Annotated in this window: 99 protein-coding genes (1 of these 99 only partly in view); 47 read left to right on the top strand and 52 right to left on the bottom strand. The window is 65.8% G+C overall.

Features of this window, described 5'->3' with window-relative positions; genetic code table 11:
• Positions 1-47: 47 nt before the first annotated feature.
• The gene (locus tag AXW83_RS05770; RefSeq protein ID WP_082766968.1) at positions 48-518 is read right to left on the bottom strand and encodes a DUF192 domain-containing protein; all 471 of its coding nucleotides are present in this window, start codon (positions 516-518) and stop codon (positions 48-50) included.
• A gap of 197 nt (positions 519-715) precedes the next feature.
• Here AXW83_RS05770 and AXW83_RS05765 point away from each other — a divergent pair, with 197 nt between their 5' ends.
• On the top strand, positions 716-2554 hold the full coding sequence (locus AXW83_RS05765) for a hypothetical protein (RefSeq protein WP_066611413.1): 1839 nt from the start codon (positions 716-718) through the stop codon (positions 2552-2554).
• The gene (locus AXW83_RS05760; RefSeq protein WP_272481834.1) at positions 2544-3239 is read left to right on the top strand and encodes a CatB-related O-acetyltransferase; all 696 of its coding nucleotides are present in this window, start codon (positions 2544-2546) and stop codon (positions 3237-3239) included. Before AXW83_RS05765 ends, AXW83_RS05760 begins: the two co-directional genes overlap by 11 nt.
• A 64-nt stretch (positions 3240-3303) precedes the next feature.
• Here the strand turns inward: AXW83_RS05760 and AXW83_RS05755 are convergent, their stop codons facing one another.
• Genes AXW83_RS05755 through aspS form a run of 4 tightly spaced genes read right to left on the bottom strand, consistent with a single transcriptional unit; the run spans position 3304 to position 6719 of the window.
• The gene (locus AXW83_RS05755) at positions 3304-4212 is read right to left on the bottom strand and encodes a glycosyltransferase family 2 protein (RefSeq protein WP_066611412.1); all 909 of its coding nucleotides are present in this window, start codon (positions 4210-4212) and stop codon (positions 3304-3306) included.
• Between the two features lie 43 nt (positions 4213-4255).
• On the bottom strand, positions 4256-4555 hold the full coding sequence (locus tag AXW83_RS05750) for a hypothetical protein (protein WP_066611410.1): 300 nt from the start codon (positions 4553-4555) through the stop codon (positions 4256-4258).
• Positions 4556-4562: 7 nt separating this feature from the next.
• Positions 4563-4934: a hypothetical protein gene (locus tag AXW83_RS05745; RefSeq protein WP_066611408.1), complete on the bottom strand. Its 372-nt coding sequence runs from the start codon at positions 4932-4934 to the stop codon at positions 4563-4565.
• A gap of 6 nt (positions 4935-4940) precedes the next feature.
• A complete protein-coding gene (gene aspS, locus AXW83_RS05740) occupies positions 4941-6719 on the bottom strand; it encodes an aspartate--tRNA ligase (protein WP_066619917.1) in 1779 nt (592 codons plus the stop codon).
• A gap of 138 nt (positions 6720-6857) precedes the next feature.
• On the opposite strand from aspS, the gene rnd reads away from it, so the two are divergent.
• Positions 6858-7997 carry a ribonuclease D gene (rnd, locus tag AXW83_RS05735; protein ID WP_066611406.1) on the top strand — a complete coding sequence of 380 codons (1140 nt, stop codon included), beginning with the start codon at positions 6858-6860 and terminating at the stop codon, positions 7995-7997.
• A 9-nt stretch (positions 7998-8006) separates the two neighbouring features.
• Here rnd and ppx read toward each other — a convergent pair whose 3' ends face one another.
• Together ppx and AXW83_RS05725 are read right to left on the bottom strand one after the other, a co-directional pair.
• Positions 8007-9581 (bottom strand): exopolyphosphatase, encoded by a 1575-nt coding sequence (gene ppx / locus AXW83_RS05730; RefSeq protein WP_236841829.1) that lies wholly within the window; start codon positions 9579-9581, stop codon positions 8007-8009.
• The gene (locus AXW83_RS05725; RefSeq protein WP_082766967.1) at positions 9517-11775 is read right to left on the bottom strand and encodes an RNA degradosome polyphosphate kinase; all 2259 of its coding nucleotides are present in this window, start codon (positions 11773-11775) and stop codon (positions 9517-9519) included. The genes ppx and AXW83_RS05725 overlap by 65 nt, the downstream gene beginning before the upstream one ends.
• A 174-nt stretch (positions 11776-11949) precedes the next feature.
• Between AXW83_RS05725 and AXW83_RS05720 the strand changes: the two genes are divergently transcribed.
• Positions 11950-13194 carry an acyl-CoA desaturase gene (locus AXW83_RS05720; protein WP_066611404.1) on the top strand — a complete coding sequence of 415 codons (1245 nt, stop codon included), beginning with the start codon at positions 11950-11952 and terminating at the stop codon, positions 13192-13194.
• Between the two features lie 18 nt (positions 13195-13212).
• Here AXW83_RS05720 and AXW83_RS05715 read toward each other — a convergent pair whose 3' ends face one another.
• Together AXW83_RS05715 and AXW83_RS05710 are read right to left on the bottom strand one after the other, a co-directional pair.
• Positions 13213-13905, bottom strand: coding sequence for a P-loop NTPase family protein (locus AXW83_RS05715; RefSeq protein WP_066611402.1), 693 nt, complete (start codon positions 13903-13905; stop codon positions 13213-13215).
• Between the two features lie 7 nt (positions 13906-13912).
• The gene (locus tag AXW83_RS05710) at positions 13913-15022 is read right to left on the bottom strand and encodes an AI-2E family transporter (RefSeq protein WP_066611400.1); all 1110 of its coding nucleotides are present in this window, start codon (positions 15020-15022) and stop codon (positions 13913-13915) included.
• 224 nt (positions 15023-15246) lie between these two features.
• On the opposite strand from AXW83_RS05710, the gene purM reads away from it, so the two are divergent.
• Both purM and purN read left to right on the top strand, forming a co-directional pair.
• Complete coding sequence (purM, locus tag AXW83_RS05705) at positions 15247-16320, top strand: phosphoribosylformylglycinamidine cyclo-ligase (RefSeq protein ID WP_066611398.1); 1074 nt, start codon at positions 15247-15249, stop codon at positions 16318-16320.
• A 50-nt stretch (positions 16321-16370) separates the two neighbouring features.
• Positions 16371-16934 (top strand): phosphoribosylglycinamide formyltransferase, encoded by a 564-nt coding sequence (gene purN, locus AXW83_RS05700; RefSeq protein WP_066611396.1) that lies wholly within the window; start codon positions 16371-16373, stop codon positions 16932-16934.
• On the opposite strand, the gene AXW83_RS05695 is transcribed toward purN, so the two are convergent.
• Complete coding sequence (locus AXW83_RS05695) at positions 16862-17653, bottom strand: helix-turn-helix transcriptional regulator (protein ID WP_082766964.1); 792 nt, start codon at positions 17651-17653, stop codon at positions 16862-16864. The genes purN and AXW83_RS05695 overlap by 73 nt on opposite strands.
• Positions 17654-17772: 119 nt before the next feature.
• On the opposite strand from AXW83_RS05695, the gene AXW83_RS05690 reads away from it, so the two are divergent.
• Positions 17773-18495: a glutathione S-transferase family protein gene (locus AXW83_RS05690; protein ID WP_066611394.1), complete on the top strand. Its 723-nt coding sequence runs from the start codon at positions 17773-17775 to the stop codon at positions 18493-18495.
• Here AXW83_RS05690 and AXW83_RS05685 read toward each other — a convergent pair.
• Positions 18479-18841 (bottom strand): hypothetical protein, encoded by a 363-nt coding sequence (locus AXW83_RS05685; RefSeq protein WP_066611392.1) that lies wholly within the window; start codon positions 18839-18841, stop codon positions 18479-18481. The two genes, AXW83_RS05690 and AXW83_RS05685, sit on opposite strands and share 17 nt — an antisense overlap.
• A 103-nt stretch (positions 18842-18944) precedes the next feature.
• Positions 18945-21032: a molybdopterin-containing oxidoreductase family protein gene (locus AXW83_RS05680; RefSeq protein ID WP_066611390.1), complete on the bottom strand. Its 2088-nt coding sequence runs from the start codon at positions 21030-21032 to the stop codon at positions 18945-18947.
• Positions 21033-21273: 241 nt separating this feature from the next.
• Between AXW83_RS05680 and AXW83_RS05675 the strand changes: the two genes are divergently transcribed.
• Positions 21274-22098: a MipA/OmpV family protein gene (locus AXW83_RS05675; RefSeq protein ID WP_066611388.1), complete on the top strand. Its 825-nt coding sequence runs from the start codon at positions 21274-21276 to the stop codon at positions 22096-22098.
• Between the two features lie 96 nt (positions 22099-22194).
• On the opposite strand, the gene ndk is transcribed toward AXW83_RS05675, so the two are convergent.
• From ndk to AXW83_RS05660, 3 genes are all read right to left on the bottom strand, one after another.
• Positions 22195-22617: a nucleoside-diphosphate kinase gene (gene ndk / locus AXW83_RS05670; RefSeq protein WP_066611386.1), complete on the bottom strand. Its 423-nt coding sequence runs from the start codon at positions 22615-22617 to the stop codon at positions 22195-22197.
• 88 nt (positions 22618-22705) lie between these two features.
• Positions 22706-22975 (bottom strand): SEL1-like repeat protein, encoded by a 270-nt coding sequence (locus AXW83_RS05665; protein WP_066611385.1) that lies wholly within the window; start codon positions 22973-22975, stop codon positions 22706-22708.
• A 134-nt stretch (positions 22976-23109) separates the two neighbouring features.
• Positions 23110-23286 (bottom strand): hypothetical protein, encoded by a 177-nt coding sequence (locus AXW83_RS05660; protein ID WP_156639823.1) that lies wholly within the window; start codon positions 23284-23286, stop codon positions 23110-23112.
• Positions 23287-23331: 45 nt separating this feature from the next.
• On the opposite strand from AXW83_RS05660, the gene AXW83_RS05655 reads away from it, so the two are divergent.
• A complete protein-coding gene (locus AXW83_RS05655) occupies positions 23332-23721 on the top strand; it encodes a DUF2147 domain-containing protein (protein WP_066611383.1) in 390 nt (129 codons plus the stop codon).
• Between the two features lie 67 nt (positions 23722-23788).
• Here AXW83_RS05655 and AXW83_RS05650 read toward each other — a convergent pair whose 3' ends face one another.
• Complete coding sequence (locus AXW83_RS05650; protein ID WP_066611381.1) at positions 23789-24496, bottom strand: glutathione S-transferase N-terminal domain-containing protein; 708 nt, start codon at positions 24494-24496, stop codon at positions 23789-23791.
• A 219-nt stretch (positions 24497-24715) separates the two neighbouring features.
• Between AXW83_RS05650 and AXW83_RS05645 the strand changes: the two genes are divergently transcribed.
• A complete protein-coding gene (locus AXW83_RS05645) occupies positions 24716-25048 on the top strand; it encodes a hypothetical protein (RefSeq protein ID WP_066611377.1) in 333 nt (110 codons plus the stop codon).
• A 24-nt stretch (positions 25049-25072) separates the two neighbouring features.
• Here the strand turns inward: AXW83_RS05645 and AXW83_RS05640 are convergent, their stop codons facing one another.
• Genes AXW83_RS05640 through gatB form a run of 3 tightly spaced genes read right to left on the bottom strand, consistent with a single transcriptional unit; the run spans position 25073 to position 27594 of the window.
• Positions 25073-25570: a GNAT family N-acetyltransferase gene (locus AXW83_RS05640; RefSeq protein ID WP_236841828.1), complete on the bottom strand. Its 498-nt coding sequence runs from the start codon at positions 25568-25570 to the stop codon at positions 25073-25075.
• Positions 25571-25597: 27 nt separating this feature from the next.
• The gene (locus AXW83_RS05635; RefSeq protein WP_066611375.1) at positions 25598-26104 is read right to left on the bottom strand and encodes a GNAT family N-acetyltransferase; all 507 of its coding nucleotides are present in this window, start codon (positions 26102-26104) and stop codon (positions 25598-25600) included.
• Complete coding sequence (gene gatB / locus AXW83_RS05630) at positions 26101-27594, bottom strand: Asp-tRNA(Asn)/Glu-tRNA(Gln) amidotransferase subunit GatB (RefSeq protein WP_066611374.1); 1494 nt, start codon at positions 27592-27594, stop codon at positions 26101-26103. Before gatB ends, AXW83_RS05635 begins: the two co-directional genes overlap by 4 nt.
• 242 nt (positions 27595-27836) lie before the next feature.
• Here gatB and AXW83_RS05625 point away from each other — a divergent pair, with 242 nt between their 5' ends.
• The 3 genes from AXW83_RS05625 (at position 27837) to AXW83_RS05615 (ending at position 33023) form a co-directional block, all read left to right on the top strand.
• Positions 27837-28994, top strand: a complete 1158-nt coding sequence (locus tag AXW83_RS05625) for an efflux RND transporter periplasmic adaptor subunit (RefSeq protein ID WP_066611373.1) — start codon at positions 27837-27839, stop codon at positions 28992-28994.
• A 72-nt stretch (positions 28995-29066) separates the two neighbouring features.
• A complete protein-coding gene (locus AXW83_RS05620) occupies positions 29067-32264 on the top strand; it encodes an efflux RND transporter permease subunit (protein WP_066611372.1) in 3198 nt (1065 codons plus the stop codon).
• 42 nt (positions 32265-32306) lie between these two features.
• A complete protein-coding gene (locus tag AXW83_RS05615) occupies positions 32307-33023 on the top strand; it encodes a glycine-rich domain-containing protein (RefSeq protein ID WP_210179648.1) in 717 nt (238 codons plus the stop codon).
• Between the two features lie 158 nt (positions 33024-33181).
• On the opposite strand, the gene gatA is transcribed toward AXW83_RS05615, so the two are convergent.
• The 3 genes from gatA to AXW83_RS05600 all read right to left on the bottom strand — a co-directional run bounded on the left by gatA (position 33182) and on the right by AXW83_RS05600 (position 35839).
• On the bottom strand, positions 33182-34696 hold the full coding sequence (gene gatA, locus AXW83_RS05610; RefSeq protein WP_066611370.1) for an Asp-tRNA(Asn)/Glu-tRNA(Gln) amidotransferase subunit GatA: 1515 nt from the start codon (positions 34694-34696) through the stop codon (positions 33182-33184).
• Positions 34697-34780: 84 nt separating this feature from the next.
• Complete coding sequence (gene gatC / locus AXW83_RS05605) at positions 34781-35068, bottom strand: Asp-tRNA(Asn)/Glu-tRNA(Gln) amidotransferase subunit GatC (RefSeq protein WP_066611368.1); 288 nt, start codon at positions 35066-35068, stop codon at positions 34781-34783.
• Between the two features lie 72 nt (positions 35069-35140).
• Complete coding sequence (locus AXW83_RS05600; protein ID WP_066611366.1) at positions 35141-35839, bottom strand: metal-dependent hydrolase; 699 nt, start codon at positions 35837-35839, stop codon at positions 35141-35143.
• A gap of 122 nt (positions 35840-35961) precedes the next feature.
• Here AXW83_RS05600 and ade point away from each other — a divergent pair, with 122 nt between their 5' ends.
• Positions 35962-37662: an adenine deaminase gene (gene ade, locus AXW83_RS05595; protein WP_066611364.1), complete on the top strand. Its 1701-nt coding sequence runs from the start codon at positions 35962-35964 to the stop codon at positions 37660-37662.
• 10 nt (positions 37663-37672) lie between these two features.
• Here ade and AXW83_RS05590 read toward each other — a convergent pair whose 3' ends face one another.
• From AXW83_RS05590 to AXW83_RS05570, 5 genes are all read right to left on the bottom strand, one after another.
• Positions 37673-38653 (bottom strand): Ldh family oxidoreductase, encoded by a 981-nt coding sequence (locus tag AXW83_RS05590; protein WP_066611362.1) that lies wholly within the window; start codon positions 38651-38653, stop codon positions 37673-37675.
• Positions 38650-39579, bottom strand: coding sequence for a hydroxyacid dehydrogenase (locus AXW83_RS05585; protein ID WP_066611360.1), 930 nt, complete (start codon positions 39577-39579; stop codon positions 38650-38652). Before AXW83_RS05585 ends, AXW83_RS05590 begins: the two co-directional genes overlap by 4 nt.
• A 27-nt stretch (positions 39580-39606) precedes the next feature.
• The gene (locus AXW83_RS05580) at positions 39607-40671 is read right to left on the bottom strand and encodes a YeiH family protein (protein WP_236841827.1); all 1065 of its coding nucleotides are present in this window, start codon (positions 40669-40671) and stop codon (positions 39607-39609) included.
• 80 nt (positions 40672-40751) lie between these two features.
• Entirely contained in the window at positions 40752-41942 is a 1191-nt protein-coding gene (locus AXW83_RS05575) for a UxaA family hydrolase (RefSeq protein ID WP_066619897.1), read from the bottom strand.
• A 177-nt stretch (positions 41943-42119) separates the two neighbouring features.
• Positions 42120-42407 carry a UxaA family hydrolase gene (locus AXW83_RS05570; RefSeq protein WP_066611358.1) on the bottom strand — a complete coding sequence of 96 codons (288 nt, stop codon included), beginning with the start codon at positions 42405-42407 and terminating at the stop codon, positions 42120-42122.
• A gap of 83 nt (positions 42408-42490) precedes the next feature.
• Between AXW83_RS05570 and AXW83_RS05565 the strand changes: the two genes are divergently transcribed.
• The 3 genes from AXW83_RS05565 (at position 42491) to ruvX (ending at position 44952) form a co-directional block, all read left to right on the top strand.
• Positions 42491-43255 (top strand): GntR family transcriptional regulator, encoded by a 765-nt coding sequence (locus AXW83_RS05565; protein WP_236841826.1) that lies wholly within the window; start codon positions 42491-42493, stop codon positions 43253-43255.
• 81 nt (positions 43256-43336) lie between these two features.
• Positions 43337-44326 (top strand): tripartite tricarboxylate transporter substrate-binding protein, encoded by a 990-nt coding sequence (locus AXW83_RS05560; protein ID WP_066611355.1) that lies wholly within the window; start codon positions 43337-43339, stop codon positions 44324-44326.
• A 143-nt stretch (positions 44327-44469) separates the two neighbouring features.
• Entirely contained in the window at positions 44470-44952 is a 483-nt protein-coding gene (ruvX, locus tag AXW83_RS05555; protein ID WP_066619893.1) for a Holliday junction resolvase RuvX, read from the top strand.
• Positions 44953-45055: 103 nt separating this feature from the next.
• Here the strand turns inward: ruvX and AXW83_RS05550 are convergent, their stop codons facing one another.
• Entirely contained in the window at positions 45056-45466 is a 411-nt protein-coding gene (locus AXW83_RS05550; protein ID WP_066611354.1) for a hypothetical protein, read from the bottom strand.
• A gap of 263 nt (positions 45467-45729) precedes the next feature.
• Between AXW83_RS05550 and AXW83_RS05545 the strand changes: the two genes are divergently transcribed.
• Together AXW83_RS05545 and AXW83_RS26975 are read left to right on the top strand one after the other, a co-directional pair.
• A complete protein-coding gene (locus tag AXW83_RS05545) occupies positions 45730-46653 on the top strand; it encodes an AEC family transporter (RefSeq protein WP_066611352.1) in 924 nt (307 codons plus the stop codon).
• Between the two features lie 57 nt (positions 46654-46710).
• A complete protein-coding gene (locus AXW83_RS26975; protein ID WP_156639821.1) occupies positions 46711-47061 on the top strand; it encodes a hypothetical protein in 351 nt (116 codons plus the stop codon).
• Between the two features lie 32 nt (positions 47062-47093).
• Here AXW83_RS26975 and dprA read toward each other — a convergent pair whose 3' ends face one another.
• The 6 genes from dprA to AXW83_RS05510 are packed head-to-tail and all read right to left on the bottom strand — an operon-like array spanning position 47094 to position 51915.
• A complete protein-coding gene (gene dprA, locus AXW83_RS05535; protein WP_066619890.1) occupies positions 47094-48281 on the bottom strand; it encodes a DNA-processing protein DprA in 1188 nt (395 codons plus the stop codon).
• Between the two features lie 15 nt (positions 48282-48296).
• Positions 48297-48920 carry a glycerol-3-phosphate 1-O-acyltransferase PlsY gene (gene plsY, locus AXW83_RS05530; protein WP_066611347.1) on the bottom strand — a complete coding sequence of 208 codons (624 nt, stop codon included), beginning with the start codon at positions 48918-48920 and terminating at the stop codon, positions 48297-48299.
• A 33-nt stretch (positions 48921-48953) separates the two neighbouring features.
• On the bottom strand, positions 48954-50258 hold the full coding sequence (pyrC, locus tag AXW83_RS05525) for a dihydroorotase (protein WP_066611345.1): 1305 nt from the start codon (positions 50256-50258) through the stop codon (positions 48954-48956).
• Entirely contained in the window at positions 50251-51195 is a 945-nt protein-coding gene (locus AXW83_RS05520) for an aspartate carbamoyltransferase catalytic subunit (RefSeq protein ID WP_066611344.1), read from the bottom strand. The genes pyrC and AXW83_RS05520 overlap by 8 nt, the downstream gene beginning before the upstream one ends.
• Before the next feature lie 46 nt (positions 51196-51241).
• Positions 51242-51634, bottom strand: coding sequence for a type II toxin-antitoxin system VapC family toxin (locus AXW83_RS05515; RefSeq protein WP_168166064.1), 393 nt, complete (start codon positions 51632-51634; stop codon positions 51242-51244).
• Positions 51635-51672: 38 nt separating this feature from the next.
• Complete coding sequence (locus tag AXW83_RS05510) at positions 51673-51915, bottom strand: FitA-like ribbon-helix-helix domain-containing protein (RefSeq protein WP_066611342.1); 243 nt, start codon at positions 51913-51915, stop codon at positions 51673-51675.
• A gap of 216 nt (positions 51916-52131) precedes the next feature.
• Between AXW83_RS05510 and topA the strand changes: the two genes are divergently transcribed.
• Positions 52132-54795, top strand: coding sequence for a type I DNA topoisomerase (topA, locus tag AXW83_RS05505; RefSeq protein WP_066611341.1), 2664 nt, complete (start codon positions 52132-52134; stop codon positions 54793-54795).
• A gap of 99 nt (positions 54796-54894) precedes the next feature.
• Here the strand turns inward: topA and AXW83_RS05500 are convergent, their stop codons facing one another.
• The 3 genes from AXW83_RS05500 to AXW83_RS05490 form a co-directional block, all read right to left on the bottom strand.
• The gene (locus AXW83_RS05500) at positions 54895-55842 is read right to left on the bottom strand and encodes a ring-cleaving dioxygenase (RefSeq protein ID WP_066611339.1); all 948 of its coding nucleotides are present in this window, start codon (positions 55840-55842) and stop codon (positions 54895-54897) included.
• Positions 55843-55984: 142 nt separating this feature from the next.
• Positions 55985-56320 (bottom strand): hypothetical protein, encoded by a 336-nt coding sequence (locus AXW83_RS05495; RefSeq protein ID WP_156639819.1) that lies wholly within the window; start codon positions 56318-56320, stop codon positions 55985-55987.
• A 68-nt stretch (positions 56321-56388) separates the two neighbouring features.
• A complete protein-coding gene (locus tag AXW83_RS05490; RefSeq protein WP_066611337.1) occupies positions 56389-58719 on the bottom strand; it encodes a bifunctional salicylyl-CoA 5-hydroxylase/oxidoreductase in 2331 nt (776 codons plus the stop codon).
• A 232-nt stretch (positions 58720-58951) separates the two neighbouring features.
• Here AXW83_RS05490 and AXW83_RS05485 point away from each other — a divergent pair, with 232 nt between their 5' ends.
• The 6 genes from AXW83_RS05485 to AXW83_RS05460 are packed head-to-tail and all read left to right on the top strand — an operon-like array spanning position 58952 to position 64386.
• Positions 58952-59707 (top strand): SDR family NAD(P)-dependent oxidoreductase, encoded by a 756-nt coding sequence (locus tag AXW83_RS05485; protein WP_066611331.1) that lies wholly within the window; start codon positions 58952-58954, stop codon positions 59705-59707.
• Between the two features lie 4 nt (positions 59708-59711).
• A complete protein-coding gene (locus AXW83_RS05480; protein WP_156639817.1) occupies positions 59712-60251 on the top strand; it encodes a MarR family winged helix-turn-helix transcriptional regulator in 540 nt (179 codons plus the stop codon).
• Positions 60248-61081 carry an enoyl-CoA hydratase family protein gene (locus tag AXW83_RS05475; protein WP_066611329.1) on the top strand — a complete coding sequence of 278 codons (834 nt, stop codon included), beginning with the start codon at positions 60248-60250 and terminating at the stop codon, positions 61079-61081. Before AXW83_RS05480 ends, AXW83_RS05475 begins: the two co-directional genes overlap by 4 nt.
• 1 nt (position 61082) lies before the next feature.
• The gene (locus AXW83_RS05470; RefSeq protein ID WP_236841825.1) at positions 61083-62291 is read left to right on the top strand and encodes an acyl-CoA dehydrogenase family protein; all 1209 of its coding nucleotides are present in this window, start codon (positions 61083-61085) and stop codon (positions 62289-62291) included.
• A gap of 2 nt (positions 62292-62293) precedes the next feature.
• Complete coding sequence (locus AXW83_RS05465) at positions 62294-63934, top strand: benzoate-CoA ligase family protein (RefSeq protein ID WP_236841824.1); 1641 nt, start codon at positions 62294-62296, stop codon at positions 63932-63934.
• Positions 63935-63978: 44 nt separating this feature from the next.
• On the top strand, positions 63979-64386 hold the full coding sequence (locus AXW83_RS05460; RefSeq protein WP_156639815.1) for a RidA family protein: 408 nt from the start codon (positions 63979-63981) through the stop codon (positions 64384-64386).
• Positions 64387-64446: 60 nt separating this feature from the next.
• On the opposite strand, the gene AXW83_RS05455 is transcribed toward AXW83_RS05460, so the two are convergent.
• The 6 genes from AXW83_RS05455 to AXW83_RS05430 all read right to left on the bottom strand — a co-directional run bounded on the left by AXW83_RS05455 (position 64447) and on the right by AXW83_RS05430 (position 71002).
• A complete protein-coding gene (locus AXW83_RS05455) occupies positions 64447-65232 on the bottom strand; it encodes an SDR family oxidoreductase (protein ID WP_066611326.1) in 786 nt (261 codons plus the stop codon).
• Positions 65233-65350: 118 nt separating this feature from the next.
• Positions 65351-66331 carry an ABC transporter ATP-binding protein gene (locus AXW83_RS05450; protein ID WP_066611325.1) on the bottom strand — a complete coding sequence of 327 codons (981 nt, stop codon included), beginning with the start codon at positions 66329-66331 and terminating at the stop codon, positions 65351-65353.
• Positions 66328-67368: an ABC transporter ATP-binding protein gene (locus tag AXW83_RS05445; protein ID WP_066611318.1), complete on the bottom strand. Its 1041-nt coding sequence runs from the start codon at positions 67366-67368 to the stop codon at positions 66328-66330. Before AXW83_RS05445 ends, AXW83_RS05450 begins: the two co-directional genes overlap by 4 nt.
• A 2-nt stretch (positions 67369-67370) precedes the next feature.
• Positions 67371-68264: an ABC transporter permease gene (locus AXW83_RS05440; protein WP_066611317.1), complete on the bottom strand. Its 894-nt coding sequence runs from the start codon at positions 68262-68264 to the stop codon at positions 67371-67373.
• A 1-nt stretch (position 68265) separates the two neighbouring features.
• Positions 68266-69219: an ABC transporter permease gene (locus AXW83_RS05435; protein WP_066611315.1), complete on the bottom strand. Its 954-nt coding sequence runs from the start codon at positions 69217-69219 to the stop codon at positions 68266-68268.
• 184 nt (positions 69220-69403) lie between these two features.
• Complete coding sequence (locus AXW83_RS05430; RefSeq protein WP_066611314.1) at positions 69404-71002, bottom strand: ABC transporter substrate-binding protein; 1599 nt, start codon at positions 71000-71002, stop codon at positions 69404-69406.
• A 340-nt stretch (positions 71003-71342) separates the two neighbouring features.
• Here AXW83_RS05430 and purU point away from each other — a divergent pair, with 340 nt between their 5' ends.
• From purU to AXW83_RS05415, 3 genes are all read left to right on the top strand, one after another.
• On the top strand, positions 71343-72206 hold the full coding sequence (purU, locus tag AXW83_RS05425; RefSeq protein ID WP_066611312.1) for a formyltetrahydrofolate deformylase: 864 nt from the start codon (positions 71343-71345) through the stop codon (positions 72204-72206).
• Between the two features lie 194 nt (positions 72207-72400).
• Complete coding sequence (locus AXW83_RS05420; protein WP_066611311.1) at positions 72401-72787, top strand: c-type cytochrome; 387 nt, start codon at positions 72401-72403, stop codon at positions 72785-72787.
• Between the two features lie 25 nt (positions 72788-72812).
• A complete protein-coding gene (locus tag AXW83_RS05415) occupies positions 72813-73934 on the top strand; it encodes an FAD-dependent oxidoreductase (RefSeq protein WP_066611310.1) in 1122 nt (373 codons plus the stop codon).
• On the opposite strand, the gene AXW83_RS05410 is transcribed toward AXW83_RS05415, so the two are convergent.
• Entirely contained in the window at positions 73921-74487 is a 567-nt protein-coding gene (locus tag AXW83_RS05410) for a DinB family protein (protein WP_066611309.1), read from the bottom strand. The two genes, AXW83_RS05415 and AXW83_RS05410, sit on opposite strands and share 14 nt — an antisense overlap.
• Positions 74488-74545: 58 nt before the next feature.
• The gene (gene ilvD / locus AXW83_RS05405) at positions 74546-76387 is read right to left on the bottom strand and encodes a dihydroxy-acid dehydratase (protein ID WP_066611305.1); all 1842 of its coding nucleotides are present in this window, start codon (positions 76385-76387) and stop codon (positions 74546-74548) included.
• A gap of 415 nt (positions 76388-76802) precedes the next feature.
• Between ilvD and exbB the strand changes: the two genes are divergently transcribed.
• Genes exbB through AXW83_RS05390 form a run of 3 tightly spaced genes read left to right on the top strand, consistent with a single transcriptional unit; the run spans position 76803 to position 79154 of the window.
• Entirely contained in the window at positions 76803-77801 is a 999-nt protein-coding gene (gene exbB / locus AXW83_RS05400) for a tonB-system energizer ExbB (RefSeq protein WP_082766960.1), read from the top strand.
• A 4-nt stretch (positions 77802-77805) separates the two neighbouring features.
• Positions 77806-78267 carry a TonB system transport protein ExbD gene (exbD, locus tag AXW83_RS05395; RefSeq protein ID WP_066611304.1) on the top strand — a complete coding sequence of 154 codons (462 nt, stop codon included), beginning with the start codon at positions 77806-77808 and terminating at the stop codon, positions 78265-78267.
• Positions 78264-79154, top strand: a complete 891-nt coding sequence (locus AXW83_RS05390) for an energy transducer TonB family protein (protein WP_066611303.1) — start codon at positions 78264-78266, stop codon at positions 79152-79154. Before exbD ends, AXW83_RS05390 begins: the two co-directional genes overlap by 4 nt.
• A gap of 4 nt (positions 79155-79158) precedes the next feature.
• Here AXW83_RS05390 and AXW83_RS05385 read toward each other — a convergent pair whose 3' ends face one another.
• Positions 79159-81030 carry an ABC transporter ATP-binding protein gene (locus tag AXW83_RS05385; protein ID WP_066611302.1) on the bottom strand — a complete coding sequence of 624 codons (1872 nt, stop codon included), beginning with the start codon at positions 81028-81030 and terminating at the stop codon, positions 79159-79161.
• 155 nt (positions 81031-81185) lie between these two features.
• Here AXW83_RS05385 and AXW83_RS05380 point away from each other — a divergent pair, with 155 nt between their 5' ends.
• The 6 genes from AXW83_RS05380 (at position 81186) to AXW83_RS05355 (ending at position 89080) form a co-directional block, all read left to right on the top strand.
• The gene (locus AXW83_RS05380) at positions 81186-82652 is read left to right on the top strand and encodes an NAD(P)-binding domain-containing protein (protein WP_066611301.1); all 1467 of its coding nucleotides are present in this window, start codon (positions 81186-81188) and stop codon (positions 82650-82652) included.
• 261 nt (positions 82653-82913) lie between these two features.
• Positions 82914-83765, top strand: coding sequence for a VOC family protein (locus AXW83_RS05375; protein ID WP_066611299.1), 852 nt, complete (start codon positions 82914-82916; stop codon positions 83763-83765).
• An 86-nt stretch (positions 83766-83851) separates the two neighbouring features.
• Positions 83852-85456 carry an ABC transporter substrate-binding protein gene (locus AXW83_RS05370; protein ID WP_066611297.1) on the top strand — a complete coding sequence of 535 codons (1605 nt, stop codon included), beginning with the start codon at positions 83852-83854 and terminating at the stop codon, positions 85454-85456.
• A 181-nt stretch (positions 85457-85637) separates the two neighbouring features.
• Entirely contained in the window at positions 85638-86615 is a 978-nt protein-coding gene (locus AXW83_RS05365; protein ID WP_066611294.1) for an ABC transporter permease, read from the top strand.
• A gap of 3 nt (positions 86616-86618) precedes the next feature.
• Complete coding sequence (locus tag AXW83_RS05360; RefSeq protein WP_066611293.1) at positions 86619-87449, top strand: ABC transporter permease; 831 nt, start codon at positions 86619-86621, stop codon at positions 87447-87449.
• Positions 87446-89080: an ABC transporter ATP-binding protein gene (locus AXW83_RS05355; RefSeq protein ID WP_066611292.1), complete on the top strand. Its 1635-nt coding sequence runs from the start codon at positions 87446-87448 to the stop codon at positions 89078-89080. Before AXW83_RS05360 ends, AXW83_RS05355 begins: the two co-directional genes overlap by 4 nt.
• A gap of 200 nt (positions 89081-89280) precedes the next feature.
• Here the strand turns inward: AXW83_RS05355 and AXW83_RS05350 are convergent, their stop codons facing one another.
• Both AXW83_RS05350 and AXW83_RS05345 read right to left on the bottom strand, forming a co-directional pair.
• Positions 89281-90891, bottom strand: a complete 1611-nt coding sequence (locus tag AXW83_RS05350; RefSeq protein WP_066611291.1) for a hydantoinase B/oxoprolinase family protein — start codon at positions 90889-90891, stop codon at positions 89281-89283.
• The gene (locus AXW83_RS05345) at positions 90891-92942 is read right to left on the bottom strand and encodes a hydantoinase/oxoprolinase family protein (RefSeq protein ID WP_066611290.1); all 2052 of its coding nucleotides are present in this window, start codon (positions 92940-92942) and stop codon (positions 90891-90893) included. The genes AXW83_RS05350 and AXW83_RS05345 overlap by 1 nt, the downstream gene beginning before the upstream one ends.
• A gap of 413 nt (positions 92943-93355) precedes the next feature.
• On the opposite strand from AXW83_RS05345, the gene AXW83_RS05340 reads away from it, so the two are divergent.
• Positions 93356-94681 carry an NAD(P)/FAD-dependent oxidoreductase gene (locus AXW83_RS05340; RefSeq protein ID WP_442855241.1) on the top strand — a complete coding sequence of 442 codons (1326 nt, stop codon included), beginning with the start codon at positions 93356-93358 and terminating at the stop codon, positions 94679-94681.
• A gap of 98 nt (positions 94682-94779) precedes the next feature.
• Here AXW83_RS05340 and AXW83_RS05335 read toward each other — a convergent pair whose 3' ends face one another.
• On the bottom strand, positions 94780-96303 hold the full coding sequence (locus tag AXW83_RS05335) for an ABC transporter substrate-binding protein (protein ID WP_066611284.1): 1524 nt from the start codon (positions 96301-96303) through the stop codon (positions 94780-94782).
• Positions 96304-96536: 233 nt separating this feature from the next.
• On the opposite strand from AXW83_RS05335, the gene AXW83_RS05330 reads away from it, so the two are divergent.
• The 8 genes from AXW83_RS05330 (at position 96537) to treY (ending at position 108697) form a co-directional block, all read left to right on the top strand.
• Entirely contained in the window at positions 96537-97694 is a 1158-nt protein-coding gene (locus AXW83_RS05330; RefSeq protein ID WP_066611283.1) for an NAD(P)/FAD-dependent oxidoreductase, read from the top strand.
• Positions 97695-97704: 10 nt separating this feature from the next.
• Positions 97705-98418, top strand: a complete 714-nt coding sequence (locus tag AXW83_RS05325; RefSeq protein WP_066611282.1) for an SDR family NAD(P)-dependent oxidoreductase — start codon at positions 97705-97707, stop codon at positions 98416-98418.
• An 83-nt stretch (positions 98419-98501) separates the two neighbouring features.
• The gene (locus AXW83_RS05320) at positions 98502-100055 is read left to right on the top strand and encodes an ABC transporter substrate-binding protein (protein ID WP_066611281.1); all 1554 of its coding nucleotides are present in this window, start codon (positions 98502-98504) and stop codon (positions 100053-100055) included.
• Positions 100056-100238: 183 nt separating this feature from the next.
• Positions 100239-101177, top strand: coding sequence for an ABC transporter permease (locus AXW83_RS05315; RefSeq protein WP_066611279.1), 939 nt, complete (start codon positions 100239-100241; stop codon positions 101175-101177).
• On the top strand, positions 101174-102064 hold the full coding sequence (locus AXW83_RS05310) for an ABC transporter permease (protein ID WP_066611277.1): 891 nt from the start codon (positions 101174-101176) through the stop codon (positions 102062-102064). The genes AXW83_RS05315 and AXW83_RS05310 overlap by 4 nt, the downstream gene beginning before the upstream one ends.
• Positions 102061-103875 (top strand): ABC transporter ATP-binding protein, encoded by a 1815-nt coding sequence (locus AXW83_RS05305; RefSeq protein WP_066611276.1) that lies wholly within the window; start codon positions 102061-102063, stop codon positions 103873-103875. The genes AXW83_RS05310 and AXW83_RS05305 overlap by 4 nt, the downstream gene beginning before the upstream one ends.
• Before the next feature lie 131 nt (positions 103876-104006).
• Positions 104007-105815 (top strand): malto-oligosyltrehalose trehalohydrolase, encoded by a 1809-nt coding sequence (gene treZ / locus AXW83_RS05300; protein WP_066611275.1) that lies wholly within the window; start codon positions 104007-104009, stop codon positions 105813-105815.
• Entirely contained in the window at positions 105812-108697 is a 2886-nt protein-coding gene (gene treY / locus AXW83_RS05295; protein ID WP_082766959.1) for a malto-oligosyltrehalose synthase, read from the top strand. The genes treZ and treY overlap by 4 nt, the downstream gene beginning before the upstream one ends.
• A gap of 32 nt (positions 108698-108729) precedes the next feature.
• Here the strand turns inward: treY and glgB are convergent, their stop codons facing one another.
• The 3 genes in view from glgB to AXW83_RS26420 are tightly spaced (each overlapping or abutting the next) and all read right to left on the bottom strand, a layout consistent with a single transcriptional unit that may run on beyond the window.
• Positions 108730-110931, bottom strand: a complete 2202-nt coding sequence (gene glgB / locus AXW83_RS05290) for a 1,4-alpha-glucan branching protein GlgB (RefSeq protein ID WP_066611272.1) — start codon at positions 110929-110931, stop codon at positions 108730-108732.
• Positions 110924-114208 (bottom strand): maltose alpha-D-glucosyltransferase, encoded by a 3285-nt coding sequence (treS, locus tag AXW83_RS05285; protein WP_066611271.1) that lies wholly within the window; start codon positions 114206-114208, stop codon positions 110924-110926. Before treS ends, glgB begins: the two co-directional genes overlap by 8 nt.
• Positions 114205-114575: the 3' portion of an alpha-1,4-glucan--maltose-1-phosphate maltosyltransferase gene (locus AXW83_RS26420; protein WP_168166063.1), read on the bottom strand. The gene runs 2911 nt beyond the window's last position; only the last 371 of its 3282 coding nucleotides appear in the window; the start codon falls outside the window, past its right edge; it ends in the stop codon at positions 114205-114207. The genes treS and AXW83_RS26420 overlap by 4 nt, the downstream gene beginning before the upstream one ends.

The raw sequence follows: 114575 nt of genomic DNA, 5'->3' as shown, positions 1-114575 counted from the left end.
CGGTGAGCTATCACGACGCGGCCTCGCATCGCAAGCGAAACGCCGCCTCAGCGCTTGAACAAGACGTGCTCGATCTTGTCGCCGGGCTTGATGCCGAGTTTTTCGGCGACGCCGCCATTGATCTCCAGCACGGAGAGGACAGGCTCGCCCGACGGAATCGTGCGGGTCGAGAGCGGTTCGGTGCGCTCGGCGATGCGTGCGACCGTGCCGTCGGCACGAATGAAGAGCATGTCGAGCGGGATGAAGGTGTTCTGCATCCACATCGCCACAGGTTCGGTGCGGGCGAAATCGAACAACATCCCGCGATCGGCCGGCATGTAATTGCGGTGCATCAGCCCCTTGGCGCGCTGGTCCGGCGTGCGCATCACCTCGACCTGAAAGGCATGGCGCTTTTCGCCGCTGACGATGACAAGTGGTTCGAGTCCGGCAGCAGGCGCGGTCTGGGCGAAGGCGGTCGCATTGCAGGCCAGCAGCGCCCAGGCAAGGAAGGCAGCGAGAAATGTGCGGGGGGCGTGCATGTCCTGAATGCTCCGTCGCGGCGAGGCGCCATCCGTCTCCGACCGCGTTGATCACTGCGCCTTCCAAGATGGCGAATGTGCGACAAATACCTGCCCGATACGGCAGGTGGTCAAGCTTTTCGTGACCACGACGACAGGCGACGTCTTTCCTTCGCCGCAGGCTTGCGGCAGGGTCGCGCCGAAACTTGGAGACTTGCATGAACGCTTCGACCCTTCGCCGGCTTGCGCCCGGCCATCTCGCGACCGTCACCGCATTGCTGATCGGGGCAGTGCCGCCCGCAGCCGCGGCGGATTTCCAGATCGACAATCTGCGGCTCGATTTCGGCGCGTTGGCGATCGTGGCGCCGCGAATCGATGTGAAGGGTTCGGCGCTGGAGCGAGAGGCGTTCATTGCCCTGTTCAACGGCAGCACCGGCGAGAGTGCCGCCGCGCGGATGAGCCGCCTCGATGCGGCTGAAATCACGGCTCCGGAACTGACCTTCGAGCAGACGATCGGACCGCAGAAGCAGGTGACGCGCTATCGCGACATCCGGTTCTCGCAGGTCCGTGCGGGCCGGATCGAGCGTGGCGAAGCAGCGCAAGGCACGATCAGCGTCACGGGTGGAGCCGCCGGTCCGGTCAGCGGGCAGGTCAAGCGGACCAGCTTCGAAGGTCTCGACCTGAAGCACACGGCGCGCGTGCTCACCGAACGGGCGCAGCCTGGCGTCAATGAGCCGCTGCTGCCGATCTTCAGCCGCTTCGAACTCGACGGCTACGCGGTCGATCTGGGCCCCGCCGGCAAGATGTCGATGGGCAGGATGGTCGGGCGCGGGTTTTCGGCCAAGGTCGGAGACGAGCCGCTCGGCGAGGTTCTGGCCCGGATCGTTACGCTGTCTGAAGCCGCCGAAAAGGCCTCGCGCGAATCCGCTGGTGCGCCGGACAAGCCCAAAAGCAAAGAAGAGAAGCAGCTCGGACTGTCGCTGCTGTCGCTCTACGACACGATCTTCTACGGCAGCGGCGAGGCGCGCGATTTCGCGATGAACGTCGTCGCGCCGCCCAAGCCGGGTGCGAAGCCCGACCCGGTCGAGATGACGATCGCGCGGATCGCCTATGGCGAGGACACACCCGCGAAATCCGGAATGGCGCTGGAAGGACTGAAGTTCGCCGGAGGCGGCGGCAAGGGCACGATCGAGTCGATCAGCCATTCCGGCTTCTCGTTCGGGCCCGTGATCGCGGAGTTGAAGGCGCTGCTGGCGAAGCCGGATGCCGATCCGGACACGATCGATTTCCGCAAATTCGTTCCGACGATCGGCACGATCAGACTTACCGGCCTGTCCGTTGAGGCTCCTCAGGAGACCGTCCGCGGCCAGCCTGCGCCACCGCCGCTGAAGATCGGGCTGGGCACATTCGAGCTCAAGACCGGGGAGCAGTTGAACGGCATCCCCACCAGCCTCGCCATGACGATCGACAGATTGATGGCTCCGGTCACGGAAGGCCCGGGCAACCCTGCCGCGCGCGATCTCATCGCCATGGGTTTTCGCTCGATCGACCTTTCGGCCAAGCTCGACATGGCCTGGGACGCGGCGCGCAGCGAACTGGCAATCCGCACGCTGTCGCTCGGCGGGGCGGGCATGGCGAGGCTCGATGCATCGGGCACTTTGGGCAACGTGACCAAGGACCTCTTCTCCAGCGACCTCGCGCTGGCGCAGGTCGCGGCGCTCGGCGCCACGGTGCGCAATGTCGAGGCGAAGCTACAGAATCTGGGTCTTCTGGAGAAGATCGTCGAAAACGAGGCACGCAAGGCCAAGCGTAAGCCTGAGGATCTCCGGCGCGAATACTCGATGATGGCGAATCTCGGACTTGCCGCGATTCTGGGACCGTCCGATGCCGCCAAGACGCTGACGGCGGCGGTGTCGCGCTTTGCCGCCAAACCCGGCACGTTGACCGTGTCGGCCAGCGCCAAATCGGCAAGCGGGCTCGGCCTCGCCGACGTCATCACGCTGACCGACCCGACAGAGATCTTCGACAAGATCGACCTGAAGGCCAATGCCGAGTGACCCGCCCGGCGCCTTGTCGCCGGAGGATATGGCCTGGCAGCCCAGCGCATTGGTGCGATGGTGGGCGGGGCTTCCCGGCTGGCTCTCGGGCACTCTGCGCCGCCATATCAATCCCGACAACCAGACGCGGCTGCATCTGGCGAAGCTGATCGCAAGGCGGCCGGGGCAGATCGCAGTCGGCGCCCATACCTATGGTCGGCCGAAGGTGCGGTTCGCGGAGTCTGGGGCGAGGCTGACGATCGGGCGGTATGGTTCGATCGCCGACGGAGTCGAGATCCTGCTCGGCGGCAACCACCGGCTCGACTGGATCACGACCTATCCATTTCCCGCCCTGCCCCGGATCTGGCCGGAGGCCGCCGGCCGCGACGGCAGCCATGCCTCCAACGGCGACGTCGCGATCGGCCATGACGTCTGGCTCGGTTCGCAGTGCCTGATCCTGTCGGGCGTCACGATCGGCCATGGTGCGGTCGTGGCAGCGCGAGCGGTGGTCACACGCGACGTGCCGCCTTTCGCGATCGTCGCCGGAAATCCGGCTCGGATCGTGCGCTACCGCATGAGCGAGGAAGCCATCGCCGAACTGCTCGCCAAGCGCTGGTGGGATCTGCCGGACACCGAAATACGCCGCCTGATCCCGGTGCTCACGTCGGACAAGGTCGACGATCTGCCCGGCGGTACGACAGGCTGACGGAGGGCAGCATCGCCGCTCGAATCGAGACCTGTCCTGCCTCTGCTGCGCAAGAACCGATGCATCATCGCGACGCCGATGGAGAACCTGCATCTGTGAGGCCCTGACGGGCCAGCGCTGTCTTTCCTCGACGCCAGGCGATGGCGCCCGCGACCGAACCGGCATTGGCCGCCATCTTGGCCCGATTCAAGATCAGCCCGTAACCCACGGCCTTTGCTGCATTTTTGACCATCGTCGCGGGCGACGGCCCGGCCAGATCGTATTTGGCGCAGACATAGGCCAGCGACCAGGCGAGATGCCAGCGTGCGTTGAAGCGGCGCGATAGCGATGGTCGGCTTGATTTGCCGCGTTCATGCCGCGCCTGCGCGTCATGAACATGAATCAGTGCGTGGCCGGCCTCGCGCATCCGGCGGCAGAGATCGTCGTCCTCGTAGAACAGGAAGATGTGCGGATCGAAGCCGCCTAATGCGCCGAAAACATCCGTTCGGACCAGCAGGCAGGCTCCCGACAGAAAGGGCAGGCAGGCATCCCCCTCAGGCGCGACCACGCTGGCAGCCTTGTTGAAATGGGGCGGCGAGAGCAGCGAGCGCGGCTGCAGGAAGAGCCGGCCCGAGGGCTCGACGATGCGCGGGGCGAAAAGCCCGGCATCGGGATAGCGTGCCGCCGCCGCCAGCAGGGCCGCGACGCTGCCGCTTTCGACGACCAGATCGGGGTTCACGATGAGTGCGAACGGCGTCCGGCAGGCCGCAATGCCCCGGTTGTTGCCACGGCCATAGCCTTCGTTCCTGGCATTAGCGATGACGGTCGCGCCATGAGCGCCGGCGATCTCGCGCGACGTATCGGTGCTCGCATTGTCGACGACGATCGCCGCGACGCCTTCCGCCGCCAGGGCAGCGAGACAGGCCGGCAGCACTTGGGCGCTGTCATAGGAGACCACGATGGCCGTGACGGTGGCGGGTGAGAGCGGCGACATGGCAGCCTTGTGGCGGGCAAGCGGCCTCGCAGGCAAGCGGAATTCAACGCCGCGTCAAGGCACCGATCTCGTGCAGGACGGACGAGCGTTCCCAAGAGTCGCAGCGCTTTGGCGCCTTGTAGGCCTTAACGGCGTAGGCCTGGTTCGCGGCGAGAAAGCGCGGGCGTTCGTCCCGGTTCAGCCGCGCCATGACGCTCCTGCGATCGACGCGCAGCCCGCAGTCATAGGCGCGCGAGACCTGCGAGGCGGCGAATTCCGGCGTGCCCGGCGCAGGCTCGACGGTCGTGCAGGCGCTCAAGCCGAGCAGCGCCATCCCGACAGAAAAACGACCGATCGGAAACATGCCAACGTCAAAGCGCTTCGAAGCTGCCGGCGCGCACGCGGGTCATGCGGTCCTTCAGCCCGGCCCGCTCCTCCGCGTCGCAGCGCTCCGGCCTGATGCCCTGGTTGATCGTCTGCGCCTCGGAGACGGTGATGTAGGTCGAGCGGGCGCTGGCGATCTGCTCAGGCGTCGCACCGCGCTCCGCCTCCGCTGTCAGGAAGCGGTCGAGCGTGTCGCGGCGCGGGCTGCCGGCCCGGCAGGCGATCGAGCGCGAGACCAGGGTAGCGAGTTCGGTCGCCCGCCCCGTCGTCGAATTGACGGGGACGGACACGCAGGCGCCGAGCGGTAGCGCGACGAGACAGGCGAGCGCGAGCGCCCGCGCCGGAAGCAGGACGGTCATCGTGGCTCAGCCGTTCTTTTCGGGAGCGCTGATGCGCAGATGCGCCTCGCGCAGCTGCTTCGGCGACGCCTCGGAGGGGGCGCCCATCAGCAGATCGACCGCCTGCTGGTTCATCGGAAACAGCGCGACCTCGCGCAGGTTCGTCGCGCCGGCCAGCAGCATGATGATGCGATCGATGCCCGCCGCCATGCCGCCATGGGGCGGCGCGCCGTACTGGAAGGCGCGATACATGCCGCCAAAACGCTCGATCACCGTCTCCTCGCCATAGCCGGCGATCTCGAAGGCCTTCACCATCGCCTCGGGGCGATGGTTGCGGATGCCGCCGGAAGCAAGCTCGTAGCCGTTGCAGGCGATGTCGTACTGGAACGCCTTGATCGAGAGCGGATCGTCGTTCTTCAGCGAATCGAGCCCGCCCTGCGGCATCGAGAACGGGTTGTGCGAGAAATCGACCCGCTTCTCGTCCTCGTTGTACTCGTACATCGGGAAGTCGACGATCCAGGCGAAAGCGAAGGCGTTCTCGTCGATCAAACCGAGTTCGGAGCCGACCTTGTTGCGCGCCGCACCGGCGAATTTGTAGAACTTGTCGGGATTGCCGGCGGCGAAGAAGCAGGCATCGCCCGCCTTGAGCCCCATCTGGGCGACGATCGCGGCGACACGCTCGGGGCCGATGTTGTTGGCGATCGGGCCCTGCCCTTCGCCGTCTTCCTTGATCATCAGATAGCCGAGACCCGGCTGGCCTTCGCCCTGAGCCCAGCTGTTCATCCGGTCGCAGAACGCGCGGCTACCACCCTTCGGACCGGGGATCGCCCAGACGCGGTTCTTCTCGTCCTCGAGGATGCGCGAAAACACCTTGAAGCCCGAGCCACGGAAATGCTCCGAAACGTCCTGCATCTCCAGCGGGTTGCGCAGGTCGGGCTTGTCGGAGCCGTATTTGCGGATCGACTCGGCGTAAGGGATGCGCGGCCAGTTCTTGGTGACCGACTTGCCGTTGCCGAACTCTTCGAAGACGCCGGCAATGACCGGCTCCATCGTCGCGAAGACGTCGTCCTGCTCGACGAAGCTCATCTCGACGTCGAGCTGGTAGAATTCGCCGGGCAGGCGGTCGGCGCGCGGGTCCTCGTCGCGGAAGCAGGGCGCGATCTGGAAATAGCGGTCGAAGCCCGCCATCATCAGGAGCTGCTTGTACTGCTGCGGCGCCTGCGGCAGCGCATAGAACTTGCCGGGGTGCAGACGGCTCGGCACGAGGAAGTCGCGCGCGCCTTCCGGCGATGACGCGGTCAGGATCGGGGTCTGGAACTCGTTGAAGCCCGAGGTCTTCATGCGGGTGCGCAGCGAGTCGATGACCTTCGTGCGCAGCATGATGTTGTTGTGCAGCTTTTCGCGGCGCAGATCGAGGAAACGGTATTTCAGCCGCGTATCCTCGGGATATTCGAGATCGCCGAAGACGGGCATCGGCAATTCGGCAGAGGTGCCCAGCACCTCGATGCCGGTGGCGAAAACCTCGACCGCGCCGGTCGCCAGATTGGCATTCTCGGTGCCGGCCAGCCGCGGCTTGACCTTGCCGTCGATGCGCACGACCCATTCGGACCGAACCGACTCGGCATCCGCGAAGGCCGGTGAGTCGGGATCGATCACGACCTGGGTCATGCCGTAATGGTCGCGCAGGTCGATGAACAGCACGCCGCCATGGTCGCGAATGCGGTGGCACCAGCCCGAGATGCGGACCTGCTGGCCGACATGGCTCTCGCGAAGGGCGCCACAGGTGTGGGAACGATAGCGGTGCATGGTCACGGGATGGGTCTCTGCGCAGGTCGAGGAGGCCGGCAAAGCGCAGCCGGCGATTTTCGCCGTAAGCACACGCCGGGGCGCGGATTGTCAAGAACGCGCGCGACATGGCTCTCTTCTGTCTGCTAAGAGCCGGCCATGAGCCTCATCACCACCACCCAGGATCTCGCCGACGCCTGCGCGCGCCTGGCCCAGCATCCTTTCGTCACGGTCGATACCGAGTTCCTGCGGGAGACGACCTATTATCCGAAACTCTGCCTGATCCAGCTCGCCTCGCCCGACGAGGCGGTGATGGTCGATCCGCTGTCGCCCGATCTCGACCTCGCGCCCTTCTTCGGCCTGATGGTCGACGAAGCAGTCGTCAAGGTCTTCCATGCCGCGCGGCAGGATCTGGAAATCGTCTGGATGCTCGGCCGGGTGCTGCCGACGCCGCTCTTCGACACGCAGGTCGCCGCCATGGTCTGCGGCTATGGCGACTCGGTCGGCTACGAGCAACTCGCCAACGACCTCGCCAAGGCGCGCATCGACAAGTCATCGCGCTTCACCGACTGGTCGCGCCGGCCGCTCAACGAGGCGCAGCTGACCTATGCCGAGGCCGACGTCACCCATCTGCGCGACATCTATCTGGCGCTCGACGCCGACATCAAGGCGAGCGGGCGCGAGGCCTGGGTCGCTGAGGAGATGGCGGTGCTCAATTCGCCCGGCACCTACGAGGTCAAGCCGGAGAACGCATGGCAGCGGCTGAAGGGCCGCATCCGCAAGCCGAAGGAACTGGCGCTGCTGATCGAGCTTGCCGCCTGGCGCGAGCGCGAGGCGCAAAATCGCGACGTGCCGCGCCAGCGCGTGCTGAAGGACGATGCGCTGATGGACATCGTCCAGCGCGCGCCGCGCTCGGTCGAGGCGCTGGCGGAACTGCGCTCCGTGCCCAACGGCTTCGAGCGGTCGCGGGCCGGCGGCGAGGTGCTGGCGGCGGTCGAACGCGGGCTGGCGCTGGATCCGAAGGATCTGCCCCGGCTCGAACGCGAGCGCGGCCGCTCCGGCAATGGCGCCGTGCTCGACCTGCTCAAAGTGCTGCTCAAGGCGATCGCCGATGCTGAGCGGGTCGCGCCCAAGATCATCGCATCCTCAGATGATCTGGAGGCCATCGCCTTCGACGACGAGGCCAGGGTCCCTGCCCTGCAGGGCTGGCGGCGCGAGGTTTTCGGGGAGAAGGCGCTGGCGCTGAAGAACGGCGCGCTGAGCCTGCGGATCGCGCGCGGACGCGTCGTCGTCGGCTGACGACGAGGCTCAGGCCCGGCTGATCTCGTGATCGCGACCTAGCAGTTTGGCGAGCTGTTTCAGCCTCCCGACCACACGGTCGCTGGCAAGCGCGCGCAGATCGTCGGGAAGGCGCAGGACGAGCCGGCCATCGACGCATATCGCGGGCGTGCGCGGCAGAAGACCGGGCATGCCCGCCGAAAGCAGATAGGCGACCCGGAAAATCGCCGCCAGCAGGATGGCGCGGTCGAGGACCGGCGGCGGCAGCAGTCCCCGCAGCGCCATGGCGGTCGGCGAGGCCGATTTCAGCCCGGCATAGCGATGGAAGATCGCCAGCGCCAGGAAGGCTCGCCCGACATGGTCGATGCCGGTGAAGTAGGCATGGGCGATGACGTTCATGCTCTGCTCGCCGCGATAGTCGGGATGGGCGCGCCAGCCGATATCGGAGAGCAGGCAGACCGATTCGATCAGCCGGGACGACGGCTCGTCTTCCGAGAGACCGGCCGTCTCGATGATGGTGCGCGTCCAGGCGATCAACTCGGCGGCATGGCGCGGATCGCGCGCGCGCAGGTGGTTGTAGTCCCTCGCCGCCCGCAACAGCGGATCGGCGGCGCGCTCCTGCGGCGAGAGCTGCTCGTGGAGCAGCCCTTCGCGCACGCCTTGTGCCGAGATCACGATGGCGCGGGGCCGACCGCGCTTGATCAGTTCGTCGAGGACCAGCGCGCCATAGGCGAGCAGGGGACGCCGAGCCGACGACACGGCGTCGATCGCTTCAAGCATGGTGGCGTCCGCCCGCTCGATCAGCCTGACGAAATCGGCGACATCGCGGGCCGGCACCGTGTAGCCGTGCATGACGTTGAGCGGGTATTGCGACTGGCGCTGGTGCAGCGTCGCCAACGCGCGCCAGGTGCCGCCGACGGCGTAGAAGTCGCGGCCGCGCATCGCGGCGAGCTGCGGCAGCTTGTCGAGCTCCTCCCTGACAATCCTCTCCGCCTGCCTGAGCGAATTCTTCGAGCGATCCAGCAGGGCGAGGCCGCCGAGCGGAACGCTGGCGCCCTCCCCGACAGCACCGCCGGCAACCGAAATCAGCTCCAGACTGCCGCCGCCGAGATCTCCGACCACGCCGTCAGGATTGTCGAAGCCGGAAATGACGCCAAGGCCCGACAGGATCGCTTCGCGATCGCCGGAGATCAGTTCGATCGGCTGGCCGATCGCGGCCTCGGCGCGCGCGATGAATTCGGGCCCGTTGCTGGCATAGCGAGCCGCGGCCGTGGCGATGACGCGGATCGCGCCGACATGCATCGCCTCGCAGAGGATGCGGAAACGGACCAGCGCCGCGATGGCCTTGTCCATCGCATCCGTGGCGAGCCGCCCGGTCGTTGCGACCTGACGGCCGAGCCCCGCCATCTCCTTTTCGTTGAAGACCTGCGCCGGAGCCCGCGCGATCGTCTCGTAGACGACGAGACGCACCGAGTTCGAACCGATATCGACGATGGCGAGCGTATCGCCCAGACTCAGCCGCCCGGGCGCCTGTCCAGCCTCAGGTCTTCTTGCCTCCGCGTCTGGAAAGCGAACGGGGGCTTGAATTAGAGAGAGATTTTCCACGTCCGGACAAACTCGGATTGGTCATGAAATACTTGTGGGCGTTGAACGACTCATCGCCCGGCGCCGGGACAATGCGTCGGGAGCCGCCATCGGGCAAGATCGTCCAGCTCTGTTCGTTGTCGAGGAAGTTGGCGAGCATGATCTGTTCGAGCAATTGCTGGTGGACGGTCGCGTTGAGGATCGGGGTCAGCGCCTCGACCCGGCGATCGAGGTTGCGCGGCATCAGATCGGCCGAGGAGATGTAGAGCTTGGCTTTCGCCGAGGGCATGCCGTGGCCGGCGCCGAAGGCGTAGATGCGCGTGTGCTCCAAAAAACGGCCGACGATCGATTTCACGCGGATGTTTTCCGACAGGCCCGGGACGCCAGGCCGCAGACAGCAGATGCCGCGCACGACGAAGTCGATCTCGACACCGGCCTGGCTCGCATCGTAGAGCGCGTCGATGATCTCCGGATCCACGAGAGAATTGCACTTACCCCAGATCGCGCCTTTCCGGCCGGCCTTCACATGGGCGATTTCCTCGGAAATATCGTCGAGCAGCCGCTGTTTCAGCCCGACCGGCGAGACCGACATCTTTTCCAGCCCTGCCGGTTCGGCATAGCCGGTGATGAAGTTGAAGACGCGTGCGACGTCCTGCGACATCACCGGGTCGGCGGTGAAGAACGAGACGTCGGTGTAGATGCGCGCCGTGATGGGGTGATAGTTGCCGGTCGCGATATGGCAGTAGGTCACGAGCTGGCCCGCCTCGCGACGCACCACCATCGAGAGCTTGGCGTGGGTCTTCAGCTCGATGAAGCCGTAGACGACCTGCACGCCGGCGCGCTCCAGATCCTTGGCCCATCGGATATTGGCCTCTTCGTCGAAACGGGCCTTGAGCTCGACCAGGGCCGTTACCGACTTGCCCGCCTCGGCGGCCTCGGCGAGCGCATGGACGATCGGCGAGTTCGAGGAGGTGCGGTAGAGCGTCTGCTTGATCGCGACGACGCTGGGGTCGCGCGCCGCCTGCTGCAGGAACTGCACCACGACGTCGAAGCTCTCATAGGGGTGGTGGACGAGCAGGTCCTTCTGGCGAATGGCCGCGAAACAGTCTCCGCCATGCTCGCGGATGCGCTCGGGGAAGCGGGCATTGTAGGGCTTGAACTTGAGATCGGACCGGTCGACGCCGACCAGCAGCGCCAACTCGTTGAGGCCGATCATGCCGACGACCTCGACGATCTCGTCGGCGTCGACCTTGAGTTCGCGCACGATCAGCCGGCGCAGATGGGCCGGCATTCCGACGCTGACCTCGAGCCTGATCACCACGCCGCGGCGGCGCAGTTTCAGCATGGTCTCGAAGACGCGGACGAGATCCTCGGCCTCCTCTTCGATATCGAGATCGGTGTCGCGGATGACGCGGAAGGAGCCGGTGCCCTTGACGTCGTAGCCGGGAAAGAGCTTGGCGATGAACAGCGCCACCGTATCTTCCAGCGCGATGAAGCGATGCAGCCCCTCGCGTCCGAGATCGGGCAATTCGATGAAGCGATCCATCTTGCCCGGCACGCGGATCAAGGCGTCGAGCGGGCGGCCGTCGCTGACGCGCTCCAGAGCCAGCGCCAGGGTGAAGCCGAGATTGGGGATGAAGGGAAAGGGATGCGCCGGGTCGATCGCCAGCGGCGTCAGCACCGGGAAGACGTAGTTCAGGAAATAATCCTCGAGCCAGACGCGCTCCTGTGGACCGATGTCGCCCGGCGCCAGCAGATGGATGCGGTTCTCGTGCAGGTCGGCCTTGAGTTCGACCCAGCGGGCCTGCTGGTCGGCCGTCAGCGCGGTTACGGCCTTACCGAGTTCGGCAAGCTGCTCGGCCGGGGTCAGCCCGTCCTGGCTGCGGGTGACGACGCCGGCCTTGAGCTGCTCGCGCAGCCCCGAGACGCGGACCATGAAGAACTCGTCGAGATTGGCCGCCGAGATCGACAGGAAGCGCAGTTGTTCAAGCAGCGGGTGATTGCGGTTGGAGGCTTCCTCCATGACGCGCCGGTTGAACTGCAGCCAGGACAGCTCGCGGTTGATGAAGCGGGCAGGCGACTGCCGAATCGCCTCGGCCTCGCCGCCCGGCGTATCGCCGGTCGCCGCCTCAGCGGTTTCTACGCTCATGGGCTTGGCTTTCGTTCGGGTCGCTGCTGTGGCCACATCGGTCTCCTTGGGCGCCTTGAAAGTCATCCTAGCGTGACGTTTCGATGACGCGCGAGCCCATTTGCTTTAATGTCGCCTGCAGCTGCGGCGAGACGTGCACTTGCGCGACCGCCACGGCTACTGTTCAGTTATGAACGATCCCGATCCTGTACGGCTCGACGGCAATTGCCTTGCGATCCGTCCGTTCCAGCAGAGGCTGCCTTGACCCAGAGCGGCGCGTCCCATGACGATGACGACATCGTCTATCCCTCCGCGATCCCTTTCGTGCTCGCGCATTTCGCCTGCTTCGGCGCGATCTGGAGCGGCGTGACCACGACCTCGGTCTGGCTCGCCATCGGTCTGTACTGGCTGCGGATGTTTGCGGTTACGGGCGGTTATCACCGTTATTTTTCGCACAGGACCTACAAGACCAGCCGGTTCTTCCAGTTCGTTCTCGCGGTTCTGGCGCAATCGACGGCGCAGAAGAGCGTGCTGTGGTGGGCTTCGAAGCATCGGCATCATCACCGCCACGCCGATACCGAGCATGACGTGCATTCGCCGGTGCATACCTCCTTCGCCTACTCCCACCTCGGCTGGATCTTCGCGCGCCAGCATGATCGTTTCGACCGCACGACGATCCCGGACCTGACGAAGTTCCCGGAATTGCAGTGGCTGCACCGGTTCGAGATCGCGCCCGCGATCGCGCTGGCCATTCTATGCTTCGCCATCGATGGCTGGGCCGGACTCTTCGTCGGCTTCTTCTGGTCGACGGTCGCGGTCTATCACGGCACCTTCTGCATCAACTCGCTCGCGCATGTGCATGGCGACAAACACTATCTGACCGGCGACGAGAGCCGCAACAACTGGTGGCTCGCGGTCATCACCATGGGCGAAGGCTGGCACAACAACCACCATGCCTACCAGTACAGTGTCAGGCAGGGCTTCCGCTGGTGGCAGTGGGATCCGACCTATTATCTCATTCTCGGGATGTCGAAGATCGGGCTCGTCTGGGATCTGAAGGCGCCGCCGCAGGCGATCATCGACCGCTCGCAGGCACTGCCGCCGCGCGTGATCGAACATTCGGCGGAGCGGCTGGCGGCATCGGTGCCGCTGGACCGGATCGTCAGCGCCTTTCGCGAGGCCTATGCCGCGACGCCTGCTCTGGCCGATCTCCACCTGCCGACGCTGACGAGGGCGGAACTGCGGACCGCGCTCGCCGAACTGCAGCACCGCGCGAGCGACCGGCTGGCGGTCATGCAGCAGCAGGCGCAGGACGCCTTCGCCGGGTGGCATCTGCCGGTGCTGCCGAGCCGTGAGGAATTGAGCGAGAAGGCAGCCGCAATGTTCGTGCGCACGCCTTCGCTCGATGCGATCGCGGCCCGCGCCCATGACCTCCTGATCGACGCGATGCACGCCCGGCTGATCTCGTCGCAGGCCCCGGCCGGATCGGCGCAGCCGCAGGGCTGATCGGGCGGCCTTACGGCGTCACTCGTCGGGAAAAAGCCCCGCCAGAACCTCGGCCGCGAGCGGGCGCGTGACCCGCCGGCCGCGCTCGAGCGAGAGCCGGTCCAGCGCATCGACGAGGGTGCGCGCGGCGGCAAAGGACCGCTCCATCCGGAGCGCCAGCATCTCGATGATGCCGGCATCGACCACAAGCTGACGGTCGATGAAGAGCTTGACCAGAACCGCCCGGAGCAAAGCGTCGTCGGGCGGCGCGATGAGAGCCTGCGGCGCCAGGCGCAGCCGCGAGAGCAGATCGGGGATGCGCAGGCCCCAGCGATCGGGCTCGGTGCGGGCGGTCAGCAGCAGGAAGCCGCCCTTCGCTTTCATCGCGTTCATCAGATGAAACAGCGCCGCCTCGTCGCGGCTTCCTGTGTCGCAATCCTCGACGACCAGCGCGCCACCCGAGACCAGATGCGGCACCTTGTCCTGTGTGACCTGTGCGACTGGAACAGACCATGCATGGGCCGATTTTGCCCATATGGCCGCGAGATGGCTCTTGCCGGCACCTTCGGGGCCGACGAGCCTGAGCCAGGCCTCCGGCCAGCTCGGCCATGCCTCGACCATGCCATAGGCCGCCTCATTGGACGGGCCGATCAGAAAATCCTCGACGCCGTGACGACTGTCGACAGGCAGGTCGAAGGCGAGCTGGCGCGCGCGGGCTGGTGGTTCGGACATCGGAGGCTCAAGCGTCGGCGTCGATGCGCGCCTTGACGATGGCGGCCTTGGTCGCATCGCCGCCATGATAGATGTTGCTGGCGAGATACTGCCGGAGCGCGAAGCGGCAGAGCACGCCGATCACCGCCGCGAGCGGCACCGCCAGCAGCAGACCGACGAAGCCGAACAGCGTGCCGAAGGCGAGCAGCGCGAACATCAGCCAAACCGGATGCACGCCGATCGAATCGCCGACGAATTTCGGCTGAAAGATATTCCCTTCGAGGAACTGGCCTGCGGCGAAGACGCCGAGCGTCGCCAGCGGCCAGGTCCAGTCCGGCCAGAACTGAACGATCGCGACGCCGACCGAGAGCACGAGCCCGGTCAGCGAGCCGACAAAGGGAATGAAGGAGAGAAAACCACTGATGATGCCGATCAGCGCGCCGAAATTGACGCCGAGCAGGCTCAGGCCCACGGCGTAGAAGATACCCAGCAGCAGGCAGACCAGCGCCTGCCCGCGCAGGAAGCCGGCAATGGCGGTGTCCATCTCGCGCAGTAGACCGCGAATCGTCTCGCGATGGTCGAGAGGCAGCCAGCCATCGACAGTGGCGCACATCCGGTCCCAATCGACGAGCAGATAGAAGGCGATGACCGGCGTCAGCACCAGCAGCGAGAACACCCCGATGATCGCCGTGCCCCCCGTCCACAGCGACTGGAGCACACTGCCGACCCATTTCGTCCCCTCCCCCACGAGGTTTCCGAGCGAGTTCTGCGCCTCCTCGGTGATCTTGGTGCCGCCGAGGCGTTCGAGCCAGGGAGCTCCGCGCTCCAGCACGAGCGCCTGCAGCTTGGCCGCGTCGGCCGGCAGGCGCGCCACGAGCCCGGCAAGCTGCTGGCCGAGCAAAGGCGCCAGCAGCACGAGTGCGAGCACGAAGACCAGCAGGAAGATGAAGAGGATGGCGATCGTGGCGGCAAGCCGGCTCAGCCCCATTCGTTCCAGCCTGTCGGCCAGCGGATCGAGCAGATAGGCCAGTGCCAGCGCGGCGACGAAGGGCAGCAGAATGTCCCGGAGCAGAACGAGAAGCAGCACGAAAACGACGAGAGACATCAGCCAGAAGCCGATTTGACGCTGCAATGTCATCGATCCAGGCCTTTCTCGCGCCGACGGCAGCGCGCGACCACAGATAAGCGAGAGCAGCGGAGGTTCCAAGCGGCCGCTGCCGGACGCGATCGCATGAGGGTTTCGTCGGATGCCGGGGGCACGAGCCCCTAACGGTGGATCGGCAGCCGGAATGCACCCTGCCCGCTTGCCACACCGGACGTGGTTGCCTATCGCTCGCGCGAACAGGATGAAGGCTCTCGACCATGACCAAACCCGGCGCCAACGGACTGACCTATGCGCAGGCGGGCGTCGATATCGACGCCGGCAACGCCATGGTCGACCAGATCAAGCCGCTGGTGCGGGCGACGCGCAGGCCGGGTGCGGATGCGGAGATCGGCGGCTTCGGCGGCCTGTTCGACCTCAAGGCCGCGGGTTTCACCGATCCGATCCTGGTTGCGGCCAATGACGGCGTCGGCACCAAGGTCAAGATCGCGATCGAGAGCGGGCTGCACTCGACCATCGGAATCGATCTCGTGGCGATGTGCGTCAACGATCTGATCGTGCAGGGCGCCGAACCACTGCTGTTCCTGGACTATTATGCCACCGGCAAGCTCGATCCCGCGGTCGGCGTCGAGATCGTGCGCGGCATCGCCGATGGCTGCCGGCAAGCGGGCTGCGCGCTGATCGGTGGCGAGACCGCCGAGATGCCGGGCCTCTACGCCGAGAAGGACTACGATCTCGCCGGTTTCGCGGTCGGCGCGGCCGAACGCGGCACCCTGCTGCCGCGGGCGGATCTGGCGCCGGGCGACGTGATCTTTGGCCTGCCTTCGTCTGGCGTGCACTCGAACGGCTTTTCGCTGGTCCGGCGCATCGTCGCGATGAGCGGGCTGGCCTGGGACGCCCCTGCCCCGTTCGCCCCGGAGACGAGCCTGGCGGAAGCGCTGCTGATCCCGACGCGGATCTATGTGAAGGCGCTGCTTGCCGCCCTAAAGGCGACGGACGGCATCAAGGCGCTGGCGCATATCACCGGCGGCGGCTTCCCCGACAACATTCCGCGCGTGCTGCCCGAAGGGCTCGGCGTCGCGCTCGACCTGTCGGCCATTACCGTGCCGCCCGTCTTCGGGTGGCTCGCCCGCACCGGCGGCGTCGCCGAGCGCGAGATGCTGCGGACCTTCAACTGCGGCATCGGCATGATCGTCGCGGCCGATGCGGCCAAGGCCGCGGAGGTCGAGGCGGCGCTGACAGCGGCTGGCGAAAAGCCGGTGCGGCTGGGCGAGATCGTCCCGATCGGAGCCGATGACGAGGCCGTCGGCTATCGCGGCAAGCTTTCCCTGTGAGCGGACCACGTAAGCGCGTCGGTATTCTGATCTCGGGGCGCGGCTCGAACATGGTGGCGCTGGCCAAGGCTGCGCAAGCTTCGGATTATCCTGCCGAGATTGGTCTCGTGCTCTCGAACCGGCCCGATGCTGCCGGCCTCGAACGAGCGCAGGCGCTTGGCATCGCAACCGCGACCGTCGATCATCGCGAGTTCGGCAAGGACCGCGAGGCGTTCGAGCGCGCCATGGACGAGGCGCTGCGGATCAACCAGATCGATCTCGTGGCGCTGGCGGGCTTCATGCGCATCCTGACGCCGTGGTTCGTGCGGCGCTGGGAGGGCCGGCTGATCAATATACACCCGTCCCTGCTGCCCTTGTTCAAGGGCACGCACACCCATGCCCAAGCGCTGGCAGCGGGTGTCGGGGAGCATGGCTGCAGCGTGCATTTCGTCGTGCCGGAACTCGATGCCGGCCCGGTCATCGCGCAGGCCAAAATACCGGTCCTGCCCGGGGACGACGAGGACAGTCTGGCGACGCGCGTCCTCGCCGAGGAGCTGACGCTCTATCCCGCGGCGCTTGCAGCGGTCGCCTCGGGCCGCGCCGCACTGGTCGACGGCGCATTGGTGCGCGGCTGAGCCTCGGGCTCATAGACGCAGGCGCGCTCGGTCGCCCTCGCCTCCTCCTCCTTCTGCCAGCGCCGGAACAGTTCGGCGCGGCGGGCCGGATAGCGCTCCTCGCGCAGGACGAGATCGGTGATCCGGTCGGTCCGGAAATGCCGGAAGGCTTGACGCAATTCGCACCAGGCGATGACGATGCGAACGCGCTCGTAGAAGGTCATGCCGATCGGCCAGATCATCCGCTGCGATTCGCGGCCCGCCTCGTCGCGATAGCGCACCTGCAGCTTGCGCCCCTGCCTGATCGCCGCGCGCACGCCCGCGACATCGACCTGATCGACCGGCTTGTCGGCGCCGTAGCTCGGCGCGAACAGGGCGCCGTCGAGCAGGATCGGCCTGAGATGCGCGGGCAGGACCGCGGCGATCTTGCTGACCACATCCTCGGCTGCGCGCGCCAGCACGGGATCGGCGCGCTCGCCGAGCCAGCGCATCCCAACCAGCACGGCCTCGATCTCGTCGGGCGAGAGCATCAGCGGCGGCAGGTCGAACCCGGCATCCAGGACATAGCCGATGCCGGCCTCGCCCCGGATCGGTACACCCTGGCGCACCAGCACGCCGATGTCGCGATAGATGGTGCGCACCGAGACGGTGAGTTCGGCGGCGAGCGTATCGGCGGTGACGGGCCGGCGCCGGCGGCGCAGGCTCTGGATCAGATCGAGCAATCGTTCGGCACGCTGCATGTCGATAGTTCCCACTTCGGCTTGAGCAATGCCACAATGCTCTAGCGCTGCTGACAACTCCTGTCAGCAGCGTGTCAGTAGGACAATGCGTCACGATATCTATCTACGGGGGCGACCATATGATCACGCTGCACAGTTTCGGGCCGGCTTTCGGACTGCCTGACCCGAGCCCGTTCTGCATCAAGGCCGAGATCCTGCTGAAATTATCGGGCCTGCCCTATGAGCGGGCGAACGGCGATCTGCGTCGCGCGCCGAAGCGCAAACTGCCGGTGATCGTCGATGACGGCGTCACCATCGCCGATTCGAGCTTCATCCGTTTCCATCTCGAAAGCCAACACGGCATCGATTTCGACGGAGGACTCGACGCCGAGCGGCGCGGTGTTCTCTGGGCGGTCGAGAAGATGCTGGAGGACCAGATCTACTGGATCATCGTCGAGGAGCGCTGGATGGACGACGCCAACTTTGCGCGCGGCCCGGCGAACTTCTTCAAGACCGTGCCGGCGCCACTGCGGCCGTTGATCTGCGCCATGGTCCGACGCCAGGTCAGGCGCAACCTGCACGGTCACGGCATCGGGCGGCACAGCCAGGCCGAGCGGCTCGTGCTGGCCGCGCGCAGCCTGGACTCGATCGTAGCAGTCCTGGGTGAGCGGGAGTATCTCGGCGGCAACGCACCGGCTGGAGGCGATGCGGCGCTCGGCGCCTTCACGATCGCAGGCCTGTGCCCATTGTTCGATTCAGCCTTCCGGGGCCTCGTCGAAGCGCGACCCAGCCTCGTCGCCTATGCGACGCGGATGAGCGAGCGCTTCTTTCCAGCGGCTGAGGGTGTCAGGCCGGCCGCTTGAGCTTGCAGCGGTCGAGGAAGCCGAGGCCCTTCTCGCGCGCCGTATCGTTGAAGTAGCCGGTGTCGCGGAAGGCCTGGATTTCGTCCTTGGACATGGCGCCGACCGTACCCTTGGCGTAGCAGCTGCAAGGCGTATGCACCTCTTCGCGGGTCGTGCCCATCAGGCGCGACTGGGTGACGAGGCAGGCGTCGAAAGCGCGCAGCTGGATCATGTAGGGCGTCAGGTTCTTTGCCGTCGGATCCGCTGGCGGCAGGGCGCTGGTGCCGCTGGCGGCATAGGCCGAAAGCCCGGCAAAAAGCGACAACCCACCGGCCAGCAAGACCGCACCTACACGCCGCATCGTCATGATTCGAAAATCCTTCCAGAACCCGCGCAAAACGCGCGATTCACGCCCGCCAGCGCAAGTCGGGATGGTCCACAGCGCCGTTAAAAGGTCAAGATCGCGATGGTCACGCTTTCCTGATCCAGACCTTATTGTCGTGGAAAGCCGCGCCGCCGAACGGCGCGACGGCGTCGGCGCCGGTGATCGTATTGATGCCGCGCCCGTGTCTGTGGGCCGCATTCGGCCAGATCGACTCGGCGATGACGACGCCGGGCACCACGCCGTCGAACAGAACGGCATGAAGATGGACGCTGCCGCGCCGATTGCCGACGATGATCTCGTCGCCGGCCGCGACACCAAGTCGCGCCGCATCGGTCGGATGAAGCATCAGCGTCGGCCGGCCCTCCTTCTTTTGCGAGCCGGGCGTTTCGGTGAAAGTCGAGTTCAGAAAGCTGCGGGCCGGGCTCGTCGCCAGACGGAACGGGTGCTGCGTATCGGCACCTTCCAGCACGTCCCAATAGTCGGGCAGAGACGGCATCCGCGCATAGGGGCCGACCGGGCCGTCATTGGCGTTGGGGACCTTCGGCCAGTCCGGCTTGAAGCGGAACTTCCGGTCGCGATAGCCGAAGCCGTCGAGGTAATGCGCCTTGGCGAAATCCGGCTGCACGTCGTGGAAATCATTGGCGATCAGCTCGTCGAGCGTGCCGTGCCCGCTCTCGCGCAACGTCCAGTCGATGATCTCGCGGGGGTTCATCATGAAGCCGCGATGCTGCGCACCCAGCCGTCCGGCCAGCGCGCAGATCAGATCATGGTTCGAACGGCATTCGCCGGCCGGCTCGACCAGCTTGCCGCCCCACATGATGTGCTGGTGGCCACCGCCCTGGTAAAGGTCGTCATGCTCCATGAACTGGGTCGCCGGTAGCACGATGTCGGCCATCGCTGCCGTCTCGGTCATGAACTGCTCGTGGACGACGGTGAACAGGTCGTCGCGGGCGAAGCCCTGCTTGACAAGCTCCTGCTCGGGCGCGACCGAGACCGGATTGGTGTTCTGGATGAGGAGCGCCTTGACGGGACCGCCTTGTCGCAAGGCCTCGGCATCGCCGGTCAGGACGCGGCCGATCTGCGACTGATCGAGCTGGCGCACCGTGCGATCGGCGACATCCAGGCCCTCGATCAGGCTCTTGCGCCAGTTGTAGATGCCGCTGTTGCTGTGGAAGGCACCGCCGCCCTCATGCCGCCAGGCGCCGGTGACGGTCGGCACGCACAGCGCCGCATGCATCGAGACCGCGCCGTTGCGCTGGCGGGCGAAGCCATAACCTAGACGAAAGAAGCTCTTCTTGCGGGTGCCGACCAGCGCCGCGAATTCCTCGATCTGCGCGACGTCGAGCCCGGTGATAGCGGCGGCCCATTCCGGCGTTCGGCTTGTCAGATGCTCTTCGAGTTCGCCGGGCGCATCGGTATGGCTGGCAAGATAGTCGCGGTCGGCGTGGCCGTCGCGGAAGAGGATGTGCATGACGGCGCAGGCGAGCGCCGCATCGGTGCCGGGGCGCAGCACGAGCGCCAGATCGGCCTGGGCCAGCGTCGCGTTGTGATAGATGTCGATCGCGACGATCTTGGCACCGCGCGTCTTCCGGGCCTTGATCGCGTGATGCATCACGTTGACCTGGGTGTGCACGGCATTCGTACCCCAGATCACGACGCAATCGGATTTCGCCATTTCGCGAGGGTCGGGACCGGCGAGGCGCCCCGTACCGGCGATGAAGCCGGTCCAGGCCATGGTGGTGCAGATCGTCGAATACTGGCCGGAATAGCGCTTGGCATGGCGCAGGCGGTTGATGCCGTCGCGCATCACCAGCCCCATCGTGCCGGCATAGTAGTAGGGCCAGACGGCGTCCGCCCCGTGCTCGGCCTCGATGGCAAGGAAACGCCGCGCGATCTCGTCCAGCGCCTCGTCCCAAGTGATGCGCTCGAACTGGCCCGACCCCTTCGGCCCGCTGCGCCGCAGCGGATGCAGCAGGCGGTCGGGATGGTGCATCCGCTCGGAATAGCGCGCGACCTTGGCGCAGATCACGCCGTCGGTGTAGCTCTGTCGCTTGGAGCCGCGGACCCGGCCGATGCTGCGGCCGTCGATGACCTCGACCTCCAGCGAACAGGCGGACGGGCAGTCATGCGGGCAAACCGAGGGGAGGTGCGCGATGCGTGGCAATTCCGTCATGAAAAATATCTAGACGACTACCGCTCAAATGAGAATGCGACTTTGCTGCCACGCCCGGTCTAGAATCGAGTGGCCGGCTTCGATAGTGCTGGCAGATATTGGGCATCTGTTTGAAGCTGCCACAACTTGACGCATCGACCCGCGCCAGCGATGCCCCCACCGTCAACGCGCGATTAACGGTAACGAGTCAGATTGAATGCGATCATCGTTCGAGAGGCGCCGTCGCGTCGGAGTGAAGCTTATGCGTTGCGTTGCGTTCGTCGCGGGCCTGTCCGCCTGCCTTGTCGTCGGATCGTCGAATTTTGCTTCGGCGCAGACCGGCGACTATTCCACCCTCACCTCTACCGAACCGGTGCAGAACTGGAATCTGAAGCTCGGCGCCGGCCTGCGCTACCAGCCGGATTACCTCGGCTCGGACGACTATATGTTCAGGCCGAGGCCGATCATCTCGATCGGCCGGGGCGTGAAGAGCACATGGTGGTCGGCCGAGGACGACGCGATCTCGATCGGGTTCTTTACCGGCCAGGGCTGGCGCGTCGGCTTTTCGGGCAATCTGCTCTGGGAGCGCAAGGCCAGCACCAATGCCGCTCTCGTTACGGTTCCGAACGTCAAATTCGGAGCCGAGGCCGGCGGTTTCGTCGAATTCTATCCGACCTCGTGGCTGCGCGCGCGCGCCGATCTTCGCCGTGGGTTCGTCGCCCATGACGGACTCGTGGCCGATTTCAAGCTCGACGCCTTCACCCGGATCGCAGATGCATGGTCGTTCGGAATCGGCCCGCGCATGACCGTCACCAGCGCAGATTATGTCCGGACCTATTTCGGCAGCATTCCCGGACTCGCCGGCACGGGTGGGTTGCTGCAGCGCTTCAATTCGGGCGTGCTGTCCTATGGAGCGCTGGCGCAGGCGACCTATAACTGGAGCGAGCGCCTCTCGACGACGGCCTATGTCGAATACAAGCACCTCGTCGGCGATGCCGCGCGGGCCCCTATCGTCAAGACCTTCGGCTCGCGCGATTCGATCACGCTGGGCATCTCGGCGAGCTACTCCTTCGACCTCGGCTTCTGATCGCGTAGACCGCAGTCTTCCAATACTTCGACATAAAAAAGGCGGGCCCAATCGGCCCGCCTTTCGAACTCGCGACCGGAAGAGCGAGAGTTGCGCTCAGCCGACGATCTCGTTGCCGGCGAAGAACTGGGCGATCTCGATCGCGGCGGCTTCCGGAGCATCGGAGCCATGCGCCGTGTTTTCACCGACGGACTCGGCGAAGAGCTTGCGGATCGTGCCCTCGGCGGCATTGGCCGGGTTGGTCGCGCCCATGACGTCGCGATAGGCGGCGATGGCGTTCTCGCCTTCGAGAACCTGCACGACGACGGGGCCCGAGGTCATGAACGTCACCAGTTCGCCGAAGAACGGGCGCTCGGAATGGACCGCGTAGAAGGTTTCGGCCTGGGCCTTGGTCAAGTGGATGCGCTTCTGCGCAACGATGCGCAGGCCGGCCTTCTCGATGACCGCATTGACCGCGCCCGTCAGGTTGCGCCGGGTCGCGTCGGGCTTGAGAATGGAAAAGGTACGCTGGACAGCCATCGGTAAATCCTTGCAGAAAATCTGGGGAATGCGGCGCGCTTATAGCGGCGCCCTCCCCGACCCACAAGGCGTGCCGGCTTTGGCGATCTCAGTGGCGCGTCAGGAAACCGCGGGCTTCGCGCAGCGCCTCGGCGATCTGGTCGCGTGTCATCTCCAGCGCCAGCGCCTGGCGATGAGTGGCGGCGCGGTCGCAGCCGCGGGCCTGGGCGACGTTGAACCATTTCTGCGCCGCGACGAGATCGACCGGAGCGCCGCGGCCGGCGGCATACATCAGGCCGAGTTCGTAATAGGCCTCGGCCGAAGCTTCGGTCGGGATCGCCAGCGAAGCCGGGATCGCGCTCATTTCCATGCGTGCCATGACAGACCACCCTCGTTTTTGCGCCGACCACCCGTCCAAGGTCCCGGCTTGTGAGAACGAGATTTGGCCTCAGTCCTTAAAGGCTGCGCTAAAATTCGAGATGAATCGAAGCTCAACGAGACGTAATCGTCCGGTTAAATCAAGATTCGATTCAGGCTTCCGGCGCGAAAACCCTCGTCTTTCCAAGGCGCATGCAGATCGTCGGTCGCGGTGCTGTTGACGGCGCATTCACCCTGCTTCGCGTCGGGGGAAAAAACCACGCGATCAGCCATCACGGCTTGGCCATCGGCGCCGACCGCGATATGGTTCATATCTGAACCATGCAGCATAGCTGGTCATAAAATGGGAGGATCACCATGCGCTCTCGATCAAACGCCCTCGCCGGCTCGCTCATCGGGCTTGGACTGATGACGACCGTCGTCGACCCCGGCCTCGCCCAGGATGTCGGCGGCACCTGGCTGCGCGAGACCGGCGCCTCGCGGGTGCGCTTCGTCAAATGCGGCGAAGCGATGTGCGGGACCTTGTCCTGGCTGAAGGACGCCAACGGCCCCGCGAAGGTCGGCCAGCGCATCTTCTACGACATGAAGCCGGACGGCCCCGGAAAATGGAAAGGCAGCGCCTTCAATCCGGAGGACGGCAAGACCTATTCCGGCACGATGACCCTGGCCGGCGACAAGCTGACCACCTCGGGCTGCGTGCTCGGCGGACTGATCTGCCGTTCGGTGAACTGGTCGAGGGCGGAATAAGCGAGACAGTGGGCAGTCGGCAGTCGCGGACCACCCTATTGCCGACTGCCTGTTGCCGCTCTCGCCGTCACCGCGCTTTCTGGTTGAAGAGCATGGCGTGCTCTTCCGGCGTACGCTGCTCGGGCGGCTTGCGCAGCTCGGAGGCGACGGCGAGGCCGCGCTGCACGGCCGGACGCGCCTTGAGGCGGTCGAGCCAGCGCCCGACATGGGGGAATTGGGCGATGTCCTGGCCCTGCTTCTCCCAGCCGAGCGCCCAGCCGATGCAGGCCATGTCGGCGATGGAATAGGTGCCGGCGATGAACTCCCGGTCGGCGAGGCGCTTGTTCAGCACGCCGTAGAGCCGGTTCGCCTCGTTGGTATAGCGCTCGATCGCGTAAGGTACCTTCTCGGGCGCATAGAGCCGGAAATGATGGGTCTGGCCGAGCATGGGGCCGAATCCGCCCATTTGCCAGAACAGCCATTCATCGACTTCGACACGGCCGCGCTCGTCGGCCGGGTAGAACCGGCCGGTCTTGCGGCCGAGATATTGCAGGATCGCACCCGATTCAAAGACCGAGATCGGCTTGCCGTCCGGGCCTTCTGGATCGACGATCGCCGGCATACGGTTGTTGGGCGAAATCGCCAGGAACTCGGGCTTGAACTGGTCGCCCTTGCCGATGTTCACCGGCAGAAGGTTGTAGGGCAGCCCGCACTCCTCGAGCATGATGCTGATCTTCCAGCCATTTGGCGTGGGCCAATAATACAGATCGATCGGCTTGGTCTGGCTGGCTGGCATCGTGATCGGTCCCGTCGCGGTTGCGTCGCGGGCAAGTTGTAGGCGCCATCTCCTGCGCCCGAAAGGGCGCGGAGCCGCAGGCCGCGCGGGCTCGCCATGTCGTGAAGGCGGACGGACGCTTGAATTCCGTCGCAATATCGGCCGACACTGCGTCTGCCGGACGAGCGACCGAAGGATTGGGCCCGTCGCCCCGCACCGGCTCCCTGGGGACCACACGCCATGCGCTCCACCCTCCTTGTCGCGGCTACCCTGTTCGCGTTCAGCTTGCCAGCCGCCGCACAGACCAGCAGCAATCCCCTACAGCCTCGGCCCACTACGCCCGCTCCTTCGGCCCCTGCCCGCGCCAAGCCGGCAGCGACGGCGGCTGCTCCCGCGACCGAGACGGCCAAGCCGAAGCGTCCCCGCTCCGAGGCCCAGCTCAAGAACGACGAGCGGCTGCGCAGTTGCGGGGCGGAATGGCGGGCCGACAAGGAGGCCCTGACGAAGAAGGGCTACAACTGGATCAAATATTCGGTCGAGTGCCGCAAGCGGCTGGCGGCGCAGGGGCGCTGATATCGGCGTGCCCGGACCGCGGCTTCAGACCACGATCTTGAAGCCTTCGTGGCTCTGGTCAAAGCCGAGCTGCCTGTAGAAGCGGTGCGCGTCCTTGCGCGACTTGTTCGAGGTCAGCTCGACCAGCCCGGCGCCGCGCTCCCTGGCGAAAGCGAGCGCGTGCCGGACCATGACGGCTCCGATCCCGGCGCCGCGGCTTTCGGGCGCGACGTGGACGCTCTCGATCTTGGCGCGCTGTCGTCCGCGCGCGACCAGCCCCGGAATGATCGTGACCTGAAAGGTGCCGACGACCTCGCCGGCACGTTCGGCCACGAACAGCGTGTTGTCCGGGCTGGCCTCGATCTCGTCAAAGGCGCGCGCATAATCGGGGTGCCGCGCCTCGGCGGCGATCTCTTCTGCCGTCTGCGTGGGCGCAGCAGCACCGAGCATGATCAGCTCGGCGATGCGCGCCACGTCCTCGCGGCGGGCGAGGCGGATGGCGATGCCGTCAAGATCGCTCGGATTTCTGATCGTCATGGTCATGCCTGATCGGGAATGGGGCTGAATGGGCTATTCGGCAAACAGGCGCTTGGCCATCAGCAGCGTATTGGGCGTGTCGTCTCGGCCGTCGAAACGGGCCTGGCGCTGCAGGAAGAAGCCCATGCGCTCGTAGAAGGCGATCGCCGGTTCGTTCTGGCTCTCGACCTCGAGGCGCGCGACCGGCGCCTGGGGAAAGCAGGCGAGCGTCACCTGCAGCAGCGTGCGGCCGATGCCGACACCCTGCCAGGTCGGCAGGACGTAGAGCCGCGTCAGCAGTGCAGCCCGATCCTGCTCCAGCCGCGCCGAGGACGTCGCAACGATCTCGCCTTCGACCAACGCGACCAGGAAGGCGCCGCTCTGGCGGTCGAGCTGGGCGCTCAGATTGTCGAGCGAATGCCAGGCATTGGTGATTTCGGCAACGCGCTGCCAGCCATAGATGCCGTCATAGGTGGCGTGCCAGGTCTCGACCAGCAGACCGCGCACCGCCGGCAGGTCGGCGGCTTCGGCGTCGCGGATGATGAGGCCGTCCGGCGTCACTCGATGCCCAGCTTGGCTTTCAGGATCTCGTTCAGGGCCTGCGGGTTGGCCTTGCCGCCCGAGGCCTTCATCGCCTGGCCGACGAACCAGCCCAGCATGGTCGGCTTCAGCTTGACCTGCTCGACCTTGTCGGGATTGGCGGCGATCAGTTCGTCCACCGCTTTTTCGATGGCGCCGGTGTCGGTGACCTGCTTCATGCCGCGCATCTCGACGATCTGACGCGGGTCCAAAGGTCCGCTTTCTGCTTCCGACCAGAGGATCTCGAACAGATCCTTGGCGATCCTGCCGGAGATGACGCCCTCGCCGATCAGATCGACCAGCCCGCCGAGCTGCGCAGCCGAGACCGGCGACGTCGTGACGTCCTGACCTTCCTTGTTGAGGCGGCCGAAGAGCTCGTTGATCACCCAGTTGGCGGCAGCCTTGCCATCCCGGCCTTTGGCGACCGCTTCGAAATAGTCGGCCTGCTCGCGCTCGGCGACGAGTACCGAGGCGTCATAGGGCGACAGCCCGTATTCGGCGATGAAGCGCGCCTTCTTGGCGTCCGGCAGCTCCGGCAGATGCACCTTGAGTTCCGCGACGAAGGCGTCGTCGAATTCGAGCGGCAGCAGATCGGGGTCGGGAAAATAGCGGTAGTCATGCGCCTCTTCCTTCGAGCGCATCGAGCGTGTCTCTGACTTGGCCGGGTCGTAGAGCCGCGTCTCCTGATCGATGCTGCCGCCATCCTCCAGGATGCCGATCTGACGGCGGGCCTCGACCTCGACGGCCTGGCCGATGAAGCGGATCGAGTTGACGTTCTTGATTTCGCAGCGCGTGCCGAGCTCGGCGCCCGGCTTGCGGACCGAGACGTTGACGTCGGCGCGCAGGTTGCCTTTTTCCATGTCGCCGTCGCACGTGCCGAGATAGCGCAGGATGGTCCGGAGTTTCGTGACGAAGGCGCGCGCTTCGTCGGCCGAGCGCAGATCGGGCCGCGACACGATTTCCATCAGGGCGACGCCCGAGCGATTGAGATCGACGAAGGACATGGTCGGGTGCTGGTCGTGCATTGACTTGCCGGCGTCCTGCTCCAGATGCAGCCGCTCGATGCCGACGATGATCTGCTCGGTCGGCGACAGATCGACGACAATCTCGCCTTCGCCAACGATCGGACTTTTATACTGGCTGATCTGGTAACCCTGCGGCAGATCGGGATAGAAGTAATTCTTGCGGTCGAAGACCGAGCGCTTGTTGATCAGGGCGTTCAGACCTAGACCCGTGCGAACGGCCTGGCGCACGCATTCCGCATTGATCACAGGCAACATACCGGGCATGGCGGCATCGACCAGGCTGACATGCTCGTTGGGTTCGGCTCCGAAAGCGGTGGCCGCGCCCGAGAACAGTTTGGCATTGGAGGTCACCTGGGCGTGGATCTCCATGCCGATCACAACTTCCCAGTCGCCGGTCGCGCCCTTGATCAGCTTTTTGGGGTCGGCGGGGCGGACATGCGCGTTCATCGTCGTCTTTCTGCTTATAGGTCTGCTGCTCGGTAAATCTGCCTACCGGTTACGATTTCGGAGCGCGGGCGGCAAGCGCCTGTTGCGCTCCTGTCACGCCCTGGCTGCATTCTGGCCCACCCTCTCGCAAACTGATGCCATGTCGAGTGATGGATCTTGACAATCGTCAGTATCGCCTTTCTTTTGCGGCAAAGCCCGGAAACCGGATCAGGTTGTGCCGGTCGTGCCATCCGGAGTTTCCCATGCAAAACCGCCGCTCGTCGGGTCTGGCGCTCGCTGTCCATATGGCCGCCATCGCGCTGACCTCAGGATCCGTCCTCGCCCAGGGCGCCCCGCCCGCCCCGCCGGTCCAGGTTTCAGCCCCGCTCGCCAAGCGCGTGACGAACTGGGACGAGTTCACCGGTCGCTTCGAGGCGAGCGAACAGGTCGAGGTGCGCGCGCGCGTCTCCGGCTTCCTCGATTCCCTACACTTCAAGGACGGCGACCTGGTCAAGAAGGGCGATCTGCTCTTCACTATCGACCCGCGTCCCTATGTCTTGTCGGTCGACGCCTCGCGCGCCGAGGTCGCCCGCGCCAAGGCTCAGGTGGATCTGGCGCAAAACGAAGTCGAGCGCGCCGAGGCTCTCACCCAGAACCGCACCATCACGGCCCGCGACGTCGATCAGCGCCGCGCCAACCTCAACAGTGCGATCGGCTCGCTGCAGGGCGCGGAGGCCAATCTCAAGACGGCCGAACTCAATCTGGAATGGACGCAGGTGCGCGCGTCGCTGGCTGGACGCATCTCCAACCGCCGCGTCGATCCGGGCAACCTGATCGCAGGCGGGCAGTCCGGCGCGACCCTGCTGACGACGATCGTGGCGGTCGATCCGATCTATTTCACCTTCGACTCGTCGGAGGCCGACTATCTCCGCTATTCCCGCCGGACAGGTGACCTGCGCAAGGTCGCCTCGCGCGAAGACGGCACCTCCGCCGAGGTGCGCCTCTCGGACGAAGTGGAGTGGAAGCGCCGCGGCAAGATCGATTTCGTCGACAACGCGCTCAATGCGCGGTCGGGAACGATTCGCGGCCGCGTCGTCTTCGCCAATGCGGACCAGTTCCTGACACCGGGCACCTTTGGACGGCTGCGGGTCTTTTCGGGCGAGGCCGACGGCCTGCTCGTTCCCGACAGCGTCATCGTCTCTGACCAAGCCAACAAGGTCGTCCTGACCGTCGGCCCCGAAAACAAGATCGTGCCCAAGCCTGTCGTACTGGGCCAGATGAGCGACGGGTTGCGCGTCATCCGTAGCGGCCTGACGCCGGGGGACAAGGTCGTCATCGGGGGCTTCGCCAACCCGATGGTGCGGCCGGGAGCGACCGTCACGCCGCAACCCGGCGAAATCAAGCCCGCCGCGACGAACTGACCGGCCGCTTCGCCATCGCACCTCGGACGGTCCACCGGCCGTCCGCCTGACTTTCAGGCCAGGACACATTTCATGTTCCGCTTCGCCCATTTCTTCATCGACCGGCCGATCTTTGCGACCGTGCTGTCGGTTCTTCTGACGATCGCGGGGGCCATCGCCCAGCGCGGTCTGCCGATCGCCGAGTATCCGGAGATCGCACCGCCGACCGTCTCCATCACCGCGACCTATCCGGGCGCCTCGGCCGAGGTCGTCGCCGCCACCGTCGCGACGCCGATCGAGCAGGAGGTCAATGGCGTCGACGACATGCTCTACATCCAGTCGCAGTCGACCGGCGACGGGCGCGTGACCATCAACGTCGTGTTCAAGGCCGGCACGGACATCGATCAGGCCCAGGTGCTGGTGCAGAACCGCGTCTCGGCGGCCGAGCCGCGCCTGCCGCAGGAGGTGCGCAGCTTCGGGCTCCAGACCCGCAAGGCCTCGCCGGACCTGATGATGGTCATCAACATGATCTCGCCGGACGGCTCGCGCGACGCTCAGTATGTCTCCAACTATGCGACGCTTTATGTGAAGGACGTGCTGACCCGCGTCGAAGGCGTCGGCAATGTGCAGGTTTTCGGCGCGCGTGACTTCTCGATGCGGGTCTGGCTCGACCCCGCCAAGGTGTCTTCGCGCAACCTGACGGCCGGAGACGTTGTCGCCGCGCTGCGGGCCGCCAACATCCAGGTCGCCGCGGGTGCGATCAACCAGCCGCCGGCGAAGTCGGACGGAGCGTTCCAGCTCTCGGTCAACACGCTCGGGCGCCTGACCGACATCGCCGAGTTCGAGAACATCGTCGTGCGCTCCGACGCCAATGGCGGCACGATCCGCATCCGCGACATTGCGCGCGTCGAACTCGGCTCGCAGGACTACACCACAAACGCCTATCTCGATAACCAGAACGCGGTCGCCATCGGCATCTTCCAGCGGCCGGGCTCGAACGCGCTCGCCACCGCCGAGACGCTGATCAAGACCATGGACGGCATGGCGCGCGAATTCCCCACCGGGGTCGAGCACCGCATCATCTACAACCCGACCGAGTTCATCGGCGAATCGGTCAGCGCCGTGGTTCATACGCTGATCGAGGCTATCGCACTCGTCGTCATCGTCGTGATTCTCTTCCTCCAGACCTGGCGCGCGGCGATCATCCCGATCATCGCGATTCCGGTTTCGCTCGTCGGCACCTTCCTGGTGATGAGCGCGGTCGGCATCTCCTTCAACACGATCTCGCTGCTCGCTCTGGTGCTTGCCATCGGCATCGTCGTCGACGATGCGATCGTCGTCGTCGAGAACGTCGAGCGCTATCTGGCCCAGGGCATGTCGGCGAAGGACGCTGCGCACAAGACCATGGACGAGGTCGGCGGCGCCCTGCTCGCGATCGCGCTCGTGCTCTGCGCCGTGTTCATCCCGACGGCCTTCATCAGCGGCCTGCAGGGCACTTTCTACCAGCAGTTCGCCGTGACCATCGCAGCCTCGACGGCGATCTCCTGCTTCGTTTCTCTGACGCTGTCGCCGGCGCTGGCGGCTCTGCTGCTCAAGCCGCACGGCCATGACGAGGGCCAGAAGAAGGGCTTCATCTACGCACTGGGCACGCCCGTGCGCGGCTTCTTCCACTATTTCAACAAGGGCTTCGACTGGCTCTCGCGCAGCTATGGCTCGGTGACCTCGCGCTTGATCCGGTTCTCGGCGATCTTGCTGATCGTCTATTCCGGGCTGATCGCTGCCACTGTCTGGGAGATCGGCAAAACGCCGACCGGCCTCGTGCCGCAGCTCGATCGCGGCTACTTCATCGTCGCCTTCCAGTTGCCGCCGGGCGCATCGCTGACGCGCACAGATGCGGTGATCCGCAAGGCTACCGACGTAGTGCTGTCGCGCCCGGGCGTCGTCCATGCGGTCGCCTTCGCCGGCCTGGACGGCGCGACCTTCACCATCGCGCCGAATACGGGCGTGATCTTCGTGACGCTCGCCCCGTTCGAGGAGCGCACCAAGCAGAAGCTGACGTCGGACGGGATTCTCGCCGATCTGCGCCAGCAGATGTTTGCCATCAGCGAGGCCTTCGCGCTGGTGATCCCGCCTCCGGCGGTGCCGGGCATCGGCACCGGCGGCGGCCTCAAGGGCTATGTCCAGGATCGCTCTGGACGTGGGTTGGCGGCGCTCGAAGGCGCGACCTGGGTGGTGGCAGGCTCGGCCGGGCAGGTTCCCGGCATCCAGCAGCCCTTCACCCTGTTCTCCACCAAGACGCCGCAGGTCTTCGCCGATATCGACCGCACCAAGGCCGAGATGCTCGGCGTGCCGATCACGCGCGTCTTCGAGACGCTCTCGGTCTATATGGGCTCGGCCTATATCAACGACTTCAACCTGCTCGGACGGACCTACCGGGTGACGGCGCAGGCCGACAACCCGTTCCGTCTCGACCTGCGCGACGTCGCCAATCTGAAGACCCGTAACGCCGATGGCGAGATGGTGCCGATCGGCTCGGTCGCCTCCTTCTCGGACACCACCGGCGCCTATCGCGTGCCGCGCTACAACCTCTATCCGGCGGCCGAGGTGCAGCTTTCGATGGCGCGCGGCTTCTCGACGGGACAGGGCATCGCCGCGATCGAGAAAATCGCGGCCGAACGCCTGCCCACGGGCTTCGGCTTCGAATGGACCGAGATCGCGCTGCAGGAGAAGCTCGCGGGCAACACGGCGATCATCGCCTTCGGGCTTGCCGTGGTCTTTGTCTTCCTGCTGCTGGCGGCGCTCTATGAAAGCTGGATGCTGCCGCTGGCGGTCATCCTGATCGTGCCGATGTGCATTCTCGCGGCGATGATCGGGGTGAACCAGCAGGGGCTCGACCGCAACATCCTGGTCGATATCGGCCTCGTCGTGCTGGTCGGCCTCGCGGCCAAGAACGCCATTCTGATCGTCGAGTTCGCCAAGCAGGCCGAAGAGGAAGGCATGAACCGGCGCGAAGCGGCGATCGCTGCCGCCCGCACGCGGTTGCGGCCGATCCTGATGACGTCGCTCGCCTTCATCCTCGGCGTGCTGCCGCTGACGATCTCGACAGGCGCGGGTTCGGAAATGCGCCAGGCGATGGGCATCGCGGTGTTCTCCGGCATGGTCGGCGTGACCTTCTTCGGGCTGATCTTCACGCCCGTCTTCTATGTCGTGGTGCGCTGGTTGGCGGATCTCGGCAAAAAGAAGACGCCCGCAGAGCCGCCGCATGGGGATGCATCCGCCGCTCACCCGTGATTGGATCGCCCCCGTCTCGAATCTGACGCGACGGGGGCGGCCATGGCGACCTGGATGATCGGCCTCGTCGCGCTACCCTTGGCGACGATCCTGATCGCGGCGGCGCTGTTCGTGCCGACCTATCGCCGGCTGCAGCGCGCCGAATACATCCGGACCTATGAATGGCCGCCGGGGCTGCTCGACAAGCTCGCCGCGCATCACCGCGGCTTCACCCGCAAGGAGAGCGCGCTGGTGGCGCAGGGCTTGCGGCAGTTCTTCCTGGCCTATCTCAACAGCGGCCGCGTCTATGTTGCGATGCCTTCGCAGGTCGCCGACGACCTCTGGCACGAGTTCATCCTCTACACCCGGGCCTATCAGGCGTTCTGCCAGGAGGCTTTCTGCGGTTTCCTGCATCACACCCCGGCGGTCGCCCTCGCCCAGGGTCGTAAAAAGGACAATGCGGGCCTGCGCCGCGTCTGGCTGTATTGCTGCCGGCTGGACGGCATCAACCCGGTCAAGCCGACACGCCTGCCGCTGCTCTTCGCGCTCGACACCAAGCTCAACATCCCCGGCGGCTACCGCTACGAGCCCGACTGCGCGCAACTGCGCCGCAACGGCGACGCCGGCTCGCAATGCGGTGGCGACTTTTCGAGCAGTTCCTACGATGGCGGGACGGATGGGATGGGAGATAGCGGCCGGTCCGACGGCGGCAGCTCCGACAGCGGATCAAGCGATGGGGGCGGCGACGGCGGTGGCTGCGGCGGAGGCGGCGGGGATTGACGGAGCCGTCGCGATCTTCCCAGCCCTCATCCTGAGGAGCCGCGAAGCGGCGTCTCGAAGGATGGTCCAGGAGTCTCCAGAGCCATCTGGAGCATCCTTCGAGACGCCATTCCTGACGGAATGACTCCTCAGGATGAGGGCTCGATATCCGAAGCGGTTCAGCCCCACCAGCGCTCGCTGACCGGGAAGCGACCCGCCGCATCCTCGATCACCTGCCCGAGCGAGAACAGCGTCTCCTCGTCGAAGGGGCGCCCGATCAGCTGCAGCCCGAGCGGCAGGCCCTGCCCGTCGAGGCCGGCGGGCACCGCGATGCCGGGAAGGCCGGCCATGTTCACCGTCACCGTGAAGATGTCGTTGAGATACATCTCGACCGGGTCCGAAGAGCCCTTCTCGCCGATGCCGAAGGCCGCCGAGGGCGTCGCAGGCGTCAGCACCGCGTCGATGCCGGCGGCATAGGCCTCGTCGAAGTCGCGCTTGATCAGGGTGCGGACCTTCTGCGCGCGTAGATAATAGGCGTCGTAATAGCCGGCCGAGAGGACATAGGTGCCGATCATGATGCGGCGCTTGACCTCGGCGCCAAAGCCCTCGGCGCGGGTCTTCTCATACATCTCGACGATGTCGCGGCCGGGTTCGCGCAGGCCGTAGCGAACGCCGTCATAGCGGGCGAGGTTCGAGGAGGCCTCGGCGGGCGCCACGATGTAGTAAGCGGGCAAGGCGTATTTCGTATGCGGAAGCGAGATTTCGACGATCTCGGCGCCGGCGCTTTTCAGCCATTCGATGCCCTGCTGCCAGAGCGCGTCGATCTCGGCATTGAGACCGTCGAGCCGGTATTCCTTGGGAATACCGATCTTCATACCCTTGACCGAGCGGCCGACGGCCTTCTCGTAGTCGGGCACCGCGATGTCGACTGAGGTCGTGTCCTTGGGATCATGGCCTGCCATGGAGCGCAGCATCACGGCGCAATCGCGTACCGTCTTGCCGATCGGGCCGGCCTGATCGAGCGATGAGGCGAAAGCGACGATGCCCCAGCGCGAGCAGCGACCATAGGTCGGCTTGATGCCGACAGTGCCGGTAAAGGCGGCCGGCTGGCGGATCGAGCCGCCCGTGTCGGTCGCGGTCGCGGCGAGGCAGAGATCGGCCGCCACGGCCGAAGCGGAACCACCGGAGGAACCGCCGGGAACGAGATGGTTGCCCTCGACCGCGCCACCCTGCCCCGCCGAGACATTGGAACCGGTACGGCGCCAGGGGTTCACAACACTGCCGAAGGCGCTGGTCTCGTTGGACGAGCCCATGGCGAATTCGTCGTTGTTGAGTTTGCCGAGCATGACCGCGCCGTCGCGCCAGAGCTGGCCGGAGACGGTCGATTCATAGGGAGGCACGAAGTTGCCTAGAATCCTGGAGCAGGCGGTGGTGCGTATCCCTTGCGTCGCGAACAGGTCTTTGATGCCGAGCGGCAGGCCTTCGAGCGGGCCGCCCTCGCCTTTGGAGAGCTTGTCGTCGGAGGCCGCGGCCTGCTTCAGGGCGTGCTCAGGGGTTTCCAGCACATAGGCATTGAGGGCGCGCGCCTTCTCGACGGCGTCGATATGCGCCCTGGTCAGCTCGGTCGCGGAAAAGGCTTTGGCCTTCAGCCCATCGCGGGCCTCGGTCAGGGTCAGGCGGGTGAGATCGGTCACGGGCAATATCCGGCGTTAATATTGGTCGGGAGACCCCGGATCGCGCTCCGCGCGTCCGGGGTGATCGAATAGCGCGTCCCGCGCCTATTCGATCACCTTCGGCACCATAAAATAATTGTCCTCGGACGCGGGCGCATTGGCGACGATCCGCTCGGCGATCTCGCCGTCCGTGACCACGTCCTCGCGCTGCTTCATCGCCATCGGCATGATCGAGGTCAACGGCTCGACGCCGGAGACGTCGACCTCGTTCAACTGCTCGACGAAGCCGAGAATCGCGTTGATCTCGCCTTGGAGCTTGGGCAGATCAGCCTCCGGCACGGCAATGCGCGCCAGATGCGCGACGCGTTTGACGGTGGCGAGATCGACCGACATGGCGGGCTCCTGAAAAATGATTTGCCCGCGCTATAGCGCGGGCAAAACGCCAAGTCAGTACCGACTTGACGATCAAAGGGTGACAGCTTCGCCCTTCACCGGCACCAGCGCCTGCACATCGCTGCCCTTCAGCCCGGCAACGAAGGCATCGGCGTTGGGATCGATGATCGGAAAAGAGCCGTAATGGCACGGAATCGCGGTCTTCGGCTTGACGAAGCGCGTCATGGCGAGCGCGGCAACCTTGCCGCCCATGGTGAAGCGGTCGCCGACCGGGCAGATGCAGATCTCGACGCCGTGAAGTTCGCTGATCAGCGCCATATCGGAGAAGATGTCGGTATCGCCCATATGCCAGAGCGTTTTCTCGCCCCTGGCCTTGATGATCGCGCCATTGGGGTTGCCGAGCGGAAAGCCGACGCCGGCCTCGACCATGCCCGACGAATGATCGGCCCGCACCAGGGTGACGCTGAAGGCGCCCAGATCGACCGTACCGCCCGCCCCCATCGGCTGGAACGATTTCAGGCCTTTCGAGGCGAGATACATGCACAGATCGTAGTTCGTGATCACCGTGGCGTCGTTGGCCTCGACGATGGCGAGCGCATCGCCGATATGGTCGAAATGGCCATGGGTGATGACGATATGGCTGACGCCCTTGGCCGCCGTCGCGACATCGCCCTCGAAGGACGGGTTGCCGGTGAGGAACGGGTCGATCAGCAGGGACGCCCCGGCGATATCGATGCGAAAGGCGGAATGGCCGAACCAGGTGAGTTTCATGTGAGGCTCCAGGCAGGACGGGTTTCGCTGACGTTCTATGCCGCCGATGGCCGGGCTCCAAGTCGACAATCGCGAGCGGGACGTGCACCCTCCCAGCCCCCGCTTGCCATGGACCATGCCGCATGACCGATGCCGCCACACTCGCCCGCCGGATCGCCCAGGGACGCGGCGACGAGCCCGCCGATCTCGTCATCCGGGGCGCAATGCTGTTTGATCTCGTCACCGGCGCGCTGGTCGAGAGCGACATCGCGCTCTGCGGCGACACGATCGTCGGGACCTATGGCCGCTATGAAGGCCAGGCCACCTTCGACGCCGCCGGTCTCATCGCCGTGCCCGGCTTCATCGACACGCATCTCCATGTCGAATCGTCGCTCGTGACGCCGCTGGAATTCGAGCGCTGCGTGCTGCCCCACGGCGTTACCACCGCGATTTGCGATCCGCACGAGATCGCCAATGTGCTGGGCGTCGCGGGCATCGCCTATTTTCTGGCCTGCGCCGAGGCGATGCGAATGGATCTGCGCGTGCAGCTGTCGAGCTGCGTACCGGCGACACATCTGGAGACGGCCGGCGCCCGGCTCGAAGCCGGTGACCTGACGCCCTTCATCGACCATCCCAAGGTCATCGGTCTGGCCGAGTTCATGAACTTCCCCGGCGTGCTGAACTGCGATACAGGCTGTCTCGCCAAGCTGGAGGCGTTCTCGCACAAGCATATTGACGGCCACGCGCCGCTGGTACGCGGCATGGACCTGAATGGCTATCTCGCAGCCGGCATCCGTACTGACCACGAGACCACCACAGCCGACGAGGCCCGCGAAAAACTCGCCAAGGGCATGGCGATCCTGATTCGCGAGGGTTCGGTCTCGAAAGACCTTCACGCCCTGATCCCGCTGATCACGCGCGACGCCTCTCCCTTCCTCGCCTTCTGCACCGACGACCGCAATCCGCTCGACATCGGCGAGGAAGGCCATCTCGACTACATGATCCGCACCGCCATCGCCCATGGCGCCGACATTCTCGCGACCTATCGCGTCGCGACGCTCTCGGCCGCGCGGAATTTCGGGCTGTTCGACAGGGGCTTCATCGCACCGGGGAAGCGGGCCGACATCGTGCTGATCGACGATCTGGCGGCCTGCGGGGTTCGCCAGGTCTTTGCCGGCGGCAAGCTGGTCGAGGATGCTCTGTTTGCAGATCGAAGCGCGGTCGCGCAGGTAGGGCTGGGCTCGGTGAAGAGCCGCCGGTTGCAGCTGGAGGATTTCGAGGTCGCGGCCCGCAAGGGCGAAACGCCGGTGATCGGTGTCGTGCCGGGACGGATCATCACCGAACGCCTCGCCATGCGCCTGCCGGAACAGGGCGGCAAGGCCCTGCCGGATCTGGAGCAGGACGCCGTCAGAGTCGCGGTGATCGAACGCCACGGCATCAACGGCGGCATCGCGACCGGGTTCGTGCATGGCTTCGGGATGAAGCATGGCGCCATCGCCTCGTCGGTCGGGCATGACAGCCATAATCTCTGCGTGGTGGGCGTCGACGAGGCCTCGATGGCGGCGGCCGCGAACCGGCTGGTCGAGATCGGTGGCGGCTTTGCGGTTGCCGATGGCGGGAAGGTCCTAGCCGAACTGGCCCTGCCGATCGCGGGCCTGATGAGCGACCAGCCTTTCGAGACGGTGCGGCATGGGCTGGAGGATTTGAGGGCCGCCGCCAAGGCGCTCGGGGTGGTGCTGGCCGAACCTTTCCTGCAGGTCGCTTTCCTGACCCTACCGGTGATCCCGCATCTGAAGATCACCGACAAGGGGCTGGTCGATGTCGATACGTTCGACTTCGTCTGATCGACGCAGCTTACCCTCCCAGTAATTCCTCTGCCACCTCAATCCCTTCCGCCTTGGCTTTCGTGCGCAGAGTCAGGCGCCGGACGCCCGGCAGCCTGGTGCCGTCCTGATCCTCGACGGCATGAGCCAGCAGCCTCATGCGCTCGGCGAACCAGTGGCCTCCCATCGCTGCCGGATCGATGGCAAGGATCAGCTGGCCGGTGCCGGGCGGGCCACCCTTGTCGTCGAGGAAAGACGATGCCTCGAAAGCGAAATGCGCGCCGACCAGGCTCGCGGCCAGGATCTCGACCATCAGTGCCAGCGTCGCGCCCTTGGCATCGCCGAGCGGCAGCATGGTGCCGGCGAGCGCTGCGCCTGCATCTGTCGTCGGCCTGCCGGCGCTATCGAGCGCCCACCCCTCCGGGATCGTCTCGCCGTTCTGCCGGGCGGCGACGATGGGCCCGCGCGCGACCTTCGACAGCGCCATGTCGATGACAAGGGGTTCGCGCCCGGCGAGCGGGGCGGCGAACGCGATCGGATTGGTGCCGAAGACCGGCTTCGACCCGCCCCATGGCGCGATGGCGGCAGGCGTATTGGCGAAGAGAAGCGCGACCAGACCCTCTTCGGCGAGGCGTTCCACATGCAGGCCGGCCGCGCCGCAATGGCTGGAGCGCCGGATCGGACAGATGGCCACGCCCTGGGCGCGGGCAAGATCGGGCAGTTCGATCACGGCGAGGTCGATTGCGGGATAGGCGAAGCCGTGACAGGCATCGATCGCCAGCACGCTTGGCTTTGGGCGGCTTTCGATCGGCACCGCCCTGCCGTCGATCTTGCCGGACTTCAGCATCGCAAGATAGGTGGGGACGCGGGACAGACCGTGGCCCTTCAATCCGTCGGCCTCGGCCATGACCAGCGCCCAGGCCACCGAGGCGGCGTTCGCAGGAGAGGCGCCCTGCGCCGTGAAAAGGTCGGTCAGCCTGGCCTCGGCCTGATCCAGCGAGAGTTTCGTCATAGGCGTCCCTCGAGCGCGGCCATGACGCGCTCGGCCACGAGCCCCGAGACGCGACCATTGGATTCGACCGTGTTGCCGGCGATATGCGGTGTCAGGATCAGATTGGGCGTGCCGGCAAAAATTCTTGCGCCGTCCCGGAGCGGTTCCTCGGCGAAAACGTCGAGCGCGGCGCCGCCGAGCTTGCCGTCCTTCAACGCCGCGACCAGAGCCGCCTCATCCATCACGCCACCTCGCGCGGCATTGATCAGCACTGCGTCCCGTTTCATTCGAGCAAAAGCCTTCGCGCCGATCAGGCCCTGGGTTTCCGGCGTCAACGGCAAATGGATACTGACGACGTCGGAGGTCGAGAGCACCGTTTCCAGATCCAGCTGTTGCGCGCCCTGCCAGGCCGGGTCGTCAGCCGCAACATGAGGATCGTAGGCGACGATCTCCATGCCCATCAGGCGGGCGTGGTTGGCGGTGTCGCGCGCGATCGCTCCGAAGCCGACGAGGCCCAGTCGCTTGCCCGCGATTTCGCGGCCGATCAGCTGGGTCTTGGGGAACTCGCCGGCCAGCATGGCGGCGCTGGCGAAATAGGCGCCGCGCAGCAGCACCATGGCGCTGCAGATGACATATTCGACAACGGAAAGGCTGTTCGCACCCGTCGCAGGAAAGACCTTGATGCCGCGCGCCGAGCAGGCCTCCATGTCGATGTTGTCGAGTCCGACACCGAGCCGGCCGACGACCTTGAGAGCCTTGGCCGAGTCGAGTACCGCGCCCCTCACCTGCGTCTGGTTGCGCACGATCAGGGCCGGCACCTCGGCGACGAGTTTCGCGAGCTCTTCCGGTTTGCCGAAAAGCTCGGGATCGTGATGGACGGTGTAGCGGGCGCTCAGCGTGGCGACGGCCGCCTCGTCCATGAATTCCGTGATGACGATGTCGGTCATGGCGATGCGCCTTTTCAGCTTTGCCGGTCAGCCCAACACGATCAGGCCGCCTGTGACGATGACGAGGATGACGAGGCTCGTGCCGGCAACCAGCACCATATGACGCCAGCCAAGCCGGGCCATAGCCCCGAGCGAGGTGCCGAGCCCCAGAGCCGCGATGGCGATGAGCAGGCCCCAACCGGACATCGCGAGCAGGAGCGTGCGCACCGGCCCGTAGAATGGCGCCAGCGACGCTTGCGTCGCGAGCACGCTGTTCACGAGGCAGAGCACAAGGAACATGATGGCGAAGACCGGCACGGGCACCCTCGCCCGTTCCGCGACATCGCCGGCGCGCCGGGCCTCGTCCCGAACGAGCCACCAGCCGACGATCAGCACGGCCGGCAGCAGCAGGAAGACGCGGAACAGCTTGACGATAATCGCGGCATTGGCGGCCTGGTCCGAGACCGACTCGCCGGCGCCCACGACCTGGGCGACGTCGTGAATGGTCGCGCCGAGCATGATGCCCGTCTGGGACGGCGAGAAGCCGAGCCAGACGCAGATCAGCGGATAGGCGAGCATCGCCAGCGTCGAAAGCGCGTTCATCGCGATGACCGTAAAGGCAACGTCGGCGGCCTTGGTCTTGTAGTCGGGCACGACTGTCGCTGTGGCGAGCGCGGCGGAGGCGCCACAGACCGCCGTCGCGACACCGCCGAGCGCGCCCATGCCCGTCTCCCGGCCGAGCCAGCGCGCCAGCAGGAAGCCCGAGACGATCGTCGCAGCCATCGCACCGATCACCAGAAGCGCCGTGGTCAGGCCGAGCGCGATGATATCTCCGAGCGCGACACGCAGACCGAGCAGGGCGATCGCCCAACGCAGCAGTTTCTTGACGCAGAAGACCATGCCCGGCTGAAAGCGCGACGCGTTGGCATAGGGGTGCAGCAGCATTCCGATGATCAGGGCGATCACCACGGCAGGGATCCCGAAACGGCCGCCGGCAGCGGATTTCAACAGCGGCTCGGCGATGTAGGCCGCGACCGCGACCGCAGTCGACAAGGCGATTCCGTCGAGGAGCGGACGCCAGGCACTGACGCGGGCGGTCGTCGCAATGGACAAGACTGGGGCTCCCGAGGTTTCGGCCGGAGCGATCGAAGCTGCCGGAGCGGCGCGTGGCCGCCCCGGCTGTTAGCAGCGGCTTAAGCTGAGCGGTAGAGCTTGGTCATCGAGAATTCGCGGTGTCCCAATGCTTCCGCCGCAGTCAGGCGGCCATTGGCGGTGCGCACGATGTTCTCGATCAGCGCGTCTCCGGCCTGCGGGATCGTCATGTCGCGGCGCAGGATGCCCGACACATCGACGTCGATATGCTCCGGCATGGTCCGCATCGTCTTGGGGTTGCCGGTGATCTTGATGACGGGGACGATCGGGTTGCCGATGACGTTGCCCTGTCCGGTCGGGAAGGTGTGGACGACATAGCCGCCCGCAGCCATCAGGGTGACGCATTCGGCTGCGGCCGAGGAGGTGTCCATATAATACAGGCCCGGCCCCTTGGCCGGCGCCTCGGCCGGCTGCAGGATGTCGATGTATTTGCACTCTCGACCGATCTTCTCGAGGTTTCCGAGCGCCTTTTCCTCGATCGTGGTCAGGCCGCCGGCGATGTTGCCCTTGGTCGGCTGCGAATCCGAGAGGTCGTCGGTCTTGTGGGCCTCGATCACGTCGTCCTGATAGGCCTTCCACATCCTGTACCAGCGCTCGCCGACCTCAGGCGTCGCCGCGCGGGCCTTGCAGAGATGCTCGGCGCCGGTGATCTCGGAGGTCTCGCCGAAGACGCCGTAGACACCGCGCGGGATCCATTTGTCGTACATGTTGCCCACTGTCGGGCAGGAGGACAGGCCGGTCGTGGTGTCCGACTCACCGCATTTGGTCGAAACCCAGAGCTCCTCGATGCCGCATTGCTCGCGCTGCAGTTCGGTCGCCCACTGCACGAACTCCTTTGCGACATAGGAGGCCTTCGCGATCGTGGCGATGTCGCCATGGCCCTCGATGCCAAAGCCGACCACAGGCTTGCCGGTCGCGGCGATGCCGTCGACGACGCGCTTGGTCCAGCCATCCTCGATCCCGATGACGACGACAGCGGCGACGTTGGGGTTCGACCCCGTGCCGATCAGGGTGCGGAAATGGATCTCGAGATCCTCGCCGAACTGAAGACGACCATAGGCGTGCGGGATCGCGAGCGTGCCCTTGACGTTGTTGGCAACCGCCTCGCAGGCGGCGTTGGAGAGATCGTCGAGCGGTAGCAGCAGGACGTGGTTGCGGACGCCGACGCGGCCGTTCTCGCGGCGCCAGCCGACGAAGGAATCGAGGCTGCGGCCGGTCGGGCGCTTGACCATGGGTGCCTTGAACGCGGGGGCCTCGATCTGCCGGCCCTTGAAATCGGCGAGATCGCCTTTGACGAGATCGAAATTGGCGACAATGGACATGATGGCGTTTCCCTTTGGGCTTGGCGGGCTCGACCTTGCCGGGAGCCGCGTTCTGCTGAAATCAGATGTGAACCTTCAGCGCCGCGCTCACCAGCGCTTCGTCTTGGCGTTGTGGACGTGCAGATGCTCGCCCTGCTTCACATCGGCCTTGGCCTGACCGATGTCCTGGCCGTATTTCCAGATCGTCTCGCCCTTCGCGATATCCTTGAGCGCGACCTTGTGGCCGATCGGGATGTCCATCTTCGCGGTCAGGTGGAAATCGGAATTGTCGTGCGTGACCACGCACAACATGTCGGTGCCAGCTTTCAGACCCTCGACGACGACGACGCCGACGGTGTCCTTCTTCTCGTGAACCAGGAGATGGGGCGTGCTCATCGGTGTCTCCTCACAACGTTTTTGTCGAGCGGCAGCTGGAATTCGGACTCGACCAGCCTTTCGATAAGTCTTATATAAGACATATGACTGAGCACAAGCTCGAAATGGCGACACGGCCGGAATTGCCTGCCGGAGCGGAAATCCTCGGATTTCGACCGCTCTACCGGCAGGTGAAAGACCAGTTCGTGCGTCGACTCGTGGACGGCACGTGGTTGCCGGGAATGGCCATTCCCAGCGAAGGGCACCTCGCCGGCGAGATCGGCGTGAGCCAGGGAACGGTCCGGAAAGCGCTGGACGAACTCGCTTCGGAGAACCTGCTGGTGCGGCGACAGGGGCGTGGCACCTTCGTCGCGGAGCATGACGAGCAGCGCATCCTGTTCCAGTTCTTCAAGCTGGTGCCTGATGACGGCGTCCCCCGTTTTCCCGAGAGCACGGTGCTCGGGATCGAGACCGGCCCGGCCAATGCGGACGAGATCGCGGCGCTCGATCTGACCGGCGGGGCTGGCGTCATCCGGATCAGGCGGCTGCGCTCGCTCGATGCCGTACCGCTGATCCTGGAAACGCTGAGCCTGCCGCAACACCGGTTCTGCGGCCTCGAGTCGGGGCTGATCCCGAACAATCTCTACAGTCTGTTCGCCGCCCGCTATGGCGTGACCGTCGCCCATGCGCGCGAGCGCCTCAAGGCCGTCTCACTGGACGACGCATCGGCCAGATCGCTGGGAGTCGCGGCCGGCACGCCGGCGCTGGAGGTCGACCGGCTGGCGCTGTCGCTGGACGGCGTGCCGGTCGAGCGACGCGTCAGCCTGTGCCTGACCCAGGACGCTCACTACCTGTCCGATCTGCGCTGAACCGGAGGTCTTCAACGAACCCGCCGACCAAGCCTTGCCACCAAGCCGCCGCAGAGCGGATCGTTCAACCGGAGGAAACATATGCTTGAGACCATCACCAGACGCATTGTGTTCGGCGGCCTCGTCGCGCTCGGCCTGGTTGTGCCGGCCTCGGCCCAGCCCTTCCCGACCAAACCTCTCACTCTGATCGTGCCTTTCGCAGCCGGCGGGCCGAGCGACGTCATCGCCCGGCTGCTCGGCGACCATATGGGGCGGACCCTGGGCCAGCAGATCATCGTCGAGAACGTCGCGGGCGCCGGCGGTACGGCCGGTGCGAAGCGGCTCGCCACAGCGGAGCCGGACGGCCATACGCTGCTGATCCACCATCTGGCGCTCGCCGCAGCCCCTGCGCTCTACGGCAATCTGACCTACGACACGCAGACGGCGTTCGCGCCGGTCGGACTGGTCAACAGCGGACCGATGGTGATCGCGGGCAAGCTTGCCCTGGCGCCGATCGACGGCAGGAGCTTCTTCGCCTTTGCCAAGGAACGCGCCGAGGCATTGACGATCGCTCATGCCGGCGTCGGGTCGAACGCACATCTATGCGCCGTTCTGCTGGGCCAGGCGCTCGGCGTAAAATTCGCTCAGGTCGCCTATCGCGGCACCGGGCCGGCGATGAACGACCTGGTCGCCGGACAGGTCGACGTGCTCTGCGACCAGTCCACCACAGCCGTGCCGCAGGTCCAGGGTGAAAAGATCCGCGCTTATGCGGTCACGTCCGCCGAACGGCTCGGCGTGCTGCCCAACACGCCGACGGCTCGCGAACTCGGCATCGAGATCGACATGACGATCTGGCACGGGCTTTATGCCCCCAGGGGAACGTCCGTTTCGACGCTGGACGCCTTGAACGCTGCGCTCCAGGCAGCGCTGAAAGATCCTTTGGTCCTCGAACGCTTCAAATCGGTCGGGACGAGCGCCTTTCCCGCGACCGACTGGAGCCGCGACGCCCATGCCAGGCGTTTCGGCGCCGAGATCCTGAGATGGGCCGCTTCGCTCAAGGCGGCCGGCGTAACGCCGCAGAACGTCAACTAAGCCGCGCCAGCCCGAGACGTCCGATTGTCTTACCCAACAGGAGGTGAAGCTTCAGGACGTTGATCGAAAGAGCGTCGATGTCGACCGACGTGGTGCGGATGCGCGGCTCGCATGAGCGTTCGGTGCGTGCTAACGCCAGCGCCATGTCAGCCAATCTTGTGCCGCTCGAAACGTTCCTGGACCTGCCGGACCATGCCCGGCTGCTGGGGCTCGATCTTGGAAGCAAGACGATCGGGCTGGCGCTGTCGGATCTCGAGCGACAGATCGCGACGCCGCTGGAGACCATCCGCCGGGTCAAGTTCGGGTTCGACGCGGCCGCGCTGGTCAAGGTGGCCGAGCTACATCGCGTCGCCGGGATGATTATCGGCCTGCCGCTGAACATGGACGGTTCGGAGGGACCACGCGTGCAATCGACGCGCGCTTTCGTGCGCAACATCGCGCCGTTGACCAGCCTGCCGATCGCATTCTGGGACGAGCGCCTGTCGACCATGGCCGTCACGCGCACATTGCTCGCTGCCGATGCTTCCCGCGCCAAGCGCGCCGCCGTGGTCGACAAGATGGCGGCGGCCTATATCCTTCAGGGGGCTCTCGACCGGCTGATGCGCATGGCCCCGCAGGCTGAGTAAGCCCGCAAAATCCAGACCGTCGAGGCTCGCAATAGAAAAAGCCGCCTCGGACCGTCCTGAGAGGGGCCGAGGCGGCCGTATCGCTTCCTGCGCGACTGCGTGATCAGCGATTGTTGCGGAAGTCGTAGGTGTCGTAGGGCTGACGGTAGTAACCGCGCGGGGCCGGCGCATAATAACGCGGAGCCTCGTACACGGGAGCATAACGCGGAGAGTCGTAGACGGGAGCGCCGTAATAGCCGTCGTCATAATACGGCTCGGCATAGGCCCGACGGCTCGACGCAATCGCGGCAGCACCAAGAATGCCGAGGCCGACGCCCGCCGCTATCGCCGCACCCCGTCCCCCATGACCACCGCGATAGCGGCGATACTGGGTGTAGTCGGCGGGCGTTGAATCAAGGCGTGCGCTGTCGAATGCCGGCTTGGCCGGTGCAGCGAACGCCGGCGCGACCGACCCGGCTGAGACGAGGCTGACCGAAGCCAGACCGATAATGGCGATCTTCCTGATCGAATTCATGATCGAACCTCCTTCATGTCCCGGTCAGGCCGGGATTGACGGCAACTATCGCTTCTGACGCTTGAACCCGCCGTGAACCGATCGTGGCGGGATTGCGACGCACGCGATGCACGCCCCCATCCAAGCGCTCTTGCCGTAGTGACGCGCTCGTGGAAAGAGAACCCTGAACCGCGTCGTTCATGCGAAAATAACGCGTGCGCTGAACCTTTGTTCCCGTCCGGGAGGCGCGAGGCTTTGCCAGCGCCCGGAGTGCGACTGCTTCCATGCCTGCCATGATCGACAGCCTTGTCGCCGTGTTCCTGGTGATCGCGACGGGATGGGCGCTGAAGGCGCGCGGCGTGATCCTGCCGGCTCACTGGTCCGGGGTGGAGCGACTGACCTATCAGGTTCTTTTTCCGGCGGTCGTGATTCATACCCTGGCTACTGCCGATCTGACCCGGCTGCCGGTGCTGGCCATGGGCCTCAGCCTCGTCCTCGCCATCCTGTTGGTCGCGGCCCTGTTGCTGGCGATGCGCGCCCTGCTCGCCCGCAGCGGCATCGACGGACCAGCCTTCACCTCGATCTTCCAGGGCTCGGTGCGCTGGAACACCTTCGTCGCACTGGCGCTCGCCACCGGGCTGCAGGGACGGGACGGCGCGACGATGATGGCCATCGCAGTCGCCGCGATGATCCCGTTGCTCAACGTGATGTGCGTGCTGGTGCTGGCGCGCCATGCCAACGGCACGCCGATCGGCGCTGCGGCGACGCTCAGGTCGATCGCGATCAACCCGTTCATCTGGTCCTCTGCATTGGGCCTTTTGCTGAACCAGTTGCATGGGGCGCTGCCGACAGCGCTCACGAGCTATGCCGACATTCTCGGACGTGCTGCTCTGGGCGTCGGGCTGCTGGTGGTCGGCGCAGGGCTCGATCTGCGGCGTCTGGCGAAGCCAGGTGCGACGCACCTGATTGCGATCGGCCTGAAGCTCGTGGTTATGCCATTGGCGGCCTGGTCGATCGCCCGCCAGTTCGGACTGACCGGTCCGCATCTCACCATGACAGTCATCGCGGCCGCCGTTCCGACCGCGACAGCAGCCTATTTTCTGGCACGCGACATGGGCGGCGACGCCCCGCTGATGGCCGAGATCACGACGATGCAAACTGTGCTCGCCCTCGTGACGGTCCCGGTCGCGGTGCTTCTGCTGACCTGAGCCTGCCGGTACAACCTCACGGGCTTATACACGCAAAGATTGCATTCGATCGCGAATTTGGCGATTATCGTCTGGCGCCGTTTGGCACATCCATCTTTTGCACATAGTCAGGAGCTGTCGCCGATGAGTTCTCGGAGACACGATACCGCCCCTCGGCGGCAGGATCACGACGATCCATCCGGAAATTCGGCGATCGAACATGATTTTGGGAGCGGAGAGGACTTGGCCGGCCTGCAACGGCCTTCCACCCCATATGCGCAACTTGAAGTTGCGCTTTATATCGAAGGCATGAGCGCCGAACTCCGAATGATGGCGCGTGCAGCCAATCTGGAAGGCCTGGCTTATTTTCTGGAGATGGCCCGTATCGAGGCCTCGATCCAGATCGAACGAGGCGCAGCGTTGCCCTGAACGAGGCGACGCCTCGGCCCGCCGCGTTCCGCCTATGGCTTGATTCGGCTCAGCAGGCCGCCGGGATGGCGCAGCACCGCTCCCTCCATTTCGAGTTCCATCGCGGTTCGGCTGACCTCGCGGGCTGCACAACCGCTGGCGCGAACAAGGTCATCGAGAGAGATCGGCGCCGTGCCGAGCAGTCGCAGGAGCCGCGTTCGGATGTCTTCGCCCTCCGGCATTGCGATCAACTCCGGCGCCACGGGCGAGAGCGGCGCTGGCTTGATATCGGGAAGATCGAGTTCGTCCCAGAGCGCCTGCGAGGAAACCGAATCGCTTCCGTCCCTGACGAAGCCGTGGGCCGGAATGAAATCGACCTGGCCGCGGAGCAGCGGTGCCAGCGCCTCGATGACATGCGAAGCCTCGGCGCAGAGCGTAGCGCCTTCGCGGATCAGGTGGTTGCCGCCTTCGGCACGCGGATCGAGCGGCGAGCCCGGCACGGCGAAAACCTGCCTACCCTGCTCGTTGGCAAAACGCGCGGTGATCAGAGAGCCGGATTTGCGCGCGGCCTCGACAACGACCGTGCCCAGCGAGAGGCCGGAGACAAGCCGGTTGCGGCGCGGAAAATCGCGCCCGCGCGGCGCCCAGCCGAACGGCATCTCGCTGATCGCGGCGCCCTGCTCCAGCAGGCGCTCAAGCAGCGGCATGTTTTGCGGCGGATAAATCTCATCGAGCCCGCCGGCGAGAACGGCGACCGTTCCGGTCGCGACGCTCGCTTCATGGGCCGCGGTGTCGATGCCGCGCGCCAGGCCGGAGACGACCACAAAGCCGGCCTCACCGAGATCGCGTGCCAAGCGGGCTGTGAATTTCTGCCCGGCGGCGGAAGCATTGCGTGAGCCCACGAGCGCGACGCATGGGCGCAGAAGCACATCGGCCTGGCCGCGCAAGGCCATCAAGGGCGGCGCCGAATCGATCGCCTGAAGCGGCAGCGGATAGGCGGCTTCACCGAGGGCGATGAACCGCGCTCCTAGGCGCGACGCCGCAGCGAGTTCGCGTTCCGCTTCCGCAACCGGGCAGAGACGCAGCGTCCGGCCGCTCTGGCGGGCGAGATCCGGAAGCGCCTCAAGCGCGGCGGCGGCGCCACCGAAGCGGTTCATCAGAGCGCGGAAGGTGCGCGGGCCGACGCTCTCGCTGCGGATCAGCCGGAGCCAGTCGAGACGCTGGCCATCGCTGAGGACGATGCCAGCCATGCCGCGTCAGTCCTTCTGGCCGATCTTGCCTTCGCGCCCGCCGATCAGCCGCGCGATGTTCGTCCGATGCATGAACCAGAGCAGTACCGTGAGCAGCGCCATCAGAGCAGCGGCACGCTGGTCACCGACCCAGATCCAGAGCAGCAACGGCGTCAGCAGGCTCGCGACCAGGGCCGACAACGAGGAATAGCGGCTGAGATAGGCAATGCTGATCCAGAGCGCCGCGAAGAGCAGCGCGATCGAGAATTTCAGGCCGATCAGGACGCCGAGATAGGTCGCGACGCCCTTGCCGCCCTTGAAGCGCAGCCAGACCGGGAAGAGATGACCGATGAATGCGCCGAAGCCGCCCAACAGCGCAGCATTCCGTCCGCCCAGGAGATACCCGGCGAGAGCGACCGCCGCCGTGCCCTTGAGCATGTCGCCGACGAGCGTTGCCGCCGCGAGCTTCTTGTTGCCGGTACGCAGGACATTGGTCGCGCCGATATTGCCGGAGCCAATACTGCGCAGATCGGGCCCGCCGCTCAGCTTCGTCAGGACGATACCGAACGGGATCGAGCCGAGCAGATAACCGATAACGAGCGCCGCCAGCACCTGAGGCCATGACAGACCCCAACTCATCATGTCCGGCATACGACCCCTTGCCCCTGTCTCGCCGTCGGCAGCCTAGCCGGGTTGCGCCTCATAGACCACCCGCCCGCCAACCAGCGTCATCTGGACCAGCCCTTCCAGCCTCGCCTCATCGAATGGCGAGTTCTTGGCACGGGATTTGAGCTTGCGCTTGTCGACGACGTAGGGCGCCTCGGCATCGAGGAGCATCAGATCGGCCGGCGCGCCGGCAACCAGACGGCCGCAGGGGAGCCCGAGCAGGGCCGCAGGCCGCGAAGACAGGCAGGCGAGCAGCGCCGGCAGGTCGATCTGCCCAGCCTGAACCATGCGCAGCGCAGCCGACAGCATCGTCTCGATGCCGAGCGCACCGTTGGCCGCATCGCTGAAGGGCTGGCGCTTGGTCTCGACGTCCTGCGGGTCGTGGTCGGAGACGATGACATCGATGACGCCCTCGGCAAGACCTGCGACCATGGCAAGACGATCGTCCTCATGGCGCAGCGGCGGTGAGACCTTGCAGAAGGTGCGGTAGTCGCCGACGTCGTTCTCATTCAGAGTCAGATTGTTGATCGAGATGCCGCAGGTGATCCTGACGCCTGCCTGCTTCGCTCGGCGAACGAGGTCGACCGATTCGGCGCAGGATATCATCGCGGCGTGATAGCGCGTGCCAGTTGCGCGGGCGAGCCGGATGTCGCGCTCCAGCATCACCGTCTCGGCCTCGTGGGGAATGCCCGGCAGGCCCTTGCGGCTGGCCAATTCGCCCTCGTTCATGACGCCGGAACCGCGCAGATCGGGATCCTCGACGTGGTTCATGATCAGAGCATCGAAATCGCGCGCATAGATCATCGCCCGGCGCATGATCTGCGGATTGCGCAACGCCTTGGCACCATCGCCGAAGGCGACGGCGCCGGCCTCCAGCAGGAGGCCGAACTCGGTGATCTCCTTGCCCAGGATGCCCTTGGTCAGGGCGGCGGCCGGCAGGACGTTGACGATCGCCTTGTCGCGGGCGCGACGCTTGATGAAGTCGATGATAGCCGGATCGTCGATCGGGGGATCGGTATCGGGCCGGCAGACGACGGTGGTGACGCCGCCGGCGGCGGCGGCCTGCGAGCCCGTGCTCAGCGTCTCGCGGAATTCCGCGCCCGGCTCGCCGAGGAAGGCACGGAGATCGACCAGACCCGGCGCCAGCACCAGGCCGCGCCCATCAACTCGTCGAACGCCCTCACCTAAGGGCAGCCCGTCCGCACCCCATGCAACGTCGGAGATGCGGCCGGCCCGCAGCAGCACAGAGCCCGTTTCGTCGCGGCCGGTTGCCGGATCAACCAGTCGGGCATTGACGATCGCGATGTCCTGGAGGTCAGCCATTGGGCAAATGCTGCGCTAGGGCATCGAGCACGGCCATGCGGACGGCGACGCCCATCTCGACCTGCTCGCGAATAAGAGATTGGGCGCTGTCTGCGACCTCGGACGAGATTTCGACGCCGCGATTCATCGGGCCGGGATGCATCACGAGCGCGTCGGCTTCGGCGAGGTCGAGTTTTTCACGGTCGAGGCCGAAATAGCGGAAATACTCCTTCGACGAGGGCACGAAGGCGCCGTGCATCCGCTCCAGCTGCAGCCGCAGCATCATCACGATATCAGCGCCCTCCAGCCCTTTCCTCATGTCCGTAAAGACCGTGACGCCCATTCGCTCGATGCCGGCGGGCATCAGGGTCGAGGGAGCGATCAGGCGGACCTTCGCGCCGAGCGCATTGAGCAGGATGATATTAGAGCGAGCGACGCGCGAATGCAGGATGTCGCCGCAGATCGCGACGGTGAGGCCGGCGATGCGGCCCTTGTTGCGGCGGATGGTCAGCGCATCGAGGAGCGCCTGCGTAGGGTGTTCATGGGCGCCGTCGCCGGCATTCACCACCGAACAATCGACCTTTCGCGCCAGCAGGTTGACCGCGCCGGCCGCGTGGTGGCGCACCACGAGGATATCGGGCCGCATCGCGTTCAGCGTGGCAGCGGTGTCGATCAGCGTCTCGCCCTTCTTCACCGAGGAGGAGGCGACCGACATGTTCATGACGTCGGCGCCGAGCCGCTTTCCGGCGAGCTCGAAGGAAGCCTGCGTGCGGGTCGAGGGCTCGAAGAACAGGTTGATCTGGGTTCGGCCGCGCAGGGTCGCGGTCTTCTTCTCGACCTGGCGCGAGAGCGCGACATAGTCGTCGGCCCGATCCAGCAGCGCCTCGATGTCCAGATGCGACAGCCCCTCGATGCCGAGGAGGTGGCGGTGCGGATAGAGCGGCGCGTGCGATGTCATTTGAAGAGGGGTGTCTAAGCCTGAGTCGGGTCGTACGCAAGGCGCGTCAGCGACGGATCGCATCGTCCAGCGATATGCATGCAGCCCGCTGCTTGGGACTGCCATGACGCGTCACGGCCTGAAGGAAGCGCTGGTCCTCCGTCACCAAGAGGCAATCCTCAATGGCCGCAAGCGCCAGATAGAAGCAGTCATAGGCTGGGTGCTGGAGCCGGATTGCGATGTCGAGCGCCGGAAGGAGCAAGTCTTTCATCGGGCGCAGGTCGATGCCCGCCGCGATGATTGCCTGAGCGGCAATTTCGGCTCTTGCCTCGTCGATATCGCCTGCGCGAATTTTCGTGCGCAGGACGTTCGCGAATTCCGCGATCAGCAGGTCCGGTGCCATCAGACGATGGCGCTTGCGCAAGGTCAGAGCCTCGGCAGATCCCTCTTCGGCGATCACCCATTTTATCGCGACGCTGGCGTCGATGACGAAACGCATCAACGCGCTTCGTCGCGTGATCTCCGCAAGATGACCTCCGAGGGGGTCTGCGGCCGGCCCGCCGTATGGGCTCGAACCTCCGCGGCGAGTTCCTCGAAACTCTTCGTCGGCACGGGCTTCAGAACCTCGCCCAGGATCGCCCGGTGCTCCGCTTCCATGGAGCGCTTGTTCGCGGCGGCGCGGCGCTTGAGCAACGGGATGATGTCTTCATCCAGATTGCGGACATGCAGGCTCCGGCCCATCCCCACGTCTCCTTCGATCGATGATAGCATTGCTACCATTTTTCGGATCGCCCGTCGACATCGACGCAACAGGCCCGCCGTTTGACATCGCCGCGCGCCGTCCCCACTTTCGCGCCGCAATCACAACCGCTATCACCTCGCTCCGCGACAGGCCTTTTGTGAGGCCGGCACAGATCGTGCTCGCCCAGCTTTGCTCAATTTGAGATCGAACTCGCCATGAAGCTCCTCGTCGTCGAGTCGCCGGCCAAGGCCAAGACGATCAACAAATATCTCGGCTCCGATTACGAGGTCATCGCTTCGTTCGGGCATATCCGCGACCTGCCGGCCAAGGATGGCTCGGTCGATCCCGAGCATGACTTCGCGATGAAGTGGGAGATCGAGGGGCGCGGGGCCAAGCAGGTCGCCGAGATCGTCAAGGCGCTGAAGGGCGCCGACAAGCTGATCCTGGCGACCGACCCGGATCGCGAGGGCGAGGCGATCTCCTGGCACGTTCTGGAAGCGCTGAACGCCAAGCGGGCGCTGAAGGGCATTCCGGTCGAGCGAGTCACCTTCAACGCCGTGACCAAGGAAGCGGTGCAGACGGCGCTGGCCAATCCGCGCCAGGTCGATCAGGCGCTGGTCGATGCCTATCTGGCCCGCCGCGCGCTCGACTATCTCGTCGGCTTCACGCTCTCCCCGGTGCTTTGGCGCAAATTGCCGGGTGCTCGTTCCGCCGGCCGGGTCCAGTCCGTAGCGCTACGAATCGTCTGCGACCGCGAGCGCGAGATCGAGGCTTTCCGGGCGCGTGAATACTGGTCGCTGGTGGCGACGCTGGCGACGCAGGCCGGCGGCGTCTTCGACGCGCGCCTCGTCGGGGCCGACGGCAAGAAGATCACCCGGCTCGACATCGGTACCGGCGACGAGGCCCGCGCCTTCAAGGAGGCGCTGGAGACGTCGGCCTTCAGCGTCGCCAATGTCGAGGCCAAGCCCGTCAAGCGTCACCCCTACCCGCCCTTCCAGACTTCGACCCTGCAGCAGGAGGCCTCGCGCAAGCTCGGCATGGCGCCGGCGCGGGCGATGCAGGTAGCGCAGCGGCTCTATGAGGGCGTCGATATCGGCGGCGAGACGGTCGGCCTGATCACCTATATGCGAACCGATGGCGTCGATATGGACGGCAGCGCGATTTCGGCCGCGCGCCGCGTGATCGGCAAGGAGTTCGGCGAGCAGTATGTGCCGGCTGTGCCGCGCAAATACACGGTCAAGGCCAAGAATGCGCAGGAGGCCCACGAGGCCATCCGTCCGACCGATCTCGGGCGGTTGCCAGCGATGGTGGCGCGCCATCTCGAACCGGAGCAAGCCAAACTCTATGAGCTGATCTGGAAGCGCACGATCGCCAGCCAGATGGAATCGGCCTCGCTCGAACGCACCACGGTCGACATCGCGGCGAAGGTCGCCTCGCGAAACCTGGAGCTGCGGGCGACCGGACAGGTCGTGCTCTTCGACGGCTTCCTGACGCTTTATCAGGAAAGCCGCGACGATGAGGAGGACGAGGACTCGAAGAAGCTGCCGGCCATGAAGGACGGCGATCCGCTGGAGAAGCGCGCCATCGCCGCCGACCAGCACTTCACCGAGCCGCCGCCGCGCTATTCCGAAGCCAGCCTCGTCAAGCGCATGGAAGAGCTCGGCATCGGCCGGCCCTCGACCTATGCCTCGACGCTGGGCACGCTGCGCGACCGCGAATATGTCCGGATCGAGAAGAAGCGCCTCGTGCCCGAGGACAAGGGCATGCTGGTCACGGCGTTCCTGGAAAGCTTCTTCAAGCGCTATGTCGAGTTCGACTTCACGGCGAGCCTTGAGGAAAAGCTCGACCGCGTCTCCAACGCCGAGATCGACTGGAAGGTGCTGCTGCGCGAATTCTGGGAGGAGTTCACGAAGTCGATCGGCGAGACGAAGGATCTGCGCGTCACCGAGGTGCTGGAGGCGCTGAACGGCGTGCTCGGCGCCCATGTGTTCCCGGCGCGGGAGGATGGCGGGGATCCGCGCTCCTGCCAGGTCTGCGGCACCGGCACGCTCTCGCTCAAGCTCGGCAAGTTCGGCGCTTTCGTCGGCTGCTCGAACTATCCCGAATGCCGCTATACGCGGCCGCTCACCGTCCAGGCGACCGACGGCGAAGCGACTACTGAGGGCGGCACCGGCGCGCCGGGCGTGCGCATCCTCGGCAAGGATCCCGTCACCGACCAGGACGTCACGCTGCGCGACGGGCGCTTCGGCCCCTATCTCCAGCTCGGCGAGGGCGAGAAGCCCAAGCGCCAGAGCCTGCCCAAGGGCATGAGTCCGGCCAGCGTCGATCTCGACAAGGCGCTGGCGTTGCTGGCACTGCCCAAGGAGGTCGCGAAACATCCCGAGAGCGGCGAGGCGATCCTGGTCGGCATCGGCCGCTACGGGCCTTATGTCCAGCACGGCAAGACCTACGCCAATATCGACAAGGACGACGATATCCTCCAGCTCGGCGGCAATCGCGCCATCGACCTGATCGTCGCCAAAGAGAGCGGGGGCGGCGGCAGCCGGTTCGGCCGCGGTGCGGCGGTGCCAGGCCGTGACCTCGGCGAGCATCCCACAGGCGGCAAGCTCGTGGTGCGCGCCGGCAAGTACGGGCCATACGTCAACTGGGGCAAAGTCAATGCGACTCTGCCCAAGACGTTGGCGCAGGACGCCATCACGCTCGAACAAGCGGTGGAACTGGTCAACGCCAAAGCGGAATCGAGCGGCGTGAAGGGCCCGGGCAGGGTCAAGGCCCCCGCCAAGACAAAAGCACCCGCCAAGGCCAAGACGGCGGCGAAGCCTACGGCAAAAGCGAAGGCCAAGGCTCCTGCCAAAGCCAAAGCCGCTGCCAAAGGCTGACCGGAGCGGCACGAGGCGGACCGGCCTGATTGCGGTCATCACGGCTTGACGGACCGCGAGAGCGGACCCACCGGCCTTGTCGGCAGGTCCGCATAGGGCTCAGAGCGGCTTGAGCCCGGCCTCGATCTGGGCGCGCTTCGGCTCCAGGAAAGGCGGCAGCGACAGCGTTTCGCCCATCGTCTCCGCCGGCTCGTCGGCGGAGAAGCCGGGTTCGTCGGTCGCGATCTCGATCAGGATGCCGTTGGGCTCGCGCAGATAGAGCGAGCGGAAATAGAAGCGATCGACCTTGCCGCTGTTGGGATAGCCCGCCGCCTTGAGGCGCTCGGCCCAGGCGTCGTAGTCGGCGAATGTCGGGGTGCGCAGCGCCAGATGATGCACGCCGCCCGCGCCTTCCCGCGCCTGCGGCGCATCGGGCTCGACCGCGACATGCAGTTCGGCAGCAGGCCCGCCCTCCCCGATCTGGAAGACGTGGATCTCGCCCGTCGCGTGGCCCGCATCGCGATAGCTGCTGATGCGCTTCAAACCCAGAAGCTGCGTCAGCACGACCTCCGTTCGCTCCAGCTTCGGCACCGAGATGGTGACGGGGCCGAGACCGCGGATCTGGTGTTCGGCCGGAACCGGGCTCTTCTCCCAGACGACGAAGGGGATCGCGCCGCCGTCTGCGAGCAGCGTCAGGCGTTGGCCCTCGGGATCCTCGAAATCGATCGCCGAGCGGCCGTTGATCGCGCGGATCGGCGAAGCGGTGATGCCGGCCTCGCGCAGTCGCTCACGCCACCAGTCGAGCGAGGCGTCGTCTGCGACACGCAACGCCGTCCGGACGATCGCGTTGGTGCCGCGGCGGGCGGGCGATGCCGGCCAATCGAAGAAGGTCAGGTCGGTGCCGGGCGAACCGGCGCCGTCGGCATAGAACAGGTGGTAGGCGGAGGTGTCGTCCTGATTGACGGTCTTCTTGACCATGCGCATTCCCATCGTCTCGACATAGAAGCGATGGTTGAGCGGAGCGTCGGCGGAAATCGCCGTGACGTGGTGGATGCCGGTCAAATTCATCTGAGACTCCCAAAGCTGGCTGCGGGCCATCGACGGCCGTTCGTTCGCTTCAGATAGGATAGGTCACGCGCAATGTCGCGTCTCAGAATTCAATTTATATATTGCTAAAATGCAATGCCCGAGCATTCGATCGCGCCATACCTTATTTTGGCGTAGTGGCCGGCGGCGCCGAAACGTCGGGCGCAGTCGCCTTGTCGGCCGGGGTTGCCGGCGTCGTGCAATCCTGCGGCTTGGCCTTGCAGTCAAAAACCATCGTGGGTGCGGCGGACGGCGCCGACTCCCCTGCCGACGGCAGGATCATGTTCTGCCCCTTGTCGATCTGGGACGGGTGCGTGGTCGGGGCCCCCAGCCCGGTGCCGGATTGCGCGCCTGTCGCCGGCGCCGATTGCGGCGGCGTCGGCGTGGTCTGCGCGACGGCGAAGGTTGCGCTCGCCATGGCAACCATTGCGGCGATGGTCGATCTCGTCAGGCCGGACATTGCATTTCCCTCGTCTGCGGCCGCGACGATGTTCGCTGCCCGCATGGCAATCCCGGGAAACGAGCCGCTCAGACAGAAGTTCCGATCGCGTGTCGGCCTGGCTTGGCCTTGAGCTTCAGCGCCTCGTTATCGGCGCGCTCGCGCGGCATGTTGCGCATGAGTTGATCCTTTCCGGCCGCATACTGCACGGGCTGGGCGACATCGACGCCATACCAGGCGGCCGCACGCAGCACGAAGGACGGGTCCGCGAGATGTGGCCGCCCGAGTGCGACGAGGTCGGCGCGGCCCGAGGCGACGATGGTGTTGGCCTGGTCGGCGGTCGTGATGTTGCCGACGCACATGGTAGCGACACGGGCCTCGTTGCGAATCTGGTCTGAATACGGCGTCTGGAACATGCGGCCATAGATCGGCCGACCGTCATTGACGGTTTGTCCCGTGGAGACATCGACCAGATCACAGCCTTCGCCGGCGAATGCGGCCGCGATCGCAATCGAATCATCCGCAGTAAGGCCGCCCACCTTCCAGTCGGTCGCCGAAATGCGCACGGACATGGGTTTTTCGCGGGGCCATTTTTTGCGCAGCGCCCGGAAGACCTCGAGCGGATAGCGCATCCGGTTCTCGACCGAGCCGCCATAGTCGTCGGTTCGGCGGTTGGTCAGCGGCGAGAGAAAGCTCGCCAGCAGATAGCCATGGGCGCAGTGCAGCTCCAGCATGTCGAAGCCGGCCCTTTCGCCGCGCTCAGCAGCTGCGAGGAATTCTCCCTTTACCCGGTCCATGTCGGCCCGCGTCATTTCGCGTGGAATCTGGCTCTCGGGGTAGTACGGCAGCGCCGAGGCCGAGATGATCGGCCAGGCGCCTTCGCTCAGCGGCCGGTCCATGCCGTCCCACATCAGCTTCGTCGCGCCCTTGCGGCCGGCATGACCGAGCTGGAGGCAGATCTTTGCCGCCGAATTGACGTGGACGAAATCGACGATCCGGCGCCACGCCGCTTCCTGCTCATCGTTATAGAGGCCGGCGCAGCCTTGCGTGATGCGGGCATCGGCGGAGATGCAGGTCATCTCGGTGACGATCAGTCCCGGCCCGCCGATGGCGCGGGAGCCGTAATGCATCAGGTGCCAGTCTCCCGGCACGCCATCTTGCGCCGAATACTGGCACATCGGCGAGAGCACCATACGGTTCTCGACCTGCATCTCGCGCATCCGGAAGGGCTGGAACGCCGGCGGTACCGGGGTGCCATCCTTGCGATGGCGGGCGAGCGGGCCGAGTTCCGTCGCCACGAGCCGGTCGATCGCGGCGACCATGTCCGGCGCTCGCAGCGCAAGATTGTCATAGGTGATGGCCTTGGAGCGAGTCATCAGGCCGAAGGCGAAGCGTAGGGGGTCGAAATCCCAAAAGCGACGCAGTTCCTCGAACCAGACCAGGGAGACATCGGCTGCGTGCTGCGTCTTCTCGACCTCCTCGCGCCGGGTGCGCTCGAACAGCGACAGCGCATCGGAGACGTTGAGGCCGGCCGCATGGAAAGCCTTGTGCAGGCCGATCGCATCCTCCATCGCGAGCTTGGTGCCCGAGCCGATCGAGAAATGCGCCGTCGCCTTGGCGTCGCCGATCAGGACCACGTTCTCGACGACCCAGTTACGGCAGCGGATCATCGGGAAATTGCGCCAGAGCGAGCGGTTGGTGACGAGGCCGTGGCCTTGCAGTTCCTCGGCGAAAATACCTTCGAGGAAACGGGCGGAGGCCGCCTCGTCCATCGCATCGAGGCCCGCTTTGGCGAAGGTCTCGGGATCGGTCTCGAGCACCCAGGTCGAGCGGCCGGCCTCGTACTGGTAGCAATGGGCGATGAAGAGCCCGTAGGGCGTCTCCTCGAAGAAGAAGGTAAAAGCGTCGAAGGGTCGAGTCGAACCCATCCAGGTGAATTTGTTGGGTCGCAGATCAACCTCCGGCTGGAAGCGCTCGCGCCAGCCCTCGCGGATGCGGCTGTTGATGCCATCCGCCCCGACGACGAGATCGTAGTCGCGCTTCAGAACCTCGATATCGTCGGCCTCTTCCCCGAAACGCAGGACTACGCCGAGTTCGCGCGCCCGCTCCTGGACCAGCAGCAGCAGCGAGCGGCGCGAGCAGCCACAAAAGCCGTTGCCGGAAACGCGGTGGACGCTGTCCTTGAAGTGGACCTCGATATCGTCCCAATATGCGAAATTATCGCGGATCGCGGCGTAGCTCGCAGCGTCCGCGGCCTTGAAGATGTCGAGCGTCTGGTCGGAGAAAACGACACCGAAACCAAACGTGTCGTCGGGCTGATTGCGCTCGAAGACCGTGACGTCGAGATCGGGCCAGTCGCGTTTCATGAGAAGCGCGAAATAGAGCCCGGCAGGCCCTCCGCCCACGACCGCGATGCGCATGTCAGCTCTCCCGAAACCCGATTGCCAAATTATTTTAGGCCTGAAATAGTTTTATCTCAAGAGGGCTTCCGGCCGCCCTTGAGCGCATGGGTCAAACTACCGCTCAATCGGCGATCCATCCCATATTTTCGACGTATTGACGACATCCCAACATTGATCTCCGATGGCCATGTTGCGGCTTGCAAATTCCTTTAGACCTAAAATATATTGAGACAATCGGGAGGTCGGCGGAATGGATCTGGCGGGACGACATGCGCTGGTGACGGGCGGCGGACGCGGCATCGGCCGGGCCATCGCGGCCACGCTGAAGGCCCATGGCGTGCGTGTCGCGATCCTCGGCCGGGACACCGCCGTGCTGCAGGAGGCCGTCGTGGCCGGCGATGCCGATATCTTCGCCGCCTGCGACATCCGCGACGAGGCGGCGACACTCTCGGTCGTTGCCGAACTGGCCAAAGCGCAGCCCTTCGACATCGTGGTCGCCAATGCCGGCGCGGTCGAGACCGGCTCCTTCCAGCGCAGCCCGGCCGAGCGCTTCCGCCGGATGAGCGAGATCAACCTGATCGGCACCGTCAACGCCTTCCATGCGGTACTTGCCGAGATGGTCGAGCGCCGGCATGGCAGGCTGATCGCGATCGCATCAACAGCCGGACATCGCGGCTATGCGCACGTCTCGGCCTATGCCGCCGCCAAACATGCGGTGATCGGGCTGGTGAGATCGCTGGCGCTCGAGACGGCGCGCACCGGCGTCACCGTCAATGCGATCTGCCCCGGCTACACCGACACCGACATGGTTGCAGGCGGCATCGATGCCATCACCGCCAAGACCAGCCTGTCGCGTGACGAGGCCTTGGCGCAGCTGGTCAAGGACAACCCGCAGGGCCGGCTGATCACGCCGCAGGAGGTCGCTCAGGCCGTCCTCTATCTGTGCGGCCCCGGCAGCGCCTCGGTCACGGGCCAGTCGCTGCTGATCAATGGCGGGGAGTTCTGACGCCATGGAGACGCCCGCCCTCGTCCTGGATCGCGAGACAAAGGCCAGCGAACGCCCCGGCGATCACAAGGACGAATTGCGGCTCTGGCTCAGGATGCTGACCTGCTCGACGCTGATCGAAACGGAAATCCGCAACCGGCTGCGCGAGCAGTTCAAGACGACGCTGCCGCGGTTCGACCTGATGGCGCAGTTGGAGAAATCGACGACGGGCATGACGGTGGGTGAGGTCTCGCAGCGGCTGATGGTTTCCAATGGCAATGTCACGGCGGTCGTCGCCGGGTTGCTGGCGGACGGGCTGGTCGATAAACGCGCGGCCGCGCAGGACCGGCGCGTGCAGGTTCTGACGCTTACGGCGCAGGGGCGCCGGGCCTTCAAGGCGATGGCCGAGCAGCATGAGACGTGGATCGCCGAGCTGTTCGCAGGCCTCGACCATATGGAAGTCACGCAGATGTTCCGGCTGCTTAGCCGGACCAAGGCGTCGCTTCATACGGCGATCTCGCGACGGGTCGAGAAGACCGAACCCGGCAAGGGAGAGAAACCATGAGTGTGGCCAACGCCACCGTCCTGCCGCTTGCCGATTTCAAGCCAAGCCATTTTGAACTCGACGTTGTCGGCAAAGTTGCGACCGTCAGGCTGAACCGGCCGGAGAAGAAGAACCCGCTGACCTTCGAGAGCTATCGCGAACTGACGGATTTCTTTCTCGCGGCGCAGAAGGAGGAGGCGGTCAAGGCGATCGTCCTGACCGGCGCGGGCGGCAACTTCTCGTCCGGCGGCGACGTCTTCGAGATCATCGGGCCGCTGGTCGCGATGGAGACGAAGGATCTGCTGAAGTTCACCCGCATGACGGGCGAGCTGGTCAAGGCGATCCGTGCCTGCCCGCAGCCGGTGATCGCAGCGATCGACGGCATCTGTGCCGGCGCGGGCGCGATCATGGCGATGGCGTCCGACATGCGGCTGGGCACGGCCGAAACGAAGATCGCCTTCCTGTTCAACCGCGTCGGCCTCGCCGGCTGCGACATGGGCGCATGTGCGATGCTGCCCCGCATCATCGGCCAGGGCCGTGCGGCCGAGTTGCTCTATACCGGCCGGACCTTACGCGGCGACGAGGCCGAGCGCTGGGGTTTCCTCAACCGGCTCGTCGCGAAGGAGGCCGTGCTGGCCGAAGCGCAGATGCTTGCGACTGAGCTCGCCGACGGCCCGACCTTCGCCAACGCCATGACCAAGCGCATGCTGGAGATGGAATGGGCGATGTCGGTCGAGAGCGCGATCGAGGCCGAGGCCGTGGCGCAGGCGCTGTGTATGCAGACCGAGGACTTTTCGCGGGCCTATCATGCCTTCGCGACGAAGCAGAAACCGGTCTTCGAGGGCAATTGAGATGGTGGGCGCCCTTCCCCTCGGCATGGCGATCCTCGGCGATACGCTCGACTGGCCGTTCTTCGAGGATCGGCACCGTCGCTTCGCGGAAGAGTTGACGGCCTGGGCCGACGCTTATCTCCCCGATCTGCCGCATGACGACGTCGATGCCGCCTGCCGCGCCCGGGTGAAGGCGCTGGGCGATGCCGGTTTCCTGAAAGCCGTGGTGCCAGCGGCCTATGGCGGTCTCAGCGATACGCTCGACGTGCGCACCCTCTGCCTTGCCCGCGAGATATTGGCGGCTCGGGACGGGCTCGCCGACTTCGCCTTCGCGATGCAGGGGCTCGGCACCGGCCCTATCACCATCGCGGGCTCGCAAGCGATGAGGCAGGCGATCCTGCCGGGCGTGCGCGCCGGCACGCGTATCGCGGCCTTCGCGCTATCCGAAAAGGAGGCCGGCTCCGACGTCGCGGCGATGGCGACGACGGCCCTGCCCGACGGCAACGGCCATGTCCGCATCGACGGCGAGAAAACCTGGATCTCGAATGGCGGCATCGCCGACCATTACATCGTCTTCGCGCGCTCGGGCGAGGCGCCGGGCGCGCGCGGCCTCTCGGCCTATCTGGTCGAGGCCGATACGCCTGGCCTGACCATTGCAGAGCGCATCGACGTGATCGCTCCCCATCCGCTCGCGACTTTGCGCTTCGAGGCCTGCCGCATCCCGGTCGAGAACCGCATCGGCGGACCGGGTGACGGCTTCAAGGTCGCGATGGCGACGCTCGACATTTTCCGCTCGACGGTCGGCGCGGCAGCGCTCGGTTTCGCCAGGCGTGCGCTGCACGAGACGGTCTCGCACGCGAACGGACGAAAGCTGTTCGGCGGGACGTTGGGCGATCTGCAGCTGTCGCAAGCTGCCATCGCCGACAGCGCGGCCGAGGTCGATGCAGCGGCGCTGCTTGTCTATCGGGCGGCCTGGACCAAGGACAAGGGTGCAGCGCGGGTTACGCGCGAGGCGGCGCTCGCCAAGATGGTCGCGACCGAGAACGCGCAGAAGGTGATCGACCGCGCCGTGCAGATCCATGGCGGGCTCGGCGTCACCAAAGGCGTCAAGGTCGAGGAATTGTATCGCGAAATCCGGGCATTGCGCATCTATGAGGGCGCGACCGAGGTGCAGAAGATCGTGATCGCGCGCGATCTTCTCAAGGCGCAAGCCGCGCGGCAGGAGGGATGACGATGGCGGCCGACTTCCTCCGATCTGGCCATGTCGATGGGTTCTCACGCAAGAACCTGCCGCCGCGCGAAAGCTGGCCGGAGCTGCGCGTCGCAGAAGCCGGGCTGTCGTACCCCGAGCGTCTCAACGTCGTCAGCGAGTTGCTCGACAGCCATGTCGCGGCGGGACGCGGCGACCGCATCGCGATCATCGCCGACGATCTGCAATGGAGCTATGCCGAGCTCGCGGCGCAGGTGAACCGCATCGCCAATGTGCTGACGCGTGATCTGGGCATGGTGTCGGGCAATCGCGTGCTGCTGCGCGCCGCCAACACCCCGATGATGGTCGCGGCCTATCTCGCCGTGCTGAAGGCCGGCGGCGTCGTGGTTGCGACTATGCCGATGCTGCGCGCGGGCGAACTGGTCTATCCGATCCGCAAGGCGCAGATCGCGCTGGCGCTATGCGACCATGGCTTGCTGGCCGATCTCGAAGCTGCTCGGGCGCAGGCGCCGGAACTGGCGCGAATCGTGACGTGGGGCGACGGCTCGGCCGGCAGCCTCGAGATGCTGATGCGCAAGGACGGCTACGAGCATTTCAGTGCCGCCGACACCTCGAACGACGATGTCTGCCTGATAGGCTTCACCTCGGGCACGACGGGCGAGCCCAAGGGCACGATGCATTTCCAGCGCGACCTGCTGATCATCTGCGACTGCTATGGTGCGCGCGTGCTGAAGGCCTCGCCTGACGACCGCTTCATCGGCTCGCCGCCGCTCGCCTTCACCTTCGGGCTCGGCGGGCTGGTGCTGTTCCCGATGCGGATCGGGGCGGTGATGGTGTTGCCGCAGAAAGCCGCACCGGCCGACCTCGTCGATGCGATCGAACGGCACAAGGCGACCGTCAGCTTCACCGCGCCGACCGCCTATCGCGCCATGCTCGACAAGCTCGACGGACGCGACATCTCTTCGCTTCGCATTTGCGTCTCGGCCGGCGAGACCCTGCCGAAGCCGATCTTCGACGCCTGGCAGACCCGGACCGGGATCGCACTGATGGACGGCATCGGGGCCACGGAGATGCTGCACATCTTCATCGCCGCGCCGCGCGAGGCGATCCGGGCCGGATCGACCGGCATCCCGGTACCGGGCTACGAGGCCAGGATCGTCGACGAAGCCGGCGGTGAAGTGCCAGACGGCACGCCCGGCAGGCTCGCCGTACGGGGCCCGATCGGCTGCCGTTATCTCGCCGACAGCCGTCAGGCGAAATACGTCCTCGACGGCTGGAATATCACCGGCGACACCTATCTGCGCGATGCCGACGGCTATTTCTGGTATCAGGCCCGCTCCGACGACATGATCATCTCGGCCGGCTACAACATCGCAGGCCCCGAGGTCGAGGCCTGCCTGCTGATGCATCCTGCCGTCGTGGAATGCGGCGTCGTCGGCGCGCCCGATCCCGAACGGGGGCAGATCGTCAAGGCCTATGTCGTGCTGCGCGAGGGACACAGGCCGGATCCGGGCCTGGTCAGACTCTTGCAGGACCATGTCAAGGCCGGCATCGCGCCCTACAAATATCCGCGCGCGATCGAGATCGTCGCAGCGCTTCCAAAGACCCCGACCGGAAAGCTGCAGCGCTTCGCACTGCGCCAGATGGCGCGCGGCGAACGCTGAAATATCCCATGCGAGCCGGAACGGCCGAAACCGAGGCGACGCCCATGTCGAACGATTCCCTGTCCCGCGCCATCCTGCCCGAGGGTTGGCCCGTGCCGCGCGGCTATGCCAACGGTATGGTGGCGCAGGGCCGCGTGCTGGTCACGGGCGGCCTCGTCGGCTGGGACGCGGCGGGCGTCTTCGCGGAGGGCTTTCTGCCGCAGCTGCGCCAGACGCTGCTGAACATCAAAGCCGTGGTCGAGGCCGGCGGCGGGCGCATCGAGGATATCGTCCGGCTGACCTGGTACGTCACCGACATCGTCGCTTATCGCGCCAGCCTGAAGGAGATGGGGCCGGTCTATCGCGAGGTGCTGGGCCGGCATTTCCCGGCGATGGCCGTGGTGCAGGTGGTCTCGCTGGTCGAGCCCGAGGCGATGGTCGAGATCGAGGCGACGGCGGTGATCGCCGGGTGAGCAGCCCTCGATGCACGACCGCCGCCGCGGCATCAAAGGCTGCGGGCCCGGCGCAAATCGTCAGATCCCGCGCGTCGCGCCGCCATCGATGCGGATCTTCGCGCCCGTGACGTAGCTTGCCCGCGTGCTGGCGAGGAAGGCGACGACATCGGCGAATTCCTGCGCCGTGCCGTAACGGCCGGCCGGAATCGTGGCGCGGGAGGCCTTGGCCGCCTCGTCCTTCGTGGTGCCGGTGCGGTCGGCCGCGGCCTTGTCGAGCTGGTCGACGCGCTCGGTCTGGATACGGCCCGGCAGCACCACGTTCACGGTGATCCCTTGAGCGGCGACCTCGGCCGAGAGGGTTTTCGACCAGCCGATGACGGCCGAGCGGATGCCGTTCGACAGCGCGAGCCGTGGGATCGGCTGCTCCACGCCCGAGGAGGCAATGGTGATGATGCGGCCGAAGCCCCTCTCGGCCATGCCAGGCAGCAGTCCTTGCGCAACATGGAAGAGATTGGCTGCCATGGCCTCGAAATGCTTCAGCCAGTCGTCGCGCCTGGCCTCGCGCGCCTCGGAGGGCGGCGGGCCACCGGAATTGCAGACAAGGATATCGACGCCGCCCGCCTGCGTCAGCGACGCGAGCAGGGCATCGACCGAGGCCAGGTCGGCGAGATCGAGTTGCGCCGCCGAGACGCGCGCGCGCGCATCCTGCGGCAATTCGGCGATCCAGGCTTCGGTCGCCGCGACCGTGCGGGCGGCTGCGATCACGCTGGCGCCTTCGGTTGCCAGCGTCCTGGCGATGGCGGCGCCCAACCCGCGGCTCGCGCCCAGAACAAGCGCGCGTTTGTCGTGAAGACCGAGATCCATGATCTGCTCCTGCCTGTCGATCCGCGCCTTCCGTGACGCGCATCAGCCGCTGATAGCGGGTCGGCCGCGTCATGGGAATGGCGTCGGCACTGGCTGGTTCGTTGAAGCAAGCCGGTCGTTAGGCCGCTGCGAGCGCAGCTTCGGCCAAGATGCAGCGCACAACCCGTCCCTCGCCAAGCTCGATCTTCGGCGGAAGGGCCAAGCGGCAGCGGTCCTGAACATGCTTGCAGCGCGGCGCGAACGAGCAAGCATTCGGCGCTTCGTTCAGTGCCGGCGGGGCGCCCGGGATCGCTTCCAGCCGCTCGCCTTTCTTCGCGCCGTGCAGGTTGGCGGCGAGCAAGCCTCGTGTGTAGGGATGCTGTGGGTCACGCAGCAATTCGCGCACCGTGCCGGTCTCGACGATCTGGCCGGCATACATTACCGCGAGCCGGTCCGAGACTTCGACCGCGACGCCGATGTCGTGGGTGACGAACAGCATACCCATATCGAGATCGCGCTGGAGCTGGCGCAGCAGCAACAGAATCTGGATTTGCACCGTGGCGTCGAGCGCGGTGGTCGGTTCGTCGGCGAGCAGGAGCTTGGGACGGGCCGCGAGCGCGAGCGCGATCATGGCGCGCTGGCGCATGCCGCCCGACATCTCGTGCGGATAGGCCTTCAATCTCCGCGCGGGCGACGGAATGCGGACGAGTTCGAGCAGTTCGAGCGCGCGCGCCATCGCCGCCTTCCGCGACAGCTTCTCATGCCGGACGATCGCCTCGGCGATCTGCTCGCCGACGGTATAAACCGGATCGAGCGCCAGCGCCGGGTCCTGGAAGATCATCGAGGTGACGGCGCCGCGATAATCCGACAGATCCCGTGGATTCAAGGCCAGAACGTCGCGGCCATCGACCCGAACGCTGCCGCCGATATCGGTGCGGCTCTCTGGCAGCAGACGTAAAAGCGTCTTCAGCGTGACGCTCTTGCCCGAGCCGGATTCGCCGAGAATGCCGAGCACCTTGCCTGGTTCCAGCGTCAGCGAGACGCCGTTGACGGCATGGACGGTCTGGGCGCCGCGAAAGCGCACGGTGAGGTTCTCGATGGCGACGAGAGGGGTGCTCATGCGGCGGCCTCCAGTCGGGGGGCGTGGCTGTGGCCGGAGCCAGGAACCTGCATGTGGCAGGCGACCTCGCGCGTGCCCGCATCGATGGTCGCCAGAACAGGCTTGGTCTTGGAGCAGACCGTTTGCGCGTGCGGGCAGCGCGGGTGGAAGCGGCAGCCCTCAGGCGGGTTGATCGGATTGGGCGGATCGCCGGCGAGCGGGGCCTCCATGGTCCGGTTGTCCGGGTCCATCGACGGCATCGCCGAAAGCAGCGCCCTTGTATAGGGGTGGCGCGGATCGCCGTAGAGCTCCTCGACCGGGCCGATCTCCACGACCTCGCCGAGATACATCACCATGACGCGGTCGCTGATGAAGCGGACGACGTTGAGGTCATGCGAGATGAAGATATAGGTCAGGCCGAATTCCTCGCGCAGGTCCGCGAGCAGGTTCAGCACCTGGGCCTCGACCGATTTGTCGAGAGCCGAGACCGCCTCGTCGAGGATGACGAGGCGTGGGCCCAGCGCGAGCGCACGTGCGATGTTGACGCGCTGGCGCTGGCCGCCGGAGAGTTCGTGCGGATAGCGCGCTGCAAAGCGGGCGGGGTCGAGGCCGACGCGCTGCAGCAGGTCACGCGCCCGCAGGATCGCGCCGGCCTTCGAGACACCATGGACGGTGGGGCCGAAGGCGATCGAATCCTCGATGGTCAGGCGCGGATTGAGCGAGGCGTAGCTGTCCTGGAAGACCATCTGGGCCTGTCGGCGGTATTCCTTCAGCGTCAGGGCCGATCCGCCGACGATCTCGCCGTCGAACAGCATCTCGCCCTTGTCCTGCGGGATGAGTTGCATGACGACGCGGGCGGTCGTCGATTTGCCACAGCCGGATTCGCCGACGACGCCGAGCGTTTCGCCCTTGAGGACGGCGAAGTCGACGCCATCGACAGCGCGCACCACCGCGCCGCAGCCGAGCGGGAAATGCTTGGTCAAGTTTTTCGCTTGCAGCAGCGGTGTGCCGGGGCCGCCGCGATCGGGATGGGTTTGGTGATGGGTTTCCTTGGTCATGGTCAGCCCTTCACGTCCATTGCCGAGCGCAGACCGTCGGAGAGCAGGTTGAACGAGATCGAGGTGATGAAGATCGCCGCGCCCGGCAATGCCGCGACCCAAGGCTGGACATAGATCGCGGTGCGCAGCGTGTTCAGCATCAGGCCCCATTCGGGCGTCGGCGGCTTGGTGCCCAGCCCGAGGAAGGAGAGGCCCGAGGAGAGGATCATCGAGACCGAGATTAGGCTCGTCGCGTAGACGAAGATCGGCCCGAGTACATTGCCCAGCACATGCACCCGGATGATCGTCAGCGCATTGGCGCCGCTGGCACGGGCGGCCTCGACATAGTCCATGCCGCGAACCTGCGTCGTCACGCTTTCGGCGATGCGGGCGATCGGCGGGATGAAGACGATGGTCAGCGAGAGCAGCGAGTTGGTGATGCCGGCGCCGAGCGCGCCCGACAGCGCAATCGCCAGCAGCACCGAGGGGAAGGCGTAGAAGACATCGACGGTTCGCATCGTGATGGTGTTGAACTTGCCACCGAAGAAGCCGGCGGCGACGCCGATGACGGAGCCGACGACGAAGGCGACGAAGACCGGAACGACGCCCATGAAGAGCGAGAGGCGTGCGCCGAAGATCAGGCGCGAGAGCATGTCGCGGCCCAGTTCGTCGGCGCCGAGCGGATAGCCGGGCGTCCCGATCGGCCGCAGACGCCGCAGCATCGAGGAGCGGGTCGGGTCTGCCGGCGCGATGTAGTCGGCGAAGATCGCCATCAGGATGATGGCCAGCACGACGAGCCCGGCCCCGACCGCGACCTTGTCTTTCTTGAAGCGCCTGAAGACGCCGGCCCAATAGCCCGGCGATTTCGCAAGCGGCGCCACCACGGTCGGCACCGCGCTTTCGGTGATCGCGGCCATCTCAGCGCCTCCTGACGCGCGGGTCGAGCAGGCCCTGGATGATATCGACGAGGACGTTCAGACCGACAAAGAACATCGCCAGCACTAGGATCGTGCCCTGCAACAGCGGCAGATCGCGCTGGAAGATGGCATTGCCGAGCAGGAACCCGGTTCCGGGCCAGGAGAACACCGTCTCGATCAGGATCGAGCCGCCGAGCAGATAGCCGAGCTGCAGGCCCATCACGGCAAGAGCGGTCGGCGCGGCGTTCTTCACGACATGCCTGAACACGCCGAAATCCATCAGCCCCTTGGCTCGTAGCGCCGGCACGAATTCCTGGTTGAGGATATCGGCGACGAGGGCTCGCACGGTGCGAGCGATGATGCCCATCGGGATCACCGACATCGTGATCGCCGGCAGGATCATGTAGCTGACATGCTCCCAATCCCATTTCCAGGCGGCAGAGCCGCCCGGACCCGCCCCGCCCGGCGGCAGCCAGCCGAGCTGTACCGAAAAGACGATGACCATCACCATCCCGAGCCAGTAATGCGGCACCGAGACGCCGAGCACGGCGAGCATCGATGCGAATTTGTCGAGGACCGAGCCGCGAAAATAGCCAGCGACGAAGCCGAAGAAGCAGCCGAACAGAAAGCCGATCACCGTCGCGAGCCCCGCGATCAGAAGCGTATTGCCGACGGCGCGCCAGACCTCCGCCGCGACGGGACGCCCCGTCGCGATCGAGGTGCCGAGGTCGCCCTGCAGCGCCTTCCAGAGCCAGAGGCCGAACTGGACGGGGAGCGGCCTGTCGAAGCCGTAGATGCGGCGCATTTCATCCTGCGTCGCCTGTGAGGCATCGGGCGGCAGGATGGAGGTCAGCGGGTCGCCTGGCGCGATGTGAACCAGCAGGAAGCAGAACACGCTGACGCCGAGTGCCACCGGCAGGACGTAGAGAATGCGCTTGGCGAGGTAGCTCAGCATAATCCGGTTTCGCCCCGCCTTTGCTTCCAACGCGCGTCATCCCGGGCGACCGAAGGGAGACCCGGGATCCATGCCTGAGCCTTTCCGATCAGCGCTCCGGAATGGATCCCGGATCGGCGCGGCTTCGCCGCTAGTCCGGGATGACGCGCGTTTTTCTTGTGATCGTCTTGAGCCAACGACAACCTCACTTCGCCATCGTGATCGGCGAGAAGTCCTGGAACCAGTTCTGGGCCTGCACGAAACCCTTCACCTTGGGGCTGAGCGCGCGCGGGTTGACGTCATGCGTCACCATCAGGAACAGCGCTTCATCGACATATTTCTCGTGGATCGTCTGCAGGACCTTGGTCTGCGCGGCAGAATCGAAGGTGTTGCGGACCTGCTCGAAGAGCTTGTCCATCTCGGGATCGCAATACATGCCCCAATTGGTGCCGGCCGGCGGCTGGAGGTTGCACTGGAGATGGCGGATCAGCCCGGTGAAGGGATCCTGGATGAAGTAGGTGTAGTTCATGCCCGTCGCCTTGCGCGACGATTCATGGTTGGCGCCGGCACGCCAAATGTTGATCAGCGTATTCCATTCGACGACCTCGAAATCGATCTTGATGCCGACTTCAGCGAGGTTCTGCTGGACGAATTCGTTCATCGGCAGCGGCTGCATCTGGCCCGAGCCCGACGGCGCGATCAGGATCTTGGTCGTCACCGGCTTGGCGGGCGAGAAGCCGGCTTCGGCGAGCAGCTTCTTGGCGGCCTCCGGATCGTATTTCAGCTTGAAGCTCGGATTGCCGAACCACTGGTGGCCGGGCGGATAGAAGCCCTGCGCCGGGATCATCAAGCCGCTGAGCAGTTCCTTCAGGCCCTCGCGGTCGACGGCAAGATTGGCAGCCTTACGGATGCGGACGTCGTTCCAGGGCGAACCCTCGGTGCGGGAGAGATGCCAGGTCCAGTTGTGCGGATAGGCGTTGGTGATGATCTGGAAGCCGGCCGTCTTCAAAGAGGGCACCATGTCGGGCGACGGTGCCTCGATCCAGTCGACCTGGCCCGAGCGCAAGGCGGCGGCACGGGCATTGGCTTCAGGAAGCGGCAGCAGCACGAGCTTGTCGAGCTTGGGCACGCGGGCCTTGTCCCAATAGCCGGGATATGGCGAGAGTTCGGCGCGCTCGCGCGGCTGGAACGCCGTGAGTTGCCAGGGGCCGGTGCCGGACGGGGTCTTGGCGAAAGCGTCCCAGCTCTTGCCGAGCTTCTCCCACTGCGCCGGCGACGACATCATGATCCAGGCGATCTGGTAGGGCAGCGTCGCGTCAGGCGTCTTGGTAACGATCTCGACCTTGTATTTGTCGATGACCTTGTAGCTCCCGACAGCCGGAATGCGCGAGCGGCCCTGCGCCGCCTGGCGTTGGTCGAATTGCGGGGCATCGTTCTTCAGGAGCTTGTCGAGGTTCCAGACCACGGCATCGGCGGTGAATTCCGACCCGTCATGGAATTTCACACCCTCGCGCAGGACGAAGGTCCATTTGGTCTTGTCGGTCGCGTCGGTGGTCCAACTGGTCGCGAGGCCCGGAACCAGATCCGACGCCTTGTCGGCCTTGCTGAGGTCCCAGTTGATCAGGCCGTCATAGACCGTATAGCCCATGAAGCGCATACCTTCTCCGCCCTGGTCGGTCTGGCCAGTGGTCAGCGGGATGTCGGATGCCGTCATGCCGATGCGCAGCGTTCCTTGTGCAACGACCGGCTGGGCAGCAAGCGTGACGCCTGCTGCGAGGGACAAGGCGACGGCGAGACGGATCATCGGGCAGCTCCGGATTTGTCGATTTCGAAGTTCCTTCGCAAGGGCTGTGCCAGCACGTCCGCAAGGGCTGTGCCAGCACGTCGCCTTGACAAGCATCGCCTGTATCGGTGTGCATTGCGGCAGGCCAACGATGGCCCCGATGGAGCGGCCTCGACATCATGGTTCCGCGCAGCATGGCCAGCGGCTTCCGGGCCTGGTTGTCGTCCTCCGGCGCGGAGTTCGCCTGCCGGATGACAAGTACGGCGCGAGGTTGAGCGCAGCGCGTCGCGCGCCCTCGATCCGTCCGCCGCCATCCAGAAATCTCGAAGCAAAGGACCGCCCTCGTCAGGCGGCATCAGCCATGCCCGAACATACTGCGATCCTCACCCTGTCCTGCCCCAACCGTCCCGGCATCGTCGCGAGTGTCTCGACCCTGCTGTTCGAGGCCGGCTGCAACATCCTCGATGCGCAGCAATTCGATGATGTCGAGACCGGGCGCTTCTTCATGCGCGTCGTCTTCAACCGGCTGGAGGGGAGCCGGCCTCCCGACGCCATCGCTGCTTCGGTCGCCGAACTGGCCGGGCGCTTCAGCATGGATTTCACCCTGCGCGAGCGGCAGGCGAAGAAGCGCGTCATGCTGCTGGTCTCGAAATTCGACCATTGCCTGGCCGATCTGCTCTATCGCTGGCGCATCGGCGAGCTGCCGATGGAGATTTCGGCGATCGTCTCAAACCATGGGCGCGACGGCATTGGTTCGACCGATCTCGGCGACCTGCCCTTCCATCATCTGCCTGTGACGCGCCAGACCAAGATGGAGCAGGAGGCCGAGATCTGGCGGCTGGTCCAGGAAACGAAGACGGACCTCGTCGTGCTGGCGCGCTACATGCAGATCCTGTCGGACGCGTTCTCGTCGAAGCTCATCGGCCGCTGCATCAATATCCACCATTCCTTTCTGCCGGGCTTCAAGGGCGCAAAGCCCTACCATCAGGCCCATGAGCGGGGCGTGAAACTGATCGGCGCCACCGCCCATTACGTCACGCCCGATCTCGACGAGGGGCCGATCATCGAGCAGGACGTCGAGCGCATCTCGCATCGTGACACGCCCGACGACCTCGTCCGCAAGGGCCGCGACATCGAACGGCGCGTGCTGGCGCGAGCAGTGCTGAACCATCTTGAGGATCGCGTCGTACTGAACGGCAAGAAGACCGTCGTCTTCACGGACTGAGCGCTTCGACAGGCGGCAGTCATGCCGCCTGACACCAGCAAACATGCGTGGATGACCGTCATCGCGAAGCCAAGGAGCCGCGACTATCGGCTGCCTTGCCGGCGCCGCCGAATGTGTCTGGTGCGCGGGCCAACTCGGGCCGAGTACCGCCTGCATTCGGTGTCCCAATTGAAATAACGAGAGAGAGACTGTCCATGAAACTGCCGACCAGTGTTGCCCTGATCGTCGTGGCGCTTGCCGCCAACTCCACTCGGGCGCAGGACATCACCGTCGGTGAGCGCTCCTGGAACAAGTGCCGCGCCTGCCATCAAATCGGTGAGACCGCCAGAAACCTCGTCGGTCCGCAGCTCAACGGCCTGTTCGGGCGCGCCGCCGGTACGGCCGAGGGCTACAGCTATTCGGCGGCCAACAAGGCCTCCGGGATTACTTGGGACGAGGCCATATTCGCCGACTACATCAAGGATCCGAAGGCCAAGATCCCGGGTACCAAGATGATCTTCGCCGGTATCAAGAACGAGCAGGAGATCAAGGATTTGACGGCGTATCTCAAGCAGTTCGCGGCAGACGGCAAGAAGCCTTGAGGAGCGGTCCGCCGCCAAGGCAACCGTGAGGGCCGCAACCGGCAACGTCGTTCTGGTCGGCGGCGGGCATACCCATGTCCAGGTCATAGCGGCCTTCGGCTCCAGACCCGAGCCCGGTCTGACGCTGACCCTCGTCACCGACCAATTGCAATCGCCCTATTCCGGAATGCTGCCCGGCCACGTCGCCGGCCTGTACCGCCATGACGAGATGCATATCGATCTTGTCGCACTGGCGGCCGCGACCGGTACGCGCCTGGTCCATGCGCGCGCGACCGGCGTCGATAGCGCGCGCAAGCTCATCCTGTGCGAGGACAGGCAGCCGATCGCCTATGACATCACCTCGCTGAATGTCGGCATCACGCCCGATCTGGCGTCGATCGCCGGCGCCGACGTCCACGGCATCGCGGTGAAGCCGATCGGCTCCTTTCTGAGCCGTTTCGAGGGGCTTTCGGGCCGAGGCGGGCCACGCCGCATCGCCATCGTCGGCAACGGCGCGGCCGGCGTCGAACTGGCGTTTGCCCTGAAGGCACGGCTGCAGGACGGCCAGCAGGCAGGCACGCCTTGCGAGATCGTGCTGATCGGCTCCGGGCCGGTCGTCGAGAAACTCAATCCCGGCATCCGGAGGCGCGTCGAACGCGCCCTCGATCGCCACGGCATCGAACGCCGCGATGGCTTGCGCGTCATCGGGGTGGAGCCGAATGCCGTGGCGACGGCTTGCGGCCAGCGCTTCGCCGCGGACGCGACGCTGATCTCGACCCGTGCGAAGGTGCCGCCATGGCTCGCTGCGACAGGCCTCCCGCTAGGGCCGAACGGCTTCATCGCAACGAGGACAACCTTGCAAGTCTCGGGCGAGACGCATCTCTTCGCGGTGGGCGACTGCGCCGAGATCATCGGCCATCCGCGCGAGAAGGCCGGCGTCTACGCGGTCCGGCAGGGCCCCGTGCTCGCCCGCAACATCCGCAGACTATGGCAAGGCACGACGCTTGAGCCCCATCATCCGCAAGCGGACTATCTGGTGCTTCTGGGCACGGGCGACGGCAGTGCCATCGGAGGGCGCGGCCGATGGCTGGCTTTCGAAGGCCGCTGGGCCTGGCGGCTGAAAGATTGGATCGACCGCCGCTTCATGGCCCGCTTCACCGGCCGCTGACGTTCCACACCTCCTCCTCCGTCCAGCCGAGTTCGGCGAACTCTGCGGCCCGCAGCGGAGCCTCGCCGGCTGAGAAGAACTCGTCGAGCTGAGGCGGCGCTATGCCGGTTCCGCTTAGCATGGCATGGGCCTGGCCGCGGTGATGGATCTGGTGCTGGAAGAGGTGCAGCAGCAGGCGGTCCATGCGCTCATGCTGGATGCGCGCGCCGCGGTGGACCGAGACGATCCGGTCGAGACCGGCGCCGTCGAGAGCGTCCGTGATCGACATCAGGCGCCGGTCGACATCCGCTTGTGCCCTGCGCAAGGTTTCGACCGTGGCGCAGGGCTCGGGGTCGGCCCAGGCGGCGGGGCCGAGCGTGCCGCCCTCCATGGCATCGACATAGAACAGGTCGATGACCAGGATATGGTTCAGCGTGGCGCGCAGGCTCGGGAAGAAGCCGGTGCGCGGCGCGGCAAAGGCGACCGCATCGAGGCCCTCGCAGGCCTTCAGCAGCCGGTGATTGGCCCAGGCGTTGTTGCGGGCCATGGTCCGATAAGGCAGCGCAGCATCCATGTCGTTCGCCGGGCGGCTCGGCGCCCGGTCCCTTCCTGGCTCGGTTGCCGAATGGCCCTCAATCGACGATCCGCACCGCGCCCCTGGCGGCGCTGCTGGTCAGCGCCGCATAGGCCTTGAGCGCCGTCGTGACCTTGCGCTTGCGCGGAGCGGCCGGCTTCCAGGCATCCTTGCCTTTGGCCTCCATGGCGGCGCGGCGGCGCGACAGCTCTTCGTCCGAGACCTGCAGGGTGATGCCGCGGTTGGGGATGTCGATCGCGATGATGTCGCCGCTCTCGACGAGGCCGATCGTGCCACCCTCGGCGGCCTCGGGCGAGACATGGCCGATCGAGAGGCCCGACGAGCCGCCCGAGAAGCGCCCGTCGGTGATCAGCGCGCAGGCCTTTCCGAGCCCCTTCGATTTCAGATAGCTCGTCGGATAGAGCATCTCCTGCATGCCGGGCCCGCCGCGCGGACCCTCATAGCGGATCAGGACGATATCGCCCTCCTTGACCTTGCGGTTGAGGATGCCCTCGACCGCCGCGTCCTGGCTCTCGAAGATCACGGCCGGGCCGGAGAAAGTCAGGATCGAGGCATCGACTCCCGCCGTCTTCACGATGCAGCCGTCGAGCGCGATATTGCCGAACAGTACGGCGAGCCCGCCATCCTGCGAATGGGCATTGGCCTTGCGGCGGATGACGCCGCCGGCGCGATCGAGATCGAGTTCCTCGAAACGGCGGTCCTGGCTGAAGGCGACCTGCGTCGGCACACCACCGGGTGCGGCGCTGTAGAAGGAGCGCACCGCCTCGCTCTGGGTCCGGGCGATATCCCAGCGCGCCAGCGCCTCGGACATCGTCGCGGAATGGACCGTGGGAAGAGAGGTGTCGATCAGGCCGGCACGATCGAGCTCGCCGAGGATCGCCATGATTCCGCCGGCGCGGTGGACATCCTCCATATGCACGTTGGCGACCGAGGGCGCGACCTTGCACAGCACCGGCACGCGCCGCGACAACCGGTCGATATCGGCCATGGTGAAGGGAACTTCCGCCTCGTGCGCGGCGGCCAGCAGATGCAGCACCGTGTTGGTCGAGCCGCCCATGGCGATGTCGAGCGTCATCGCATTCTCGAAGGCCTTGAAACTCGCGACCTTGCGCGGCAGCACGCTGTCGTCGTCCTGCTCGTACCAGCGCCGGGCGATGTCGACGATCAGGTGCCCGGCCTCGACGAAGAGGCGCTTGCGGTCGGCATGGGTCGCCAGCACCGAGCCGTTGCCCGGCAGGGCGAGCCCCAGCGCCTCGGTCAGGCAGTTCATCGAATTGGCGGTGAACATGCCTGAGCAGGAGCCGCAGGTCGGGCAGGCCGAGCGCTCGATCACATCGACCTGCTCGTCGGAATATTTGCTGTCGGCGGCGGCGACCATCGCATCGACGAGATCGACCTTCCTGAGCACGCCCTCGGCGATGTATTTGCCGGCCTCCATCGGCCCGCCCGAGACGAAGACGGTCGGGATGTTCAGCCGCATCGCGGCCATCAGCATCCCAGGCGTGATCTTGTCGCAGTTCGAGATGCAGACCATCGCATCGGCGCAATGGGCGTTGACCATGTATTCGACGCTGTCGGCGATGATCTCGCGCGACGGCAGGCTGTAGAGCATGCCGTCATGGCCCATGGCGATGCCGTCATCGACCGCGATGGTATTGAACTCTTTCGCAACGCCGCCGGCCTGCTCGATCTCGCGGGCCACGAGCTGCCCGAGATCCTTGAGGTGGACATGGCCGGGCACGAACTGGGTGAAGGAGTTCACCACCGCGATGATCGGCTTGCCGAAATCGCTATCCTTCATGCCGGTGGCGCGCCAGAGGCCGCGCGCGCCGGCCATGTTGCGGCCCTTGGTCGTGGTGTCGGATCTCAGACGCGGCATGGCTGGCCTCTTCGCGGGACGCTGGATTCAGAATTCGCGCGACCGTCTTAATCGCGCCGACGCGCGATCTGAAATCGAATTTTTCGATTTGGATGGTCATCAGTCGTCATGGCGCCGGAAGGCCGGACCTCGAACCTGACCGCGGGGTCGCGACTGCGGCTCGGCTGCACCCCTCAAAGAAAAGAGCGGACCGGAGCCCGCCCTCATTCGGCGGCATGAAGCCTCACCTTAGAATTCATGCAAACTACTGTTATTGCGGGCTTTTCTCCGATGCGCTATGTCCGGAACCGATACGATCGATATCGCTGTCAGATGACGGGTGCTCCTGCCGGCCTAGCCGAAGCGTCCGCCGGATCGCAGCAACTTTCAGGGATCGCGGGCGCATTCAGTCACGCACCGACAACGGAACGACGCAATGCCTGGTTTTTCGAGATCGATCCTTGTCGCAGCCGCCATTGCGGTGCTCGCCGGGTTCGGTCCGGTCGCTATCGCGCAGACATCCCCCGGCCAGGCACCCGCTACCACATCCCAGCCCGCCCTCCCCGCGACGGAGGTTGCTCCCGCACAATCCCAACCATTGCCGTCCCGGCCCTCGCCTGCGCAGGCAGCCCAGGCCGCTCCATCCCTGCCGGCATTGCCGCATGATCTCTCACCTTGGGGGATGTTCATGGCGGCCGATATCGTCGTGAAGGCGGTCATGCTGGGGCTGGCCTTCGCCTCGGTCGTCACCTGGACGATCTGGCTCGCCAAGGCCCTGGAACTGACGACGGCCAAGCACGGCGCCGGCCGGGCCCTGCGCCGGCTGGAGGAGGCCCAGTCGCTGGGCGCGGCCGCAGACGCGATCGGCGGTTCGCATGTGCGGCTGCGCGGTGCCGTCGGCGTGCTCGTCGCCTGCGCGCTGGACGAGACGAAGCGTTCGGGCGACCTCGGCGAAGACGGGATCAAGGAGCGCGTCTCGATCGCGCTGTCGCGAGCCGAGGCCAGGGCCGGCCGCTCGATGGCCAAGGGCACCGGCCTGCTCGCCACCATCGGCTCGACGGCGCCCTTCGTCGGTCTGTTCGGCACGGTCTGGGGCATCATGAACGCGTTCGTCGGCATCAGCCAGGCCAAGACGACCAACCTTGCCGTGGTCGCGCCGGGTATCGCCGAGGCCTTGCTGGCAACCGCGATCGGCCTCGTGGCGGCCATTCCCGCCGTCATCATCTACAACGTCTTCGCACGCTCGATCGCCGGCTACCGCGCGACGCTGTCGGACGCCTCGGGCGAGATCCTGCGCCACCTCTCACGCGATCTGGAGCGCAGGAGCCGGTCCGCACAGCCGGCCGTGCGGACCGGCCTGCAAGCCGTGCCGCAGGCTCCCAAGCCCGCCCCCGCCAGCCCGGTCGCCGCGCTGCCGCGCGTCCACGCGGAGTAGCGCCATGGCCGTCTCGCTCAAGGATCCGCAGGACGGCGATCTCGCGGAGGTCTCCGAGATCAACGTCACCCCCTTCATCGACGTGATCCTGGTGCTGCTGATCATCTTCATGGTCGCGGCCCCGCTGTCCACGGTGGATGTCGCGGTCGACCTGCCGGTGTCCAATGCACAGCCGCAGCCGCGCCCCGAGGCGCCGCTGTTCCTCACGGTCAAGGGCGACCTCACGCTCGCGCTCGGCAACGACACGATCGGGCGCGAATCGCTGCAGGCGACCCTCGACCAGCGCACGAACAGGGACCGCGAAAGCCGGATCTTCCTGCGCGCCGACGGAACGGTGGCGTATCGCGAGCTCATGGACGTGATGAACCTGCTGCGCAGCGCGGGTTATCTCAAGATCGCGCTGGTCGGGCTCGAGGATACCGGCCAAGGGCCGGCGCCCGCAGCGACAGGAGCGCCCCGGCCATGATCGGACAGGCCAGACCTCGCCGCCTTCTCGCCGTGCTGCGCTGGAGTACGGCCGGCCTTGCCGTCGTCGCGGCGCATGGCGGGCTGGCCTGGGTCGGCGTGAACTGGCGCCCCTCGGCCGCCGAGGCCGCCGCCGGCGCGCCGGAACCGGCCATCATGATCGAGCTTGCGGCCGTTTCGGTCGCTCCCGAGGCGCCCGCCGAGACCTTGCCGCCGGCGCCCGAGCGCGTCGAGCCCGAGACGCCGCCGGAGCCGGTCAAGGAGACGCCTCCTCCCGAGCCCGAACCGCCGCCTCCGCCGCCGGAACCCGTCATGGAGCAGCCGGTCGAGCCGCCGCCGCCCGAGCCGACGCCCGTGCAGGCTCCAGAACCCGAGATCAAGCTGCCGGACCTGCCGACGCTGCCCGACGCGGCCGCTGTCCTCGCGCCGCCACCCCCGGAACGGCCCAAGGAGATCGCCAAGCCCGTCGAGCGCAAGCCGCCGCCGAAGCCGCGCATCGTCGAGCGCAAGCCCGAGCGTCCGCGTGCGCGCCAGGCTGCCGCGCCGCCACCGGCGCCGCCGCAATCCTCGGCGCCCAACGCCGCACCGCAAGGCGCCGAATCGACGCCGTCCGTCTCGCCGGCAAGCTGGCGCGGCTCGCTGATCGCCCATCTCAATCGCTACAAGCGCTTTCCGGGCGGAGCCAATCCGGGCACCGTCCAGATCGCCTTCTCGATCGATCGCGCCGGCCGCGTCCTCTCGGCCAGGCTCGCCGGTTCGTCCGGCGATCCCGCCCTCGACGAGGAAGCGGTCGGGATGATCCGCCGCGCCAGCCCGGTTCCGGCTCCGCCGAGCGGCGTGGGCGGCAGCACGCTGACGCTGGCCGTGCCGGTGAGGTTTTCGCGGTAGGGCGTCAGCGATAGCCCGCGGCCTGCAACTCGAAAAGTTCGGCGTAGCGCCCGGCTTGGGCGATCAGTTCGTCATGCGTCCCTTGCGCCTCGACCCTGCCGCCGGCCAGGACGAGGATACGGTCCGCCATCCGCACGCTGGAGAAGCGGTGCGAGATCAGGATGGCGGTCTTGCCCTGGCTCAGCTCCTTGAAGCGCTTGAAGACCTCGAATTCGGAGCGGGCATCGAGCGCGGCTGTCGGCTCGTCGAGCACCAGGACCTGCGCCTCGCGCATATAGGCCCTCGCGATGGCGATCTTCTGCCACTCGCCGCCCGAGAGCTCGATGCCGTTCTTGAAGCGCTTGCCGATCATCTGGTCGTAGGCGGCCGGCAGCCGCGCGATGATGGCATCGGCCTGGCTCCTCTCAGCTGCGCGCGCGATCCGGGCATGGTCGCCGCGCGCCTCGATCCGCCCGACCGCGATATTGTCGCCGGCGGTGAGATTGTAGCGCGCGAAATCCTGGAAGATGACGCCCATGCTGCCGCGCAGCGCATCGAGGTCGTAATCGCGCAGATCGCGGCCATCCAGCAGGATGCGGCCTTCGTCGGGGTCGTAGAGCCGCGTCAGCAGCTTGACCAGCGTGGTCTTGCCGGCGCCGTTCTCGCCGACCAGCGCCAGCACCTCGCCCGCCTTCAGCGTGAAGCTGAGATTACGCACGGCCCAGCGCTCGGCGCCGGGATAGATGAAGCCGACATCCTCGAAGACGAAGCCCTCGCGGATCGGATCCGGCAGCGGCAGCGGGTTCGGGGGCGAATGGATTTCCGGCTCGACCTCGAAGAAGGCGAACAGGTCGTTAAGATAGAGCGCCAGCGAAGCGGTCGTCGAGAAGCCCGACAGCAGGCCTTCCAGCAGCGTCCGCAGGCGGCGGAAGGAGCCCGCCAGAAAGGTCAGGTCGCCGATCGAGAATTCGCCGGCGAGCGTGCGCCAGACGATATAGGCGAAGGCGAGATAGTAGCCGACCGTGCCGATCGTCGTGAAGATGCCGCCCCAACCCGCCCGGCGCAGCGCAAGCCTGCGGTTGGCGGTGTAGAAGGAGGCGGCAAGGCGGGCATAGCGATCGATCAGAAAGGCGTTGAGGCCGAAGATCTTGACCTCCTTGGCCGTCTCGACGCTGGCCGCGGTCTGGCGGACGTAATCGAGCTCGCGCCGCTCCGGCGTGCGGCCGAAATCGAGCGAGTAGCTTTGCGCGTTGAAATGCGTCTCGCCGAGAAAGGCCGGCACCAGCGCCACAAGCAAGAGCACGATCAGCCAGGGCGCATAGATGACAAGGCCTGCGGCAAAGCTCGCCACCGTGACGATGTCCTGCGCCTGGCCGAAGAGCTGGCCGAGCAGCGTCAGGCGGCCGCTGGTCTGGCGGCGGGCGCGTTCGAGCTGATCCTGGAACTCCGAATCCTCGAAATCCTCGAGGTCGAGCGTGGCGGCGTGCTGCATCAGGCGGATGCTGGAGGCGTTGTTGACGGTCTCGGACAACATGCCGTCGACGAGCGAGACGATCCGCCCCAGCACGTCGGCAAGGATCGCCAGGGCGAATTCCGCGAAGATGAGAAGCGCTAGCCCGTTCAGCCGGCCGCTTTCCCACCATTGCGTCAATGTCGGCGGCCTGTCCGGCTGCTGCAGCAGAAGCACGACATCGTCGATGATCAGTTTGCCGACGAACAGGGCTGCAACCGGCAAGAGCGCGCGCGTCAACCTGAGCAGCAGGGAGACCGTCGTCAGCAGCGGACTGGTGCGCCAGACCATCGCCATGAAGGGGCGCAGATTGCGCAGCGCCCCGACGCGCTCCCTGAGCGATCGGGTAGCGTTCGGCACCTGACTACCGGAATTCACGTCACTCATGCACAGCCATCCGTCGTCGCCCGATATTGTCTGGTACCATGCCACCGTCCCGCCAGTCGAAGCACGGGACCATACTCCGCCAGGTTGGCGGTCGACAGACGACGGCACCTGCGAGCATATAGGCAGGTCAATGCTGCAACCGCGAAGACCCTAGCTTGAACCAGATCGACCATCACCCGCTTTCGCCGCTGGCGGCCCATGAGCGCAACGTTGCGCGCGACCTCGACCTGCTCAACCTGCCGGCAAAGCCATGGCTCAGGCCGCACATGACGCCTGCCGGCGAAGCGATCCTGGACGTCGCCATCATCGGTGCCGGCATGAACGGGATCGGCGCGGCCGCCGCGCTGCAATTCAAGGGCATCGGCAATATCCGCCTGTTCGAGGCCGAAGCGCCGGGTCGCGAGGGGCCGTGGACGACCTATGCCCGCATGGACACGCTGCGCTCGCCGAAAATCCTGCCCGGCCCGATCGCCGGCATTCCGTCGCTGACCTTTCGCGCCTGGCATGACGCCATCTTCGGGACCGAGGCGTGGGATGCGCTCTACAAGATCCCCAATGCGATGTGGGTCGACTACCTGTCCTGGCTGCAGCGCGTGCTCGCCCTGCCGGTCAGCCATGGCGTGAAAGTCTCGCGGATCAGCGAAGAGGGCGACCATCTCGTTCTGCATACGCATTCGGCGGCGGGCGACCGCGTCACCCATGCCCGCCGGGTCGTGCTCGCGACGGGTCGCGGCGGCGCCGGCGGCAACTATGTCCCCGCCTTCGTCGATCCCGCGCTCTGGCCCGATCGCGCGGCACACAGCAACGAGCCGATCGATTTTGCTGCGCTTGCGGGCAAGAACATCGCCGTGCTGGGCGGCAGCGCCTCGGCCTGGGACAATGCCGCGACCGCACTGGAACGCGGTGTCGGCAGCGTCGATATGTATATCCGCCGTGCCGCCCTGCCCCAGATCAACAAGGGACGCGGCTCGGCCACACCCGGCTTCTTCCATGGCTGGAACGCGCTCGACGACGCCGAGCGCTGGTCGCTCTTCGTCTATCTCAGCGAGGCCCAGGCGCCGCCGCCGCATGAGACCGTGCTGCGCGGGCTGAAGCAAAAAGGGCTGCGGGTTCATCTCGGTCAGGCCGTAAAGTCCGCGAAAAAATCCGGCGACGGCGTCGAACTGGCGGTCGCGACGAAGGATGGCACCGCGCCCCGACAGCATGATTTCCTGATCGTCGGCACGGGCTTCGCGATCGATCTCGACCGCGTTCCGGAGCTGGCGGATTTCGCAGGCGCCATCGCGCGCTGGGGCGACGTCCACCAGCCGCCCCAAGCCCTGCGACGCCCCGACCTCGCGGCCCATCCCTATCTCGGGCCGGGTTTTGAGCTGATGCCGCGCACGGCCGAAGCGCCTTCGGGGCTGGGCCGCATCCATCTGCTCAACTACGGCGCCCATGCGAGCCATGGCGCCATCGCCAGCGACATTCCCGGGACCGCGATCGCCGCCGAGCGCATCGCCATAGCGATCACAGACGCGTTCTTCCGCGAGGATCTGGGCCCGATCCGGGCCGATCTCGAAGCCTTTGACGAGCCGGAACTGGAGAGCACGCCGTTTTTCGTGCCACGGGCGGAGCGGTGATCCGGAAGGCGAAGGAACGCCCCGTGCAATACCCTGTGCCGCTCTTGCGACGGCCGAACGAGGCCAACGGGAACGCTCGCACTGCCGAGATCGTGAGTTGCAGTATTTTCATCTGCTTGAGCGAAGTACTTTAGCAGAAATGTCTATTTTTTGGCCGAACAGCTCATTCTGTTGAAATTTTCTTCTCCACATGGTTCCTTTCGGCACCACTTGGCGGACCGGCCCTCCGATCCGCCGGCGTCAATCCAGAGAACCGATCCCATGCCTCTTAAGCACGTCCTCGGCGTCGATCATGTCGTCGTCACCGTCCGCGATCTCGACGCCTCCGCCGGTCTCTGGAAGCGGCTCGGCTTCACCGTGTCGCCGCGCGGCACGCATTCCCCGATCCTTGGGTCGGGCAACTACACGATCATGTTCGGCGAGGATTATGTCGAGTTGCTCGGCATCCTGGCCGAGACGGAGCACAACAAGCCGACGCGCGACTTTCTGGCGACACGCGAGGGCATCGAGCGCGTCGCCTTCACCACGGACAATGCCGCGGCAGGCGCGGACGAGCTGAAGGCGCGCGGCCATGCGGCGCTGGGGCCGGTGCATTTCGGGCGGCCCGTCGAACTGCCCGATGGCGGCACCGGCGAGGCGAAGTTCAACGTCTTCCGCTGGCCGCTCGACGAGAGCCCCGGCGGCGTGCGGATCTTCGCCTGCGAGCATCTGACCCGCGAGACGGTGTGGATTCCGGCGCTGCAGGATCATGCCAACGGGGCCTCGCGGCTGCTGCGCATCGAGGTCGTGACGGCCGATCCTGCCGCGGCGGCTGCCCGGCTGGAGGCACTGATCGCCGAGCAGGCGACGCAAGGCGGCGATGCCTGGATCGTGGCGTCGGGCAAGGGACGTGCCGATTTCCTGTTCTACGACGCGGCCGGGCTCGCCGAGCGCTATCCCGAAGCCGTGCGGGACGGGGCTGCGCCGGAGGGTGCTGCGGCGATCGTCGTCGCGACGTCCGACCTCGCCGGCGCGACTAAGGCTCTGGGCTCACTCGCCGTCGCGCATGATGGGGCGGTGAGCGCGCCGGCCAGTGCGGCCAACGGCGTCATCGTCAGCTTCGTTGCGCTGTGAGCGCCTGACTCTTCGACCGAGATTGCGCGGCGCCCGCCGCGACCGGACCAATTTTTGCTTCAGTCGATCATGCTGGGAGATTTGACATGGACATGACCCGCCGCGCCGCGCTGATGACGAGCGCCGCCATCGCCTCCAACGTGCTGTTTCCGATGCGCAGCTTCGCGCAGGAGACGCCGCGCAAGGGCGGCGTCTTCACCGTCCATTACGGTGCCGAGCAGCGCCAGCTCAATCCGAGCCTTCAGGCCTCGACCGGCGTCTACATCATCGGTGGCAAGATTCAGGAACAGCTCGTCGATCTCGACGCGGCCGGCAACCCGGTCGGCGTGCTGGCAACGAGCTGGGAGGCGGCGCCCGACGGCAAGACCATCACCTTCAAGCTGCGGCCCGGCGTGACCTGGCATGACGGGAAGCCCTTCACCTCGGCGGACGTCCAGTTCACCGCGATGGAGATGTGGAAGAAGATCCTGAACTACGGCACGACGCTGCAGCTCTTCCTCACCGCCGTCGACACGCCCGACCCGCTGACCGCCGTGTTCCGCTACGAACGGCCGATGCCGCTGGCGCTGCTGCTGCGCGCCTTGCCCGATCTCGGCTACATCTCGCCCCGCCATCTCTACGAGGACAAGGGCGATATCCGCCAGAACCCGGTCAACCTGGCCCCGGTCGGCACCGGGCCGTTCAAGTTCGTGGCTTACGAGCGCGGCCAGCACGTCATCGCCGACCGCAACCCGAACTACTGGCGGCAAAACGCCCCCCATCTCGACCGGATCGTCTGGCGCGTCGTCACCGACCGTGCGGCGGCGGCCGCCCAGATGGAAGCCGGCCAGATCCATTACAGCCCGTTCTCCGGGCTGACGATCTCGGACTCCGCGCGTTTGTCGAAGGACCCGCGCTTCATCATCTCGACCAAGGGCAACGAGGGCAATGCCCGCACCAACACGGTGGAATTCAATTTCCGCCGCAAGGAGCTGGCCGATATCCGGGTGCGCCGCGCCATCGCACATGCGCTGAACATCCCGTTCTTCATCGAGAACTTCCTCGGCGATTTCGCCAAGCGCGGCACCGGCCCGGTGCCTTCGGTCTCGACCGATTTCTATCCGGCCGACAACGGCCCGCAGTACCCTTACGACAAGGCGACCGCGATCAAGCTGCTCGACGAGGCCGGCTTCAAGGCCGGCGCGGGTGGGACTCGCTTCAGCTTGAGGCTGCTGCCGGCGCCCTGGGGCGAGGACATCTCGCTCTTTGCCACCTTCATCCAGCAGTCGCTGAGCGAGGTCGGCATCAAGGTCGAGGTCGTCCGCACCGATGGCGGCGGCTTCCTGAAGCAGGTCTATAACGACTGGGAGTTCGATCTCGCCACCGGCTGGCACCAGTACCGCAACGACCCGGCCGTCTCGACCACGGTCTGGTATCGCTCCGGCCAGCCCAAGGGCGCGCCCTGGACCAACCAGTGGGGCTGGACCGACGAGACCATGGACAAGATCATCGACGATGCGGCGACCGAGGTCGATGTCGCCAAGCGCAAGACGCTTTATGGCGATTTCGTCCGGCGGGCCAATACGGAGCTGCCGATCTGGACGCCCATCGAGCAGATCTTCCTGACCGCGATCACCGCCAAGGCGCGCAATCATTCCAACACACCGCGCTGGGGCTCGTCCTCTTGGCATGATCTGTGGTTGGCTGAGTGAGTCTCATCCAACCTCTGCGTCATCCCGGACAAGCCGCGCAGCCGCGCCGATCCGGGATCCATCCCAGGGCTCGATGGCGCTCTATGATGGATCCCGGATCTCCGCTGCGCTGCGTCCGGGATGACGGAGTGTTTCTGAGCCAGAATGCTATTTCTCGCGTATCCATCGAATCGACTGTCCCATGCGCGTTCTAGCTCTCGCGGGGCGGCGTCTGGCCGCCTCGATCCCGACGCTGTTCCTGATCCTGATCGGGGTCTTCCTGCTGCTCCAGCTTGCGCCGGGCGACACGGTCGACGCGATGATGGCGCAGATGGGCGGGGGCGACGCGACCACGGCCAAGCAGCTGCGCGAGTTCTACGGACTCGATCTCACGGTCGGGGCGCAGCTCGCCAATTATCTCTGGCGACTGGTCAGGCTGGATCTCGGCTTCTCGGCGATCTATGGCAAGCCGGTCGCGACGGTCATCGCCGAGCGCCTGCCTGCGACGCTGCTCCTGATGACGGCCTCGCTCTCGCTTGCCTTCTTCTTCGGGCTGATCCTCGGCGTCGTCGCGGCGCGTCGCGTCAACCGCTGGCAGGATACGCTGATCTCGACGCTCGGGCTCGTCTTCTACGCCATGCCGACCTTCTGGTTCGGCCTGATGGCGATCGTCGTCTTCGCGATCTACCTGCAATGGCTACCGGCCGGCGGCTATGAGGACATCACCGTCGGCCTGACGGGCCTGCGCCGGACGCTCGACATCGCGCGGCATCTGACGCTGCCGACGCTGACGCTGGGCCTGTTCTACATGGCGATCTATCTGCGCATCATGCGCGGCTCGATGCTGGAGGTGCTGAACCTCGATTTCGTCCGCACCGCCCGCGCCAAGGGCATGGACGAGACGCGCGTCATCGTGCGCCATGTGCTGCGCAACGCGCTCCTGCCCATGGTGACGCTGATCGGCCTGCAGGCGGGCACGATGCTGGGCGGCTCGGTCGTGGTCGAGAGCGTGTTCTCGCTGCCGGGGCTCGGTCGGCTCGCCTATGAATCGGTCGTCCAGCGCGACCTCAACACGCTGCTCGGCATCGTCTTCGTCTCGGCGCTGCTGGTCATCGTGGTCAACTTCATCGTCGACCTGCTCTATGCGCGGCTCGACCCGCGCATCACCACCGGAACCTGAGAGATGCAGGTGCTGAAGCTCTATCTCCGCAGCCCGCCCGCCATCATCGGCCTGGTCCTGCTCGTGCTGGTGGTGGCTGCGGCGCTGAGCGCCGACTGGCTTTATCCGCGCGACCCGCTAGCGCTGGCCGGGCGCCCGCTGCTGTGGCCGTTCGCCAATCCGCGCTTCCCGCTCGGCACGGACAATTCCGGCCGCGACATCGCCGCGCAGATCTTTCACGGTGCGCGGATCTCACTGCTGATCGGGCTGGTGGCGACGACGATCTCGGTGATGATCGGCATCACGGTCGGGGCGCTGGCAGGTTATCATGGCGGCTGGGTCGATACCGCGCTGATGAGGATCACCGAGGCCTTCCAGACGCTGCCGAACTTCCTGCTTCTGCTGGTTCTCGTCGCGGTCTTCGGATCGACGATCACGACCGTGACGCTGGCGATCGGCATCGTCTCCTGGCCGGCTTCGGCGCGTCTGACGCGGGCCGAGTTCCTGTCGCTGCGCAACCGCGAATTCGTTCAGGCCGGGCGCACGCTCGGCCTGAAGGACGCGAAGCTGATCTTCGGCGAGATTTTGCCCAACGCCCTGCCGCCTGTGATCGTCTATGCCAGCGTGGTGATGGCGATCGCGATCCTGCTCGAGAGCGCGCTGGCGTTCCTCAAGCTGTCGGACCCCAATGTCGCCTCCTGGGGCAATCTGATCGGCGTCGGGCGCGACGTGCTGCGCGTGCAATGGTACGTCTCGGCGATTCCCGGCGTCGCCATCCTGATCACCGTGCTCGCCGTCTCGCTCGTCGGGCAGGGCCTGAACGATGCGCTCAATCCGCGATTGAAGGGCCGATGACCCCGATCCTCGTCCTCGACGACGTCAGCGTGAGGCTGCCTGACGGCGCCGACCGCCCGCACGCCATGTCCAACGTCACGCTTTCCGTGTCGGCCGGCGAGATCCTCTGCGTCGTCGGCGAGTCGGGCTCGGGCAAGTCGATGACCGCCAACACGATCATGCGGCTGCTGCCGGGCGGCGTCGCGATCGATGGCGGGCGCATCCTGTTCGAGGGGCGCGACCTCGCCGGCGTCAGCGAGATCGACATGCGCGCGGTCCGCGGCGCCGGCATCGCCATGATCTTCCAGGAGCCGATGACGGCGCTGAACCCGCTGCGCAGCATCGGCGACCAGATCGGCGAGATGTTCGAGATCCATACCGATCTCGGCAAGGCGCAGATCAGGGCGAAGGTGCAAGTCCTGCTCGAAGAGGTCCGCATTCCCGACCCCATCGCGGCGGCCAAGGCCTATCCGCACGAATTGTCGGGCGGGCAGCGCCAGCGCGCCATGATCGCGATGGCACTCGCGCTCGATCCCAAGGTCCTGATCGCCGACGAGCCGACGACCGCGCTCGACGTGACGACGCAGGCGCAGATCCTGACGCTGATCCGGGAACTGCAGTCGCGCAAGGGTACGGCGGTTCTGTTCATCACCCATGATTTCGGCGTCGTCGCCGAGATTGCCGATAGGGTCGCGGTGATGAGCCAGGGCCGCGTCGTCGAGCAGGGGACCGTGAGCGAGGTGCTGCTCAACCCGCAGCATTCCTATACCAAGCAGCTCATCGCCGCCGTGCCGCCGTTGCAGGCCCCGCCGCCGCGCGCGCTGTCGGACAAGCCGATCATGATGATCGAGCATGTCTCGAAGACCTATCGCACCGGCGGCTTTCTGGGCCGCGGCCAGCGCGTGACGCATGCGGTCAAGGATGTGTCGCTGGTGCTGCCGCGCGGCGGGACGCTCGGCATCGTCGGCGAATCCGGCTCCGGCAAATCGACGCTGGCGCGCTGCCTGGTGCGCCTGATCGATCCTGACAGCGGCTCGATCCATCTGAACGGCCGCGATCTCGCGAGCCTGTCGCGCGCCGAGATGCGCGCCGAGACGAAGCATATCCAGATGGTCTTCCAGGACCCGTTCGCCTCGCTCAACCCGCGCCGCAAGGCGGGCGAGCTGGTCGCGCAGGGTCTCGTGGTGCACGGCACGCCGCGCGCGGAGGCGCTGGCCAAGGCGCGGGAGCTGTTTCGACTGGTCGGGCTCGATCCCGCCGCGATGGATCGCTATCCGCACGAATTCTCGGGCGGGCAGCGCCAGCGCATCGGCCTGGCGCGCGCGCTGGCGCTCGGACCCGCTGTGCTGGTCGCCGACGAGGCGGTCTCGGCGCTCGACGTCTCGGTACAGGCACAGGTGCTGAAGCTGCTGGCGGAATTGCGCGAGCGGCTCGGCCTCTCGATCATCTTCATCACCCACGATCTGCGGGTCGCAGCGCAGGTCTGCGACCTCGTGGCGGTGATGAAGAACGGCGAGGTAATGGAGGCGGGGCCGATCGGCGAAGTGTTCGGCAATCCCCGGCATGCCTACACGCAGGCCCTGCTCGCCTCGATCCCCGGCCGCGATTTCGGACGGCGGACGGTTGAAGAGCGGATTGGCGCCAGCGTTTAAAGCCGAACAGGTTCACCGGAACCACCGCCGTCATTCCGGGGCGGCCTGCAAGGGCCGAGCCCGGAACCCATAAACTCAGGTGGCAGAAAAAAGGGTGCACGCGCGTGGTGGTTACCTGGAACCGTCAGTGCGTATGGGTTCCGGGCTCTTCGCTTCGCGAAGCCCCGGAATGACGGGCGCGGTTCCACACTGGATAGAACTCAGCCGGCGAACCGCCCTTCCCGGAGGTCGCGCGCCCGCGCCGCAGGATCGCGCTCCCAGGCCGGGCCGTAGCCGCCGGCCCCCGGCGTGATGATCTCGACGATCTGGCCGGCTTCGAGCGCGCCGTCGCCATTGACGAAGGGACCGACCCCTTCGCTGAAGACGAAGGAACCGCCCTGCCCCGGCCCGCCGCCGGCGATGCCCCAGGGTTGCGAGGCCAGCCGCGAATTGTCGAGATTGAGCCGGCATGGCGCCTCGGCCCGGTAGACGCGGCGCAGTCCCATGCCGCCGCGCTGCCGGCCCTGCCCGCCCGAGCCGTCGACGAGTTCATAGCGCAGCAAAGTCAGCGGATATTCCAGTTCCAGCGCCTCGACCGGGAGATTCGAGGTGTTGGTCATATGGACGTGGACGCCGTCGAGCCCGTCCTTGGTGGCACGCGCGCCCGAGCCGCCGCCGATCGTCTCGAGATAGACCCAGAGCTCGCCGCTGCCGGGCATGGCGCCCATGAAGGTCGCCGCCGCGGCCGTGCCGCAGCAGGCGGCGATCACCCGCTCCGGCACGGCCTGGGCGAGCGCGCCGTGGATCAGGTCGACGACGCGCTGGCAGGACGCGATGCGCCCGTTCACCGCCGCCGGGTGGACGCAGTTCAGCACCGTGCCGGGCTCGGCGATGACCGTGAGCGGCCGGGCGAGGCCGGAATTGGGCGGGATCGTCGGATCGGAAACGGTCTTGACGGCGTAGTACACCGTCGAGAGCAGCGCGGTGTAGACCATGTTGAAGCCGGCGCGGGCCTGCGGCGGGCTCTCAAAGGCGAGCGTCATCTCATCGCCGGCGACGGTGATCTCAACGGAGAATTCCAGCGGCGTCTCGATTTCGGGGTTGTCGAAGAAATCGGCGAAACGATAGACGCCGTCGGGGATCGAGGCGATGCCTGCGCGCATCTTGCGCTCGGCATAGTCCTGCAAGGCACTGCCGGCGGCGAGCACGGTGTCGCGGCCATATTTGTCGCAGAGCGCCCGGACGCGCTCGACGCCCAGCCGGTTCGCAGCCATCTGCGCGCGCAGGTCGGAGAGCCGCTCGCGCGGCACCTGGCAATTCAGCAGGATCAGCTCCTGCACGTCCTTGGCAAGCACGCCGCCGTCATAGAGCCGGATCGGCGGGATGCGCAGACCCTCCTGATAAATGTGGGCGTGGCCGCGATCGGCGAAATCTGAGTGATGGGCGGTGTTGACCGCCCATGCGACCATGGTGCCGTCATGGAAGATCGGCTCGGCCAGGACGATGTCGGGCAGATGGGTGCCGCCGCCCTCATAGGCGTCGTTACCGATGAAGACGTCGCCGGGCTTCATCTGCGCCGTCGGATGCCGCTTCAGGATATGCGGGATGATGCCGATGAAGGAGCCGAGATGCATCGGGATGTGCTCGGCCTGGCAAAGCGTGTTGCCCTCGACGTCGAACAGCGCGGTCGAACAGTCGCGGCGCTCCTTGATGTTGGTCGAATAGCTCGCCTTGACCAGCGCCTCGCCCATTTCCTCGGTGATCGAGGCGAAGGAGGAACCGATGACCTCGACCGTGATCGGATCGACGGCGACGGGTGCTGGCGCGGTCATCACGGCGTCTCCAGGATCAGGTTGAGATAGGGCTCGACGGTCGCGATCATTCCCGGCAGCAGCACGGTGGTCGAATCCATCTGCTCGACGATCGCGGGGCCGGTGATGCGGTTGCCGGATTTCAGCTTGTCGCGATCGTAGATGCTGCAGGCGACGAAACCTCCGGCCTCGGGAAACCAGACCTCGCGGCTGCCGATGACGGCGTGGTCGGAATCCGGCCCGGCATCGGCTTGAGGCCGGAACTGCGCCTTCGGCACGAAGCCGATCGCCTCGACGCGGTAGGTGACGAGCTGCACCGCCTCGCCCTCGGCGACGAAGCCGTAGAGACGCCGATGCGCGTCGGCGAAGCCATCCGCCAGCGCCGCAATCGTGGCGGCCGAGATCGGCCCTTCGGGCACGTCGATCGAGAGTTCGTAGTTCTGGCCCTGGTAGCGCAGATCGACGGTGCGGCGCAGCGTCCGGTCGGCGGGGGCGACGTGCTCCTCGCCGAACCAATGCTCGCCCTGCGCGGTCAGCCCGGCGAAGGCCTCGCTCATCGCGCCGACCAGGCCGTCGCCCAGCGTCGCGAGGCGGGTGGTCGCGAAATTGGCCCGCAGATCGGTCAGCAGCAGGCCGAGTGCGCAGCCGATGCCGGGATTGCGCGGCACGATGATGCGCTTCATCTCCAGCTCCTTGGCCAGCCGTGCGGCATGGAGCGGGCCGGCGCCGCCGAAGGCGACGAGGGCATAGTCGCGCGGATCATGCCCGCGCTGGACCGAGACAACGCGGATCGCCTTGGCCATGTTGGCGGTGACCACGGAGATGATGCCCTGGGCGGTGGCCATCATGTCGAGGCCGAGCGTCTTTGCCAGATCGCCGATCGCCTGCTTCGCCAGGTCCTGGTCGATCGGCATGCGGCCGCCGAGCAGATGCGTCGGGTTCAGCGTCTGGAGGACGACATTGGCGTCTGTGACGGCGGGCTCGGTGGCGCCGCGGCCGTAGCAGACGGGGCCGGGATCGGCGCCGGCACTGCGCGGACCGACCTTCAGCAACCCTCCGGAATCGATCGTCGCGAGCGAACCGCCGCCGGCGCCGACCGTGTGGATGTCGAGCATCGGCGCCTTGATCGGGTAGCCATGGACGACGGCGTCGCTGGCGAGCCTGGCCTCGCCCTTGCGCAATAGGGCGACGTCCGAGGAGGTGCCGCCCATGTCGAAGGTGATCAGGTTCTCGATCCCGGTCATCGCACCGATCGCCTGCGCCGCGACGACGCCGGTCGAAGGGCCCGACAGCACTGTGCGGACCGGCAGGCGCGCGGCCATGTCGAAGCCGATGACGCCGCCATTGGACTGGGTCAGATGCGGCGTGGTGACGAGGCCGAGCTCCTTCAGCCGGTCGGCGAGGCGGCGGATGTAGTTGTGCATCACCGGGCCGAGATAGGCGTTCACCACCGCCGTCGAGATGCGCTCGTATTCGCGGAATTCGGGCGCCACCTCATGCGAGGCGCAGACGAAGACATCGGGGCATTCCTCCAGCACGATCCGCTTGGCGGCTTCCTCATGCTCGGGGCGGACGAAACCGTAGAGGAAGCCGATGGCAATCGCCTTCACATCCGCCTGCCTAAGCGCGCGGGCGGCCTGGCGCACGCCGTCCTCGTCGAGCGGCGTCTCGACGGAGCCGTCATGGCGGACGCGCTCGATCACGCCGAAGCGCAGGTCGCGGGTAACCAGAGGCGGTGCCTTGTCGACCTGAAGATCGTAGAGGTCGGGCCGCTTCTGGCGGCCGATCTCGATCAGGTCGCGAAAGCCGTCAGTGGTGATCAGACCCGTCCTGACGCCGCGATGCTGGATCAGCGCATTGGTGCCGACCGTGGTGCCGTGGCCGAAATAGGCGATCTCTGAGGGTTTGGCGCCGACGCGCTGCGTGCCTTCTAGCGTGCCTAGCGCGATGGCGCGGGACGGATCATCGGGAGTGGAGGGCACCTTCCAGACCGAGACCTGGCCGGTCGCGTCGTCGAAGAGACAGACATCGGTGAAGGTGCCGCCCGAGTCGATTCCGATCCGCCACGCCATTCAATCGACTCCGTTCATTCCCGATATCAAAGCGATAGTCGTGCCAGGCACGGGCGACCATGGCGCGCCGTGACCGAAGCCCCCGCGATATTCGCATATCGCCGGATCGTGGCGTACGCCGCGCTGCTGCAGAATGTCCCCATTGCCAGGGGACAGCGGCTTTGGCCGGTGCGCTTTTTGCTTCCGGTGTCGAAGAACCACCGCTATTCCAGTCGGATGCACGGAATGAGGATCGAACAACAGCGGCTGGCGCACGCTGCGGTCGCTTGCCGGCTGAGACATGAAATCCTTGAGCCACTCCCACCACGTTATCGTCCGCATTTCGACGGCGAACCCGCAGGACCAAACATGGCGCTGATCATGCCCCTCAGCCGGCGAAAGACCGGTGTACTCCCTCGAACTGCCCGGCCGCGCTGATGGGCATCACGCTCGAGACGATCGAACCCGATCCGTCGCTGCCGGCGTCCAGCGACGTCGTCGTCATCGGCGGCGGCATCATCGGCATTATGACGGCGCTGTTCCTCGCCAAGGACGGTATTTCCGTCACGGTCTGCGAAAAAGGCGAGGTCGGCCACGAACAATCGGGCCGGAACTGGGGCTGGGTCCGGATCATGGGCCGGGACGCCAGCGAGATCCCGCTCGGGCTCGAGAGCATGCGGCTCTGGTCCGAGATGGACAAGATGGTCGGCGGCGAGACCGGGTTCACGCGCTCAGGGATCGTCTATGTCGCCGATACGCCGGCCAAGCTCGCCGAGCACGAGGCCTGGCTCGACCATGCCAGGCAGTACCAGCTCGACTCACGGCTGCTGACCTCGCGCGAGATCGAGAGCGTGCTGCCTGGCTGCAAGCGCGCCTTCGCGGGCGCCCTGTTTACGCCCAGCGATGCGCGCGCCGAGCCGCAGAAGGCCGTCCCTGCAATGGCTCGCGCGCTGCGCCGCCATGGCGGCACCGTGCTGACGCGCTGCGCCGTGCGCGGGATCGAGACCAGCGCGGGCCGGGTCAGCGCGGTAGTGACGGAGCGCGGCACGATCGCGTGCCAGCGCGTCGTGCTTGCCGGCGGTGCCTGGTCGCGCCTGTTCCTTGGCAATCTCGGGATCGATTTTCCGCAGCTCAAGGTGCTGGGTTCGGTGCTGCGCACGGAGCCGCTGGAGGGGCCACCGACCCATGCCGTCGGCGGCTCGGACTTCGCGTTCCGCAAGCGCCAGGATGGCGGCTACACCATCGCCCATCGTGGCGCGAGCGTCGCCGAGATCGTGCCTGACAGCTTCCGGCTGATGGCCGACTACCTGCCTTCGCTCGTCAAGCAGCGGCACGAGCTGAGACTGCATCTCGGCCGGCGTTTCCTCGACGAGGCGAGGACAGCGCGACGCTGGACGCTCGACGAGGAGACGCCTTTCGAGCGTGATCGTGTGCTCGATCCGGGGCCTTCTGAGTCGATCCTGAGCGAAGCGCAGGCCAATCTGATCGCGGCCTTTCCCGCCTTCAATGGCATGAAGATCGCGCAAGTCTGGGGCGGCTTCGTCGATGCGACACCCGACGCCGTCCCGGTGATCGGCGAAGTGCCGCGCCTGCCCGGATTCTTCATTGCCAGCGGCTTTTCCGGACATGGCTTCGGCATCGGGCCGGGCGCAGGCCGGCTGGTCGCCGACCTCGTCGCCGGCAAGACGCCGATGAGCGATCCGAAGCCGTTCCGGCTGGAGCGGTTTGCGAGGCTGGAGCGGACCACGCGGGCGGGGTGAGCGTCGCAGGCGCCGTCATGCTCGGGCGCAGACCCGAGCATCTCTTGCCGGAGATTCTCGGGTCTGCGCTTCGCTTCGCCCGAGGATAACGTGGTGTCTTAGGCCAGCGCCGTCTCTTCCATCGAATAGGCAGAGAAGAAGTTGGTGCCGCCCGGCAGGCTCTTGAAGCCGGTGACGCCCTTGACCATGCCGTAGCCCTGCGAGCGCCAGGCGAGGCCGACCAGCGGGGCCTGCTCCAGCGCGAACTTCTCTAGCTCGGCGTAGATCGCCTTGCGCTTGGCAGGGTCGAACTCGGCCCGGCCCTTGGCGAAGAGCGCGTGGATCTCGGGCGTCGGCAGCGTCCAGCTTCGCGCCATGTTGGCCGGCAAATCGCCGTCGATCAGCGGGGCGAGGCCGTCGGGATCGTTGTTGTCGGCCGTCGTGCCCTGGATCATGAACTCGTAACGGCCCTTGCCGGCGGCATCGACGCGGCCGGCCCAGTCCGGCAGGTTGAGCTTCACGTCGATCCCGATCTCGCCCAGATGCGCCTGGACGATCTCGGCGGTCGATTTGTGCATGCCGTACTGCGCCGTCGAGAGCAGCGTGCAGGAAAAACCCTTGGGCACGCCGGCCTCGGCCATCAGCTTTTTGGCCTTGTCGGGATCGTATTTCCAGAATTCCGAGCGCGCCTTGTCGAAATAGGGGCTGCCGGGCAGGATCGGGATGCCTTCGAGCTTGCTGCCGCGCCCGAAGAAGGCGGCCTGGACGATCTCTTCGCGGCGCACGGCATGGGCCGCCGCCTGACGCAGCCGCACATCCTTGAAGGGACCGTTGCTGCCGTTGAAGTTCAACCCCATGAAGGGACCGTCGGCGGCCACGAGCGTCAGGCGCGGATCCTTCTCGATCGTCGCCATATGCTGCCAGGGGACGTATTCGATCAGGTCGATGTCGCCGGCCTGAAGGGCGGCGACGCGCAGGTTCTCGTCGGCATAAGCGATCAGCTTGACGCCGGCGAGCTTCGGCAGTCCGGGCTTGTAGTATTTGTCGAACCTGGCGACCTCGATCGAGACGCCGCGCTCCTGATCCTTGATGACGAAGGGGCCGGCGCCGATGCCGAGCCCGGCACGACCCTCGATCGAGTCCTTGGCAACGATCGGCATGTGCGGGCTGGCGAGCCAGATCGGCAGCGTCGCGGTCGGCTCCTTCATGACGATGCGGACAGTCAGCGGGTCGGGGGTCTCGATGCGCTCGATGCCGCCGAACTCCGCCTTCATGAAGGCGGTCGAGTTGGGCGCGGCGATCTGCTCGAGCGTCCATTTGACGTCTTCGGCGGTGACCGGCTTGCCGTTGTGGAATGTCGCCGGGCGCAGCTTGAAGATCCAGCCGGTCGGACCGTCCTGCGTCCAGGATTCGGCGAGTTCGGGCCGGACCTCGCCCTTCTCGTCGAAGCCGGTGAGGCCGCGGAAGATCAGGAGCTTGGCCGTCAGCGCGGCCGTGCCGGTGTGGACCCAGGGCTGCAGGCTCGGCGGGAAGCTCGACAGGCCGAAGCGCAGGACCTTGCCGGACGTCTGCGCGAAGGCCTGCGCCTTGAGCAACGGCAGGCTGGCTCCGGCGGCGAGAAGGGTGCGGCGCGAGATCGTCATGGCAATCCTCCGGGGCTGGCAGGAAGGTGAATTGGTGCGCAGCGCACTGTCAATGGAGGACGAGGGCTTTTGCGTCCGCGAGCTATGGCTTCGAGCATCGAAGCGCTTTGCATCTTGTGTGCCAGCGTCGAAAGCGTGTGCCGGACCAGTGGCGCAACCCGGAGCAGCGCTTGACATCCTTTGCCGGCACAACCGGTATAGGTCGTCTTGCGCTGGGGAGGGCCGGTAATTCCATGTCCGATGTCGTGATCGTCGGAGGCGGGATCAGCGGCACGGCGGCGGCCTATGAGATCGCGCGCGCCGGGCATTCCGTGACGCTGTTCGAGGCGCGCAGCCTGGCCGCGATGGCATCCGGCTGGACGCTCGGCGGCGTCAGGCAATCGGGCCGCGACCCGGCGGAACTGCCGCTGGCGAGGGCTGCGGTCGAACGCTGGAGCGGACTCGACGAGGAACTCGATGCGCAGACCGGCTATCGCCGGCACGGCAATCTCAGGCTGGCGCGGACCGAGGCGGAGGTCGAGCTGATCCGCGACCTCGTCGTCTCGCAGCGCGCGCTCGGCCTCGACATCGACTATCTGCCCGACAATGCGGCGATCCGCGCGATCGCGCCGGCGATCGGCCCTTCGATCCTGGCCGCCTCCTTCTGCCATGGCGACGGCCATGCCGACCCGATCCCGGCGACGCGCGCCTTCGCCGCGGCAGCCGCCCGACACGGCGCTGTGATCCGCGACGGCGTCGGCGTGCGCGCGCTGATCGCCTCGGGCAATGCCGTGACCGGGGTCGAGACGACGACCGGCGAGATCGTTTCGGCGGGGCGCGTGATCGTCGCGACGGGCGTCCATGCGCCGGAGCTGCTGGCGCCGCTCGGGCTCGACCTGCCGCTCAGGATCAGGCTCGTCTCGGTGCTGCAGACCGCGCCGCTGCCGGCGATCTTCGCTCAGGTCTTCGGCGTCGCCAATGCCGATGCCGCTGGCCGGCAGGAACTCGACGGGCGGCTGCGCATCACCACCGGCGGGGGCGACTGGCTGCACGACCCGGCGTCCTGGACGCCCGACGCGCTGGCGCCGCACGCCGTCGTCATCGCCGGGCTGATCGAGCGGGTGACTCAGGTGCTGCCGGCCTTGGCGGAGGCCGGCGTTTCGCGGATCTGGGGCGGGCTGATCGACCTGACGCCGGACGCGCTGCCGGCGTTCGACAGCCATACCGGCATCGAGGGCTTGATCGTGGCGGCCGGCTTCTCCGGGCATGGCTTCGGCATCGGCCCCGCCACCGGCGAGATCCTCGCCGATCTCGCGCTTGGCAGGCAGCCGCGCTTCGATCTCGCGCCGTTCAGGTTCGCGCGTTTCGCGGGGCTCAGATCTGCCACACCTGCGCTGACGCTGCACGGCTAGAGGACACCGGATGCTCACTCCAGACGGCCGCATGATCCTGATCTCCGGTGCCAATCGCGGCATCGGCCGCGCCGTCGCGCAGCGCCTCTATGAGGCCGGCTATGCCTTGAGCCTGGGCGGACGCGATCTCGATGCGCTGACGGAATTGAGTGCGGCATGGGAGCCCGGCCGCATCCACATCGCCCGCTACGATGCGCAGGACTGGGCGAGCCACAGGCCCTGGGTCGATGCGGCGGTCGCGCGTTTTGGCCGGATCGACGGGCTGGTCAACAATGCCGGCATGCATTCGACGATGACGCTACGCGCGCCCAACGAAGCGGAGCTCGATGCGATCTGGGCGGTGAACTGCAAGGGGCCGCTCAACCTGATCCATCACGCCCTGCCCCATCTGGAGGCGAGCGGCACCGGCCGCATCGTCAACATCGCCTCGATGTCGGGCAAGCGCGTGCGCAACGACAATATCGCCTACAACATGACCAAGCATGCGATGATCGCGCTGACCCATGCGGCGCGGCGGATCTCCTGGGACAAGGGCGTGAGGGCCACGGCTTTATGCCCCTCCTTCGTGCCCACCGACATGACGGCCGCGAGCAACGCCATGCCGCGCGAAGACATGACCCAGCCTGCCGATCTGGCCGAACTGGTTGCCACGGTGCTCGCGCTGCCCAACAATGCATCAGTCGCGGAAGTGCTGGTGAATTGCCGGCTGGAGGACATGCTCTGACGGGTTTGGCCCGCCAATTGCTGACAGGCCGGCGAACGCGCCGGGCTGATCGAGACCTAAAGAAAAATAGCAGGGGAATTGCGATGACGAAAACCCGATTGATCGCCGCTGCCGCATTGGCCGGCGCATTGCTCGCGACGCCGGCGCTGGCGCAGAAGACGGTGCTGACCGTGGGTATGCAAAGCTCGGATGCCGGCGTGCTCGATCCGCATCTGAATTCCGGCACGCCCGGCAAGGCGATGCTGCAGTGGATGTTCAACGGGCTGGTGCGGATCAAGCCGGGAGAGCTTTCCCCGGAATTCATGGAGCCCGACCTCGCCGAGAGCTGGACCTCGTCGAACGACGGCAAGGAATGGACCTTCAAGCTGCGCCAGGGCGTGCAGTGCCATCACGGCTATGGCGAGTTCACCTCGGAGGATGCGGTCTATTCGCTGGGCCGCTCGGCCAGCAAGGACAGCTCGGCCTTCTCCTCGGATTATTCGGCCTTCGACAAGGTCGAGGCGCCCGACAAGTACACGGTCAAGATCACGCTGAAGCAGGCGGTCCCGAGCCTGCTGGGTATCGTGATGAACTACCATGGCGGCAACATGGTCTGCAAAAAGGCCGCCGAGGAGCTAGGCAAGGAAGGCTTCGCCAAGAAGCCGGTCGGCACCGGCCCGTTCATGTTCCAGGAATACGTGCCGCAGCAATACGCCAAGCTCGCCGCCAACCCGAACTACTTCCGCGGCAAGCCGAAGCTGACCGAGATCCTCTATCGCTTCATTCCGTCGGATTCGTCGCGCGATCTCGCCTTCCAGGCCGGCGAACTCGACATGATGATCGGCCGCCAGGAGCAGGCCTGGGTCGACCGCATGACCGCCCTGCCCGGCGTCAAGGTGGTGGCGATGGGTCCGGCCGAGATGTCGGTTCTGCATCTCAACATGAGCCAGCCGCCGCTGGACAATCTGAAAGTGCGCCAGGCCATCGCGCATGCGATCGATCGCAACGCGATCTGGCAGTTCCGCGGCAAGAACATCTCGCGGCCGTCCGTTTCGGTGGTGCCGTCGGGCTATCTCGGCACCGACGAGAAGGCGCCGCTGCTGCCTTTCGACCTCGCCAAGTCTAAGGCATTGCTGGCCGAGGCGGGCTTTCCCAACGGCGTGACGATCAAGGCGATCAACACGACGCTGCCCTCGATGCTGAGCTTCACCGAGGCGACGCAGGCGCTGCTGAAGCGGGCCGGCATCACGCTGGAGATCCAGCCCGTCGAGCACGCGACCTTCCACCAGCAGATCCGGCAGGATCTGTCGCAGGTCGTGCATTTCCAGGCGGCGCGCTTCCCCGTGGCGGACGTCTATCTGTCGCAGTTCTTCCACTCGCGGGCGATCGTGAAGACGCCGACCGCGGTGACCAACTTCTCGCATTGCAACGTCGCCGATGCCGAGATCGATGCGGCGCGCTCGGAAACCGACAAGGCCAAGCAACTCGAACTCTGGAAGACCGCGCAGAAGAAGATCATCGATCAGGTCTGCGCGATTCCGGTCAACGAGATGATGCAGCTCTGGGCCTACAAGGACAGCCTCGACCTCGGCTACGAGCTCAAGGCGTCTCTGAACCTGGGGCCGCCGGTGCTGGAGACGACGCGCTTCACGAAGTGAGGCGAAGCGCTGTCCGTCATTGCGAGCGGAGCGAAGCAATCCAGAGCCGCGGCACTCCACGCCACCCTGGATTGCTTCGTCGGCTTCGCCTCCTCGCAATGACGGGCCACTTCGACAAGAGATGCTCGGGTCAAGCCCGAGCATGACGCGCTAGCATTCCCGGCCCTCCAACCCGACGGCACCATGGGCGCCTTCCTCGTCAAATGTCTGGGCTTCGCGGTCGTCACGCTGCTGGCGGTGCTGTCGCTCGTCTTCGTCGTGGTGCGGATCGTGCCCGGCGACCCGGCGCAGGTGATCCTCGGCGACCAGGCCGACGCGACCGCGATCGCCGCGATGCGGACCCGACTCGGGCTCGACGCGCCGCTGATCGAACAATACTGGAGCTTCCTCACCGGCGCGATCCGGGGCGACTGGGGCGTCTCGTTGGTCACCGGCCGGCCGGTGATCCAGGAGATTCTCGCCGTGCTGCCCTGGACGCTGGAACTGACGTTGGTCTCGATGCTGATCGGCGTCGCCATCGGCGTCCCGCTCGGTGTCTGGGCCGCGATCAACCGCAACCGCATGCCCGACTACGTCACGCGCATCGCCTCGCTGCTCGGCCTGTCCTTCCCGCCCTTCGTCTCGGCGATCATCCTGCTGATCCTGTTCTCGATCATGTTGCGCTGGTTCCCCGTGATCAGCGCCGGCTCGGGATCGCTCTCGGCTTGGTTCCAGGCGATGGCGCTGCCGGCCCTCAATCTCGGGCTGATCATGGCGGCCTACATCACCCGCGTCGCGCGTTCTGCGATGCTGGAGGTGATGCAGGAGGATTATGTCCGCAGCGCCCGGGCCAAGGGCGTGCCGTGGCGCGTCGTGGTCTGGCGGCATGCGCTGCGCAACGCGCTGATCCCGGTGATCACGATCGTCGGGCTCTATCTCGGCATCCTGATCGGCAATTCGGTGCTGACCGAGATCGTCTTCAACCGGCCCGGCCTCGGCAAGCTCATCGTGGGCGCGCTGAACCAGCGCGACTACACCATGCTGCAGGGCATGATGGTGATCTACACGCTGATCGTGGTGCTGGTGAACATCGCCACCGACCTGACCTATGCGATGGTCGATCCGAGGGTGAAGCTGTCATGAGCGCCTCCGTGCATGATGCAAGCACCACGGCCGCCCTGCGCCTGCGCTGGTTGACGGCGACGATCGGCGCCTTCAACGCCAACAAGACCTCCTGGGTCGGCCTCGTCATCGTCGTCGCTGTGATCCTTGCGGCGGTGCTTGCGCCTCTGATCGCGCCGCATGATCCGCTCGAACAGAACATCCTGTCCCGGCTGCAGCCGCCGCATGACAATTTCTATCTCGGGACCGATTATTTCGGCCGCGACATCTTCTCGCGCCTGCTCTACGGCGCGCGCATCTCGCTCGTCATCGGTGTCGCCTCGACCGTGATCGCCTTGGTGCTGGGATCGTTGATCGGGATTCTCGCCGGCTGGTATGGCGGCAAATTCGACGTGGTGGTGATGCAGGCGATGGACATCCTGCTCGCCTTCCCCTCGCTGATCCTCGGGCTGATCCTCGTCGCCATGCTCGGCCCGTCGATGGAGAACATCACCATCGCGATCGCACTGACGTCGATCCCGTCCTTCGCCCGCATCGCCCGGGCTCCGACGATCTCGGTCAAGGAGCGCGACTATATCGAGGCCGGCCGGGCGCTCGCCTTTTCCGACATCCGGATCATGGGCCGACACATCCTGCCCAACATCTTCCCCGAAATCCTCGTCATGGGCTCGCTCTGGCTCGCCAATGCGATCCGCACGGAGGCCTCGCTCGCCTTCATCGGGCTCGGCGTCAAGCCGCCAACCGCGACCTGGGGAGGCATGATCCGGGAGGGTTTCGAGAATATCCTGGACAGCTACTGGCTGGTGCTGGCGCCGAGTCTGGCCATCCTGATCATCGTCTTCGCCCTCAACATCCTCGGCGACGGTCTGCGCGACGCGATCGATCCCAAGCTGAAGGGCGAGCGATGAGCGGCCCCGTCCTTTCCGTCGAGAACCTCCAGACCGCCTTCCGCATCGGCGGGCAGTGGCGCTGGGCCATCGAGGACCTGAGCTTTGTGGTGGCGCCGGGCGAGACGGTCGCGATCGTCGGCGAATCCGGCTCGGGCAAGAGCGTCACCGCACTTTCGATCATGCGGCTGGTCTCGGCCGCCAATGGCCGGATCCAGGGCAGGATCGCGCTGGAGGGCCGCGACCTGCTAGCGCTGTCCGAAGAGGAGATGCGGAAAGTCCGCGGCAACGAGATCGCGATGATCTTCCAGGAGCCGATGACGAGCCTGAATCCGGTGCTCACCGTCGGCTACCAGATCTGCGAGGCGCTGCGCTATCACCGTGGCCTCGACAGCAAGGCAGCGGAAGCCGAGGCGCTGCGGATGCTGGAGAAGGTTCGTATTCCGTCCGCCAAGGCGCGCTTTTCCAACTATCCCCACCAGCTTTCAGGCGGGATGCGCCAGCGCGTGATGATCGCGACCGCGCTCGCCTGCCGGCCGAAGCTGCTGATCGCCGACGAGCCGACGACGGCGCTCGACGTGACGATCCAGGCGCAGATTCTCGAACTGATCAAGACGCTGCAGGACGAGGAGGGCATGTCGGTTCTCTTCATCACGCATGACATGGGCGTCGTCGCCGAGATTGCCGACCGGGTGGTCGTGATGTGGAAGGGCCGCAAGCTCGAGGACGGCCCATCGTCCGAGGTCTTCAACGCGCCGGTCCACGGCTACACCAAGGCGCTGCTGGCGGCCGTGCCCAAGCTCGGCGACATGGAGGGGCATGGAAGGCCGCTCCGCTTTCCGGCGATCGACGCCGCCAACGGGCAGGTGCAGGGCGTCCCCACAGAAGCGGCCGACACGGTGCAGGCCGGCGAGGCGCCGCTTCTCGAGGTCTCCGGCCTGACGACGCGCTTTGGCATCCGCGGCGGCCTGCTCGGGCGGCTGCGCGGTCGCGTCCATGCGGTCGAGGATGTCTCCTTCACGCTGCAGCGCGGCGAGACGCTGGCGCTGGTCGGAGAGTCCGGCTGCGGGAAGTCGACGACCGGACGATCGATCCTGCGGCTGGTCGAGCCTTCCGCCGGCACGGTCCGCTTCGGCGGGCGCGACGTCACCGGGCTCGGCAAAAGCGACCTGCTCGATGTCCGCCGCGACATGCAGATGATCTTCCAGGACCCTTTCGCCTCCTTGAACCCGCGCAAGAGCGTCGGCGCGGCCATCGCCGAACCGATCCTGGTGCACGGGCTCGCACGGGGCCCAGAGGCGAAGGAGCGCGTGGCCGAGCTGATGCGCCGCGTTGGCCTGACGCCCGAAATGGGCGTGCGCTATCCGCACGAGTTCTCCGGCGGCCAGCGCCAGCGGCTGGCGATCGCGCGTGCGCTGGCGCTTTCGCCAAAACTCGTCGTCGCCGACGAGGCGGTCTCGGCGCTCGACGTCTCGGTCAAGGCGCAGGTGCTGAACCTGATGCTCGACCTGCAGGCGGAGTTCGGGCTGGCCTATCTGTTCATCTCGCACGACATGGCGGTGGTGGAGCGCGTCAGCCATCGCGTCGCGGTGATGTATCTCGGCGAGATCGTCGAACTCGGCCCGCGCCAGGCTGTCTTCGCCAACCCGCTGCATCCCTATACGCGCAAGCTGCTCTCGGCTGTGCCGGTGCCCGATCCTGCCCGTCGTGGCCTGCGGCGCGAACTGGCGATCGACGAAATTCCGAGCCCGATCCGCACGCTCGACTGGCGGGCACCGGCTCAGGCACTGGTCGAATTGGAGCCGGGGCACTTCGTCCGGCAGGCCGTGTAGCGGCTGCAAAGCCGCGGCCGCTCATTCTGAAGCTGCCAGGCGGCCCGCGTCATCAAGACCAGTGCCGACGCAACCAAGCAGGCCGCCCCGAGTTTCCTCGCCGAGATATTCTCACGAACAGGAAACGTTGGATGCATCGGGCCTACAAAATGCCGTTTAGCGCCGAATTGAGCGATGACGGCACACGGTTTGCGCTATGGGCCCCTTCGGCCGACAAGGTATCGCTGGTTCTGGACGATCGCGAAGATGACATGATCCCGGAAGACCGGGGATGGTACCGGTTGGATGTGCCTGGTGCGGGCGCCGGGACGCGCTACCTCTTCAGGATCGACGGCGGTCTTCATGTTCCAGATCCCGCTTCGCGTTTTCAGCCAGAGGATGTGAGCGGCCCCAGCATCGTCGTAGACCCTCTCGCGTTCGCGTGGAGCGATGGTGGGTGGAAGGGCAGGCCCTGGGAAGAGACGGTTCTTTATGAGGCCCATGTCGGAACGGCCACTCCGAAAGGCACTTTTGCCGGCCTTGCGGAGAAGCTCGAATACCTGAGCGATCTTGGCATCACCGCGCTTGAGCTGCTCCCGATCGCGGATTTTCCAGGGAGTCGGAACTGGGGCTACGATGGCGTGCTGCATTACGCGCCCGATCATGCCTATGGAACGCCTGACGATCTGAAGGCGCTTGTCGATGCGGCTCACCATAGAGGAATGATGGTTTTCCTCGATGTCGTTTACAACCATTTCGGCCCGTCCGGGAACTATCTGCCCGCCTACGCAAAGACCTTCTTCACGGATCGGCACGAGACCCTCTGGGGGGCTGGGATCAACTTCGACGGCGATGCGGCCGACACAGTCCGCGACTACTTCATCCACAATTCGCTTTACTGGCTCGAAGAGTATCACTTCGATGGGCTGCGGTTCGATGCCGTGCATGCCATCGCGGACGATAGCGAAAAGCACTTCATCGCAGAACTCGGGGAACGGATTCGCGTCCACTTGCCCGATCGCCACATCCACCTCGTGCTCGAGAACAATGCCAACCAGGCGCGCTGGCTCGAGCGCGACGACGACCATGCTCCGCGTTTGCACAGCGCCCAGTGGAACGACGACATCCACCACGCCTGGCATCGCCTGCTGACCGGGGAGGCAGACGGTTACTATGGCGACTACGACGATCCGGCTGCGCATCTCGGCCGCTGTCTGGCCGAAGGCTTCGCCTATCAGGGGGAAATCTCCCGCCACGACAATATGGCGCGCGGAGAACCCTCGACCCATCTGCCGCCCACGGCTTTCGTCGCTTTTCTCCAAAATCACGACCAGGTCGGCAACCGCGCATTTGGAGATCGCATCGGCGCGCTGACGACACCTGAAAAAATGGAATTGGCCAGAGCCGGCCTTCTGCTGTCGCCGCAGATCCCGTTGCTGTTTATGGGCGAGGAGTGGCAGGCGTCCGCTCCCTTCCAGTACTTTGTCGATTTCGCCGATCTGGATCTTTCGGAAGCGGTACGCAACGGAAGGCGGCGGGAATTCGCCGGTTTCGGCATCTTTCAGGACGAGTCGGCGCACGACATGCTCCCCGACCCGACTGCTTCGCAAACTTTTGCGCAATCCTGCCTCGACTGGGACGAGATCGAGCGTTCCCCTCATTCGGAGGCCTTGGCCGAAACCCGCGCGTTGCTGCGCCTCAGGCGGGAGATCATCGCCCCCTTGACCGCCAGCGGGTTCAGCGGCGCGCGATGGGAACGACCGGCACCCGAGGCCATCGAGGTTCAATGGGATTTTTTGATGGGCAGCCTGCGCTTCATAGCGAATTTCGGAGAAGACGAGGTGCGGCTATCGGGAGGTTCGGCGGGCACACGGACGATTTGGGCAAGCCAAACCATCGAGGCCTCCAGTGACATCGTCCTGCGCCCCTGGACGGGCGCGATGCTGGTGCGTGCTTCATGAGTCCGCGCAATGTATCGACCGCGGAGCTTGCCGAACGAGCCGGCATAGCATCTCCCCATGCCGTCAGCGCCGAGGTTGGGACTGCCTTGGCAGCCGGGCGCACCGAAGGTCATGACGCCAGCGCGCTGGCCGCCCCCGCGCCGCGTGCGACCTATCGTTTGCCGTTCCACAAGGACTTCAGCTTCGACGACGCGGCTGCAATCGTTCCCTACCTGAGCCGGCTCGGCATCAGCCATGTCTATGCCTCTCCGATACAGAAGGCGCGCCCTGGTTCGACCCATGGCTACGATATCGTCGACCATTCCATGATCAACCCAGAACCCGGCGGGGAAGCCGGCTTTCTGCGGTTTTCCGATGCGCTGAAGGCCCATGATATCGGCCTCATACTCGACATCGTACCCAACCACATGGGAATCGGGGGGGCGGACAATGACTGGTGGCTCTCGGTGATGGAATGGGGCCAGCTGTCTCCGCAGGGAGCGACGTTCGACATCGATTGGGAAAGGATCGGCGCGAACGGGAAACTGGTGCTGCCCTTTCTGGGAAAACGTTACGGCGATGCCCTGGAGACGGGCGAGCTGAAGCTCACCGTCGATGAGCAGGAGGGCAGCTTCAGCATCTGGCACTGGGAGCATCGCTTTCCGATCAATCCCCTTACCTATCCGATCGTACTCGACCGGATGCTGACCTTGGCGCCCGATCCCGCCGAGCCGGCATTCCGCGAAGTGCTCGCGCTTTCGGCCAGGCTGCGCACACTCGGTGAAGCTGGCCAGCCGGATGTGTTCGCGGAGTGCGAGGGGCTCAAGCAACGGCTCGCGGACGCCTTCGCAGCGTCATCTGGGCTTTCCGAAGCCGCCGCGCGGACGATCGCGATGCTCAATGGCGCAACCGGGATTCCGGAGAGTTTCGACACGCTGCATCGCATTCTCGAGATGCAAAGCTATCGGCTGGCCTATTGGCGTGTGGCGGCCAGCGACATCAACTATCGTCGCTTCTTCGATATCAACACGCTGGCAGGCGTGCGCGTCGAGGAGCCGGAGGTATTCCAGCGCACCCACGCGCTGATCTTCGACCTCGTGCGAGCGGGCCGGATCCAGGGCCTGCGGATCGATCATGTCGACGGCCTGGCGGATCCGGAAGCCTATATCCGGGCTCTGCAGACCGAGGTCGGGCCCGGCTTCTACATCCTCGTGGAGAAGATACTGGGGCATGGCGAGGTGCTGCGGCCCTGGCCGATGTCAGGCACGACCGGCTACGATGTGCTGAACCTGATCGATGGCGTGCTTGTCGCGCGCGACGCCGCCGGATCGATCGAGGCGACCTACCGTGAAGCGAGCGGATGCCGGGACGAGTATGATCTGCTGCTGCGGCAGGCCAAGCGTGAAACCCTCGAGACCAGCTTCGCAAGCGAACTCGAGGTTATAGTATCGGACCTGGCTCGCATCGTCCTCGCCGACCGACGCACGCGGGACTACACGATCCAGGCCATGCGCCGGGCGCTGACGGAGATCATCCAGCGTTTCCCGGTCTATCGCAGCTACATCGCCGATGAACCGGCTCCCGAAGACAGGACCTTGATCGAGGAGACCGTAGGCGCCGCCATGAAGGCGAGCAGAATGCCGGACAACACGTTGCATGAACTGATCGCCAAGGTGCTTCTGGGAGACATCGACAGCGCCGGCGCCGGGCCGTCGCCAGAACACATCGCCCGCTTCCGGCGTCGCTTCCAGCAGTTGACCGGCCCGGTCACCGCCAAGAGCCTGGAAGACACCCTGTTCTATCGTTACGGCGCGCTGCTGGCGCTTAACGAGGTGGGCGGAGAGCCGAGCCAGTTCGGTGTCGCGCCGGAAGCCTTCCACACCGCCAACATGGAGCGTCGCAAATCATGGCCTCATGCGATGATCGCGACCGCCACCCACGACACCAAGCGAGGCGAGGACGGCCGGGCCCGGCTCCTGGCGCTCACCGAAATGCCCGAGCGCTGGAGAGAACAAGCCCGCATCTGGACATCGATGAGCCGTGAGTTCGCACCCGATCCCGCCTTGCCCAACGCCAATGACCGGCATTTCATGCTGCAGCAAATCCTCGCCTCCTGGCCTATCGCTCTGCTTGAGGAGAATCGCGACACCGAACTCGAGGCCTTCCGCGAGCGCATGAAGGGCTGGGTTGAAAAGGCTTTGCGAGAGGCCAAGCGTCACACCAGCTGGACCAACCCGCAGACCGCCTACGAGACGGCGGCGAAAGACCTGATCGCCCGCGCTCTCGAGCCGGGAAGCCCTTTCCTGAACAGCTTCAGGCCGCTGGCGCGCGACCTGGCATTGCGCGGCATGGTCAAGAGCCTGACCCGAACGGTGCTCAAGCTGACAGTGCCCGGAGTGCCCGATTTCTATCAGGGCACCGAGTTCTGGGACTTTTCACTGGTCGATCCGGACAACCGCAGGCCCGTGGATTATGCGGCGCTGGAGAAATCGCTGGAGGCGGTTGCCTCCGTAGAGGAACTGCTGAGTTCCTGGCAGGACGGACGCATCAAGCAGCGCATCATCGCGTCCCTGCTTCAGGACCGCCGCGAGTCACCACGCCTTTATGGGGAGGGGGATTATCGCCTCATCCCGGTCGACGGACCGGATGGCGATGCCATTGTCGCTTTCGAGCGCAGCCTTGGCTCCGAGACGCTCCTCGTTGTCGTAGCCCGGCTGACGGATGTCGGCCGTCAGGACTGGGTCATGCCGGTCGGCGAGCACTGGACCGGCCTTTCAGTCGGGGCTGCGCAAGGGGTCTGGCGGGATATCCTGTCCGGGCGTGAGATGACGATCGGCGAATGCGGCGGTCTCGTCAGCGACATCCTGCAGGTTCTGCCGGTCGCGGTCCTGAGGAAGCAATAGCGTCTTCGACAGAGGGCGAGTTTCCAGCCAGTTCAGCCGCAACTCCCCTCGTGCACGAAGACGAGGGCTGCCAGCGGCGGCAGCACGAGTTCGATCGAGGCGGGCTCGCTGCCCTGTGCCTCGCCACGGGCCTGCACGCCACCGCCATTGCCGATGCCCGAGCCACCATACTGGCTTGCGTCGCTGTTCAGGATCTCGCGCCAGTGGCCGGAATGCGGGACCGCGACGCGATAATTCCAGTGCGTGACCGGCGTCATGTTCACGACCACCAGCACCGGCTGCTGTCCCGGCAGCGCGCGAACAAAGGCGTAGACGCTGTTCTGCCGATCGTCCTGGACCAGCCAGCGGAAGCCTTCGGGGGAACTGTCGGTCGCATGAAGTGCCGGCCAGTCCCGGTAGATCCGGTTCAGATCGGACAACAGGGCCTGGACACCGTGGTGACGGGGATCCTTCAGCAGGTCCCAGTCAATCTCGCCGTCGTGGTTCCACTCCCGGCGCTGCGCGATCTCGCCTCCCATGAAGAGGAGCTTCTTGCCGGGATGGGTCCACATGAAGGAGAAATAGGCGCGCAGGCCGGCAAATTTCTGCCAGATGTCGCCGGGCATCTTCTCCAGCAGCGAGCCTTTGCCGTGCACCACCTCGTCATGTGACAAGGGCAGCATGAAATGCTCGGAGAACGCGTAGACGAGACCGAACGTCATCTCGTCATGGTGATGGCCCCGGTAGAGTGGATCGCGCTGCAGATACTGCAACGTGTCGTGCATCCAGCCCATGTTCCACTTGAACGAAAAGCCAAGCCCCCCTTCGGCGGAAGCGCGGGTGACACCCGGCCAGGCCGTCGATTCCTCGGCGATCACGATCGCGCCGGGCTGACGTTCGGCAATCAAAGCGTTGAGATGGCGCAGGAACGCCACCGCTTCGAGGTTCTCGCGGCCACCATGAATATTGGGGACCCACTCGCCGGGCTGGCGGCTGTAATCGCGGTAGAGCATCGAAGCGACCGCATCGACGCGCAGGCCGTCGACATGGAAATGATCAAGCCAATACAGCGCACTGGCGATCAGGAAGTTGGAGACCTCGCGCCGGCCGAAATTGTAGATCAGCGTGTTCCAGTCCTTGTGGAAACCCTCCCGCGGGTCCTCATGCTCGTACAGAGCGGTGCCGTCGAAGCGGGCAAGCCCATGAGCGTCCGACGGGAAGTGGGCCGGCACCCAGTCGACGATCACGCCGATGCCTTCCTGATGGCAGGCATCGACGAAAAGAGCGAAATCCTCCGGCTCGCCGAAGCGTCGGGTCGGCGCGAACAGCCCGAGCGGTTGATAGCCCCACGAACCTGTGAAGGGATGCTCGGCCACCGGCAGGAGCTCGACATGGGTGAAGCCCATCGCCTTGGCATAAGGCACGAGTCGGTCAGCCAGGCCGCGCCAGTCGAGACTTTCGCCGTCGGCCCCGCGGACCCATGAGCCGGGGTGTATCTCGTAGATCGAGATCGGCGCGGCGCTGCTCTGCCTCTCGGCGCGCGAAGCCATCCAGGCGTCGTCGTTCCAGACATGCGATGCATGCCGCGGCACGATCGATGCGGTTCCGGGTGGCAGTTCTGCCGCCCGGGCCACAGGATCGGCCTTTTGAGGCAGCAGATGACCCTCTCGGTCGACGATCTCGTATTTGTAGAGTTCACCGCTGCCAAGGCGCGGCACGAACAGCTCCCAGATGCCGGTGGCGCCGCGACGGCGCATCATATTTCGGCGGCCGTCCCAGGAATTGAAGGTCCCGACTACGGAGACACGCCGCGCGTTGGGGGCCCAGACAGCGAAACGCACGCCCCGCACACCATCGATCGTGGTCAGTTGCGCGCCGAGCGCGCTGGCCAGATCCTGATGCTGGCCTTCCGCGATGAGATGAACATCGAGGTCGCCCAGCAGAGGGCCGAAGGCATACGGATCCTCGGTCTCATGCTCGCCGCCCGGCCATGAAACCGTCAGCACGTAAGGACCTTCGGCCAAATCGCCGACGAAGAGACCTGCGGGCTGCGAGGCAAGAAGGCCTCGCGCCTCACTCTCCCCCTGTCGCACCATGACCGCCTTCGCGCCCGGCACGAACACCCTCAGATATCGTCCGGCCGCACCCTGATGAGGGCCAAGACTGGCGAAAGGATCACCCAATTGCCCCGCCACCAGTGCAAGTGCAGTGTCCGGATCGAGCGGCGGGACGCGATCGATGGCAATCTCAGTCATCCTGCGTCTTTCTCGCCAGGAGCCGATCCATAAGCTCGGTCATGCCGCGCAAAGGCACGACCAACCATTCCGGACGATTGCTGACTTCGTAGTTGATCTCGTAGGCCGCCTTTTCGAGCATGAAGAGTTCGAGCAGGCCGTTTTCTCCGTCCGGCGCGCGCTCGCCCGGCTGCGTGGTCAAGGCATCGTGATAACCCTGCAGCAGTGCCTTCGGCATCGTCTTGCGGAAGGCATCGTCCAACAAAGCGTAGCGAGCTTCCCGCCCTGCAGCAGTGCCCGCGCGCCGCCCCGCAGCGAGCGCGTAATCCAGGGAGCGCAGGATACCGGCGACATCGCGCCAGCCGCTGTCCTTGGCCCGCCGCTCCGCCAGAGGCTGCGCAGGCTCGCCCTCGAAGTCGATGATCATCGCATCGCCGCTCGCCACCAGCACCTGGCCGAGATGGAAGTCGCCATGGATCCGGTGAAGCAGGCTCCCCTCACCTTCGCGGCTCAGCTGCTCGACGAGAGCGAGAAGGGCATCGCGGCGCTCCAGGACGCTGTCGGCAAGCGCCTGCTCCTCCTCGGGAAGCGCGTCGCGGCGGCTGCTCAAATTCTCGCAGGCAGCGTCGACCCGGCTGCGGATACGCTTCAACCAGCGTTCGACCTGCTCGCGCCCGGCAGGCAGCGGTTTGAAGGCCTCATCCTCCGTCTCTTGTGCGAGCACACGATGCATCTCTCCCAGGCGCTGTCCCAGCGTCCGCGAAAAGCCCTCGTAGAGCGCAAGCTGGTCATGGAGATCGACGTCCTCGCGCGTCATGTCGTCGATGACGCGGCCGATATAGGACGAGGTCCACTCCCAGGCGTCGCCCTCGCCCGGGATGAAGGCCTGGATCACCGCCATGACCTCGGCCTCGCCGTCATCGGGGACGTGGACGATTTCGCCCAGCAGCGCCGGGGCGTTACGGAAGCCGCGCTCCGTCAACACCCGCGACATTTCCGCCTCGGGATGCTGACCGGGAGCAAGGCGCCTGAACAGTTTCAGCATCACCTTGTGGTCGATGATGACCGACGAATTCGACTGCTCGGCCGAGAGCCAGCGCACGGGATCTTCGGGCAGGACCTCGACGTTCTCGAAGGCTGCGGTCGGCCGGAACGAGATCTGTCCGAACGTGCTCTTGATCGTGCTTCCCGTCTTCAGCAGGGCAAGCAGTTCATGGATGAAGCTTGCCAGCGCAAAGGCGTCGGTCAGGAAGCCCGTGCGGCGTCCGCGTCGGACCCGCGCCAGCGCCATTTGCTGCGGCAGAGCCGTCGTGGCCTCGTCGTCCCAGCCGATCCCCAGCGGCAGGAGATAGCGCTCGGTTCCCTTGCCGTGCGTGGCCTCGACAGCGACGAGGGCCGACTCGCGCTTCAGGCCGATCCGTGCCGTGAATACGACCCGAGCGCTGTCGAGCTTCTGATCCTTGGCGGCAAACCAGCGACGTTTCGCAAGGTATGGCGGGAGGATATTCGCTTCGAACTCGGCCCGATTTTGCGGCGTGATCATCTCGTCTGCTCCGCCGCGCAGCACGAAGGTGGTGTAGTCCGGCATCGGCTCGGGAGTTTGCGCGTGCCATGACGGCGCCTGGGCATCCTGAGCCAGGATGAACCAGTAGAAGCCGTAAGGCGGGAGCGTCAAAAGGTAGGTGAGCTGGCCGATCGCCGGGAAGATCGAGTTGCCGAGCATCTCGATGGGGTGGCGACCCGCAAATTCGGACAGGTCGAGCTCGAACGCCTGTGCCGAGCGCGAGAGGTTGGCGACGCACAGGATCGTCTCGCCATCATATTCGCGCAGATATGCGAAAGCCTTGCGGTTCTTCGGATAGAGGAAGCGCAACGCTCCGCGCCCGAAGGCTTTATGTTCCTTGCGCACGCCGAGGATGCGTCGTGTCCAGTTCAACAGCGAGTGGGCGTCGCGCGTCTGCGCCTCGACATTGACGGCATCGAACCCATAAAGCGGATCCATGACGGGCGGGAGGACGAGGCTGGCCGGGTCCGCCTTCGAGAAGCCGCCGTTTCGGTCCGGCGACCATTGCATGGGGGTACGGACGCCGTCCCGGTCGCCCAGGAAGATATTGTCGCCCATGCCGAGTTCGTCGCCGTAGTAGATGACCGGGGTTCCCGGCATCGAAAGCAGCAGGCTGTTCATGAGTTCGATACGGCGCCGGTCCCGTTCGAGAAGCGGCGCGAGCCTGCGTCGGATGCCGAGATTGATCCGGGCGCGCTTGTCGGTGGCGTAGAAGTTCCAGAGGTAGTCCCGCTCCTTGTCGGTGACCATTTCGAGCGTCAACTCGTCATGGTTGCGCAGGAAAATCGCCCATTGGCAGGCCTCGGGAATATCCGGCGTCTGCCGCATGATGTCGGTGATCGGGAAGCGGTCTTCCTGCGCGATCGCCATATACATCCGGGGCATCAGCGGGAAGTGGAACGCCATGTGGCATTCGTCGCCTTCACCGAAATAGGCCTGGGTATCCTCCGGCCACATGTTCGCTTCCGCCAGCAACATGCGGTCGGGGAACGAAGCATCCAGATCCGCCCGGATCTGCTTTAATACGGCGTGGGTCTCGGGCAAATTCTCATTGGAGGTGCCGTCGCGCTCGATCAGATATGGCACGGCATCGAGACGCAGGCCATCCACGCCCAGATCGAGCCAGAAGCGCATCACGCCGAGCACGGCCTTGAGCACCGCGGGATTGTCGAAGTTCAGATCCGGCTGGTGCGAATAAAACCGATGCCAGAAATAGGCTCCCGCCGTTGCGTCCCAGGTCCAGTTGGAGCGCTCGGTATCGAGAAAGATGATGCGCGTGCCGGAGTAGAGCTGGTTGTTGTCCGACCAGACGTAAAAATTGCGATGCGGCGAGCCGGGCTTTGCCGCCCTCGCCCGCTGGAACCAGGGATGTTGATCGGAGGTGTGGTTGATCACCAACTCGGTGATCACGCGGATACCCCGGTCATGCGCCGCACGGATGAACCGCTTCACATCAGCCGCTGTGCCGTAGTCGGGATGGACCGCCTTGTATTCCGAGATGTCGTAGCCATCGTCGAGCCGCGGCGAAGGATAGAACGGCAACAGCCAGATCACGTTGACACCGAGGCTGACGATGTAATCCAGCTTGGCGATCAGACCCGGAAAGTCGCCGATGCCATCGTCGTTGGCGTCGAAAAACGACTTTACATGCACCTGGTAGATGATCGCGTCCTTGTACCATTGCGGATCGGCCGCATTGGCGTCGGGCGTGATCGTCGGCTGTATCATATTCATTGGGAAGAACTCTCAGGGGCAGCGATGCGCCAGATCGAGAAGGGAAGCTCCCGCGGCTCGAGAACGATGGTCTGCAACTTGCCGTGCCAGTCGAAGCGGTGGCCGTGCATTAGATCCTCGACCGCGACCGTTGCATCGTCGGGCAAGCCGAACTCCCACAACGGCACCTCGATCGCCGCGCTTTGCGCGTTGAAAGGATCGAGGTTGACGGCAACGAGAATGATCTCGCCATCGTCAGGCGCCCGCTTGCCGAAATACAGGATGTTGTCGTTCACGGCGTTGTAGAACGTCAGGCCAAGATGGCTCTGCAGTGCCGGATGGCTGCGCCGGATCATATTGAGACGCGTGATTTCAGCAATGATGTTAC

Source organism: Bosea sp. PAMC 26642, from assembly GCF_001562255.1.
In the GTDB taxonomy this organism is placed as follows: domain Bacteria; phylum Pseudomonadota; class Alphaproteobacteria; order Rhizobiales; family Beijerinckiaceae; genus Allobosea.
Note: the sequence above shows the minus strand (reverse complement) of the source record. Positions and strands in the feature narration are given on the sequence as shown.

Bases quoted from the DNA above. Each gene is read 5' to 3' on its own strand.
- purU (WP_066611312.1), top strand. From the start codon at position 71,343: ATGCCCGAACATACTGCGATCCTCACCCTGTCCTGCCCCAACCGTCCC.
- AXW83_RS05315 (WP_066611279.1), top strand. From the start codon at position 100,239: ATGGGCGCCTTCCTCGTCAAATGTCTGGGCTTCGCGGTCGTCACGCTG.
- AXW83_RS05495 (WP_156639819.1), bottom strand. From the start codon at position 56,320: ATGTCCGGCCTGACGAGATCGACCATCGCCGCAATGGTTGCCATGGCG.
- AXW83_RS05570 (WP_066611358.1), bottom strand. From the start codon at position 42,407: ATGAGCACGCCCCATCTCCTGGTTCACGAGAAGAAGGACACCGTCGGC.
- AXW83_RS05510 (WP_066611342.1), bottom strand. From the start codon at position 51,915: ATGGGCCGGAGCCTGCATGTCCGCAATCTGGATGAAGACATCATCCCG.
- AXW83_RS05310 (WP_066611277.1), top strand. From the start codon at position 101,174: ATGAGCGCCTCCGTGCATGATGCAAGCACCACGGCCGCCCTGCGCCTG.
- AXW83_RS05765 (WP_066611413.1), top strand. From the start codon at position 716: ATGAACGCTTCGACCCTTCGCCGGCTTGCGCCCGGCCATCTCGCGACC.
- AXW83_RS05500 (WP_066611339.1), bottom strand. From the start codon at position 55,842: ATGAATTTGACCGGCATCCACCACGTCACGGCGATTTCCGCCGACGCT.
- treS (WP_066611271.1), bottom strand. From the start codon at position 114,208: ATGAATATGATACAGCCGACGATCACGCCCGACGCCAATGCGGCCGAT.
- AXW83_RS05640 (WP_236841828.1), bottom strand. From the start codon at position 25,570: ATGACCATGACGATCAGAAATCCGAGCGATCTTGACGGCATCGCCATC.
- treZ (WP_066611275.1), top strand. From the start codon at position 104,007: ATGCATCGGGCCTACAAAATGCCGTTTAGCGCCGAATTGAGCGATGAC.
- AXW83_RS05345 (WP_066611290.1), bottom strand. From the start codon at position 92,942: ATGGCGTGGCGGATCGGAATCGACTCGGGCGGCACCTTCACCGATGTC.
- exbB (WP_082766960.1), top strand. From the start codon at position 76,803: ATGCCTGGTTTTTCGAGATCGATCCTTGTCGCAGCCGCCATTGCGGTG.
- ndk (WP_066611386.1), bottom strand. From the start codon at position 22,617: ATGGCTGTCCAGCGTACCTTTTCCATTCTCAAGCCCGACGCGACCCGG.
- AXW83_RS05585 (WP_066611360.1), bottom strand. From the start codon at position 39,579: ATGACCGACATCGTCATCACGGAATTCATGGACGAGGCGGCCGTCGCC.
- AXW83_RS05480 (WP_156639817.1), top strand. From the start codon at position 59,712: ATGGAGACGCCCGCCCTCGTCCTGGATCGCGAGACAAAGGCCAGCGAA.
- AXW83_RS05645 (WP_066611377.1), top strand. From the start codon at position 24,716: ATGCGCTCCACCCTCCTTGTCGCGGCTACCCTGTTCGCGTTCAGCTTG.
- ade (WP_066611364.1), top strand. From the start codon at position 35,962: ATGACCGATGCCGCCACACTCGCCCGCCGGATCGCCCAGGGACGCGGC.
- pyrC (WP_066611345.1), bottom strand. From the start codon at position 50,258: ATGGCTGACCTCCAGGACATCGCGATCGTCAATGCCCGACTGGTTGAT.
- AXW83_RS05550 (WP_066611354.1), bottom strand. From the start codon at position 45,466: ATGAATTCGATCAGGAAGATCGCCATTATCGGTCTGGCTTCGGTCAGC.
- AXW83_RS05485 (WP_066611331.1), top strand. From the start codon at position 58,952: ATGGATCTGGCGGGACGACATGCGCTGGTGACGGGCGGCGGACGCGGC.
- AXW83_RS05625 (WP_066611373.1), top strand. From the start codon at position 27,837: ATGCAAAACCGCCGCTCGTCGGGTCTGGCGCTCGCTGTCCATATGGCC.
- AXW83_RS05370 (WP_066611297.1), top strand. From the start codon at position 83,852: ATGGACATGACCCGCCGCGCCGCGCTGATGACGAGCGCCGCCATCGCC.
- AXW83_RS05695 (WP_082766964.1), bottom strand. From the start codon at position 17,653: ATGCAGCGTGCCGAACGATTGCTCGATCTGATCCAGAGCCTGCGCCGC.
- gatC (WP_066611368.1), bottom strand. From the start codon at position 35,068: ATGTCGGTCGATCTCGCCACCGTCAAACGCGTCGCGCATCTGGCGCGC.
- AXW83_RS05650 (WP_066611381.1), bottom strand. From the start codon at position 24,496: ATGCCAGCCAGCCAGACCAAGCCGATCGATCTGTATTATTGGCCCACG.
- AXW83_RS05490 (WP_066611337.1), bottom strand. From the start codon at position 58,719: ATGCGCATCGCGGTCGTGGGCGGAGGGCCTGCCGGGCTCTATTTCGCG.
- AXW83_RS05430 (WP_066611314.1), bottom strand. From the start codon at position 71,002: ATGATCCGTCTCGCCGTCGCCTTGTCCCTCGCAGCAGGCGTCACGCTT.
- AXW83_RS05675 (WP_066611388.1), top strand. From the start codon at position 21,274: ATGCGTTGCGTTGCGTTCGTCGCGGGCCTGTCCGCCTGCCTTGTCGTC.
- AXW83_RS05590 (WP_066611362.1), bottom strand. From the start codon at position 38,653: ATGACGAAACTCTCGCTGGATCAGGCCGAGGCCAGGCTGACCGACCTT.
- AXW83_RS05655 (WP_066611383.1), top strand. From the start codon at position 23,332: ATGCGCTCTCGATCAAACGCCCTCGCCGGCTCGCTCATCGGGCTTGGA.
- AXW83_RS05560 (WP_066611355.1), top strand. From the start codon at position 43,337: ATGCTTGAGACCATCACCAGACGCATTGTGTTCGGCGGCCTCGTCGCG.
- rnd (WP_066611406.1), top strand. From the start codon at position 6,858: ATGAGCCTCATCACCACCACCCAGGATCTCGCCGACGCCTGCGCGCGC.
- AXW83_RS05575 (WP_066619897.1), bottom strand. From the start codon at position 41,942: ATGGTCAAGCGCCCGACCGGCCGCAGCCTCGATTCCTTCGTCGGCTGG.
- AXW83_RS05445 (WP_066611318.1), bottom strand. From the start codon at position 67,368: ATGACCAAGGAAACCCATCACCAAACCCATCCCGATCGCGGCGGCCCC.
- AXW83_RS05355 (WP_066611292.1), top strand. From the start codon at position 87,446: ATGACCCCGATCCTCGTCCTCGACGACGTCAGCGTGAGGCTGCCTGAC.
- AXW83_RS05760 (WP_272481834.1), top strand. From the start codon at position 2,544: ATGCCGAGTGACCCGCCCGGCGCCTTGTCGCCGGAGGATATGGCCTGG.
- AXW83_RS05520 (WP_066611344.1), bottom strand. From the start codon at position 51,195: ATGACATCGCACGCGCCGCTCTATCCGCACCGCCACCTCCTCGGCATC.
- AXW83_RS05620 (WP_066611372.1), top strand. From the start codon at position 29,067: ATGTTCCGCTTCGCCCATTTCTTCATCGACCGGCCGATCTTTGCGACC.
- AXW83_RS05745 (WP_066611408.1), bottom strand. From the start codon at position 4,934: ATGACCGTCCTGCTTCCGGCGCGGGCGCTCGCGCTCGCCTGTCTCGTC.
- AXW83_RS05360 (WP_066611293.1), top strand. From the start codon at position 86,619: ATGCAGGTGCTGAAGCTCTATCTCCGCAGCCCGCCCGCCATCATCGGC.
- AXW83_RS05390 (WP_066611303.1), top strand. From the start codon at position 78,264: ATGATCGGACAGGCCAGACCTCGCCGCCTTCTCGCCGTGCTGCGCTGG.
- AXW83_RS05660 (WP_156639823.1), bottom strand. From the start codon at position 23,286: ATGAACCATATCGCGGTCGGCGCCGATGGCCAAGCCGTGATGGCTGAT.
- AXW83_RS05350 (WP_066611291.1), bottom strand. From the start codon at position 90,891: ATGACCGCGCCAGCACCCGTCGCCGTCGATCCGATCACGGTCGAGGTC.
- AXW83_RS05690 (WP_066611394.1), top strand. From the start codon at position 17,773: ATGATCACGCTGCACAGTTTCGGGCCGGCTTTCGGACTGCCTGACCCG.
- AXW83_RS05710 (WP_066611400.1), bottom strand. From the start codon at position 15,022: ATGACATTGCAGCGTCAAATCGGCTTCTGGCTGATGTCTCTCGTCGTT.
- AXW83_RS05770 (WP_082766968.1), bottom strand. From the start codon at position 518: ATGCACGCCCCCCGCACATTTCTCGCTGCCTTCCTTGCCTGGGCGCTG.
- AXW83_RS05680 (WP_066611390.1), bottom strand. From the start codon at position 21,032: ATGACGGAATTGCCACGCATCGCGCACCTCCCCTCGGTTTGCCCGCAT.
- AXW83_RS05305 (WP_066611276.1), top strand. From the start codon at position 102,061: ATGAGCGGCCCCGTCCTTTCCGTCGAGAACCTCCAGACCGCCTTCCGC.
- glgB (WP_066611272.1), bottom strand. From the start codon at position 110,931: ATGACTGAGATTGCCATCGATCGCGTCCCGCCGCTCGATCCGGACACT.
- AXW83_RS05465 (WP_236841824.1), top strand. From the start codon at position 62,294: ATGGCGGCCGACTTCCTCCGATCTGGCCATGTCGATGGGTTCTCACGC.
- AXW83_RS05460 (WP_156639815.1), top strand. From the start codon at position 63,979: ATGTCGAACGATTCCCTGTCCCGCGCCATCCTGCCCGAGGGTTGGCCC.
- AXW83_RS05475 (WP_066611329.1), top strand. From the start codon at position 60,248: ATGAGTGTGGCCAACGCCACCGTCCTGCCGCTTGCCGATTTCAAGCCA.
- AXW83_RS05330 (WP_066611283.1), top strand. From the start codon at position 96,537: ATGTCCGATGTCGTGATCGTCGGAGGCGGGATCAGCGGCACGGCGGCG.
- AXW83_RS05545 (WP_066611352.1), top strand. From the start codon at position 45,730: ATGCCTGCCATGATCGACAGCCTTGTCGCCGTGTTCCTGGTGATCGCG.
- AXW83_RS05410 (WP_066611309.1), bottom strand. From the start codon at position 74,487: ATGGATGCTGCGCTGCCTTATCGGACCATGGCCCGCAACAACGCCTGG.
- AXW83_RS05615 (WP_210179648.1), top strand. From the start codon at position 32,307: ATGGCGACCTGGATGATCGGCCTCGTCGCGCTACCCTTGGCGACGATC.
- AXW83_RS05565 (WP_236841826.1), top strand. From the start codon at position 42,491: ATGACTGAGCACAAGCTCGAAATGGCGACACGGCCGGAATTGCCTGCC.
- gatB (WP_066611374.1), bottom strand. From the start codon at position 27,594: ATGAACGCGCATGTCCGCCCCGCCGACCCCAAAAAGCTGATCAAGGGC.
- AXW83_RS05325 (WP_066611282.1), top strand. From the start codon at position 97,705: ATGCTCACTCCAGACGGCCGCATGATCCTGATCTCCGGTGCCAATCGC.
- AXW83_RS05440 (WP_066611317.1), bottom strand. From the start codon at position 68,264: ATGGCCGCGATCACCGAAAGCGCGGTGCCGACCGTGGTGGCGCCGCTT.
- ruvX (WP_066619893.1), top strand. From the start codon at position 44,470: ATGTCAGCCAATCTTGTGCCGCTCGAAACGTTCCTGGACCTGCCGGAC.
- AXW83_RS05685 (WP_066611392.1), bottom strand. From the start codon at position 18,841: ATGACGATGCGGCGTGTAGGTGCGGTCTTGCTGGCCGGTGGGTTGTCG.
- plsY (WP_066611347.1), bottom strand. From the start codon at position 48,920: ATGCCGGACATGATGAGTTGGGGTCTGTCATGGCCTCAGGTGCTGGCG.
- ilvD (WP_066611305.1), bottom strand. From the start codon at position 76,387: ATGCCGCGTCTGAGATCCGACACCACGACCAAGGGCCGCAACATGGCC.
- treY (WP_082766959.1), top strand. From the start codon at position 105,812: ATGAGTCCGCGCAATGTATCGACCGCGGAGCTTGCCGAACGAGCCGGC.
- AXW83_RS05665 (WP_066611385.1), bottom strand. From the start codon at position 22,975: ATGGCACGCATGGAAATGAGCGCGATCCCGGCTTCGCTGGCGATCCCG.
- AXW83_RS05450 (WP_066611325.1), bottom strand. From the start codon at position 66,331: ATGAGCACCCCTCTCGTCGCCATCGAGAACCTCACCGTGCGCTTTCGC.
- AXW83_RS05385 (WP_066611302.1), bottom strand. From the start codon at position 81,030: ATGAGTGACGTGAATTCCGGTAGTCAGGTGCCGAACGCTACCCGATCG.
- AXW83_RS05375 (WP_066611299.1), top strand. From the start codon at position 82,914: ATGCCTCTTAAGCACGTCCTCGGCGTCGATCATGTCGTCGTCACCGTC.
- AXW83_RS05335 (WP_066611284.1), bottom strand. From the start codon at position 96,303: ATGACGATCTCGCGCCGCACCCTTCTCGCCGCCGGAGCCAGCCTGCCG.
- AXW83_RS05435 (WP_066611315.1), bottom strand. From the start codon at position 69,219: ATGCTGAGCTACCTCGCCAAGCGCATTCTCTACGTCCTGCCGGTGGCA.
- AXW83_RS05600 (WP_066611366.1), bottom strand. From the start codon at position 35,839: ATGAAACTCACCTGGTTCGGCCATTCCGCCTTTCGCATCGATATCGCC.
- AXW83_RS05470 (WP_236841825.1), top strand. From the start codon at position 61,083: ATGGTGGGCGCCCTTCCCCTCGGCATGGCGATCCTCGGCGATACGCTC.
- AXW83_RS05455 (WP_066611326.1), bottom strand. From the start codon at position 65,232: ATGGATCTCGGTCTTCACGACAAACGCGCGCTTGTTCTGGGCGCGAGC.
- exbD (WP_066611304.1), top strand. From the start codon at position 77,806: ATGGCCGTCTCGCTCAAGGATCCGCAGGACGGCGATCTCGCGGAGGTC.
- AXW83_RS05715 (WP_066611402.1), bottom strand. From the start codon at position 13,905: ATGTCCGAACCACCAGCCCGCGCGCGCCAGCTCGCCTTCGACCTGCCT.
- purM (WP_066611398.1), top strand. From the start codon at position 15,247: ATGACCAAACCCGGCGCCAACGGACTGACCTATGCGCAGGCGGGCGTC.
- topA (WP_066611341.1), top strand. From the start codon at position 52,132: ATGAAGCTCCTCGTCGTCGAGTCGCCGGCCAAGGCCAAGACGATCAAC.
- AXW83_RS05750 (WP_066611410.1), bottom strand. From the start codon at position 4,555: ATGTTTCCGATCGGTCGTTTTTCTGTCGGGATGGCGCTGCTCGGCTTG.
- AXW83_RS05320 (WP_066611281.1), top strand. From the start codon at position 98,502: ATGACGAAAACCCGATTGATCGCCGCTGCCGCATTGGCCGGCGCATTG.
- AXW83_RS05365 (WP_066611294.1), top strand. From the start codon at position 85,638: ATGCGCGTTCTAGCTCTCGCGGGGCGGCGTCTGGCCGCCTCGATCCCG.
- aspS (WP_066619917.1), bottom strand. From the start codon at position 6,719: ATGCACCGCTATCGTTCCCACACCTGTGGCGCCCTTCGCGAGAGCCAT.
- AXW83_RS05755 (WP_066611412.1), bottom strand. From the start codon at position 4,212: ATGTCGCCGCTCTCACCCGCCACCGTCACGGCCATCGTGGTCTCCTAT.
- purN (WP_066611396.1), top strand. From the start codon at position 16,371: ATGGTGGCGCTGGCCAAGGCTGCGCAAGCTTCGGATTATCCTGCCGAG.
- AXW83_RS05725 (WP_082766967.1), bottom strand. From the start codon at position 11,775: ATGACTTTCAAGGCGCCCAAGGAGACCGATGTGGCCACAGCAGCGACC.
- AXW83_RS05420 (WP_066611311.1), top strand. From the start codon at position 72,401: ATGAAACTGCCGACCAGTGTTGCCCTGATCGTCGTGGCGCTTGCCGCC.